General features: G+C 46.5%; 114 protein-coding genes and 2 pseudogenes (1 of these 116 running past the window's edge). 40 read left to right on the top strand and 76 right to left on the bottom strand.

What is annotated here, in order from left to right:
• A protein-coding gene (locus IEY34_RS03420) for a Gfo/Idh/MocA family protein (RefSeq protein ID WP_189007622.1) crosses the window boundary here: on the bottom strand, window positions 1–47 show its beginning. Its footprint begins 1,036 nt before the window's first position; only the first 47 of its 1,083 coding nucleotides appear in the window; it begins with the start codon at window positions 45–47; its stop codon lies beyond the left edge, outside the window.
• A gap of 144 nt (window positions 48–191) precedes the next feature.
• On the opposite strand from IEY34_RS03420, the gene IEY34_RS03415 reads away from it, so the two are divergent.
• Window positions 192–1,283 (top strand): MerR family transcriptional regulator, encoded by a 1,092-nt coding sequence (locus tag IEY34_RS03415; RefSeq protein WP_189007619.1) that lies wholly within the window; start codon window positions 192–194, stop codon window positions 1,281–1,283.
• 35 nt (window positions 1,284–1,318) lie between these two features.
• On the opposite strand, the gene IEY34_RS03410 is transcribed toward IEY34_RS03415, so the two are convergent.
• The 3 genes from IEY34_RS03410 to IEY34_RS03400 all read right to left on the bottom strand — a co-directional run bounded on the left by IEY34_RS03410 (window position 1,319) and on the right by IEY34_RS03400 (window position 5,599).
• On the bottom strand, window positions 1,319–2,035 hold the full coding sequence (locus IEY34_RS03410; protein ID WP_189007616.1) for a response regulator transcription factor: 717 nt from the start codon (window positions 2,033–2,035) through the stop codon (window positions 1,319–1,321).
• Between the two features lie 96 nt (window positions 2,036–2,131).
• On the bottom strand, window positions 2,132–3,928 hold the full coding sequence (pnpS, locus tag IEY34_RS03405; RefSeq protein ID WP_189007613.1) for a two-component system histidine kinase PnpS: 1,797 nt from the start codon (window positions 3,926–3,928) through the stop codon (window positions 2,132–2,134).
• A gap of 120 nt (window positions 3,929–4,048) precedes the next feature.
• Window positions 4,049–5,599, bottom strand: coding sequence for a fumarate hydratase (locus IEY34_RS03400; protein ID WP_189007610.1), 1,551 nt, complete (start codon window positions 5,597–5,599; stop codon window positions 4,049–4,051).
• 76 nt (window positions 5,600–5,675) lie between these two features.
• On the opposite strand from IEY34_RS03400, the gene IEY34_RS03395 reads away from it, so the two are divergent.
• Both IEY34_RS03395 and yfbR read left to right on the top strand, forming a co-directional pair.
• Window positions 5,676–6,815, top strand: a complete 1,140-nt coding sequence (locus tag IEY34_RS03395) for a polysaccharide deacetylase family protein (protein WP_189007607.1) — start codon at window positions 5,676–5,678, stop codon at window positions 6,813–6,815.
• Between the two features lie 25 nt (window positions 6,816–6,840).
• Window positions 6,841–7,434 (top strand): 5'-deoxynucleotidase, encoded by a 594-nt coding sequence (yfbR, locus tag IEY34_RS03390; protein WP_189007604.1) that lies wholly within the window; start codon window positions 6,841–6,843, stop codon window positions 7,432–7,434.
• 49 nt (window positions 7,435–7,483) lie between these two features.
• On the opposite strand, the gene IEY34_RS03385 is transcribed toward yfbR, so the two are convergent.
• From IEY34_RS03385 to IEY34_RS03290, 20 genes are all read right to left on the bottom strand, one after another.
• Window positions 7,484–7,918, bottom strand: coding sequence for a hypothetical protein (locus tag IEY34_RS03385; protein WP_189007601.1), 435 nt, complete (start codon window positions 7,916–7,918; stop codon window positions 7,484–7,486).
• A 275-nt stretch (window positions 7,919–8,193) separates the two neighbouring features.
• Window positions 8,194–9,765, bottom strand: a complete 1,572-nt coding sequence (locus IEY34_RS03380; RefSeq protein WP_189007598.1) for a DNA-binding protein — start codon at window positions 9,763–9,765, stop codon at window positions 8,194–8,196.
• Between the two features lie 184 nt (window positions 9,766–9,949).
• Complete coding sequence (mdh, locus tag IEY34_RS03375) at window positions 9,950–10,891, bottom strand: malate dehydrogenase (protein WP_189007595.1); 942 nt, start codon at window positions 10,889–10,891, stop codon at window positions 9,950–9,952.
• 52 nt (window positions 10,892–10,943) lie between these two features.
• A complete protein-coding gene (gene icd / locus IEY34_RS03370) occupies window positions 10,944–12,242 on the bottom strand; it encodes an NADP-dependent isocitrate dehydrogenase (RefSeq protein ID WP_189007592.1) in 1,299 nt (432 codons plus the stop codon).
• A 253-nt stretch (window positions 12,243–12,495) separates the two neighbouring features.
• On the bottom strand, window positions 12,496–13,608 hold the full coding sequence (citZ, locus tag IEY34_RS03365; protein ID WP_189007589.1) for a citrate synthase: 1,113 nt from the start codon (window positions 13,606–13,608) through the stop codon (window positions 12,496–12,498).
• 576 nt (window positions 13,609–14,184) lie between these two features.
• The gene (locus tag IEY34_RS03360; RefSeq protein WP_189007586.1) at window positions 14,185–14,385 is read right to left on the bottom strand and encodes a hypothetical protein; all 201 of its coding nucleotides are present in this window, start codon (window positions 14,383–14,385) and stop codon (window positions 14,185–14,187) included.
• A 350-nt stretch (window positions 14,386–14,735) separates the two neighbouring features.
• Window positions 14,736–16,088 carry a hypothetical protein gene (locus IEY34_RS03355; RefSeq protein WP_189007584.1) on the bottom strand — a complete coding sequence of 451 codons (1,353 nt, stop codon included), beginning with the start codon at window positions 16,086–16,088 and terminating at the stop codon, window positions 14,736–14,738.
• A 13-nt stretch (window positions 16,089–16,101) separates the two neighbouring features.
• On the bottom strand, window positions 16,102–16,677 hold the full coding sequence (locus IEY34_RS03350; RefSeq protein WP_189007582.1) for a putative phage tail protein: 576 nt from the start codon (window positions 16,675–16,677) through the stop codon (window positions 16,102–16,104).
• The gene (locus IEY34_RS03345) at window positions 16,670–17,731 is read right to left on the bottom strand and encodes a baseplate J/gp47 family protein (protein ID WP_189007580.1); all 1,062 of its coding nucleotides are present in this window, start codon (window positions 17,729–17,731) and stop codon (window positions 16,670–16,672) included. The genes IEY34_RS03350 and IEY34_RS03345 overlap by 8 nt, the downstream gene beginning before the upstream one ends.
• 4 nt (window positions 17,732–17,735) lie before the next feature.
• Window positions 17,736–18,128, bottom strand: coding sequence for a DUF2634 domain-containing protein (locus IEY34_RS03340; protein ID WP_189007578.1), 393 nt, complete (start codon window positions 18,126–18,128; stop codon window positions 17,736–17,738).
• Entirely contained in the window at window positions 18,125–18,436 is a 312-nt protein-coding gene (locus IEY34_RS03335; protein ID WP_189007576.1) for a DUF2577 domain-containing protein, read from the bottom strand. The genes IEY34_RS03340 and IEY34_RS03335 overlap by 4 nt, the downstream gene beginning before the upstream one ends.
• A complete protein-coding gene (locus IEY34_RS03330) occupies window positions 18,433–19,398 on the bottom strand; it encodes an XkdQ/YqbQ family protein (RefSeq protein WP_189007574.1) in 966 nt (321 codons plus the stop codon). The genes IEY34_RS03335 and IEY34_RS03330 overlap by 4 nt, the downstream gene beginning before the upstream one ends.
• 9 nt (window positions 19,399–19,407) lie before the next feature.
• Window positions 19,408–20,154, bottom strand: coding sequence for a LysM peptidoglycan-binding domain-containing protein (locus IEY34_RS03325; protein ID WP_189007571.1), 747 nt, complete (start codon window positions 20,152–20,154; stop codon window positions 19,408–19,410).
• Window positions 20,151–21,983: a tape measure protein gene (locus tag IEY34_RS03320; protein ID WP_189007569.1), complete on the bottom strand. Its 1,833-nt coding sequence runs from the start codon at window positions 21,981–21,983 to the stop codon at window positions 20,151–20,153. Before IEY34_RS03320 ends, IEY34_RS03325 begins: the two co-directional genes overlap by 4 nt.
• A 287-nt stretch (window positions 21,984–22,270) precedes the next feature.
• On the bottom strand, window positions 22,271–22,693 hold the full coding sequence (locus tag IEY34_RS03315) for a phage tail assembly chaperone (protein ID WP_189007566.1): 423 nt from the start codon (window positions 22,691–22,693) through the stop codon (window positions 22,271–22,273).
• A 21-nt stretch (window positions 22,694–22,714) separates the two neighbouring features.
• Window positions 22,715–23,179 (bottom strand): phage tail tube protein, encoded by a 465-nt coding sequence (locus tag IEY34_RS03310; RefSeq protein ID WP_189007563.1) that lies wholly within the window; start codon window positions 23,177–23,179, stop codon window positions 22,715–22,717.
• A gap of 1 nt (window position 23,180) precedes the next feature.
• Window positions 23,181–24,494: a phage tail sheath family protein gene (locus IEY34_RS03305; RefSeq protein WP_189007560.1), complete on the bottom strand. Its 1,314-nt coding sequence runs from the start codon at window positions 24,492–24,494 to the stop codon at window positions 23,181–23,183.
• The gene (locus tag IEY34_RS03300; protein ID WP_189007557.1) at window positions 24,495–24,683 is read right to left on the bottom strand and encodes a hypothetical protein; all 189 of its coding nucleotides are present in this window, start codon (window positions 24,681–24,683) and stop codon (window positions 24,495–24,497) included. It abuts the gene before it with no gap.
• Window positions 24,680–25,087 carry a phage tail terminator family protein gene (locus tag IEY34_RS03295; protein WP_373291144.1) on the bottom strand — a complete coding sequence of 136 codons (408 nt, stop codon included), beginning with the start codon at window positions 25,085–25,087 and terminating at the stop codon, window positions 24,680–24,682. Before IEY34_RS03295 ends, IEY34_RS03300 begins: the two co-directional genes overlap by 4 nt.
• A gap of 228 nt (window positions 25,088–25,315) precedes the next feature.
• Window positions 25,316–26,053, bottom strand: coding sequence for a sigma-70 family RNA polymerase sigma factor (locus tag IEY34_RS03290; RefSeq protein ID WP_189007551.1), 738 nt, complete (start codon window positions 26,051–26,053; stop codon window positions 25,316–25,318).
• 259 nt (window positions 26,054–26,312) lie between these two features.
• Between IEY34_RS03290 and IEY34_RS37655 the strand changes: the two genes are divergently transcribed.
• The 3 genes from IEY34_RS37655 (at window position 26,313) to IEY34_RS03275 (ending at window position 28,739) form a co-directional block, all read left to right on the top strand.
• Window positions 26,313–26,636, top strand: coding sequence for a helix-turn-helix domain-containing protein (locus IEY34_RS37655; RefSeq protein ID WP_229757445.1), 324 nt, complete (start codon window positions 26,313–26,315; stop codon window positions 26,634–26,636).
• A 3-nt stretch (window positions 26,637–26,639) separates the two neighbouring features.
• Window positions 26,640–27,107 (top strand): ImmA/IrrE family metallo-endopeptidase, encoded by a 468-nt coding sequence (locus IEY34_RS03280; protein WP_189007545.1) that lies wholly within the window; start codon window positions 26,640–26,642, stop codon window positions 27,105–27,107.
• Between the two features lie 96 nt (window positions 27,108–27,203).
• Complete coding sequence (locus tag IEY34_RS03275) at window positions 27,204–28,739, top strand: Ppx/GppA phosphatase family protein (RefSeq protein ID WP_189007542.1); 1,536 nt, start codon at window positions 27,204–27,206, stop codon at window positions 28,737–28,739.
• Here the strand turns inward: IEY34_RS03275 and IEY34_RS03270 are convergent.
• Complete coding sequence (locus IEY34_RS03270; RefSeq protein ID WP_189007964.1) at window positions 28,705–30,795, bottom strand: RNA degradosome polyphosphate kinase; 2,091 nt, start codon at window positions 30,793–30,795, stop codon at window positions 28,705–28,707. The two genes, IEY34_RS03275 and IEY34_RS03270, sit on opposite strands and share 35 nt — an antisense overlap.
• Before the next feature lie 226 nt (window positions 30,796–31,021).
• Between IEY34_RS03270 and ytvI (IEY34_RS03265) the strand changes: the two genes are divergently transcribed.
• Window positions 31,022–32,158, top strand: coding sequence for a sporulation integral membrane protein YtvI (gene ytvI, locus IEY34_RS03265; RefSeq protein ID WP_189007539.1), 1,137 nt, complete (start codon window positions 31,022–31,024; stop codon window positions 32,156–32,158).
• Window positions 32,159–32,200: 42 nt separating this feature from the next.
• On the opposite strand, the gene IEY34_RS03260 is transcribed toward ytvI (IEY34_RS03265), so the two are convergent.
• Complete coding sequence (locus tag IEY34_RS03260; protein ID WP_189007535.1) at window positions 32,201–32,596, bottom strand: FxsA family protein; 396 nt, start codon at window positions 32,594–32,596, stop codon at window positions 32,201–32,203.
• A 14-nt stretch (window positions 32,597–32,610) separates the two neighbouring features.
• The gene (locus IEY34_RS03255; RefSeq protein ID WP_189007961.1) at window positions 32,611–33,084 is read right to left on the bottom strand and encodes an acyl-CoA thioesterase; all 474 of its coding nucleotides are present in this window, start codon (window positions 33,082–33,084) and stop codon (window positions 32,611–32,613) included.
• 156 nt (window positions 33,085–33,240) lie between these two features.
• On the opposite strand from IEY34_RS03255, the gene IEY34_RS03250 reads away from it, so the two are divergent.
• Genes IEY34_RS03250 through IEY34_RS03230 form a run of 5 tightly spaced genes read left to right on the top strand, consistent with a single transcriptional unit; the run spans window position 33,241 to window position 39,263 of the window.
• The gene (locus IEY34_RS03250) at window positions 33,241–34,785 is read left to right on the top strand and encodes a spore germination protein (protein WP_189007532.1); all 1,545 of its coding nucleotides are present in this window, start codon (window positions 33,241–33,243) and stop codon (window positions 34,783–34,785) included.
• Window positions 34,782–35,882 (top strand): GerAB/ArcD/ProY family transporter, encoded by a 1,101-nt coding sequence (locus tag IEY34_RS03245; protein ID WP_189007529.1) that lies wholly within the window; start codon window positions 34,782–34,784, stop codon window positions 35,880–35,882. Before IEY34_RS03250 ends, IEY34_RS03245 begins: the two co-directional genes overlap by 4 nt.
• Window positions 35,879–36,994 carry a Ger(x)C family spore germination protein gene (locus tag IEY34_RS03240; RefSeq protein ID WP_189007526.1) on the top strand — a complete coding sequence of 372 codons (1,116 nt, stop codon included), beginning with the start codon at window positions 35,879–35,881 and terminating at the stop codon, window positions 36,992–36,994. Before IEY34_RS03245 ends, IEY34_RS03240 begins: the two co-directional genes overlap by 4 nt.
• A gap of 27 nt (window positions 36,995–37,021) precedes the next feature.
• Window positions 37,022–38,158 carry a Ger(x)C family spore germination protein gene (locus tag IEY34_RS03235; RefSeq protein WP_189007523.1) on the top strand — a complete coding sequence of 379 codons (1,137 nt, stop codon included), beginning with the start codon at window positions 37,022–37,024 and terminating at the stop codon, window positions 38,156–38,158.
• A 25-nt stretch (window positions 38,159–38,183) separates the two neighbouring features.
• Entirely contained in the window at window positions 38,184–39,263 is a 1,080-nt protein-coding gene (locus tag IEY34_RS03230) for a GerAB/ArcD/ProY family transporter (RefSeq protein ID WP_189007521.1), read from the top strand.
• A 37-nt stretch (window positions 39,264–39,300) separates the two neighbouring features.
• On the opposite strand, the gene pyk is transcribed toward IEY34_RS03230, so the two are convergent.
• The 6 genes from pyk to IEY34_RS03200 form a co-directional block, all read right to left on the bottom strand.
• Entirely contained in the window at window positions 39,301–41,055 is a 1,755-nt protein-coding gene (gene pyk / locus IEY34_RS03225) for a pyruvate kinase (protein WP_189007519.1), read from the bottom strand.
• Window positions 41,048–42,022, bottom strand: coding sequence for an acetyl-CoA carboxylase carboxyltransferase subunit alpha (locus IEY34_RS03220; RefSeq protein ID WP_189007517.1), 975 nt, complete (start codon window positions 42,020–42,022; stop codon window positions 41,048–41,050). Before IEY34_RS03220 ends, pyk begins: the two co-directional genes overlap by 8 nt.
• The gene (gene accD / locus IEY34_RS03215) at window positions 42,012–42,878 is read right to left on the bottom strand and encodes an acetyl-CoA carboxylase, carboxyltransferase subunit beta (protein ID WP_189007515.1); all 867 of its coding nucleotides are present in this window, start codon (window positions 42,876–42,878) and stop codon (window positions 42,012–42,014) included. Before accD ends, IEY34_RS03220 begins: the two co-directional genes overlap by 11 nt.
• Before the next feature lie 65 nt (window positions 42,879–42,943).
• A complete protein-coding gene (locus IEY34_RS03210; protein WP_028554922.1) occupies window positions 42,944–43,132 on the bottom strand; it encodes a hypothetical protein in 189 nt (62 codons plus the stop codon).
• 172 nt (window positions 43,133–43,304) lie between these two features.
• Entirely contained in the window at window positions 43,305–43,805 is a 501-nt protein-coding gene (locus tag IEY34_RS03205) for a phosphatidylglycerophosphatase A family protein (RefSeq protein WP_189007513.1), read from the bottom strand.
• A gap of 103 nt (window positions 43,806–43,908) precedes the next feature.
• Window positions 43,909–47,478 carry a DNA polymerase III subunit alpha gene (locus IEY34_RS03200; protein ID WP_189007511.1) on the bottom strand — a complete coding sequence of 1,190 codons (3,570 nt, stop codon included), beginning with the start codon at window positions 47,476–47,478 and terminating at the stop codon, window positions 43,909–43,911.
• A 124-nt stretch (window positions 47,479–47,602) separates the two neighbouring features.
• On the opposite strand from IEY34_RS03200, the gene IEY34_RS03195 reads away from it, so the two are divergent.
• From IEY34_RS03195 to IEY34_RS03185, 3 genes are all read left to right on the top strand, one after another.
• On the top strand, window positions 47,603–47,935 hold the full coding sequence (locus IEY34_RS03195) for a YtrH family sporulation protein (protein ID WP_189007509.1): 333 nt from the start codon (window positions 47,603–47,605) through the stop codon (window positions 47,933–47,935).
• An 86-nt stretch (window positions 47,936–48,021) separates the two neighbouring features.
• Window positions 48,022–48,423, top strand: coding sequence for a sporulation membrane protein YtrI (locus IEY34_RS03190; RefSeq protein ID WP_189007508.1), 402 nt, complete (start codon window positions 48,022–48,024; stop codon window positions 48,421–48,423).
• 66 nt (window positions 48,424–48,489) lie between these two features.
• Window positions 48,490–48,783 (top strand): YtpI family protein, encoded by a 294-nt coding sequence (locus IEY34_RS03185; RefSeq protein ID WP_189007506.1) that lies wholly within the window; start codon window positions 48,490–48,492, stop codon window positions 48,781–48,783.
• Here IEY34_RS03185 and IEY34_RS03180 read toward each other — a convergent pair.
• The 4 genes from IEY34_RS03180 to IEY34_RS03165 form a co-directional block, all read right to left on the bottom strand.
• A complete protein-coding gene (locus IEY34_RS03180) occupies window positions 48,780–50,108 on the bottom strand; it encodes a DRTGG domain-containing protein (RefSeq protein ID WP_189007504.1) in 1,329 nt (442 codons plus the stop codon). The genes IEY34_RS03185 and IEY34_RS03180 overlap by 4 nt on opposite strands.
• A gap of 931 nt (window positions 50,109–51,039) precedes the next feature.
• Window positions 51,040–51,321 (bottom strand): hypothetical protein, encoded by a 282-nt coding sequence (locus IEY34_RS03175; RefSeq protein ID WP_189007502.1) that lies wholly within the window; start codon window positions 51,319–51,321, stop codon window positions 51,040–51,042.
• A 102-nt stretch (window positions 51,322–51,423) separates the two neighbouring features.
• On the bottom strand, window positions 51,424–52,152 hold the full coding sequence (gene nfsA / locus IEY34_RS03170; RefSeq protein ID WP_189007500.1) for an oxygen-insensitive NADPH nitroreductase: 729 nt from the start codon (window positions 52,150–52,152) through the stop codon (window positions 51,424–51,426).
• An 85-nt stretch (window positions 52,153–52,237) separates the two neighbouring features.
• Entirely contained in the window at window positions 52,238–53,248 is a 1,011-nt protein-coding gene (locus IEY34_RS03165; protein ID WP_189007499.1) for an LLM class flavin-dependent oxidoreductase, read from the bottom strand.
• Window positions 53,249–53,657: 409 nt separating this feature from the next.
• Between IEY34_RS03165 and IEY34_RS03160 the strand changes: the two genes are divergently transcribed.
• Window positions 53,658–54,377, top strand: coding sequence for a 3-ketoacyl-ACP reductase (locus IEY34_RS03160; RefSeq protein WP_189007496.1), 720 nt, complete (start codon window positions 53,658–53,660; stop codon window positions 54,375–54,377).
• A 99-nt stretch (window positions 54,378–54,476) separates the two neighbouring features.
• Window positions 54,477–55,397: pseudogene (locus tag IEY34_RS03155) on the top strand (oxidoreductase); the annotation flags it as partial.
• A gap of 437 nt (window positions 55,398–55,834) precedes the next feature.
• On the opposite strand, the gene IEY34_RS03150 reads toward IEY34_RS03155, so the two are convergent.
• The 7 genes from IEY34_RS03150 to IEY34_RS03120 all read right to left on the bottom strand — a co-directional run bounded on the left by IEY34_RS03150 (window position 55,835) and on the right by IEY34_RS03120 (window position 61,745).
• Complete coding sequence (locus tag IEY34_RS03150) at window positions 55,835–56,638, bottom strand: phytanoyl-CoA dioxygenase family protein (protein ID WP_189007493.1); 804 nt, start codon at window positions 56,636–56,638, stop codon at window positions 55,835–55,837.
• 83 nt (window positions 56,639–56,721) lie between these two features.
• The gene (locus IEY34_RS03145; protein ID WP_189007490.1) at window positions 56,722–57,711 is read right to left on the bottom strand and encodes a LacI family DNA-binding transcriptional regulator; all 990 of its coding nucleotides are present in this window, start codon (window positions 57,709–57,711) and stop codon (window positions 56,722–56,724) included.
• A 481-nt stretch (window positions 57,712–58,192) separates the two neighbouring features.
• Window positions 58,193–59,248, bottom strand: a complete 1,056-nt coding sequence (locus IEY34_RS03140; RefSeq protein WP_189007487.1) for an acyltransferase — start codon at window positions 59,246–59,248, stop codon at window positions 58,193–58,195.
• Window positions 59,249–59,368: 120 nt separating this feature from the next.
• The gene (locus IEY34_RS03135; protein WP_189007484.1) at window positions 59,369–59,941 is read right to left on the bottom strand and encodes a ferric reductase-like transmembrane domain-containing protein; all 573 of its coding nucleotides are present in this window, start codon (window positions 59,939–59,941) and stop codon (window positions 59,369–59,371) included.
• 23 nt (window positions 59,942–59,964) lie between these two features.
• Window positions 59,965–60,945, bottom strand: a complete 981-nt coding sequence (locus tag IEY34_RS03130; protein ID WP_189007481.1) for an FAD:protein FMN transferase — start codon at window positions 60,943–60,945, stop codon at window positions 59,965–59,967.
• Between the two features lie 21 nt (window positions 60,946–60,966).
• Window positions 60,967–61,254 carry a hypothetical protein gene (locus IEY34_RS03125; protein ID WP_189007478.1) on the bottom strand — a complete coding sequence of 96 codons (288 nt, stop codon included), beginning with the start codon at window positions 61,252–61,254 and terminating at the stop codon, window positions 60,967–60,969.
• A 155-nt stretch (window positions 61,255–61,409) separates the two neighbouring features.
• On the bottom strand, window positions 61,410–61,745 hold the full coding sequence (locus IEY34_RS03120; RefSeq protein WP_189007475.1) for a YlbF family regulator: 336 nt from the start codon (window positions 61,743–61,745) through the stop codon (window positions 61,410–61,412).
• 207 nt (window positions 61,746–61,952) lie between these two features.
• Here IEY34_RS03120 and IEY34_RS03115 point away from each other — a divergent pair, with 207 nt between their 5' ends.
• The 5 genes from IEY34_RS03115 (at window position 61,953) to IEY34_RS03095 (ending at window position 68,193) form a co-directional block, all read left to right on the top strand.
• Window positions 61,953–63,329, top strand: coding sequence for a YheC/YheD family endospore coat-associated protein (locus IEY34_RS03115; protein WP_189007472.1), 1,377 nt, complete (start codon window positions 61,953–61,955; stop codon window positions 63,327–63,329).
• A 9-nt stretch (window positions 63,330–63,338) separates the two neighbouring features.
• A complete protein-coding gene (locus tag IEY34_RS03110; RefSeq protein ID WP_189007469.1) occupies window positions 63,339–64,466 on the top strand; it encodes a YheC/YheD family endospore coat-associated protein in 1,128 nt (375 codons plus the stop codon).
• Between the two features lie 101 nt (window positions 64,467–64,567).
• Window positions 64,568–65,932: a YheC/YheD family endospore coat-associated protein gene (locus IEY34_RS03105; RefSeq protein ID WP_189007465.1), complete on the top strand. Its 1,365-nt coding sequence runs from the start codon at window positions 64,568–64,570 to the stop codon at window positions 65,930–65,932.
• The gene (locus IEY34_RS03100; RefSeq protein WP_189007462.1) at window positions 65,932–67,059 is read left to right on the top strand and encodes a YheC/YheD family endospore coat-associated protein; all 1,128 of its coding nucleotides are present in this window, start codon (window positions 65,932–65,934) and stop codon (window positions 67,057–67,059) included. Before IEY34_RS03105 ends, IEY34_RS03100 begins: the two co-directional genes overlap by 1 nt.
• Before the next feature lie 6 nt (window positions 67,060–67,065).
• Window positions 67,066–68,193, top strand: a complete 1,128-nt coding sequence (locus tag IEY34_RS03095; RefSeq protein ID WP_189007459.1) for a YheC/YheD family endospore coat-associated protein — start codon at window positions 67,066–67,068, stop codon at window positions 68,191–68,193.
• Between the two features lie 70 nt (window positions 68,194–68,263).
• Here IEY34_RS03095 and IEY34_RS03090 read toward each other — a convergent pair whose 3' ends face one another.
• The 3 genes from IEY34_RS03090 to IEY34_RS03080 all read right to left on the bottom strand — a co-directional run bounded on the left by IEY34_RS03090 (window position 68,264) and on the right by IEY34_RS03080 (window position 70,464).
• Complete coding sequence (locus tag IEY34_RS03090) at window positions 68,264–69,274, bottom strand: cation diffusion facilitator family transporter (RefSeq protein WP_189007456.1); 1,011 nt, start codon at window positions 69,272–69,274, stop codon at window positions 68,264–68,266.
• Window positions 69,275–69,495: 221 nt separating this feature from the next.
• Window positions 69,496–69,720: a spore germination protein gene (locus IEY34_RS03085; protein WP_189007453.1), complete on the bottom strand. Its 225-nt coding sequence runs from the start codon at window positions 69,718–69,720 to the stop codon at window positions 69,496–69,498.
• A gap of 75 nt (window positions 69,721–69,795) precedes the next feature.
• A complete protein-coding gene (locus IEY34_RS03080) occupies window positions 69,796–70,464 on the bottom strand; it encodes an HAD family hydrolase (RefSeq protein ID WP_189007450.1) in 669 nt (222 codons plus the stop codon).
• Window positions 70,465–70,738: 274 nt separating this feature from the next.
• On the opposite strand from IEY34_RS03080, the gene nagB reads away from it, so the two are divergent.
• The 3 genes from nagB to IEY34_RS03065 all read left to right on the top strand — a co-directional run bounded on the left by nagB (window position 70,739) and on the right by IEY34_RS03065 (window position 73,570).
• Window positions 70,739–71,467 (top strand): glucosamine-6-phosphate deaminase, encoded by a 729-nt coding sequence (gene nagB, locus IEY34_RS03075; protein WP_189007446.1) that lies wholly within the window; start codon window positions 70,739–70,741, stop codon window positions 71,465–71,467.
• Window positions 71,464–72,636: an N-acetylglucosamine-6-phosphate deacetylase gene (nagA, locus tag IEY34_RS03070; protein WP_189007443.1), complete on the top strand. Its 1,173-nt coding sequence runs from the start codon at window positions 71,464–71,466 to the stop codon at window positions 72,634–72,636. The genes nagB and nagA overlap by 4 nt, the downstream gene beginning before the upstream one ends.
• Before the next feature lie 175 nt (window positions 72,637–72,811).
• Complete coding sequence (locus tag IEY34_RS03065; RefSeq protein WP_189007440.1) at window positions 72,812–73,570, top strand: YdcF family protein; 759 nt, start codon at window positions 72,812–72,814, stop codon at window positions 73,568–73,570.
• Window positions 73,571–73,853: 283 nt separating this feature from the next.
• On the opposite strand, the gene IEY34_RS03060 is transcribed toward IEY34_RS03065, so the two are convergent.
• The 3 genes from IEY34_RS03060 to IEY34_RS03050 are packed head-to-tail and all read right to left on the bottom strand — an operon-like array spanning window position 73,854 to window position 74,926.
• Window positions 73,854–74,423, bottom strand: coding sequence for a manganese catalase family protein (locus tag IEY34_RS03060; protein WP_189007435.1), 570 nt, complete (start codon window positions 74,421–74,423; stop codon window positions 73,854–73,856).
• Window positions 74,424–74,438: 15 nt separating this feature from the next.
• On the bottom strand, window positions 74,439–74,705 hold the full coding sequence (locus tag IEY34_RS03055; RefSeq protein ID WP_238166782.1) for a spore coat protein CotJB: 267 nt from the start codon (window positions 74,703–74,705) through the stop codon (window positions 74,439–74,441).
• Between the two features lie 2 nt (window positions 74,706–74,707).
• Entirely contained in the window at window positions 74,708–74,926 is a 219-nt protein-coding gene (locus IEY34_RS03050) for a spore coat associated protein CotJA (protein WP_189007429.1), read from the bottom strand.
• Window positions 74,927–75,125: 199 nt separating this feature from the next.
• Between IEY34_RS03050 and IEY34_RS03045 the strand changes: the two genes are divergently transcribed.
• Window positions 75,126–75,815 carry a C40 family peptidase gene (locus IEY34_RS03045; protein WP_189007426.1) on the top strand — a complete coding sequence of 230 codons (690 nt, stop codon included), beginning with the start codon at window positions 75,126–75,128 and terminating at the stop codon, window positions 75,813–75,815.
• A 67-nt stretch (window positions 75,816–75,882) separates the two neighbouring features.
• Here IEY34_RS03045 and IEY34_RS03040 read toward each other — a convergent pair whose 3' ends face one another.
• From IEY34_RS03040 to IEY34_RS03030, 3 genes are all read right to left on the bottom strand, one after another.
• Window positions 75,883–77,427, bottom strand: coding sequence for an ABC transporter substrate-binding protein (locus IEY34_RS03040; protein ID WP_189007422.1), 1,545 nt, complete (start codon window positions 77,425–77,427; stop codon window positions 75,883–75,885).
• Window positions 77,428–77,502: 75 nt separating this feature from the next.
• Window positions 77,503–78,411 (bottom strand): carbohydrate ABC transporter permease, encoded by a 909-nt coding sequence (locus IEY34_RS03035; protein ID WP_189007419.1) that lies wholly within the window; start codon window positions 78,409–78,411, stop codon window positions 77,503–77,505.
• A gap of 12 nt (window positions 78,412–78,423) precedes the next feature.
• Window positions 78,424–79,326, bottom strand: a complete 903-nt coding sequence (locus IEY34_RS03030; RefSeq protein WP_189007416.1) for an ABC transporter permease — start codon at window positions 79,324–79,326, stop codon at window positions 78,424–78,426.
• Window positions 79,327–79,846: 520 nt separating this feature from the next.
• On the opposite strand from IEY34_RS03030, the gene IEY34_RS03025 reads away from it, so the two are divergent.
• From IEY34_RS03025 to IEY34_RS02990, 8 genes are read left to right on the top strand one after another with little or no spacing between them, the layout of a single operon-like run.
• Window positions 79,847–80,197 carry an AraC family ligand binding domain-containing protein gene (locus IEY34_RS03025; RefSeq protein ID WP_189007413.1) on the top strand — a complete coding sequence of 117 codons (351 nt, stop codon included), beginning with the start codon at window positions 79,847–79,849 and terminating at the stop codon, window positions 80,195–80,197.
• The gene (locus IEY34_RS03020) at window positions 80,142–80,591 is read left to right on the top strand and encodes a hypothetical protein (protein WP_189007996.1); all 450 of its coding nucleotides are present in this window, start codon (window positions 80,142–80,144) and stop codon (window positions 80,589–80,591) included. The genes IEY34_RS03025 and IEY34_RS03020 overlap by 56 nt, the downstream gene beginning before the upstream one ends.
• Complete coding sequence (locus IEY34_RS37650; protein WP_189007410.1) at window positions 80,531–80,911, top strand: helix-turn-helix domain-containing protein; 381 nt, start codon at window positions 80,531–80,533, stop codon at window positions 80,909–80,911. Before IEY34_RS03020 ends, IEY34_RS37650 begins: the two co-directional genes overlap by 61 nt.
• Window positions 80,912–80,916: 5 nt before the next feature.
• A complete protein-coding gene (locus tag IEY34_RS03010) occupies window positions 80,917–81,282 on the top strand; it encodes a hypothetical protein (RefSeq protein ID WP_189007407.1) in 366 nt (121 codons plus the stop codon).
• Entirely contained in the window at window positions 81,215–82,135 is a 921-nt protein-coding gene (locus IEY34_RS03005; RefSeq protein ID WP_189007404.1) for a glycoside hydrolase family 2 protein, read from the top strand. Before IEY34_RS03010 ends, IEY34_RS03005 begins: the two co-directional genes overlap by 68 nt.
• Window positions 82,122–82,334, top strand: a complete 213-nt coding sequence (locus IEY34_RS03000) for a hypothetical protein (protein WP_189007401.1) — start codon at window positions 82,122–82,124, stop codon at window positions 82,332–82,334. The genes IEY34_RS03005 and IEY34_RS03000 overlap by 14 nt, the downstream gene beginning before the upstream one ends.
• Window positions 82,335–82,348: 14 nt before the next feature.
• Window positions 82,349–82,600 carry a phosphoheptose isomerase family protein gene (locus IEY34_RS02995; RefSeq protein WP_189007398.1) on the top strand — a complete coding sequence of 84 codons (252 nt, stop codon included), beginning with the start codon at window positions 82,349–82,351 and terminating at the stop codon, window positions 82,598–82,600.
• 32 nt (window positions 82,601–82,632) lie between these two features.
• Window positions 82,633–82,866: a hypothetical protein gene (locus tag IEY34_RS02990; RefSeq protein WP_189007395.1), complete on the top strand. Its 234-nt coding sequence runs from the start codon at window positions 82,633–82,635 to the stop codon at window positions 82,864–82,866.
• A gap of 16 nt (window positions 82,867–82,882) precedes the next feature.
• Here IEY34_RS02990 and IEY34_RS02985 read toward each other — a convergent pair whose 3' ends face one another.
• The 8 genes from IEY34_RS02985 to IEY34_RS02950 form a co-directional block, all read right to left on the bottom strand.
• Window positions 82,883–85,237 carry an AraC family transcriptional regulator gene (locus tag IEY34_RS02985; protein ID WP_189007392.1) on the bottom strand — a complete coding sequence of 785 codons (2,355 nt, stop codon included), beginning with the start codon at window positions 85,235–85,237 and terminating at the stop codon, window positions 82,883–82,885.
• A gap of 177 nt (window positions 85,238–85,414) precedes the next feature.
• Window positions 85,415–86,461: a sporulation integral membrane protein YtvI gene (ytvI, locus tag IEY34_RS02980; RefSeq protein WP_189007389.1), complete on the bottom strand. Its 1,047-nt coding sequence runs from the start codon at window positions 86,459–86,461 to the stop codon at window positions 85,415–85,417.
• Between the two features lie 14 nt (window positions 86,462–86,475).
• Window positions 86,476–87,813 carry a hemolysin family protein gene (locus IEY34_RS02975; RefSeq protein WP_189007387.1) on the bottom strand — a complete coding sequence of 446 codons (1,338 nt, stop codon included), beginning with the start codon at window positions 87,811–87,813 and terminating at the stop codon, window positions 86,476–86,478.
• A gap of 30 nt (window positions 87,814–87,843) precedes the next feature.
• Window positions 87,844–88,971, bottom strand: coding sequence for a radical SAM/CxCxxxxC motif protein YfkAB (yfkAB, locus tag IEY34_RS02970; RefSeq protein ID WP_189007384.1), 1,128 nt, complete (start codon window positions 88,969–88,971; stop codon window positions 87,844–87,846).
• 128 nt (window positions 88,972–89,099) lie between these two features.
• Window positions 89,100–91,322, bottom strand: coding sequence for an MMPL family transporter (locus IEY34_RS02965; RefSeq protein WP_229757444.1), 2,223 nt, complete (start codon window positions 91,320–91,322; stop codon window positions 89,100–89,102).
• A 70-nt stretch (window positions 91,323–91,392) separates the two neighbouring features.
• On the bottom strand, window positions 91,393–92,526 hold the full coding sequence (locus IEY34_RS02960; RefSeq protein ID WP_189007378.1) for an HD-GYP domain-containing protein: 1,134 nt from the start codon (window positions 92,524–92,526) through the stop codon (window positions 91,393–91,395).
• A gap of 117 nt (window positions 92,527–92,643) precedes the next feature.
• Window positions 92,644–93,456 carry an undecaprenyl-diphosphate phosphatase gene (locus tag IEY34_RS02955; RefSeq protein WP_189007375.1) on the bottom strand — a complete coding sequence of 271 codons (813 nt, stop codon included), beginning with the start codon at window positions 93,454–93,456 and terminating at the stop codon, window positions 92,644–92,646.
• A gap of 117 nt (window positions 93,457–93,573) precedes the next feature.
• Window positions 93,574–95,028, bottom strand: a complete 1,455-nt coding sequence (locus IEY34_RS02950; protein ID WP_189007372.1) for a bifunctional metallophosphatase/5'-nucleotidase — start codon at window positions 95,026–95,028, stop codon at window positions 93,574–93,576.
• A 270-nt stretch (window positions 95,029–95,298) separates the two neighbouring features.
• On the opposite strand from IEY34_RS02950, the gene IEY34_RS36485 reads away from it, so the two are divergent.
• From IEY34_RS36485 to IEY34_RS02935, 3 genes are read left to right on the top strand one after another with little or no spacing between them, the layout of a single operon-like run.
• Window positions 95,299–96,000 carry a molybdenum cofactor biosynthesis protein MoaE gene (locus IEY34_RS36485; RefSeq protein WP_189007369.1) on the top strand — a complete coding sequence of 234 codons (702 nt, stop codon included), beginning with the start codon at window positions 95,299–95,301 and terminating at the stop codon, window positions 95,998–96,000.
• A 57-nt stretch (window positions 96,001–96,057) separates the two neighbouring features.
• Complete coding sequence (locus IEY34_RS02940; RefSeq protein ID WP_189007955.1) at window positions 96,058–97,086, top strand: ThiF family adenylyltransferase; 1,029 nt, start codon at window positions 96,058–96,060, stop codon at window positions 97,084–97,086.
• Window positions 97,087–97,134: 48 nt separating this feature from the next.
• Window positions 97,135–98,187, top strand: a complete 1,053-nt coding sequence (locus IEY34_RS02935; protein WP_189007366.1) for an HD-GYP domain-containing protein — start codon at window positions 97,135–97,137, stop codon at window positions 98,185–98,187.
• 16 nt (window positions 98,188–98,203) lie between these two features.
• On the opposite strand, the gene IEY34_RS02930 is transcribed toward IEY34_RS02935, so the two are convergent.
• From IEY34_RS02930 to IEY34_RS02905, 6 genes are all read right to left on the bottom strand, one after another.
• Window positions 98,204–98,593 carry a DUF350 domain-containing protein gene (locus tag IEY34_RS02930; RefSeq protein WP_189007363.1) on the bottom strand — a complete coding sequence of 130 codons (390 nt, stop codon included), beginning with the start codon at window positions 98,591–98,593 and terminating at the stop codon, window positions 98,204–98,206.
• On the bottom strand, window positions 98,590–99,237 hold the full coding sequence (locus IEY34_RS02925) for a hypothetical protein (RefSeq protein WP_229757443.1): 648 nt from the start codon (window positions 99,235–99,237) through the stop codon (window positions 98,590–98,592). Before IEY34_RS02925 ends, IEY34_RS02930 begins: the two co-directional genes overlap by 4 nt.
• Window positions 99,234–100,430: a glutathionylspermidine synthase family protein gene (locus IEY34_RS02920; protein ID WP_189007360.1), complete on the bottom strand. Its 1,197-nt coding sequence runs from the start codon at window positions 100,428–100,430 to the stop codon at window positions 99,234–99,236. Before IEY34_RS02920 ends, IEY34_RS02925 begins: the two co-directional genes overlap by 4 nt.
• A 4-nt stretch (window positions 100,431–100,434) precedes the next feature.
• The gene (locus tag IEY34_RS02915) at window positions 100,435–101,241 is read right to left on the bottom strand and encodes a hypothetical protein (protein WP_189007345.1); all 807 of its coding nucleotides are present in this window, start codon (window positions 101,239–101,241) and stop codon (window positions 100,435–100,437) included.
• Window positions 101,238–101,459, bottom strand: coding sequence for a hypothetical protein (locus tag IEY34_RS02910; RefSeq protein ID WP_189007342.1), 222 nt, complete (start codon window positions 101,457–101,459; stop codon window positions 101,238–101,240). Before IEY34_RS02910 ends, IEY34_RS02915 begins: the two co-directional genes overlap by 4 nt.
• Window positions 101,460–101,996: 537 nt before the next feature.
• Window positions 101,997–103,106 (bottom strand): C40 family peptidase, encoded by a 1,110-nt coding sequence (locus IEY34_RS02905; protein WP_189007340.1) that lies wholly within the window; start codon window positions 103,104–103,106, stop codon window positions 101,997–101,999.
• 227 nt (window positions 103,107–103,333) lie between these two features.
• Between IEY34_RS02905 and IEY34_RS02900 the strand changes: the two genes are divergently transcribed.
• Window positions 103,334–103,762 carry a PH domain-containing protein gene (locus tag IEY34_RS02900; protein ID WP_189007337.1) on the top strand — a complete coding sequence of 143 codons (429 nt, stop codon included), beginning with the start codon at window positions 103,334–103,336 and terminating at the stop codon, window positions 103,760–103,762.
• 350 nt (window positions 103,763–104,112) lie between these two features.
• Here IEY34_RS02900 and sufB read toward each other — a convergent pair whose 3' ends face one another.
• From sufB to IEY34_RS02860, 8 genes are all read right to left on the bottom strand, one after another.
• Window positions 104,113–105,510: a Fe-S cluster assembly protein SufB gene (sufB, locus tag IEY34_RS02895; RefSeq protein ID WP_189007334.1), complete on the bottom strand. Its 1,398-nt coding sequence runs from the start codon at window positions 105,508–105,510 to the stop codon at window positions 104,113–104,115.
• 61 nt (window positions 105,511–105,571) lie between these two features.
• A complete protein-coding gene (gene sufU, locus IEY34_RS02890; protein WP_189007332.1) occupies window positions 105,572–106,006 on the bottom strand; it encodes a Fe-S cluster assembly sulfur transfer protein SufU in 435 nt (144 codons plus the stop codon).
• The gene (locus IEY34_RS02885) at window positions 105,993–107,219 is read right to left on the bottom strand and encodes a cysteine desulfurase (protein ID WP_189007330.1); all 1,227 of its coding nucleotides are present in this window, start codon (window positions 107,217–107,219) and stop codon (window positions 105,993–105,995) included. Before IEY34_RS02885 ends, sufU begins: the two co-directional genes overlap by 14 nt.
• The gene (gene sufD / locus IEY34_RS02880; RefSeq protein WP_189007304.1) at window positions 107,216–108,511 is read right to left on the bottom strand and encodes a Fe-S cluster assembly protein SufD; all 1,296 of its coding nucleotides are present in this window, start codon (window positions 108,509–108,511) and stop codon (window positions 107,216–107,218) included. The genes IEY34_RS02885 and sufD overlap by 4 nt, the downstream gene beginning before the upstream one ends.
• Window positions 108,512–108,564: 53 nt before the next feature.
• The gene (sufC, locus tag IEY34_RS02875; protein WP_056834503.1) at window positions 108,565–109,395 is read right to left on the bottom strand and encodes a Fe-S cluster assembly ATPase SufC; all 831 of its coding nucleotides are present in this window, start codon (window positions 109,393–109,395) and stop codon (window positions 108,565–108,567) included.
• Window positions 109,396–109,558: 163 nt separating this feature from the next.
• Complete coding sequence (locus tag IEY34_RS02870) at window positions 109,559–110,131, bottom strand: DUF1802 family protein (RefSeq protein ID WP_189007302.1); 573 nt, start codon at window positions 110,129–110,131, stop codon at window positions 109,559–109,561.
• Between the two features lie 135 nt (window positions 110,132–110,266).
• Complete coding sequence (locus tag IEY34_RS02865; protein WP_189007299.1) at window positions 110,267–110,437, bottom strand: hypothetical protein; 171 nt, start codon at window positions 110,435–110,437, stop codon at window positions 110,267–110,269.
• 90 nt (window positions 110,438–110,527) lie between these two features.
• Window positions 110,528–110,977, bottom strand: a complete 450-nt coding sequence (locus IEY34_RS02860) for a Dps family protein (protein ID WP_189007297.1) — start codon at window positions 110,975–110,977, stop codon at window positions 110,528–110,530.
• 202 nt (window positions 110,978–111,179) lie between these two features.
• On the opposite strand from IEY34_RS02860, the gene mtnK reads away from it, so the two are divergent.
• Window positions 111,180–112,406 (top strand): S-methyl-5-thioribose kinase, encoded by a 1,227-nt coding sequence (mtnK, locus tag IEY34_RS02855; RefSeq protein ID WP_189007293.1) that lies wholly within the window; start codon window positions 111,180–111,182, stop codon window positions 112,404–112,406.
• The gene (mtnA, locus tag IEY34_RS02850) at window positions 112,403–113,476 is read left to right on the top strand and encodes an S-methyl-5-thioribose-1-phosphate isomerase (protein ID WP_189007288.1); all 1,074 of its coding nucleotides are present in this window, start codon (window positions 112,403–112,405) and stop codon (window positions 113,474–113,476) included. Before mtnK ends, mtnA begins: the two co-directional genes overlap by 4 nt.
• A 104-nt stretch (window positions 113,477–113,580) precedes the next feature.
• Here mtnA and IEY34_RS02845 read toward each other — a convergent pair.
• A pseudogene (locus tag IEY34_RS02845) lies at window positions 113,581–114,316 on the bottom strand (Rpn family recombination-promoting nuclease/putative transposase).
• Window positions 114,317–115,343 lie beyond the last annotated feature (1,027 nt).

The following is a 115,343-nucleotide window of genomic DNA, read 5'->3' as shown; positions in this document are numbered from 1 at the left end:
GCAATACCCCCACAGCCAATAATGGCAATCCGATACGTTTTGGACATGATGATCCTCCTAATGTAATACTTCGTTCCTTTTCACATCATCTTATAACTAGTACTATATAAGAGTATACCAAAAATCAGTAAAAATAATATTTCTGATCTGGTGAAAAATGTATCCGATTGTGCCATGATGGAGGACAACACATGTTGATTAACGAGATTTCCCGTAAGCTAGGGATCACACCCAGGGCTATTCGATTCTATGAACAGAAAGGGCTGCTCGCCCCGACCAAACAGAAGGAGAATGGCTACCGGATTTACACGGATCACGATGCCTGGCGTCTGCAGACGATCATCTCCCTGCGAGAGGTGGGAATGGCACTGGAAGATATACGTCTAACCTTGGCGAAAACTGATTTGAACCGACAAGAAGAAGTCCTTAACGCGCTGCACTTACAGCGCTCCATGCTGTTCCAGCAATGGTCAGAAATGAAGCAAATCATTGCAACAATGGATCAGATGATCGAAGCCGCCGATAGCAGTGATCAGCTGCCTACCGAGCTGTTATATGAACTAGCCAAACATAATAAAGAACTCAGAGAGCTGCGGTCCAGCTGGAGGGATCATTGGGATTTCGACCATAAAGCTTCACAATTCGATGAGCTGCTGCTCTCCGTCCCTGCCTCAGAAATGAAAGATGTAAATTCAGCAATTGCTGTTATGAATCCGCTTATGACAACAGCCTATGATGCAGCTCAAAGCAAAATTGTCGAGCTGATAGCTCCTTATGCTGGCCGCAAAGGTCTTGATATTGGAACGGGTACAGGCAACTTAGCAGGCAAGCTGCAGCAAGCAGGCTTAACTATGGCAGCAATCGACCAATCGCAGCAAATGCTCAAGCTTTGCGCGGCTAAATTTGCAGACATCCAGCTTAAACTCGGGAATGTGCTCGCTATTCCGTACATGGATGCTGAATTTGACGTCGTCGTCAGTTCGTTTGCTCTCCATCATCTCACCGAGCCCCAAAGGGAGCTCGCATGGCGAGAGATGCTGCGTGTATTAAAACCTGGAGGCATCATCTGCCTTACCGACTATATGCTTGAAGCTCCTGAGAGCGAAGAGATTTTCCTCCGTAATCTGATCTCCTCCCAAGCGGCTCAACTGCCGATGATGCATGAACAGGTTGAGCTCTACATGGTTCATTCAGAGCTGATGGCATGGCTGCAGCAGCATGCGATGGATGCCACTACACAGCAAGTTGGCCAAGATGTCTACGTCATCACGGCACAAAAATGAGCCTGGGTCGCTGTTTGATCAGCACCCTAGGCTCATTATTTTTTCACCATACTTGCGACCAGTTTGTAACCCACTCCACGGATAGAATCGATCTGGACCGACTGTTGATTCATTTCCAGCTTCTTGCGAAGCGAACTCACATGCACGTCTACGGTTCTCTGACCGCCAATGTAATCGAAACCCCATACGATATTCATCAAATCGTCTCTCGTTACGACTACCCCTGGACGCTGCACGAGATAGAGCAAAACTTCAAATTCCTTGGGTCTCAGAGGAATGGACTCCCCCTTCAGCACCACTTCGTACTTCTCCGGATAGATGAACAATTCACCGGCTTGAATCACTTTCTCATTGGATTTCAATTTATCCGCAGCTGCTTCCTCAGACTGGGTTCTTCGCAGCACCGCAGAAACTCGAGCCAGCAATTCCGCCACTCCGAAGGGCTTCGTTATATAGTCATCAGCGCCATGTTTAAGGCCTTGTACCACTTCATCTTCTGCGTTGCGTGCCGTTAGAATGATAACGGGTGTGCTGTTTCCCTTTTGCCTTAGTTTCGCTAATACTTCGAATCCGTTCAGTCCTGGCAGCATAATATCCAAAATGATTAAATCATAGGACTGCTGCATCGCTTCTTGAAGCCCGTCGCCACCATGATCGACTACCTTCGTATGATACCCTTCCTGGGAAAGGTTGTACGAAAGCAATCGGGCCAAAGTCGGCTCGTCTTCAATGACTAGTATGTTTTGTGCCATGGGATCCCCCGCATTTACAGTTTATTAACATTGCACTCCCTTACTGTACCACAATTTTGTAAAGAGAATGTAAATGTTTCATCATCCCTACGTAAATTAGTGAATTACAGGCAATTCAATCGTGAACTTCGTCCCGATACCGACCTCGCTGTCGACCCGTATTGTCCCTTTGTGCAGCTCCACTAAATGTTTGACAATCGATAGGCCCAGCCCTGTGCCGCCTGAACTTCTCGAACGCGCTTTATCCACCCGATAGAACCGTTCAAAAATACGCGGCAGATCTTTCTTGGGAATTCCCATTCCAGTATCCGAAACGATCAAACGCAGCCGTTCATAGTCGCCATCAGCATTCATATCCAGCGGTTCTACGCGTACTTTGACCTTGCCTCCATCCTGGGTATAGGAAATCCCGTTAGAAAGCAGATTAATGACAATTTGCCGCAGCCGATCTTCATCAGCCTCAATATACATATCATCGTCGACCTGCAAGGTCAGCTCAATATGCTTCTTCTCGGCTTCTTTTCGTAAAACGCTGCAGGATCTGTCGAGAAATTCAGGCAAGTAAATCGGCGAAAAATTCATGGGAATCCGCTTGGATTCAATCTTGGACAATTCCAGAATATCGCCAATCAGACGATTTAACCGTTCGCTTTCGTCGAAAATAATTTGTAGAAAGGAAACCGCTGTTTCTTTATCATTGAGGGCGCCTGCAAGAAGCGTCTCTGCAAACCCTTTGACTGCCGCAATCGGTGTCTTCAATTCATGTGAAACATTCGCCACGAACTCGCTGCGCATTCGCTCTAGTCTGCGAACAGCCGTAATATCATGAATCACAATAAGAACACCTGACCATTCCTCATCTTCATGAGCAATCGGACTTAAATGAATGTCCAATATTCGTTCAGCAGGGTAATAAAAAATCATTTCATCACGGATAGGATCCTGGGTTTCAATACATTCCTGAATAAGCTTCGTGAAATCAATCTGCTGTTTGGCTTCGTTGTACCGTTTGCCCAGCAATTCTTGGGACGAAAAACCCAATATATATTCCGCCGAAGGATTTAGAAGCGTGATTCGCTCATCCCGGTCAATCATCATAATGCCGCTCATCATATTCTCCATGACGCCTTGCAATCTGCGCTCATTCTCTTGTATCCGCGCCATCTGCTGCTGCAGGCTCTCTGACATGCGATTGATGGCTTGCCCGAGTTGTCCTACCTCATCATTACTATATGCCGGCACCCTGGACTCATAGTTCATATTCGTAATTTGCTGCGCAACCTTGGTCATCCTTTCAATTGGACGCGTCATGCCTCTGGCAATCCGGTAGCTGACCAGACCCGCTATGAGAAACAATACGAGTAGTCCAATCCCAAGGAAATACCACAAACTGCGAACCGACTTCTCCACTTGACTGAGGCTCATAGAAATACGCAAATAACCGATGGTCTCCTTGCGGTCATTCTTGACCGCTATCGCTGCATACAGCATTTTCTCTTTGAGGGTGTCGCTATAGCGTGTTGTATAACCGACTCCATGGTTCGCCGCATCGGCAATTTCTGGTCGATTTAAGTGATTATCCATTTGCTCGGGTTGTTGATCCGAGTCGCCCAAAACTTTACCGTCCGCCCGAACATACGTCAAACGCTCGTAGGTAGCTTCTTTAATGCGTTTAATTTGTGCCGAGTAGGAAGCGACCAAATCGCTTTCGGAACCCATCCGGTTCCAGTCCGATGTGACTCGAATAACCTGCAGCTCACGTTCCATATTGTCTTGGAGAGACTTGACGTGTGAATCCTCCAGCACTTTGGCCATGAAGATGCCGGCAATAAGCATCGAACAGCCGATTAACATAATCAGAATAAAGGTAAGTTTGGCACGGAACTTGGTCATTTGTCTGCTAACCTCCGGAGTAGGAAATAAAAAGAAAAGGGCTACTCTTCATAGTAACCCTTTTCTTCGTGCCTAATCCAGTTTTTTTTTGTAAAGATAAAGTAAAGGTGACGTTCCATTCTATTTGAAAACAGGCTCTTTCAAAGCAGACAGCTTCTCAAGAGAGTTCTTCTCTACTTCTGCATGCAAGCTATTTCCGTGGGAATCCATCGTTACAATGGCTGCGAAACCTTCTGTTTCCAAATGCCACATAGCTTCAGGAATACCGAATTCCATATAGTCAACGCCTTCTACCTTCTTAAAGCATTGCGCGTAGTACTGGGCAGCACCACCGATTGCATTTAAGTAAACACCGCCGTGTTCTTTGAGAGCAGCCAACGTTTTCGGACCCATACCGCCTTTGCCGATAACGGCGCGAATACCGAACTTCTTAATAATTTCGCCTTGATAAGGCTCCTCCCGAATGCTTGTGGTCGGACCTGCTGCTTTGACGTGCCATTCACCGGATTCATCTTTGCTCATAACAGGCCCACAGTGGTAAATCGCCGCCCCGTTCAAATCAACTGGAGCATCATGGGTCATCAAATAACTGTGCAGCGCATCACGCCCTGTATGCATCGTTCCATTGATCACGACAACATCCCCGACTTTGAGACTACGAATCTGCTCTTCGGAAATCGGTGTTGTCAAGACAATTTCACGACGCTCATCTTGCGGTACATTTCTAGCTTCCTCTGCACTTGCTTCGAACGCTTCCTGGAAAGAAACTTCCACGCCTCTTGGGTATGACCAGCCATTAATTTCGCCTGTCTCTGCGTTCAAAATCACGCCTTGACGGCGGAAAGCCCAACAGTTGTAAGCTACAGAAACGAAGAAGCTCGCTGGCAAACGATTCATAACGCCTACTTTGCAACCTAGCAAAGTCACTTGACCACCGAAACCCATTGTGCCAATACCAAGCGTGTTCGCATGCTCCATGACATACTCTTCTACTTTGCGAAGCTCCGGATGCGGGTTCACATCGTCGACATGACGGAACAATTGATGCTTGGCTAATTCGTATCCGCTAGTTCGGTCTCCCCCGATGCCTACGCCAATGAATCCAGCGCTGCAGCCTTGACCTTGTGCTTGATAAACAGCATGCATCACGCATTTGCGGATGCCGTCGAGATCGCGCCCAGCCTTGCCTAAGCCCTCAAGCTCAGCTGGCAGGCTGTATTGAATATTTTTATTCTCACAGCCGCCGCCCTTGAGGATCAGCTTAACTTCCACGTCTTCGCGTTCCCATTGTTCGAAATGAACAACCGGGGTGCCAGGTCCTAGATTGTCTCCACTATTAGCTCCTGTCAAGGAATCAACGGAGTTCGTGCGAAGCTTGCTTGCTTTGGTCGCATTCGCGACAGCTTCGAGAATTTGCTTCTTCATAATAATTTGGTTTGCTCCAACCGGACAGTGTATAATAAACGTTGGCATGCCTGTATCCTGACAAATCGGAGATACATTGCATTCCGCCATATGAATGTTATCGGCAATTCGGGAAAGGGATAATGCAGAGCGAGTTCCTTTGTCCTCATTCTCTTGAGCCGCTTGCACGGCACGGCGCACATCACCCGGAAGGTTTGTTGACGTTTCGACAATTAAATCGTAGACGCTTTGATAGAAATGCTGCATGACTGAAAATGACTCCTCTCAACTTGCAATTAATAATTATTACAAACTATTATACCATACAAGGAGATACCCTGACATGTCCAAAAGAATCGCAATTACGATTCTGCTTAGCCTTATTGGCCTCTCGCTCTTGCTTACGCCGCTGCAGGCGAAGCGATCTCAAGATATCTATTATCAAGATCAGGTTGCTGTCCTCATGTATCATCACATCCATGATCAAGATACCAGCTCCAGCACGATCACGACTGCGCTTTTTGAAAGGCAGTTGCAAACCCTGTTGAGCAAAGGCTATCATTTTATTTCACTAAATGAATTCAAGATGTACATGGATGGCGCGACGGTTCCTTCCAATGCGGTTCTGGTTACGTTTGATGACGGATACCAGAGCTTTTATACGGCCGCCTATCCGATTCTGAAAAGCCTGCGAATTCCTGCGGTCAATTTCGTGATTACGAATGATCTTGCCAATCCGATGGGATCCTATATTCCTTCCATGTCCAAAGATCAAGTCAGCGAGATGACACACGCGACGAACTTTATCGATATTGGGTGTCACACCAATAATCTCCACCATAAGCTGCCGAGCGGAGAGGCAGCGCTGGTAGGTCGGTTGGATGCTGAAAGCGATAGCGCTTATCAGCAGCGTGTTCTGACCGATACGCAAGCTTGCGTCGGCAAGCTTGCGGGCTTGACGGACGCGCCGCTCGACGCGATGGCGTACCCGTACGGCATCACGACGCCTGCGGCGACGGCACTGATCCAGCAGGCGGGCATCCGCTACGCCTTCACGATCTCGCCGGAGATGGCGACGCGCAGCGCCGATCATCTGCTCATCCCGCGGATCAACGCGGGCAGCCCCGGCATCACGCCGGAGCTGCTGCACCGCTCGATCCAGCGCAGGGTTACCGCGCAGCCCGGCAGCGCCGAGCAGCGCGTGGATGCGGCTGCCGCTGCCGCGCAGCTCGGCGGCAGCGCAAGTGCCGAAAGCGGAACGCTCCGCTTCCGCCTGGGGCAAGAGGCATTCACCCTGCAGGTGAATGCGACCAAGGCAACGCGCGGCGACGCGCGCGTGCAGTTGCGTGAGCCCGTGCTGCGCGAGTACGGGCAGATCACGATCGCGCTGGACGATCTCGCCGCGCTGATCGGACAACCGCTCGTCTACACCCCAGCCACCGGCAAGGTGGCGGCGCGGGTGGCGCCGAACGTCAAATCATAGATACAAAAGGAGTGCAACAAACCGAATGGATCATCATTTTTTTGCTTATTTATACCGTCTCAAATATATTGATCGCTGGAGTCTAATGTGGAACATGCGCAGAGAAAATGTAGCTGAGCATTCTTTCTACGTTTCCACAATCGCTCATATGCTCTGTACGATTGCTAATGAAGTTTACGGCCGCAATGTGCCTACAGATCGCGTGGTTTCCATCGCTTTGTTCCACGACGCTTCCGAGGTTCTGACTGGAGATATTCCACAACCTGTAAAACATAATAATGAGCAAATTCTGCGAAACTTCCGTGAGATTGAAGATGTCGCGGTCGAACGTTTAATCCAGACGATCCCACCGGAAATCAGCGGTACGTATCGCAGTTTAATTCAGGATCCCGATCCTGAGCTGTATCGCTGGGTGAAAGCTGCTGACTTGATCGAAGCCTATATCAAATGCTTAACCGAACTTTCTACCGGCAATCGCGAATTCGTCGTCGCCAAACAGCAAGTCCTGGAAAGCTTGCGCAACATGAACATGCCGGAAGTCGACTACTTCCTTGAGCATATGAGCGCCTCCTTCGAGAAAACACTGGACGAAATCACCTTAAATCCGTCCCAGGAATAAAAAGAGCATGCCCTCCATGAGAGGGGCATGCTCTTTCTTTATTTCAAGCTTAAGCCAGCAATTGCGGATTTGTCATAAACAACACGGCGATGATAACGGCTGCAGATGCAATCCAGCTGAACGTTTTAATTTTCGCAGCATCCGTCGCTGTACTTTTACCAGCTTTGTTATTCGCGACCAGTTTCTTGATTCTGCCACCAATCATCCCTGTAATAGCCCCCACAATCAGCAATAAAACGATCGATATCCCCATCCAAAGGCCAGAAGGCATAGGATCAATTTTGCTCACCATGGCACCGCCTGTAAGGAAAGTGACAATCAATGAAAATTGACCAACTCGGTTTAAGGTGGACAGTAATCCCATGAAGCCTTCTTGTGCTGCGCCAGATAGCGTAGCGGCACGTCCCACGATGAAAGGGAATACCACATAAGCGCCTAGCAATAATGCACTAATAACATGTAAGAAAATCATAACTTGATACATTCAACAACCTCCGCAATTTTAATAGATTGGTTTCTTCCAGTATACCGAATAGGCATCCCCAGGACAAGAAAGCGATGTCATAAATGCGTGTTTTTCACGATATCTCCATAAAAATGTGACTAAAACGTTTGAATTGGAAGCCCCTTTGCTTTAATCCTTGACGTTTAGCGCTATGTGCTTACCAACTGTCCCATACGGACATCTATGCTGAATATAAAAAGGCTGCTCTCCTGGTTTATTAACCATCGGAGTCAGCCTCTCCTTACTTCAATAAACTAAGGGAGCGGTTGTGCTGGCACATTGGCAATCGTAACGGCCTCTGTGAACTTAGCCGTCGTGTTCTGTCTCAGACGCATGTTGGCTGCTCCTGAAGCTGTTGAATTGATTTGGATACTGACAATCTTCTCAGCATGACCACTGCTGTCAGCCGTTAGCGAGAAGCTTGTGCTATATCCGTAGGATGCTGGCCAGGAGCCATCACTGTTTTGAATTTTCGCGACTTGCGTCCCGGAGCCGTTGTAAATGCCTAGATTATAGCCTGTTGTCGTTCCATTAGCGGCTAATCCATTAACAATTATCTTCACCTGAAACGCAGCTTGATTCGGCAATTGAGCTTGATGAACAAAAGCAAATGGATCCGTTGTATTGGTAGAGGAAGAATAACCGTATGAACCCGCTTTGAACGTGGAACTATCATACCATTTGTATCCTGCTGCTGGCGTTGCCCACGGCTCTGCTTGCGGCTCCGTCGAATTGGCAGGCAGCTCCCACGTATATAGGGTCGTTGCAGTGCTTAAAGTTAATCCGGATACTTGCGTTAAACTTGTATAGCTTTCTTTGGTTGCGAGCCAGTTCACCATATTGACTAGCAGTGCGGCATCATTTTGCTCTTGGAAACCGGCATACGTCGTTTTGGTACTGCCTGTTTCTTCTTTCAAATATTTCGGTGTTGCATCTTCCACAGGCGAAGAGTCGCCGATGAAGCCGGCTTTCCCTGCGCTTACTTTGGAGACAGCGACATAAGGTCCTTCCGCCACGCCTCCACCGTTATAAACACCTTGATCCACAGCACTTGACCAACTAGTTGTCGTTGCCGGTAAATAAACAATCCCTTTGGCCATACTAGGGTCCGTAATCGCCAACGTAGAGCCAGCATGCATGGCGACTGTCGACACGCCGCTTGTTATATTAAAAGCTTGCGAAGGTGCGATGATATTATTTGCCGTAATATCACCTAAGGCATTGTAGCGGAATTTAACCCCGAAATTCGTAGATAGCCAGTCTGAGCTTGCCACTCCTGACATCGCCGCTGAGTTCGCTTCTGCTGAGCTCATACCAGCCGCAGGATTCGTCCATCCGCCGCGGCGATAGCCATTGAATACTTCCGAAGCGTCCCAACGATTCTTGTTCCGATCCGCATTATAATGATCTCCAATGAAAAAGATACTGCCACCGCCTTGTACATATTGCAGCATGGCACTTTGCTCCGATGTTTTGTAAGGGATGTTCGCTTCGCCAATCACAAACACATCATAAGCCGATAAATCAGAGAGCGTGATTGGCGTACTTTTGCGCAGCTCTTTGACATAGTAACCCGCATTTCCTAATGCATTGGCGAAATCTGAGAACCCTCCGTCAATGACCCAATCCGCCGCTCCTGCCGTTTGACCGTGTGTGTTGTCAAAAAGCACTTTCTTGCCATTCGCCGTAGTCGGCGTGATGGATGGCGCTGGATCACCTGGTCCTTCGGCGAAAGCCTGAGGAATAGCCCCTAACAAGGACACCGACAAGGTTACTGTTAAAGCGAGACTTTTCCAACTCTTTGTTCCGAACAAACTTCTCAACATCAAATCCCTCCATCACATGGAATATTTAGCCAATATTAGGCTTAGCTGTATCGTAGCACAGGTCGTGGACTTTGCAACACCCCCTTTGCGTGATTTTACAAAAGAAACAAATGTCGATGCATTCAATCAAAAAAAGAGCCAACCCCCTAGTAAATAGGAGATCAACTCTTCTTTGATTTCTTCATTAGCCCGCTACAACTTTAATTACGTTGCGAACGGACTCTGCTGTTTTGTCCAAAGCGGCTTTCTCTTCGGCCGTCAACTCGATGTCAAGAATTCTCTCGATACCGTTAGCGCCAAGAACCGTAAGAACGCCCATGAACAAGTTATCATACCCGTACTCGCCTTCAAGCAATGCGATTGTAGGGATGATACGTTTTTTATCTTTGAGGATCGCTTCTGTCATTTGTACAAGAGACGCAGCTGGTGCGTAGTAAGCACTACCGTTACCAAGCAAGTTAACGATTTCGCCGCCGCCAGTACGTGTACGTTGAACAATAGCTTCGATGCGATCAGCTGGAATCAATTTCTCAATTGGAACACCGCCAGCGTATGTGTAACGAACCAAAGGAACCATGTCATCGCCGTGACCACCGATAACTACCCCTTTAACATCCTCAACGGATACATTCAACTCTTGCGAGATGAATGTCAAGTAACGAGCTGTATCCAGTACGCCGGATTGGCCAATTACACGGTTTTTAGGGAAGCCCAGAGCTTGGAATGCCACATAAGTCATAGCATCAACCGGGTTGCTCAAGATGATAACGATAGAGTTAGGAGCAACTGCTTTTACGTTCTCACAAACGGATTTCACGATACCTGCATTCGTGTTAACCAAATCATCGCGGCTCATGCCCGGTTTACGAGCAATACCCGCTGTGATGATTACGATGTCGGATTCAGCAGCATCCGCATAGTTGGAAGTACCTGTGATTTGAGCATCAAAGCCTTGAACCGGACCTGCTTCCAGCATATCAAGTGCTTTCCCTTTTGTAGGGTTTTCCAATTGTGGAATATCAAGAAGAACAACGTCACCGAGTTCTTTTTGAGCTAGCATAAGAGCAGTTGTTGCACCCGTGAACCCAGCACCAACGACAGTAATTTTACTACGACGGATTGCCATTTGCGATGTGCCTCCTAATAGTTTGGTTGGTTATACGCTTCGTGGAAAAGAATTAAGCCATGTTTTTGATGATTTCGTTCGCGAATTCGGAACATTTGATTTCTTTCGCGCCTTCCATCAAACGAGCAAAGTCATAAGTAACGGTTTTGTTGTTGATGGACGTTTCCAAACCTTTGTAGATCAGTTCAGCCGCTTCCAACCAGCCAAGGTGCTCAAGCAACATTACGCCGGAAAGGATAACGGAACCTGGGTTAACTACGTCAAGACCAGCATATTTAGGAGCTGTACCATGTGTAGCTTCGAAGATCGCGTGACCTGTGAGGTAGTTGATGTTAGCTCCTGGAGCAATACCGATACCGCCAACTTGTGCAGCTAGTGCATCAGACAGGTAGTCACCGTTCAGGTTCAATGTAGCGATAACGTCGAAGTCAGTAGGACGAGTCAATACTTGTTGCAAAGCGATGTCAGCAATTGCATCTTTTACGATGATTTTGCCAGCTGCTTCAGCGTCTTTTTGAGCTTTGTTCGCTGCTTCAGCGCCTTCTGCTTCTTTGATACGATCGTATTGTGCCCATGTAAATGTTTTGTCACCAAATTCACGCTCAGCTAGCTCATAACCCCAGTTTTTGAACGCGCCTTCTGTGAACTTCATGATGTTGCCTTTGTGAACCAATGTTAATGTTTTACGGCCATGTTTAATTGCATATTCGATTGCTGCGCGTACCAAACGCTCTGTACCTTCGGAAGATACTGGTTTAACACCGATCCCTGAAGTTTCTGGGAAGCGAATTTTGTTAACGCCCATTTCGTCTTGAAGGAATTTGATAACTTTTTTAACTGCGTCGGAACCAGCTTCCCACTCGATGCCCGCGTAGATATCTTCTGTATTTTCACGGAAAATAACCATGTCAACCAACTCAGGACGTTTAACTGGGGATGGAACACCGTCGAAATAACGAACTGGACGGGAACATACATAAAGATCCAATTCTTGACGAAGCGCAACGTTCAGGGAACGAATACCGCCACCGATTGGCGTAGTAAGAGGTCCTTTGATGGACACGATATATTCACGCATAGCTGTTAACGTATCGTTAGGCAACCAGTTGTTGTATTTATTGAAAGCTTTCTCACCAGCAAAAACTTCGTACCAAGCGATTTTCTTCTCGCCTTTGTATGCTTTTTCAACAGCAGCATCTAGAACGCGAACGGAAGCCGCCCAGATGTCAGGACCCGTACCGTCACCTTCGATGAAAGGGATGATTGGGTTGTTAGGTACTTGAAGTACACCGTTCTCGATCGTGATTTTTTGACCTTCAGTTGGAAGTGAGTAAGATTCGAATTGTGGCATGAAATAGTTCCTCCTTGGATTTGTTTAAAATAATACGAATGAGTAAACTTTGGTGCAAAACGCCCTCGTTCTTTTAGCAGTCCACTAGTTACATTACTACAACGAGTACCCTTTTCACAAATGCAACTCGTCGTCGTAGAGAAATATGAAGAGTCATAGACACACAAAAAGCGACGGGAGTCGCGGCACTCCCCAGAATCAACCTGGGTTGGGTACCGAACTGCCCGCACCTTGAGCTTGCGTGAAGATCTAATTAGCGTTGGCCAATTGGGATATATTTTTGGTTAACCGGACCTGTGTACTCTGCGCGTGGACGGATCAAGCGGTTGTTTTCGTACTGCTCCAAGATGTGGGCAGCCCAACCGGATGTACGGCTGATCGCGAAGATTGGCGTGAACAGATCGCGAGGGATTTCCAATGTTGTATAGACAGATGCTGAGTAGAAGTCAACATTTGGTTTCAAACCTTTAAGGCCTGATACCAACTCGTCTGCTTTAATGGACATTTCGTACCATTTCAGGTTGCCCGTCAATTTACCAAGCTCATAGGACATTTTTTGCAAGTGCTTCGCACGCGGATCGCCGTTTTTGTATACACGGTGGCCAAAGCCCATGATTTTATCTTTACGCTCTAATTTATCGTTGATGTAAGGAACAACGTTCTCTACAGTCCCGATTTCTTCAAGCATCGCCATAACCGCTTCGTTCGCTCCACCGTGAAGAGGTCCTTTGAGCGTGCCGATAGCAGACGTAATACCGGAATAGATATCAGTCAATGTAGCAACAGTAACACGCGCAGCGAATGTAGAAGCGTTCAGCTCGTGGTCAGCATGCAGAACCAATGCTTTGTCCAAAGCTTCGATTGCCACTTTATCCGGCTCTTTGCCTGTCAGTTGATACAGGAAGTTCGCAGCTACGGAAGAATATCCAGGGGACGCTACAGGTTCTTTGCCTTCACGGATACGAGCGAATGCTGCGATGATACCAGGAATTTGCGCTTGCAGCTTGATCGCTTTACGCACATTGGATTCTTGGTTCAAGTCATTAGCTTCGTCATCATACAGAGCAAGAGCAGATACAGCCGTGCGAAGAGCTGCCATCGAATTAACATCTTTCGGGAATGCTTTTAATTGAGCGATAACCGCGTCAGGCACCTTGCTGTAAGCGTTCAAGTCGCTTTGCAGTTTCTCAAGCTCAGTTTGCGTTGGCAGCTTGCCGAACCAAAGCAAGTAAATAACTTCTTCAAAATTCGCATTTTCTGCGAGATCATCAATATCAATCCCTCGGTACGTTAGTACTCCATCCACAATGGAACTAATCGACGAGGTCGTGGCTACAATTCCTTCTAAACCTTTGGTTGCAGACATGGGAATCTCTCCTTAGCTACTCTATTAGCAAAAAATTGCTTTTTTCCTAACTTAATAATAAAGTATTTTGCTTAGTAAGTGAACAAAAGATCACATAAAACTTCATTATCACTATCATAAAGATATGCTATCTACCCGCATTTCCTTATGATTCTAATATTCAAAGCACTGTTGCACCGCGCTTTTTCCATATTCAGTATGCTCACAGTTAATCATAAAAAAACATGATAATCCAGGGATTTTGCGGTTAAATTCAGGATAAAATATGTACCTGTGACATAAAAAGAATAAAGTTCAATAAAATAAATTAATAAATTTACTATCGATGACCTTTAATAAGTATCAATACTTGGCAACTACTAAGGTATCTATACTTCAATCGACTAAATCAAGATATAGCACCTGGTTCTGCTGACTAACAAATTTATTGCATTAACCTAGAGGTCTTTCTTACTATTTTAGTAAAGCAGTTAATGTGTTTTTTGCAAATTCTCTTAAAGTGCATAACTAAGCGATCGTTATTCATTCTTGCTAATGTGCCTGATTTTCTAGTGATCTAACAATGATTAAATACACTTAAAAAACAATTATGTTGACTTTCTTCCAATCTCCCCTTAATCTGATTTGAGGATTTTTAATGGCATAAAATTCTTTTGGGGCATAAAAAAAAGCCCCGTTCAAGTTCAAAGAACGGGGCTTTTGGATTACGATTGCTCTAACATCACCTGCGTTGGTATCAAAAGGACCAGCATCTACATTGCAAAGATATTTTTTCATTTACCATTTCCATGATTATACAGATCCGCCTGAAATGATACCAGCAATGCGCATTTCAAGGTCATCTATACAGGATTTGAGATTAGAATTCCCAATCTCTAATTGAGTAATTTTCAGTTCTTCTGGTGTGGGAAATCGTATTATCTGTAAAATGGGTTCAAATGTTATAACTCCAGTGCTAAACTCAATTAAACTGTTACAGTCTTTCTGCCATATTTCTTCAGGTATCTCATCGACAAGAAGAAAGCTATTTCATACTCATCTCTATCGTCGTGCTGTTTATATCCGCAAATAATACCTTGTGATTCCCCTCGTTTATCATAATAAATAGCGTACATTGAATTAGCCCCCTAACCAATTATATCATATTTAACTTGTATATTTTTTAATCCTAAAGTAAGTCCTCCTCCACCTTCACCACTCCAATAAGAGACAAGGTATATTGGATCTCGACTATGAATTCTTAGAACTCCTGAGACGTTTATATAATTAGAACCACTCGACCCAGTTGCTAGTAATGGAGTTGTTGGTCCTGTGTTAGTCCCCCCTAACATTGTACCTATAGGGAGTCGCCAATTCGGCCCAGGAGTTGTCGTAAATCGGAACTGGGGCATTGGATTGCCGTTATTATCATAAGAATTCTCTTGAAATACACTAAGATAAATGACGTTTGTATAGGTTGGAGCAAATGCTTTCATATCAGCTGATATTACAGCATCACCAATCCCTTTTGGTATGAATTTCGCAACGAGTAGTCCATTATTGTAATTACTTGGAATATTTATATATTCTGTCGCAAAACTATGTTGTACTGTTATGTCACTTGCCCCAATTATTGCTCCACCCATGGATAACCACGACCCTCCTGAAAAATATTCTAAAACACCGGCATTATCACGTAACTGAACACCGTTAACATAATCAGCGCTTCTTGCACTATCTACCCGTATTCCGTAAGTTTGCGAACCATTCCACCCCATAAGGGAAGGGTATGTGGCTTGCCATGGAACACTCGAATTTGTGTTATTAATCGAAGTGTTGTTTGGGGACGTTCCAGCGGATGCATCAAAAATAACGTGGCCATTTCCAAAGTTTTTCCACCTCACAGCTTCTGTCAAACCTATAGCATTGGTATGAGTGGTCTGATTTTGTTGGAATATATTCACACCTCTTACTATGTCTGCATCTAAGCCACTCCCTAGACCATCAACTGTTGTCAATTTAGACAACACATCGGAAGCTGTGTAAGAAGCTGCTGCTAGTCTAGTTGTATCAGTTGGGTGTTTGTGATCTTCTCTTGAATATTTTTTCGATGCTCCAATTGTTGCTGTTCCGTCCATAAGCGGGGGAACATTACTGGCTTGGCCAATAACAAATGCAGTAGTTGCAATGCTAGTATCATTGTCGTCAACAGCGGGTGTCGGCGCTGTAGGGTCCCCTGTAAATGCTGGACTTGATTTAGGTGCAAGTCTGCTTGTATCAATAGACGCCACTGCTGTGGCAACGAAGGCAGTTGTTGCAATTTGCGCCGTACTAGTTCCAGCAATTGCTGTAGGTGATGTAGGAACTCCGCTTAGCGCTGGACTAGCAACTGGAGCAGCGCCACTATCAATAGCATCAATCAAAGCCTGCTGATTCGCCAAAGTCACATTGTCCGAAGCGACCGGACGCGGCAAACCTAGTTTTGGTGTTGTTGTAGACATAAATAATCCCTCCTTAGGCCAACCGTTCAAGTTGGTCCCATGTATAATTCATCGCGGAAAGCGATCCCCAGGTAAATCGATGTGTGTCGAACGCCCCCCAAGACAGATAACTAAACACAAATTCAATGACCAAATGAGCTGGCATAATATCAAGCAAAGCCTTCTCAATATCAGCCAAATTCGCTGGCACACCATGCGTACTGACGAATTTAATAATCACTTTGTAGTTCGAGGATTCTTCGGTGACATCTACCTGACCATTGTCATAAGCTTCAGCGACGCGCTTCAACAGGCTCAAAGTCACCGTACCTGTGCCGCGGATCTTCGACTTTATCACCGACCTGCGCTGATCGAGTGGTTTCCCTGACTCTGTCTTAATACCGAGAAAACACTCCCAATAATCGAGTCCCCATGTGGCTAGATCAATTGTCGACTGGTCCAGAACTTCCTTGATTTTGCTTGTCATGAGATCCATCTCTTGGCCATCGGTTTCCATAAGAACTCGCATTTCATATACATCTTCATACAGACTGGGCAGCGCATTCAGCATCCGTTCTCCAGATTGGCTCACAATGTCAAAATTACTCACTTAACATCACCGCCCCCCTCACGGCAACCGATCCTTCCGTCACGGCGATATTACCCGTTGTTCCATTCAACTGGAATGTTGTATAATCCTGAACGCCCGGAATACTTAGCATAAGCGCTCCGACCTTCGCATATTTCACGGAAGGGTCTTGTCCGAAAGCTAAACTAGCCAAATAATCGTCGCTTGCTTTTTCAAAGTCCGTCTTGATTTGAGCTAGCGTCCGCGTTCCATTGCGAACAACTTTGGCAGCTACCTGAATCTGCACAGAAGCAGCCGCTGCTAACGTAACGCTTGCCCCAACAGGAGCCTTGCCTTCACCATAACCTGCTGCGGGGGAAATATACGCCTGCACGTTCTGCACAAGCTGAGTGCTTGCTGGTTTCATGTCGGTGTCGATGATAACCACTTTGACCGTGCCGCCTCCGTTCCAAAAAGGGATGACTTGAACAGCTCCGACACCATCAACCTCTAGCGCCCACTTCTTATAATCAGCTTTATTACCGCTAGTTGAAGGGAGCCGTACTTTCTGCATAAATCTGGCGCGGTATTCGTCATCACTTTCTTTGTCATCGCCGGGAATCAGCACATCCGTTAAACTGGCACTGACCAGACCGTCCAAATAATCCAAAGGCAGCAAGGTGCCAAATTTCTGATTGCCGACTTTGCCCGCTATCTCACAACGCAATTCGAATTGTCCGGCGGCTAGCTTCAGAATGACGGTGTACTTCACACCGGAAATGGAGAAACGGCTTCCTAATGGAACATCAACCGGCGTATTGAGGGCTCCATAAAAAAGTCCTTTGCGCACGGCAAACGTGGCCTGTTTGCGAGATTCGCCAAAAGGCTCCGTAATCGCATCCAAATGCTCATCGGTTGCTGTATGCGGGAAAACGGCTCGAAGGTTCGCATCCACCGAGACATACATCGTTGCCAACTCGCGCGCTGCAGGAGCAATGGCATCATAAATGACGCTTCCTTCTCGTTTATCCATGTCGGCAGGAACGCGTTCCAACATGCGCTCCAAAATAACTGAATAACTTTGTGATTCAAACATGGTGTTACACCTCCTTCACGCTTTCAAAGCTTCCATATTGGGTTACAACTTTAAATTCAACCAATGCCGAGTCGCCTGTGACGGTGACGTTAAAATTCTCTACAGCCTGAATGCGCTCATCTTGCAGTAGCGCTTGTTGAACACGTCGACTTAGCTCAGACTGAACAAAGTCCGCATTTTGCCCAATAATAGAAGATAATTCGCTGCCATAATTGGAACTATAGATCGAATGCTCAAATCGCTGCGTCTGCAAAATTTTATAAACAGCTTGTTGAACAGCCTCTAGTCCGTCAACATAGCCAACAATCCGTTGATTGACAGAATCAATCAGATAACTCTTGCTTGGTAGCTGTATTTGCTGAAAAAGCGAATTACCAAACCCTCCTTGCGGAATCATGCCTCCACCACCTTGTCCAAAAGGACATATTTTTGACCGCCCTGCATACGTAAAAGAAGCAAACTGTCACCAACTTCCAAACCTCGTCTAATGACAATTGGCTGACCTTCGATCATGATTTGATAAGGCGTTAACTGCTCCGGAACAATTAAAAAATCCTGATCTAATGAAAACCGTTGATCCACAGTAATCTCGAGAGGATGGATGCTGATGACTTCGCCAAACGTAATATGAACGGGCGTGCCGGCTTCCACAGCCCCAACACTGGCGCTTTTTAAAGCACGTACCAATTTCGTAACATTGTTCATGAGACCACCTTCAAATCCAGTTTCATCGTATGTTCAGATCCTTCAAAATTGTGCGTACAATCTTCTACTTGAAAAAACTGGCTGATTCCAGCTTCCTCGATGTTGATAAATATGCGGCAGCCTGCCCTAATCCGGATATCGCCGATGGCATTCAATGAAAAGGTTTTGGTCTCCCGGTTTTTGGCGCCAAGCATCAGTTTTAACAACTCCATAATCTGAGCTTCATTCATCTTATCTTCCACTTTGCGAAATTGCTGCAGCCTGCCCCATTTCGCTATATTGTTGCTATCTTGATCGATATACACTTCTCGTTTATTCGTTTCCTTATTGTCACGAACGATCTTAATTCTGTTGTACGTATCCGTATCAATAGATCGATTAAAACTGTAGTCATAGACAAGGCTTACATCACCGAGAGCAAAGTCCATCACCCATTTATCCGCATCACGCAACCGCAATGAGCCGAAGTCATCATACAGGACAAAAATTTTCTTCGTAGAGATCAACGTTTTATCTAAGGCTTTACAAATAATGTCCATCAATTTGGTGCCATCCTCAACAATCGATGGAATAACGTAACCCGAATCTTCGATCTCTCCAATTTGAAGTTTAAGATCTCCTGCAATTTGTTTAATAACTTCACTAGCCTTGGCGTCCTTAAACACGTAAGTCTCGTTATACATCAAATAGCGGAGTTGATCATACGCCGTTAGCTTGACTTCTTCATCCCGACCGGACTCTATGGAGAAAATATACCCATAAAACACGGGATTCCCGTTCAGCCTTACTCGCACAACATCCCCATTGTTATATTTAAATGCATTATCTTCATACCATCCGCCACGTAACATCGTGATCGAGCAACTGGATGGCTTGCCGTATCTGGTCGAGCTGAACTGCACAGCACTAATGGGCAGCTCCCACATGTTCCCGTCTTTGTTGTCTATTTCAACTGTTAGCATGTCATCACCTCAATATGGAGGAATTTTCAGCATATCGCCTTCTTTTAGCTGCTTCATTTGATTATCCGATAACTCATTTACCCTTTGAATATCACGATACCGCGTGCTATCTGGTTTCCCAGCTGCGTCAGCAAAAAACTTCATGGAGACATCGACAATCGTTTCATTTTTCTTCAATCGATAAAATTGCGCTCGAATTCGCTCATCGGGTCTTTTCGGCGCTGCCGATACTGTTGCCTGGCTGCCGTCCACAGCGGTTAATATTTCTATCTTGCGGGCTGAATAGAATACATATTCTTTCAGGGTAAGGCTATATTCAATTTCACCTGGTGAACCGGCTGCTTCTTTCCAATCAAATTTCTCGATGGAAGCTGGGAAATTAAGTTCTTTCCCTCCCTGGCTGTCCACCAATATTGGATCTAAATACCTACCCGTATAAATGAATCGAATCGGATGCCTAGTTGCCATCCATTTCTCAATTAGTCGAACATAATGCATCGGCTCAAACACGATATCCGCTTGGATAAATGGATAAATGGCTGCTGGAAAGAAACTGCTGAACGAAACCTCGCGGAGTTTCGGATTTTTAATGACATTCACTTCACCGGCTCTTGTTTCTTCTGTCCCGCCACCGCGGCCGATAAGGTCATACGTTTTACTGTTTCCACTTCCCGAAATGTCGATCGTCTCCGGATTAACGGGAATTTGGAAGCCTTCCATTTGGTTGTTAAAACTTAAATAAATGCCATAACTCATCCTGCATACACCCCCTGAGCATGGTTAGTGACTTCGACCTCTACCGCCTCAGTAATCCGGCGAATCATTTCATCTGCATCGGTCGTATCGTGGATATGAACGTCTCCAACTGCTACAGTTGGCGTCAGTGAAACGAAATTTTTGATACTATCGCGTTCCGCTACATCCCGCATAAGCATCAAGTCTTCATTGGAGATATCAACCGTGTCGTTAATCGCTCCAACCTCGTTCACTTTGCCTAACGTATTGTTGCTAAGTGGCAAGCTGTCGTTAAATCCCTTATCTTTAAGTCCACTGTCTTTAAGCCCGTTTCCTATGCTAGAAATTTTATTCATAATTCCCGCGCCTGATTTATAGCCGTAGTCGAATTCATTTTTCAGGTCTTTGAACCCCATTCTTTGCATGGAGACGACCGCTTTATCACTAACTGGTTTTTCCATCATATCCATGACATTTTTCACTGTATCGCTAACAGCGTGCATATTAGATTCATCCAACAACTCAAATCCTTTAAAATCTTTTCCAAATATGCCAGAGACTGCACTCGCGAGCCAGTTAAACCCTTCAATCGCCCCGTTAATCCCTCGCACAATAGACTTCATAAAACTCCCGGCAAAGTTCTCCGTGCTTATGATCATATTTAACATGTAATTTCCAAAATTCATTGCCAAATTGTAATACATATTTTGTACGGCATAGATTGGATCAATAAACAGATTTCTGAAAAACTCTACATAGCCGACTATAATATTGTATAAAATAGCGAATGAATTGCTAACTGACCCGACGAGCATCATAAAACATCCCGCAATGGTCCCAACAACTTGCTCTGCAGTAACCCCACTCATTAATAACACAAAAACAATGGTGCCAATTAATGCGGCAACTGCTAAAAGAGGCAAATTAAGAGCAAACCAAGCACCAGCAAGAGCATACGCAGCAGTAACTTGACCCCAGAGTGGAGGTATCATTGCCCACAGTTTTGGAATAATCAAGCCTGCGATTACGACTGCAGCTGCAGTTAGCATTCCTACAACAAATGGCCAATACGCTTGAATTAATCCAATCAGCCCACTCATTACATTCACAAATCCTCCTGCGGCAACCGCAGCAAAATTCAGTGCTATGGAAATGCCAGAAAACAATTCGCCCCCAGCTGATGAATTAAGCAAATTATTTACTTTCTCCATGACAGGACCAAACGCTTGTAAAGCATTATTTTTGAAAATGGTCATCGCATCCTCAAAGGTTTTAGGCAGCTTATCAAACCTACTATTAATATCATCGGCAGCCTTAAAAATAGCACCTTTAAGAACAGTGGAAGTAATAGTGCCTTCGGTACCCATTGTCTTCAATTGTTCTTTTGATTTGCCGACAAAATTAGCAATAGATTCAGCCAAAACGGGTGCGCTCTCCATTAAGGCTCCAAAATCTTGACCTTGCATTTTTCCAGATGCCATAATTTTTGTAATTTGTGACATTCCTGCTTGTTGGTCCTGCTTGGAACTACCACCAATTTTCAATGATTTTTGGATGAGCTCAGTAAATGAAATGGTTTCTTTATTACCGCTAAACGCCCCGCCTGCCGTCTGCCCTAATTTAGCAACAATGCCTGCCATCGTGCCATAATCGCTTCCAGAACGGTTTGCCGCTGCAAATATGGCATTTTGAAGCGCCTGTGGCGCTTGATTACCATCATTCACGAATTTCAACTTGGCTTGTATAGTTATATACTCATCGGTTAATTTAATTTCTTTCGAGGAAATAACTTTCTTAATCGTATTATTGATTTGATCAAATAGTTTGAGCGCAGATCCAACGGTCGCCATATATTCACTCCTTTCTTCTAAGAGTAGTTGCATTTCGAAAAATAGAGGCTGCTCTCTAGGTTTGTAACCTTCTGAGTCAGCCTCCTTTATCATTTATCTTTTTTTAGCCGCATCCGACTCTTTTTTCGAATACAACTGTATAGCGGCGAACACGAATGCTCGCTCGTTTAATGGAAGCCCCATAATTTCATGAGGAAGTTTTCGAAGCTTGAAAAGAGCATAATAGAGGAGAATAGCAGTGGAGTCGGGGTCACACCTTTCCCCATACTCATCGTATCCCCCCTCGATTAGTTTTTTGCTTCTTCTACCAGCTCATTAATATCCTTATCGAATCCATTAATTTCTTGAACTTTGAGGATGAGATTGGCATACTCTCCAGCTAGCAGCATTTTCCGAATTAATGTTTCAGCTCCAAGCACGCCGTACGATTTCTGCAGTTCGACATCTTTCAAGTTTGGGAAGGCAACACTAGCTACTGCCAATCTGGACAAATATTCGGTCTGATCGATTTCTGTCACTTGTTGGCCACCCTTGCCTTTGCTGCGTTTCGTTGCCGCTTTGCGAATGGTGTCATTTTCTTCTTCTGTAATCGAACGAAGAACCCAAGAAACAGGCTTCCCGTCCTTATTTTTAAAACGGTCAGAAACAACCACTTCCTCCGTCGTCTCCGTCGAAACATTTCCAGCCAAAAAAACGCTAATATCACTCATTAATTATTCCTCCTCCGGTTTTTAGTTTAGTGTAGGCTGCTTAAATTTTGTGAACATATCCCAGTCATCGAAGGTAAAGCTCACTTCTTCTTCCAATGACTCTGACTCAACGTCAAACGAGGCGATCGTGATCTCGTCTAGGTTGACGTTCCTAATAACGGTGTCTTGAATGCCAACCGATGAACTCGGATCGTCATTCACAACTTGTATATCAAAATAATTATCAATGCCATTTTTCGTGTAATTCAACATCAACTGACGAAAAGCAGAGGTAACATAATAAATGGTCATGGTGCCTGTACCGGTAAAACCATTGGCCTTGTTTTGGGTTCCAAGTTTACCCAATGTTTTAATTTCTTTTTTATTCTTTTTTATTTTGGCTTCGAATTTTTTGGCGTAGAACATTTCTTCTACTTGTCCATTAATCGTGGCATAAGCCTTAGCAGATTGTCCTGAGATCGTATCCTTTGCATGGAGAAAACCCATCTTAGCTCACCTTCACTTTCGTATAAATTTTCTCTACGGCATCTACAGGTTGAACAGCAACCTGCGAATACACGCTGTCTGACGCTTCACCTTGCACGACGGTAATATCCGTTTGAGAGTTGAAATTTTTCAAAGCACCAATCGCTTGCAAAGACTCCAAATATTTGACATATTCATTTTTGAGCAGGTTTCGACCGTCCGGGTTATTGTCTACCTTCCCAATATAGAAAGACTCAAATGTTCGTTTTAAATCATTGTTGATCGCATCCAGCACTCGAATCACGCGATTTTTGGAGAATGGCTTTCCTTTTGCAACCGTAAAACTCGTTAAGGAATTAATGTCTTGCTCAACAAGAGCTCTACCTTGATTTTGTGTAAATACGAATTCTCCGGCTTTGAGTGCCGCCTCAATTTGACTATTCGTATAGCGGGGATTAGCGTCGACGGCATCATCATATGCCTGATATGTCAATGTCTCATTTACCCGTGCCGCAGCCGTCGCTCCTGCTACCCATGCGGTAGCTGACACGGAATCTATAACTGTCGCATCAGCAAGTACAACGCCATTTTTGACACTAATGACACCTTCATAGTTAGCTGATGGATAATTCTCCAGCACCGCTTGAATTTTCCTACCCTCGCCTTCTCGCAACCGTTTCGTGAAAGCAGCGTAGACTGACTTCAGTGTCGGATCATTGCTTGGAAGCGCCACAGTCTGAAAATCGAAGACCTCGATTGCGCTCAGGTAGTCCGAATGATCGGCATTCAACACCGTTCCATCAGCACCGCTTGTGAGTGATGCACCAGCCGTTGCTGTCAACGATCCTGTTCCGCTCCATACGATCCATTCATTAGGAATGAGTCCGGCAATATCGGCAACAACCTGTTTATCTACCTCATCGGATCCTAGCAGCGTTCTGACATCAAATTTAGCAGCATCATCGACATTCGTCTGGACAATTACCTTCAATTCGTTTCCTCTCACACCGCCATACTTTGCTGTAGCCGTTAAACCGCCTGCTGTAGCAGAAGCCTTGGTACCAGCATTTAGTCGGTAAAGAAGAAGTGTACCTGCACGCTTGAGAGCTTCACGAATGAGCATAAGTTTCGGATCGGTGAGATCATAACCAAGCAATGTTTTGATATTATCAAACGCATGAATCGCTAAAACTTGTTTAACCGGCCCCCAACTCAGTTTAAGCGCCATGGTAGTAATCCCCCTGTCTCCAAGCGTGCCTAACGAAGCATTCGTAGTAAAATTGAAATAGGCCCCTGGACGAACCTTATTTTGTACCGTATATGTTCCACCCGCCATTTACTGCACCATCCCTTCTAAATATCCATTCATGATTTCCAACACTTGTTCTTCTGTATAGCCTCTTCTCTCTTCAAGCAAAGCGCTCAGAACATCTTTCTGAGTACCCGTGAATCGCTGAGAGCCTACAAATTGTTCTTTCACATACAAAGGACTACTCACATCTCTCTGCAGCTTTGTTTTGTTCATGTACGAACCTCCTCTTCTAGCTTCTGCATTTTGGGTTCCACTGACTTTTCCTTAAAAAGTGTAACCGTAAAGTTAACATAAAAATGAAGCACGCGATTTATGATTTCGTAACTCAAAGCTTTGGCACGAATCTGGCCATTAACGTTGATATACGCCAAAGCTTCATAAAGTCGCTCCCCCATACTTCGACAGTCTTCTATTTTTGAGGAACTGTTTAGATCGGGAAAATACTGGACATCATATTGTGTTGAGCGGATATATCTGCCGTTCAAACCGTTCAATTGTTCGCTTTTGATCTGCATCACCAGAAAAGCAGGTACCTGATTTCCCTCCCCTACCTGTTCGTTGTAGATCGGAATCTCTGGTTCCAGTTCAAGTAACTTTTCCCTGATTCCATTTAGCATTTCGATCACTTTACCACCTCAAATTCGTCATCCTGATTAACTACTTTCCTTAATTAAAACTTCCTGCCTGCTATCGTACTTTTTGCATGATCATCAACCTCATCTCTTAACCTAATCAATTCAGTAAATTAGATAACCCAGTTTAAAGCCATTTGGCAGGGCAACAAGAAACACGAACTAACGTTCTCATATATAAGTGGCATTCGGGGGACAAGGATGAGCTCATTTCTAGAAAAACAGGCCATTTTGCACTTCTATTGAAAACTTTTTTTGTGCCCTAGCAAGATATACTTTCACACTATCCTTCGTTACACCCAGCATTTCAGCAATATAACTTCTTGAAAATCCTTCTCCATAGGCCATCGTGTAGCAAGCCCGCTCCCTCTCCGAAAGCAATTCCATCGCAGCCTCAACCTGATCTCTTTGTGCTTCAGAGAGCTGGGGAGAACTTATCTCATTGACCCGGTCGCTAATGGCTTGCATACGCAGTGGATCGACAAGAATACTTCGCTGATAAGCCGACCTGCGTTCGATCCCTCTTTTATTCCCAGGCCTTCTCGCTGTATCCATCCACTCAATGGCAAAGTTTACATCGGATATCATGTCATTAATTATTTTTTTGGAAACCTGATTCTTCGTCCGATCCACTTTCCCCTTCGCTTCAAGCAATAGTTGATATGTCTCTCGATAAGTGGATCGAAGCTCACTTATACTGTCCAACCAAGGTCTCCCTCTGTCCTTGCCATTCAACCGTTCCATAATCTTGGTCTTCGTATCCAAAAAGCTTTGGATGAGTTCTATATCTGCTTGTTTGAAAAAGTCCGCCTCGCTCTCTCCTCCATATAACCTGCACAACATGAGAACGGCAGCTTTCGCTTGCTCCTCCGTAGGTTGATTACATTGCGTCAAAGCGAAATAATTGTTCAATGTAGCATACGCGTTAAAGCTGTTTATTTGCTGATCCATTTCTTTCCTCCTCTCAATTAATAAAACGTACGTTCGGTATTTTCGCAAACGATTACCCTTAATTCCTCCATCTCAGTAAATGCATTTGCGTTCATTATCACCGCAATTTTAAACGCTATTGCGTTCATAGTCAACATTTAAATCAAATTTTAAACGCATTTACGTATAAAACCTGTCTTTACAATGTATTTCCAATGAGTTACGATAGGAATACATACGAAGAAGCGTTTATCTGAACTCATTTTGAGAGGTGTGTCTGGTGGATAGAAAGGCTGAAATTTTGTCTGAATTGATTGATAGACGAGGCAGCAGAAGGGCATTTGCTGAGGAAATTGGCATTCCCCCAACAACACTCCAATCTATGCTCAGCCGCGGTGTTGGAAGAGCTTCCATTGATAATGTCATCAAAGTTTGCCGGGCATTGGATATTACCGTTGAAGAGCTAGTCGTTATGGCTGATATACAGGAGCCAGAAACGATTGCTGCCCATCATGAAGGGGATAATTGGACAGAAGAAGAGTTGGAGGAGCTTGAAAGGTTTAAGGCCTTTGTACGCTCCAAACGCCAACTTCAAGGAGATTAGCTTATGCTTTACGATAAGCTGCTCAAAGAAGCAGCTGCTTTATCCATTGATGTATCGGAGCGAAATTTATTGCCAACTACTCACGGACTTTATGCAGACAATACCATTTGGATCAACAAGCGCTTATCCACCCGTGTAGAGAAGAGCTGTATCCTCGCTGAAGAATTAGGACATCACCATACCAGTGCTGGAGATATCACCGATCAGTCGGACGTCCGCAACAGAAAGCAGGAGCTTCTTGCCAGACAATGGGCACACCATAAGATGATTCCATTGGAGCGTCTTGTTGACGCGCATAATGCCCAAGTTAAGGGACGTTATGAAATGGCCGAATTCCTTGGTGTAACGGAAGAATTCCTGCAAGCTGCCATTGATCGCTATTTGGAGAAATATGGCTTGTACATCATTTTAAATGAGCAGTACGCCATCAAATTAGAGCCGTTAGGCGTGGTCGAAATTTTCCAAGCTTGAATACAACCACACAACTAAAAGTTTGTCGAGAAGCACACAGATTGATACAATGTAGGCAAAGAACCAGTGATTTTTCTCTGACAAAGGAGCAAATACATGAGCAGCGGCACAAGTATCGGCATCATTGATATCGGATCGAACTCGATTCGGCTCGTCATTTACGAAATTAATGCCCAAGGGGCCTACCGTGTTGTGAGCGAGCACAAAGATTCAGCAAGACTAAGTGAGCGCATCGGATACGATGGCATTTTACATAGCAAAGATATTATTTCCATCGTTCCTATTCTTTCTCACTACGCGCTGTTGTGTAGGGTGCATGAAGTGCAAACCATTCGTGCCGTGGCGACGGCAGCTATCCGCAATGCAGCGAATTCAGCCGAAATCGTCCGGATACTCGAAGAACAGACAGGCCTTCATATTGAGGTGCTGAGCGGAACAGAGGAAGCAAGATTTGGCTATCTGGGAGTCATCAATTCCATCGATATTCAGGATGGTTTCATCATTGACATTGGCGGTGGAAGTACGGAGGTCACTCTATTCCGTGATCGCAAGCTCAAACACAGCGTGTCCTTCCCATTCGGGGCTGTAAATACGACGCGTCAATTTATGAAAAATGACAACTTAATCGTACAAGAAATGGCCGATATTCGCCGGATGGTGGAGGAGGCAATCTCGGAGCATCCTTGGCTCAAAGGTTCGCCGAATCTGCCAATGATTGGTTTGGGTGGAACCATTCGAACGCTGGGCAAAATGAGTCAAAAGCGCAACAAATATTCACTTCAACTCGCTCATAACTACGTATTGAAGTCAGGCGAACTCCCAGCCTTCCTTGCGTTATTATCCTCATTGCCTTTAGATAAAAGAAAGAAGATAGACGGACTCTCCAAGGAACGAGTTGATATTATGGTGCCTGGTCTGATGATTATGGCTACCATTTTTGAAGCCACCCAGGCATCTGCCTGCATTATCAGCGGTTCCGGCCTTCGCGATGGCCTTTTTCACGAAACGTTTGATCCACAGCATCCAATCAAGCATCATGTACTGGAGGCCAGCATCGACAATTTGCTTGCGCTCCATCCCAATGCGGCTGAGAAGCATGTCAGGCACGTTGATCGCATGGCTATGCAGTTGTATCAGAAGCTTGCAGACAAAGCTGAGTTAGGCGAACGGTCCCAACGCTATCTACATGCGGCAGCACTTCTCCACCGGATCGGTGCCAGTATTCATTACTATCAATATCTTAAACATACACAGTATATGATGGCTAACGCTCATATCGACGGTCTCAGCCACCGTGAGATTGTGATTTGCTCCTTCATTGCGACGTACAAAACAAAAAGCCGGATCCATCAGCAAGCCCTTGCGCACAAGGACCTTCTGACGGAAACCGACGAGGCGTTAATCATTAAGTTAGGTACACTTCTCAAATTAGCAATCGCTTTGGATTACAGTGAAACTCAGCCGGTCCAAGAACTTCAGCTCACGAAAAGTGAAACGGCTCTAACCCTAAAGTTGATGTGCATTCACAATCCAATCTTGGAGTTAAAGGAACTCGCTGTGGTTAGCAAAGAATTCGAGAAAGCTTGGGGCTTGAAGCTTAAAACTCAAGCCGGAGTTTTTTCCAAGACGTAATCTTCAATGCCTCGAACTGGCTCCGATAAGGGGTCAGTTCATTTTTTATGCGGCTGTACATCCCGTTAGGCATGAGTTCCCGCGCTTTGACGTTATCGTTAAGACTGACGTTCAGAATTTGAATCATCATTTTCTTCATTTCGTGATCGAGTACAGGACACATCAACTCAATTCGACGAGTCAAATTACGAGTCATCCAATCGGCTGATGATAAGTAAACATCGACCAAACCGCCATTTTCGAAATAATAAATCCGTGAATGTTCCAAGAATCGGTCTACAATACTCCGTACCGTGATATTCTCACTTAGACCCACTACACCAGGCCGTAGACAGCATACGCCGCGGATAATCAAATCGATCTTCACGCCTGCTTGCGAGGCTTCATATAACGCATCCACCATCTCCTGATTGGATAAGGAGTTCATCTTGGCGATAATACGCGCTGGTCTGCCTGCTCTAGCGTGCTCGGTTTCCCGCTTGATCAGCTCGAAAAGCTTATCTTTGAGATCAGTTGGCGCCACGGCGAAAGACTGCCAATCATGCGGCGCCGAGTAGCCTGTAATTTCATTGAAGAGTGCTGAGGCATCTTCCCCAATTACGCTGTTTGAGGTAAATAAGCCAACGTCTGTATACAAACGTGCTGTGCTATCGTTGTAGTTGCCAGTTCCCACATGTACATATCGGCGAAGTGTGTGCTCTTCCTGGCGCACAACAAGCGTTATCTTGGCGTGTGTTTTGAGACCAACAAGGCCATATACAACATGACAGCCTGATTTCTCCAGCATCCGCGCCCACGCGATATTGCGCTCCTCATCGAAACGGGCTTTAAGCTCAACAACTACCGTAACCTGCTTACCGGATTCCGCGGCTCTTGCGAGCGATTGAATAATCGGGGAGTTGCCGCTTGCCCGGTACAACGTCATTTTGATCGCGAGCACGTGTGGATCATAGGCGGCATGAACGATGAAATCGGTCACGGCATCGAAGGTTTCATACGGATGATGCACGAGCACATCCTTGTTTTTGAGCACGTCGAAGAAATCCACCGTATCCTCGAACTCAACCGGATATTTGGCATTAACGCGCGGATATCGCAGATTCTCAAATCCATTCAGCGTGCCCGCCAGCTTCATCAAATAGGTGATATCGAGCGGCCCGTCGATTTCGAATATCTGCTCTTCAATTTCAAATTCATCCTGAAGCTGAGCAAGCGCATAGGGATGAATCCCTTCTTGCACTTCGAGCCTCACGGGAGCGCCCCAGCGCCTGCGTCTAAGCTCTTTCTCAATTTCCTCCAGCAGATCCTCGGCCCCTTCTTCATTCAGCGTTAGATCTGCATTGCGAGTCACTCGGAATCCATGGACCGAAATCGGAATATAGCCGCTGAATAAGGACTGGATATGATGCTCCATTAATTCTTCCAACAAAATAAATTCTTGTTTTTTGCTATTCGTTCTTGTGGGTACAGAGATGTATCGGGATAAGTTGCTTGGCACTTGAACGATGGCAAAATAAGGTTCATCATCCAGATCATCGCCTTCTCGCACCAACAAGACAGCCAAATAGACAGAATGATTATGAACGAGTGGGAATGGACGACTTTGATCGACGGCCATCGGCGTTAGAACGGGAAAAATAATATCATGATAATACGCATCCATGGCTTTCTTCTGGTTCGTATTCAAGTCTTCATATTCCGTAAACACAATACCTTCTTTGGTTAACAGCCTTGTAACTTCCCGATACGTTTTGTACTGTTCCGTCACCATTTTGGCCGTACGCTTCATAATACGCTTGATGAGTCCAGCAGGGGTATAACCTGTGAAGTCTTTCTTGGTGTAGCCCGCCTTAATTTGATCCTTGAGCCCAGCCACGCGAACACTCATGAATTCATCGAGATTGCTAGATACGATAGCCAGAAATTTCATACGTTCAAGCAGTGGAGTACTCGCATCCTGCGCTTCCTCCAGAACACGCCAATTGAACTCGATCCAGCTTAAATCACGGTTCAAGTACTTGGTCGAAATCTCTTTGACTTCTTTGATCTCTTTCATCTCTTTAAGTTCTTTCAGATCAGGTTCTCCTGCAATACTCATAAAGCCTCCAAAGTGTATAATCTATTTTGCAATAGTAATATCTACATTGTACTATGTGTCATGTGCACCGACAATGCACAACCCCTACATCTATTATATTAAGATTTTGTAAATGAATGTTCGTTTCCGTATTTATCCAACTTCATGTTACAATATAAACACTTCAACCAAGGAGAGAAAAACCATGAGAATCCTGAATCCACGCTTAGTCCATCAGATTTTCAGGGGCATGTGGGTGGCGCTTATCATCTTGCTGATCGGCTTTGCTTTCTATTTTGTAATTCCACTCATTTACCCCTTTATTTTTGGCTGGGTGCTGGCGCTTATGCTGAATCCTGTGGTTAATTTTTTCCAGTTCCAATTGAAATTTCCACGGTGGCTGGCTGTCTCCCTTTCCATGCTGTTATTTATAAGCGCTATGATAGCTGCGATCACGTTATTAGTTGCCAATATTGTGGTGGAATTAGGCTCTCTTGCGGATACTTTGCAACTGCAAATTAACCGTTGGGTCGAACAATTCAACGTCTTCATTAATTCAACAACTTTCCAAGAGTGGATTGAACGAATCAATGATTTTTTTGAAAATAACCCCAAATACCAAGAAACCGTCAACAGCAATCTGTCTTCAACCGCAGGTTCGATAGCCGACATTAGCAAATTTGTCATCAGCTATGTCTTTGACGCTTTAAGAAGGTTCCTTACGTCCTTGCCGAACATCGCAACCATTACGATTATTGTGATGTTGGCTACATTTTTCATCAGTAAAGACTGGTACCAACTGATTAAACGTTACAAAGGGATTTTCTCCGAAATGATCGTGAAAACAACACAATTGATTCGCACCGATCTGCAGAAAGCTTTGTTCGGCTATTTGCGCGCCCAGTTGATTCTGGTTTCGTTAACAGCGCTAGTTGTCATTATCGGATTGCTGGTTTTACGCGTAGATTATGCCATTACGATTGGTTTACTAACGGGTTTAGCCGATCTCATGCCTTACTTGGGAACTGGCGCTGTCATGGTCCCATGGATCCTATATGTATTTTTCGCACAAGGCGATATTTATTTAGGAATTGGGCTTAGTGTATTATATGGAGCCATCGTGATTGCCAGACAGATCATGGAACCCAAGGTACTTGCCTCCTCCGTCGGCTTAGATCCGCTTGCTACGTTGATTGCGATGTTCGTCGGACTCAAACTTTTCGGACTGTTGGGGCTCATCATCGGACCTGTGTCGCTCATTCTGATTTCCGCCTTTTATCGCGCACGCATCTTTCATGATATCGCGGCATACATACATAAAGGCTCGATTCCTCCTGAGTAGGGGGCATCGAGCCTTTTTTGCAGTCCATTCAGAATTTCTGAATTATCTGCGATTTATTAAGCTGATACGGCCTCTGCTGATTTGCTTTTGAATCAAAGCAAGGAGCAGAACTTTGAATATCGGTCTTGTGTATGGAAAAACGAGTAGAAATCCAAAAATATCAGTTATAAACCCTGGGGTAATCAATAAAATACCGCCTAAGAAAATACAAATGCCATCCAATAAATGCTGTGCAGGCAATTGCCCTTGCGACCATTCAAACTTGGCATACGCCAGAACTTTACGCCCTTCCCGTTTGGCAAAATAGACACCCAAGAAGCCGCTTAACAAGATCAGCGCAAAGGTCATCCAGCCGCCGATATAATGCCCCAGAGTGAATAACAGTGTGATTTCTATAGCGGGTACAAGAATTAATATGGCAATGATGATTCGAAACATACGTTCAGCCCCTTTTAAGTATACTCGGTTAGCAGCTGCCACAATTCCGGCGCTTCCTTCTCTATACGTATTGGCTTCCAAGAAGGATTCACCCAAACATGTTTGGTTGTACCGATGACAAGTAATTCACCCTCAGGTTCTGTTGTAAAATCGGATGAATTCGGTAATCCCGAAGATAAGGCTTCTGGCAATTTGCGGACTTCATAAGCAAAATGAAGCCTTACACTGCTCATCTCAACCACCCGTGTATAGATGCACACCAGATCATCATAACGGGCTGGCTTCTTGAACTTGCTCTCCGCTTCAACAACAGGCAGCAAAAGCCCCTTATCTTCAATTCGGCGGTACGAATACCCCAACCCTCTGATGAACTCCGTTCGTCCAATCTCAAACCATGTCAAATAGTTGGCATGATAGACCACACCCATTTGATCCGTTTCCTCATATCGCACACGAAGCTGGTGCCGATGCCAGCGCTCCTGAGTCATGTTCATGCACATCTCCTAGTGACAAGTGGTATAAGAGCTATTATACCACATATCAAACCTTCTCTCCGTTCCGTTTAGATCATGAATGAGCAGAATAATTTTACCAATTTAGAACAACATATACAAAAAACACCGCACAGAACGGAGTTATCCACTATGCGATACTCGAGTTGGTTTTTCAGGAAAAAGTACCGTACACTTCCTCAAGCAAAAGCTCAAAAACAAGCTCATAACGACTTCATAGACGCATCTTTAGCCCAGAACTTGATCGTTTTGCGAAGTATATTCACGCATACACCCGATCTCATTGTTCGAGAATTTACAATTAAACATACGGGGGAGCCAGCTGCTTTAGTCTATCTGATGGGGCTGGTGGATAAGAGTTCTATCAACAACAATGTATTGAAGCCGCTGCAATTCGATACGGATATTACCGACACGGATGGCAGTTTCCGCCTATCAATCGGCCAAATTCTCAGATTGAATACATGGCCGCATGTTGAAAATGCGATCCTCCAAGGCCGCAGCCTGCTTTTCGTCAATGGACGGCTTGAGACCTTTGCCTTAGATACGCAGGGATGGCCCCAGCGGGCAATCGAAGATCCAGCAATTGAAGCTTCTTTAAAAGGCGCACATCAGGGCTTCGTAGAAACAGGTACCCAGAATATCGCTTTAATCAGACGTTATATTTCCAATAGAGAGCTGAAAATGAAGGAATTAACGGTGGGACTCCGAGCAAATTCAGCTGTTTCGCTCCTTTACCTTGCAGATGTTGCGAACCCAGAAGTGCTGCAGGAATTCGAAGACCGGATTGCAAGGCTGAACGTTGACACGGTGATCAATACAGGGGAATTAGCCGAATATATCGAGGATAATCCTTACTCTCCTTTCCCGCAATTTATTTTGACAGAACGACCCGATGCGGCTGCTTCACAAATTTTGCAAGGAAGAATCGTCGCCGTGCTGGATCGTTCCCCTAGCGTGCTCGTTGGGCCTGTTACTTTCACTTCCTTCTTCCAGAGTGTAGACGATTACAGCACACGTTGGTCGATCGCAACCTTTATACGCCTTCTGCGTGTGTTCGCTTTTTTCATTGCAACCTTTTTACCCGCATTCTATATTGCCGTTATCTCCTATCACTTCGAGATTATCCCGATTAAGCTGCTGCTTACGATCGGCGAGTTCAGAGGGCGTGTACCGTTTCCTCCCTTTGTAGAGGCGGTGATTATGGAAATAACCCTTGAAATGATGCGTGAAGCAGGCGTGCGTTTGCCTGCCCCGGTTGGTCAAACCGTTGGTATTGTTGGCGGTATTGTTATTGGACAAGCCATTGTGCAAGCTGGACTCATCAATAACATTATGGTGATTGTCGTTGCGTTTACCGCTATCGCTTCTTTCATCTTGCCCAACTACGATATGGTTGCAGCGATCCGTCTCATCCGTTTTGCCATGATGATTGCGGCTGCCATGTTTGGATTTGTCGGCATCATTATTGGCATGATGACCATGATTGGTCATTTGATTTCGCTGGAATCACTTGGTACACCCTATACGACTCCTTTCGCCCCGATGCGTTTCGCTGATTGGAAGGATACCTTCATTCGGATGCCCGTGTGGAAAATGCGCAAGCGGCCTCTATCCGCAAGACCCATTCAATCCACTAGACAAGGAGATAATCATCCAGAAGGGGATGGCAAATGAGTGTATCTGTTAGCAGCAAAATAACAAGTTTACAATACATTCTCATGAATTCAGGCTTGCAGGTGAGTGTCTTCTTTCTCGCACTGCCGCGAATATTAGCCGAACAGGCTGGCACTGACGGGTGGATTTCACTCCTCATTGGATGGATGATCACGGTGGCTGCAAGCCTGATCGTCGTCAAAATCATGGCCAAATACCCAGAGGGGACCCTGCTCGATCTCTTAACACACTATGGAGGCAAGTGGGCCGGACGAACGGCTGCTGTATGCCTACTCCTATATCTCTTTTACTTTGGGTATAGCTGTCTCGTACAAACCGCTATGATTACGAAAGAGTGGCTTCTCCCCCAAACATCTGCCTATATGATTATCCTGCTGCTGCTGATCCCAACCTATATCGTAGCCATCTCAGGAATTCGCATTATTGGCAGATATGCGGAGATTGTTACCCTCGTATCGTTATGGATTCCGCTCGTCTATTTACTTCCACTGAAAGAATCTCACTGGCTTCACTTGCTTCCTATCGCAGGTGAAGGTTGGCAGCCCATAGGCGCTGGTGTCCCCTATTCGCTTTATTGCTTTTTGGGCTTCGTATCCACATTTATTTTTTATCCTTTTTTACAAAATAAATCACAAGCTTCCATGGCTATAACTGTCTCCAATTCCTTGACGCTGCTCGCTCATCTGTTCGTAACCATAGTCTGCTATGTGTATTTTAGTCCTGACGAAATCCGGGAATACAATGAACCCGCCATCAACGTTCTAAAAATTATTGAGTTCAAATTTATCGAAAGGATCGAGGTAATCTTTATCGCTTTCTATCTGTTAGTCTTCTCCTTGGGCTGGATTCCCGCCTTGTACATCTGCGCCTATTGTACCAATTGGTTGAGAAATACGCAGGCCGAACGCAATCACGTCCGTTTCTTTTGTGTTTTACTGGCCATCGGTTCATTCTTCTTCATCCCGAATTTCCATCAAAATGAAAGGATCGAGCAAATCTTTCTTAGGCTCGGAATCCTTATTGAATATATCCTTCCTATCTTCCTGCTCATTTACATTTCGGTACACGACCGGTACTCGGGGAGGAAAAGGGTATGAGCAAACGTTGGCTCCATGTCTTCATTGCCATCTCCGTCTTGCTGATTTCAGGGTGCAACGATCGACTGGATCTCGAAGATGCTGCCTTCCCCCTTCTGGGAGGCTATGATCTCGACGAGAAGAATAATTTACTAACTTATGTGACCGTCCCCGAGTTTAGTAAGAGTGCCAGGAAGAAAACGCAGGAGCTAGGCGTCAGCGCGAAGACGCTCCAACAGGCAAGACAACAATCAGATGCTTATTGGCCCGCCGTTTTTCAAGGTCGCAAGATGCTCGTGATCCTTGTGAGCAAACGCCTTTTGGAACATGTTGACTGGTTCAGAATCCTTGATGTTTTCTCACGAGACGCGAAGAACCCCTTAACCTGCCGAATGATTATGTACGACGGACCACTGTCCGAGGTCATTTTTTTGAATCAACAGGATCAGCCTTTCCTTCCTTTGCTGCTCCGCGGCATGGTAGATACGAAGAGCGGAAGATCCGAAACGGTAAAAACAACCTTTCAAGATATGCATCGACTGCGATTTGAAAAAGGTAAAACGCCTTATATAGCTGAAATCCGCTTGGAAAATGAAATTAAACTAAGTGGGACTGCCTTATTGGATCATCAGGGAAAATATGCCGATTCTCTGGATGCACAAGAGACGATCCTCATGCAAATCTTGCAAAACCAAGCTAAACATGCCGTCAGCGTTACACTCGCTATACCGGGACAGGCCAAACGAGGCCCTCTAAATACTGACAAGCTAAGTTTCAGTACAAACAAAACAAAAACCCATATTAAAACAGCTTTTCATGACGGTCATTTCCAATTCGATCTAGCTGTCCACCTGTCTATTGCTTTGACCGAACGACTATTCCCTTACGATATGCAGCATAAATCCGCCGTGTTAGAAAAGGCCATTGCCGAGCAACTTAAGAAACAGTTCGAGAGCCTGATCAGTAAAATCCAATCCCATCAAATCGATCCGATCGGATTAGGCATTCATGCGCAAGCTTTCACTTATAAGCCTTATAAGAAAGTGGAAGATCAGTGGGGAAAAGCGCTGTCGGAAGCAAACATCCACTTGTCCGTCATAGTGACGATGGAGGGAGTGGGAACGATCAAGTGAAAATAAAGAAAGAAGGTAGCGGTAGCGATGTCGATGAATAAACTGCTTCTTCCTATCCTGCTGCTTGCCGCCACGACAGGACTGCTAACCGGGTGCGCCGATCGACTTGATATGGAGAACGCTTCGATTCCCTTGACACTCGGGCTGGATCTTGGGCAAGACAACGAGCCCATCATGTACTCCACCTTCCCCGTTTTCAATAAAAACACCAAAAAGAAAACGCAAGAAACGATCGCGCGCGCACGGACTTTCCGTCAGTCAAGAGCCGAACAAGACGCCCATTCGGCCGGTGTTTTCTCAGGCAGGAACTATCAAGTCTTCCTGATCGGCAAGCGGATGCTTGAGCAGGAGAATTGGTTTCAGATGCTCGATGTCATCTTCCGTGATTCCAAAAATACCGTTTCGGATCGGGTGATTGTCTTCGACGGCCCACTCGCCGATATCATTTATTTAAACCCCAAAGACCAACCATTACTGCCGATTCTTCTGCGTGGCATGGTAGATACGAAAAGCAGCAAATCCGAAACGGTAAATACCAATTTGCAGGAACTGCACCGCCAGCTTTTTGAATTTGGCATGACGCCTTCTATCTCTGAGGTTCGTCTGGACGCCAAAAAGAATATTAAGATGAACGGAACGGCACTGTTGAATCATCAAGGCAAATATGTCACTTCCTTGGATACTTTCGAGACCGTTCTCCTGCGCATTTTGCAAAACAAGGTCAAAAAATCTGCTAGTATTACGCTTTCTATGCCAGGTGAACCGGAACAGAAGCCATTTCATCTGGATAAAATCAGCTTTGCCACCGACCAGACAAGAACCGAAACGAAAACAATAACTTCTACCCACCAAGGAGATTTTCACTTCGATATCATCATTAAAATGAAAATAAGTTTATTCGAAGTCCTATTCCCCTATGATATAGAGAATAAGACTCCCGAGCTTGAGCAGATGCTTAGTGAAGAGATGCAAAAGCAGTTCGAGAAACTTATAAAAAAAATACAACAACACGCCATTGATCCGATTGGACTTGGCATGCACGCACGAGCTTTTGAGTATAAGGAATATAAAGCTGTAAAAAATGATTGGGGAAAGGCTCTGTCTAGCGCAGATATTCGGGTTCAAGTAAAAATAAAGATAGACGCTATGGGACCTGTCAAGTAAATCTGTGGGAAGGAAGGCAGCCAAGGTGAAGAAATATGCTTATAACGAGATAACCCTTATGCAATTTATTTGTATCCTGTCAGGCGTTCAACTTAGCGTAGGCTTGCTAGCCCTTCCACAGCGTCTTGCACAGAGGGCAGGAACGGACGGATGGATTGGCCTTCTTCTCATTTGGGTGTTTACTGTCATAGCGAATTTAATCATCGTCCGCGTCATGAGTAGTTATCCGCAAGGAACCATGATGGACCTATTAACTCATTATTGTGGCCGCTGGGTGGGGAAAGTCGCCGCTGTGCTGCTTGCCCTTTACTTCTTTTCATATGGTTACGTCGGCATCACGAGAACGATTCTCTATGTTAAGCAGTGGCTTCTGCCGCAAACTTCTACATTTCAGATTATGCTATTGCTTCTCATCCCCACTTACACAGTTGCTCGGAATGGTCTTCGTATTGTCGGGCGGTATGCGGAACTTGTTTTCTTTATTTCCCTATGGATTCCTTTTGCTTATCTGCTGCCCCTTCAGGATGCTCAGTGGCTCTATTTGCTGCCGGTTCTCAAAGAAGGCTGGCTGCCTATTCTCAGCGCGGCAGAAATCGCCTTCCTCTCTTTTTCAGGGATCGGAATTACAATGGTCCTGTATCCTTTCCTGCTGCACAAGCGGCAAGCATTCGCAGGTGTCGCCATCTCGAACACGGTGTCGATGCTGGTGTTCCTAATGATCTCACTGATTTGTTTCGTCTATTTCAGCCCTAGCGAAATTAAGGAATATAACGAACCTGTCGTCAATGTACTCAAAAACATCGAGTTTAAGTTTATCGAGCGGATCGAAGTCGTATTTATCTCCTTTTATTTATTTATGTTCTCCTTGTCTTGGATTCCCACTTTCCACGCATCAGCTTTTTGCGTAAGCTGGATGCTAGGCAAACCAGATCACCGCAATCCGTTGCGGGTGCTTTGGTTGATCCTAGCAGCTGGCACACTAATCTTCGTGCCTTCCTTTACACAAAATGACATGATGGGAAGATGGCTTAGCAAAATTGCTTTTGGCATTGAATATGCCATCCCTGTTTGCTTGCTGATTTATCTCTGGACAAAAAAAGAGTGAAGCCGAGAATACTCTCGCTTCACTCTTTTGCTGTATCTTACAGTACACTAGCTTGTCCAGAGTAGATAACGCCCACTTCTGGATAGATCGAAACTTCTGTACCGTCTTTGATTATTTCCACTGCGTTCTCAACGCCGACGATAACCGGGATGCCAAGGCTTAAAGCAACAACAGCCGCATGGGATGTGATGCCGCCTACTTCGGTAATCAACGCTGATGCGCGTTGGACAGCCGGCATGTATTCTTTATCGGTCGAAACCGTAACAAGAACAGCGCCGTCAACCATTTTGTCATTTGCTTCTTCCGGTGTGCGTGCCGTTACAACGATGCCCGTTGCCGTTTGCATGCCGATACCTGTACCTTTGGCAATCATTTCACCCACATGGTGAACTTTGATCAAGTTCGTTGTTCCAGAGCGTCCTACTGGGACTCCTGCTGTAATAACAACGATATCGCCAAGGGAAACCAAGCCTGTTTTGATGCTGCTTTCTACCGCAAGGTTGAACAGCTCGTCCGTTGTTTTCGCTGTTATTCCCTTCACCGGAATAACCCCCCATACAAGGGATAAGCGGCGAATGACTTGATCGCTAGGCGTAACGGCGATAATTGGTGATTTGGGACGGTATTTGGATACCATGCGTGCTGTATATCCACTTTCCGTTGCAGTCAGAATCGCTTTGGCACCAAGCTCCAGAGCAGAGTTCGCTACGGCTTGCGAAATGGCTTCCGTAACTGTCACTTGCTGTGCTTGCGCTTGGCGAAGGAAAATCTCTTTGTATTCCAATGCTGCTTCCGCACGCTCTGCAATACGAGCCATCGTTTGAACGGATTCAACCGGGTATTTCCCAGCAGCTGTTTCTCCGGACAACATCACAGCGTCAGTGCCATCGAATACAGCGTTCGCAACGTCACTCGCTTCTGCGCGAGTAGGACGCGGGTTGCGCTGCATGGAATCCAGCATCATCGTTGCCGTGATAACCGGTTTACCTACGATATTACACTTTTTGATCATTTGTTTTTGAACAACCGGAACATCTTCCGCCGGAATTTCAACACCGAGATCTCCACGGGCAACCATCAGACCATCGGAAACTTCAAGAATTTCGTCTAAGTTGTCAACGCCTTCTTGGTTTTCGATTTTACTGATGATTTGAATGTGGGAAGCATTGTGTTTCTCCAGCAATTCACGAATCTCCATAACATCGCTTGCTTTGCGAACAAAAGAAGCGGCAATGAAATCGACGCCTTGCTCGATACCGAATACGATATCGTTCGCATCTTTTTCTGTGATGCCTGGAAGGCTGATTTTTACGCCTGGTACGTTAACGCCTTTTTTGCTCTTAATCGTTCCGCCATTCACGATGCGGCACTCGATCTCGGTTCCACGAATATCAACAACGGTAAGGCCAATCAAGCCATCATCGATAAGAATCGTTGATCCAACAGCAACGTCACGCGGCAATTCCGAGTACGTTACGGAGATGCGGTCTGCATCGCCTAGAATTTCTTCTGTTGTCAAAATAATATGCTTGTCCTGAACAAGCTCAATCGGTTCTTCTTTCAACTTGCCTGTGCGAATTTCCGGTCCTTTGGTATCAAGCAAAATAGCAGCTATCTTGCCTGTCTCAGCGGATGCTGCGCGAAGGTTGCGGATACGTGCGCCGTGCTCCTCAAAATCTCCGTGGGAGAAGTTAAGACGGGCAACATTCATTCCCGCTTCTAGAAGTTTTTTCAAATTCTCTTGTGATTCGCTTGCAGGTCCAATGGTACAGACAATTTTCGTTTTACGCATGGTTTCCCTCCTGGTTGAATGTGAACCGCCCAATATCTCTAAATTTCTGGTAACGGTCCTCTAACAGCTCCTGTTCGTTCATACTTAGCAAATGCTGAAGCTGTTCCCAGATCGCTGTTTTAATGAATTCGGCTTGTGCTGCTGGGTCGCGATGTGCGCCACCTTTGGGCTCGGGAATGATACCATCGATCACGCCCAGCTTTAAGATTTGATCCGCAGTAATTTTCATCGCTTCTGCCGCGTGCAAAACCTTGGAAGCATCTTTATATAAGATGGATGCAGCGCCTTCGGGACTAATAACCGAGTAGATCGCATTCTCCAACATTAATACCTTATTGCCTAAACCTAGGGCAAGCGCGCCGCCGCTGCCACCTTCTCCATGAACAACACAGATGATCGGAACACGAAAAGAGGCCATTTCCAGCAGATTTCTGGCAATCGCTTCACTTTGACCGCGCTCCTCGGCAGCGCTCCCAGGGAATGCTCCTTTGGTGTCCATAAAAGTTATGATAGGACGTTTGAACTTGCTTGCCTGACGCATCAAGCGAAGCGCTTTGCGGAACCCTTCCGGATGGGGTAACCCGAAATTTCGAGCAATGTTATCTTTTGTATCTTTTCCTTTTTGATGCCCGACAACAGTTACAGAAACTCCATTCAACTTCCCTATACCACCAACAATCGCCAAATCATCGCCATATAAGCGATCCCCGTGAAATTCAATAAAATCAGTAAACATGGCGTCAATATAATCAAGCGTTGTCGGTCGTTGCGGATGCCGGGCCAACTGCATTTTCTCAGCGGAAGACATGCTCGTATAAAGTTCTTCCTCCAGCTCGGTATATCTCTCTTCCAGACGACGGATTTCCTCCGAAAAGTCAATTTGCTTCTCAGCACCGAATGTACGTAATTCGTCAATCTTCTTTTTCAGCTCCGCCAGCGGCTGTTCAAACGGCATTTCACCCGCCATAAGTCGCCTCCCCCTTCACTCCGTGCATATCGAGCAGGCTGATTAATGTAGGCCTCATATCCTTGCGGCTGACCACCTTGTCCAGCTGTCCGTGCTCGAGATTGAATTCCGATGTTTGGAAATTGTCCGGCAATTTCTGTTTAATCGTTTGTTCAATAACGCGGCGGCCTGCAAAGCCAAATGGCGCTGCTGGTTCCGCAATAATAATATCTCCAAGCATAGCAAAGCTAGCGGATACACCGCCGAAAGTCGGATCAGTAATAATCGAAATAAACAATCCGCCTGCTTCGCTAAGCTTGGACAATGCCGCGCTCGTCTTCGCCATCTGCATTAAGCTCAAAATGCTTTCCTGCATCCGGGCTCCACCAGAAGTGGAGTAAATGATAATCGGATAATTTTTCGCAATAGCGGCTTCAATCGCTCTGGTGATTCGCTCTCCAACAACGGAGCCAAGTGATCCACCCATAAAGTCAAAACTCATTGCAGCAATAATAACCGGATAGCCACCAATGGTACCTTCCCCGGTCATAATCGCGTCTTGGAGTTTGGTTGTGCTTTTGGCCTTATCCAATTTCTCGACGTAATCCGGGAATTCCAGAGGATCTTCAGAAATCATATCCGCATCGTATTCCACAATGTGGCCTTCATCCAAAGTTATCTGAATGCGTTCCAATGCGCTCAATCGATAATGGTAGCCGCAAGCCGTACAGACTTTCAGGTTCTTCTCAAGCTCTTTACTGGTTTGAATTGTTCCGCATTTCGGACATTTATTCATTAAACCTTCGGGAATTTCCCTTTTTGTTTTTTCAGAAGGAATCGTTGCATATTTACGCTTTTGAAATAAATCCTTTAGCACATTTCCACCTCTAATTGGCTTTTATCGTGTACCGCTACAAGCCACGTTACTTATTTCTACTTTCACTATCTATGTAAAATAGAATTGAGCACTTCTTGCACTTCTTCCAATTCCCCTTCGGGAACGACAATTTCAAACTGATTCTTGGATAATGAAATACCTCGAACTTGTACGAGAAATCCTTCTTCCGTTAGCCTCTGTTTAATCCGCTCTGCGATTTTTGCGGTAGGAGCTATATATATCACCGTCCACATGAAAAAAAACCTCCTATGAAGTGCAACTACATGGATTAGGGCATTTTGCAGCGATGATAGTAAACATCCTTCTATAAGCACAGGCGCACACAATGGAATAATGATATCATAATTCATCTTTTTCCCGCAACAGAGCACTTTCATGAAAAAAGTGAAGTCTGAACTATTGAAGCTAGTCCAGACCCAATTTACTGCTATAATCAGGCGCATGCTCATTCTGATGAGCAATTCTGGCGGACGCGGCTGCGGCTAATCCACAGACCAAATCATCCAGAAAAACATGCACAGCACTTCGATCATCATTCAAAGCTCGGATAATGCCAATTTTTTCTTTATCCAAATAGCCGAAGCTGGTTAAACCGATCATCCCATAGACATGAACAATGCCCAAAGCCAAAGTCTCATCGACCCCAAACAAAGGCTCATCTGCGTCCAAAATCGATTGCAGTGGTTCTGGCAGCTGCTTCTTTTCCGCTAGTTCATCCAGCGCTATCCCCGTGTATAACGTGTACTGCACCTCCCGCTTGCCGAGCACAGCGAGCACACTTTCGGTACAATCCTGAGCGGTTAGCTGATTATTGTATGGCTTCTGAAGCTTATATACAATTTCGGAAATTTGTTCGACGGTCACACCACGCCTTTGCAGCAATTGAATCATATGTTGTTCGGTCATAAGTCCTCCTCCTATCCATGGATAGCCCCGAAAGACCGGGTTCCTATTCATATGCGGAGGAATCTTTGTTTACCACCATTGCAGGTAAAATTTGGCGCTGAGCTTATTTCACTCTGACGGAATCCTTCCCCATAATCGTCTCGATCATGCGGATCAGATCGCTGGAGGGATCGACCAAATATTGGTCGCTCAGGGCCAAGAGCTTGTTGCTGCTTTCGTAGAAAAGCGCAACCGCGAGCGGCCCTTTGTACAGCTTCAGCAGCGCCTTCAGCTGCAAGAGCTTATCCGGCTGCTCACAGTTAGCCGTGATCTTGACGAACACCCGCTGCGCCTTCGGCTCCGCAGCGGGAGCTTCTTGGCGGCCCGCTGCCGGGGCCGCCTGAACGGCAGCCGCGCGCGCTGGCCGGTCGCTGACGGAGTCAGCTGACCGCCTGGGCGCCCCAGGCTGCCGCCGAATCCGCTGGACACCCGCAGGGTCGTCCAGCGCGACAAGCTGCTCCGCGAGCAGCTTGGGCGGGTCCTCGTCCTGCAGCTGCAGCTTCGCGCGCACGAGGACGAGCCTGCCCTTCTGCACGAGCGGAGCCGCGTTCTTCCAGGTCTCGGGGAATAGCACCACCTCGACCTTGTCTATCCGATCCTCCAGCTCCATGAAAGCCATGGGCTGGCCCTTCTTGGTGACGATCGTCTTATTGGACAGAATCATCCCCGCGACAATCACTTCACTGTTGTCCGGCAGTTCCTCCAATTGATGCAGCATAACGGCCTCAATTTCTCCCAGCTGCTGAGTGTAGGCATCAAGCGGATGACCGGAGATATACATGCCAAGGAGCTCCTTCTCGAGCTCCAACTGCTTGCTTTGCGGCATTAGCGGAATGTTCGGAACCTCCACTTCCCAGTTCGGCTCCTCCACGAAGCCAAAGAGATGAAGCTGCAAATCATCCCGTTCCTTACGCCATTTGGTAGCAGAAGCGATGGTTTCGTCCAAAATGGCAATGAGCTGAGCTCTATGACCGCCAAGCGTATCGAAAGCCCCGCCCTGAATCAGCGATTCGATCACCCTTTTGTTGCAAACGCGCAGATCAACCCGTCTACAGAAATCCAGCAAGCTCTCGAACTTGTCTTTGTTGCGCTCGGTCAAAATGGCATCAATCGCCTGTGTACCAACATTCTTGATAGCAGCAAGTCCAAAACGGATCGCTCCGGCTGCCGGATCCGGCGTGAACACCGTTCTGCTGCCATTCACGTCCGGCGGCAGCACAGCCAGCTTCATCCGGCGGCATTCATCCACATATTCGGCTACCTTCCTGTGATTGCCCATCACGGCCGTTAGCATCGAAGCCATGAAATAAATTGGATAATGTGCTTTGAGGTAGGCCGTTTGGAACGCGAGAACGCCATAAGCCGTTGCATGTGCCCGAGGAAAGCCATAGTCCGCAAACCTAACAATCATATCGTACACATGGTTCGCATCTTCCGCTTGGAAGCCTTGTTTCAAGCTGCCGGATACAAAGTGCGTCCGTTCCTCATCAAGTACTTCCCGCTTCTTCTTGGAAACCGCACGCCGCAGCAGATCTGCTTCCCCTAGGCTGAATCCGGCCATCGAAGAAGCAATTTGCATAATTTGCTCTTGATAGACGATGATGCCGTACGTATCGCGCAGGATCGGTTCTAACGTCGGATGCGGATAGACGACTTCCACCAGTCCGTGTTTGCCATGTATATATTTAGGAATAAACTCCATCGGACCCGGCCGATACAACGCCAGTACCGAGATGATATCTTCGAAGACAGAAGGCTTCAAATCCTTTAGCACTTTGCGAACGCCCGTCGACTCCAGTTGGAAAACACCGGTGGTTTCGCCTTTGCTAAGCATTTCGTAAGTAACGGCATCCTCATCCATGTCCAGGCTGTCAAAATCCAGCTGCACGCCTTCCATCTGCTGAATCCAATCGACCGTTCGTTCAATAATGGAAAGCGTGCGCAAACCGAGGAAATCCATTTTGAGAAGCCCGATCGCTTCCAAATGTTCCATTGTATATTGCGTAAGCGCAGTCTGCGCTGTGCCTTCTTGAAGAGGCACATATTGCGTCAGCGGTTCTCTTGAAATGACCACACCCGCAGCATGCGTAGAGGCATGACGGGGCATCCCTTCCACGCGCATCGCCATCTCCAGCAATTCCGCTGTCTTAGGCTGTCTGGCGACTAAGCCTTTCAAGTCGGTACTCACTTGCAAAGCTTCTGCCAACGTCATGCCCAATTGATTAGGTATGGCTTTGGCTGCGCGGTCTACATCTCCATAAGGGACATTGAGCACTCGGCCTACGTCTCTGACGGCAGCTTTGGCCGCCATGGTACCGAACGTAATAATCTGCGCGACGTGTTCATGTCCATATTTGCGGACCACGTAATCAATCACTTCATCCCGTCGTTCATCACTGAAATCGATATCGATATCAGGCATCGTAATCCGTTCCGGATTCAGGAACCGCTCGAAGAGAAGCTTATAACGGAGCGGATCGACATTGGTAATTTTCAGCACATAGGCTACCAGACTTCCAGCCGACGATCCCCTGCCGGGACCTGTCATGATATGTTTCTCATGAGCGAAGCGGATGAAGTCCCAGACGATCAGGAAGTAATCCGAAAAGCCCATATTCTCGATGACGCCTAGCTCATAGGCCAGACGTTCCTCCGCTTGTCTGCGCAGCGCCGAATCAGGCTGCTGCCACTCCGGTTTAGAGCTGTAACGCTGCTCTAGCCCTTGCTTGCATAGCTGCTGCAAATAAGCCCCGGCCGTCAGCGGCTCGGGAATCGGCTGAAAACGCGGCAAGATGGACTTGCCGAACTCCAGTTCCAGATGACAGCGATCAGCGACGACAGAAGTATTGGCAAGCGCCTCAGGGACATGGACGAACAATCGTCTCATTTCTTCTTCGCTTTTGAGATACATCTGGCTTGTTCCCATGCGCAGCCGATCCGTGTCCTCCACGGTTTTGCCTGTCCCGATACAGATCAGAATGTCCTGCATCACATGATCCGGTTCCGTGACATAATGCACGTCATTCGTAGCAATCAACGGGATTCCTGTTTCTTTGCTGAGTTCGATCATGGCGATCATGACCTTTTTCTGCTCTATCATGCCGTGATCCTGAATCTCAAGAAAGAAATCTTCGCCAAAGATATCGCGGTAGCGCTCGGCCGCCTTCCTTGCTTCATCTGGACGATTGTGCAGCAAATGCTGGGAGACCTCGCTCCCCAGGCAGGAGCTAAGGCAAATCAATCCCTCGGCATATTTGGCCAAATGTTCCAAATCAATCCGCGGTTTATAGTGAAAGCCCTGCAAATGTCCGATCGAACAGAGCTTCATCAGATTTTGATAGCCTACAAAATTTTTGGCAAGCAGAATCAGGTGATAAATCGGCTGTTCCTGTCTCGTCCCTTTATCCCGAATCGAACCCGCCGTGAAATAAACCTCACAGCCGATAATCGGCTTAATGCCTTTTTGCTTACAAGCTTTATAGAACGCAATTGCGCCATACATTACCCCGTGATCCGTGAGCGCCAGAGAGGTCATGCCCAGATCAGCCGCTTGTGTTACAAGCTCCTCCATACGTGCTGCACCATCTAATAAACTGTATTCACTATGAACGTGCAAATGGACAAACGAACTCATCCGCATTTCCTCCCTTCGTACAATTATTCCTTATATTTTATCATATTGCAGCTAGGCAGTCCCATACAGTAAAAGAGGAGAGAGTTTGTCCTCCTATTCTAGCTGGAAGGGAAGCGATAAAGACATGTATGTCTTTTGGGCGAATATTATTTTGTATTTCTGCATTGCATTTGGGGTCGTATTCGGAGGCAGTATGTTAAGCGGCATTGCCGCAGTGCTAACCCTTCAATCACCCACAGAGAAAATGATGGTGGTGTCCGAAAACATTAAAATATGGGCCATGGTAGCAGCCGTTGGCGGCACCATTGATCCGATACGTTTTATAGAAAGCCACGTCGCTGTAGGACATTTGAATCCGGCCATTAAACAAGTCATTCTCATTGTAATCGCCTTTATTGGCGCACAGATGGGGACTTCACTCATTCAAATGATTTGCAAGGGGGATACTCAGCCTTGAGAATCCCTCCTTTTTCCCGATATCAACGTCACCTGATGGGCTTTGGGTTGATGGTTTCGGGAGCCATCATAGGGAGCGCCATTTATATGAGCATCCACCAACATACCTATAACCAGCTCTATGTGGAGATGCATAAATATTTGGAAGAAAACCGGGAACTTCGCTTGGACATTGAGAATCTGAACAAAACCCGCAATAAACAGTCTCTGATCAATATCATCAACGTGCATCTGCTTCCCAAAAATCAAGATGATCTAATCAGTGAAGATATTCAGAAAGAAATTGAAGGCGATGTGAAAAGTGAGCTTAAGCTCGCCATTGGTCAAAAAGCCACCTACGTCAAGGATTCCCAGCCTCTCTATGAGCGGCTAATCACAAGTCGCACGTACATTTTGCATGATAAAAAATATATGATTGAGGTGAAATCTATCGTCTTGATCCAAACAGAACTGACCGTCTGGATTACGGCGCAAGAAAAACGCACCTAGGATTGCAATCTATGGCTAAAATCGCTAAAGTAGACAGTAAACTTACCAAAAGGACGGATTGCGGCCATGTTTGCGATACAAATCACATTATTTATTCTTATTTGCCTATTGTTGGCGCTCTCTGTTTATTTCAGCTTTCGCTCCAGACGTGAACAGGATGTTGCGAAGCGAGGTTTGTACTCGGCTCGCATGAATATTTGCATGGGGCTCATGCTCATTCTGATTGCTGTTACACAAATCTTCTTCTTCAGTGAATCCAGCTTCCGTCGGATCTTCGGCACCGTTCTCGTGCTGTTGGGCGTATTCAACGTCTTTGCAGGCATTCGCAACCATGGACATTTCGATCGTATGCAGCGTTAAATGACCTGAGCTGTCAGCATGGCTTTGGAAACCAGCGCGCCGGCGTGATAAATTTCTACATCGATTTTGCCAAATTTACGGCTCACCTCAATGATGGTGGGTCGTATTTCTATTTTGGAATCAATCTGCAGTGGCTTTAGGAAATAGGTCGACATGTTGTCCATGACCAAATCGCCTTTCTTGTGCTCCTGAACGATTCGATAGGCGGCTTGCGTCATCAAGGTCGTTAGTACCCCTTCAGAAACGGTGCCCAAATGATTCGTCATCTGCGGAGTAATGATGCCATGAAACTGCAGCGCCCCTTTATCGTCCCTAACTTCTTCCAAGCCGGACCAGATCAAGTCCTCGAAAGTTTCCCCATTCTGCGGTTGTTTCTGAATATACTGCATCGCTTTCAGGACATCGCTGCGATTCAGCACCCCGACCATCTTGCGGTTCGTATCCACAACAGGCAGCAGTTCAATGCCTTCCCATACCATCATGTGCGCTGCTGAAGCTACCGAGGTCTGCGGCGTTACGGTTAGCGGACTTCGTGTCATGAGCTTCTCCACTGTTTGCAGAGAACCTGCTCCAACCATATCCTTGGACGTTACGACACCTATGATCCGGTTCCATTCGTCCACAACCGGGAATCGGCTGTAGCCGGTATCTTCGGAAAGCCGCTGCCAATCCTTCAGCGTACTGTTGGCTTTCAGGGCATAAAGGGAAGCGCCGGATGCCAGAATGTCTTCTACCAGCATAATCTTCTTCTTAATTAAGCGATCATAAATCGCTCTGTTGATCATAGACGCAATCGTAAAAGTATCATAACTACTGGAAATAATAGGAAGTTCCAACTTGTCTGCAAGCTGCTTCACCTCGGAACTGGTATCAAAACCACCCGTAATCAAGACGCCCGCCCCTTGCTCCAATGCACAGATATGAGCCCTGTTCCGGTTGCCGACGATCAACAGGCTGCCTGCCTCAATGTAACGCATCATGGCGTCTTGCTCCATCGCACCGATGACGAACTTATGCAGCGTTTTGTGAAGACCGCGCGAGCCGCCGAGGACTTGTCCATCCACCATATTCACGACTTCCGCGAAAGTCAGCTTATCGATATTTTGCCGCAGCTTCTTCTCAACCCGGACGGTTCCAATTCGTTCTTTGGTTGAAACCAGGCCTTGATTCTCTGCTTCCTTGATGGCGCGATAAGCGGTGCCTTCGCTGACTTCCATGTTCTTCGCAATCTTCCGAACGGAGATCCTGCTGCCAAGCTTGAGCGTCTCAATATAGCGCAAAATCTGTTCATGCTTCGTTAATGTATCTGCGGATTGTGAGTCCAAACTGTTACACCTCTCTTACGGGTCACTGTACTACTCTGTACTACTAGTATACGCGTTCCCAAGAGGAAGAACAATTGCAAGTGATGCTCCTCAATTAAGAAAGACTTAGCCTGCGGCTAGGTCTTCAAGTCCATGCACCTTCGCAAGGCTCCTTACGAACTCAATAACCTTTATTCGGCCAAAATCGCTCATTGTGAAAATCTAATGAATGCCAGATGCGCTATTTCAAGCAATTGATAGCAATTCGGGCAATAAAATGCCGAGTAACGCCAATCCAGTTCATTACATCTCCAAAGTAGCCATTTTCTCGTCTTTAAGCATCCTACAGTTCATTAGATACCTTTGATACCCAAAACCTCCTAAGTAAAGAGGCCTGCGGTGGACGTCAACTAAAAAGGGAGAACCCCTTAAATCCACCTTTATCCTATTATTCTAAGCGAAACGGTTTCGCCGCCCTGATAGATCAGTCTCTTCTTAGCGGAAAAACCTAGTGAGGGAACTAGGGGACGCTAATTAGGCAAAAAGTAGGGATACGAGGGTAGTAGCGGAACTACAGGGTCTTATTTCTGCCAAAAGCGCTGAATTTCCCAGAAAACAGCAAAATAGCGTACTGTAGTTCCCTCAACCTCCCGATACTGACACTTTTGGCTAGAATAGCGCACCGTAGTTCCCTCCGTCCACGCGAGGCAGTTGGAGCAACTCCGCGTTCACTCCACAACATATAAACTCTATAATCTTAAAAAAATCCAATCCTATTGGATTGGATGCTCTATTCACAGTATACCAAACATACGTTCGATGTCAAAATAGAAATCGCTAATTTTTATCGTGTCGGTCTATGTGGGGCTATGTCGGTGTTCTTGTAGTTGCGCGTGTCGGTGTTGGTGTCGGTGTCGGTGTCGGTGTCGGTGTCAGTGTCGATGTCCTTACCTTACTTGCGAAATTGCAGCATTTTTCTGCGTCCTTGGACGAGCTGCTCCATTTGCCACTTTTTCATCCGTTTGATGCGGCTTAGTTCTTTGCGTTTTTCTTCATCTACACCCAAAATTTGATGCAAGTGAGAAGCAATAACAAGAAACGCCAAAGCGATCCAAATCACACTAAATATCATGGGCAATGATCCCATATCCGTTAAATTCAGCTGTGGGATAGAATAGAACAACATGCCAATCGCTAGGCTCATATACACCACATTTTTGAAGCCTTTCACCATGACCACACTCCTTTCACTTGGAAATCAAAGAACCTGTCTCCTGCTCCCTTCATTGTATGAGACAAGTTCTCGAGATATGAGTCCAAGCGTAAGATTAGCGCTTTATTCCACTTCGAAGCCTTGCGTGCTCAGGAACGCTTTCATGTGCTCGCGCGGCCGCTGCGCTTTGGCCGCCATTTCCTTGGACCAGGTCGTATCGACTTTGCCGTCCGAGCGTACGTGCATATAGTCGCGGATGCTCTCGTCGTACTCGTCGACCGCGACCTTGTTGTCCGTATACCGATTCTCATGGTATACGGCCTCTAGCGGCAGCCGCGGCCTTGGCAGCGGCTCCTGATCCGGCACGCCGATGCACATGCCGAAGACCGGGTACACCAGCTGCGGCAAGCCAAGCAGCGCGGAAACTTCAGCTGGCTTATTGCGCAGCCCGCCGATGTAGACCACGCCGAAGCCCAGCGACTCAGCCGCAACAGCGGCGTTCTGCGCAGCCAGTGCCGCATCGACCGTGGCAACGATGAAGTTCTCCGCATTGCCGGTAACAGAGGTGTCGCCATGACGCTGAACAGCTTGCTCGTAGCGATGCAAATCAGCGCACCAGACGAGAAACAGCGGACACTCGCTGACATAGGGTTGATTGCCGGCCCATGCAGCCAGTTGGCTATTGAGCCCTTCGTCTTTGACATGGATAACACTGTAAGCTTGCATGTTGCTTGAGGTCGAAGCAGCTTGCGCCGAAGCCAGTATCGCGTTCAGCTGATCCTGACTTACGGGTTGATCCGTAAATTTACGAATCGAGCGGTGATTTTGCAGTAAAGAAATGATTTCATTCATGGTATAACAACCTTCCTTCTATAAAAGTACCTTATATGAGAAAGTCTCCAAGGGTATGGTCGACAGATCAACCTGTGTGCTCTATTTATTCGCTTGAGGGATTCAATTCTTCCCTCAGTTCAGCCACAATTTGGTATGATTTCAATCGTGCCTCATGGTCATAAATTTGTCCAGCAATAATCCACTCGTCAGCCTGCGTTTGCTGCTGAACCTGCTGCATCTTCGCGTGAATTGTCTCTCGGCTCCCGACAAGCGAATAACTTAATTGCTGCTGAACGTACATTTTTTCTGTCGGTGTCCAGAGGTCATCCATGCTGTCAACCGGAGGATTCAGCAGTCCGGTACGGCCGCGGATAATATTCAGGAATTGCTGCAGTTGCGAAGTCGCCAGCTTCTGAGCCTCCTCGTCGGTATCCGCTGCGATGATGTTGATTCCTACCATAGCATAAGGCTTGCTTAGCACATCCGAAGGACGGAAGCTGCTCCGATACAAGTCAAGTGCAGGAAGCAAGTAGCCAGGTGCAAAATGGCTGGCAAACGCAAACGGCAAACCAAGCTGGCCTGCCAACTGTGCGCTGAAACCGCTGGAACCGAGCAGCCAGATCGGGATGTTCAAGCCTTCTCCAGGGAAAGCTCGCACGCCTGGCATAGCTGTCCCTAACGATGGGTCTAGATAGCCGCGCAGTTCACTAAGCATCTCGGGGAAATCATGACCATCGCTGCCAAGACCACGGCGCAATGCCCGCATAGCAGGTTGATCTGATCCTGGCGCTCGTCCCAAGCCCAAATCGATACGACCTGGATACAACGATTCCAGGGTGCCGAATTGCTCGGCGATGACGAGCGGCGCATGATTAGGCAGCATGATGCCGCCAGAGCCTACACGGATTTTCTTTGTCCCACTGGCAACATGGCTGATGATCAAGGACGTCGCTGAACTAGCGATGCCCGGCATATTGTGATGCTCTGCCAGCCAGTAGCGGTGATAGCCCCACTTCTCGGCATGTTGAGCCAAATCCAGCGAACGTTGGAACGAATCTCGGGGCGTCCCGCCTACAATGACAGGAGCCAAGTCTAGAATAGAAAAAGGAATCATACAGGTAACCTCCGTTTTTATATTACTATAAGCATCTGCTTACTTTTTGTAAATTAATAATATGAAATAAGCAAAAACAAACTTCGGCAGCGTTAGGCCTAATCGCCTATAGCTTTCAGAAGCTTGTCAGAAATTATTCTAGATTTGCATGACCACCGAACATGGTCTTCGCGCCATACCTTGCATCATCCTCTAATTCCCGTAAACAGGCTTCCTTTGCCCCCATGACTTTCAAAGTCGTTTCAACCAAAGCAAACGACTCCTTAAAGTATACTAAAAGATACTATCTTACAAAAAAGTGGGTACTTGTTATTAATTATATAACAGCAGATAATAGAATGCATAGTTGTCAGACCTGCTGGGGAATCCCAGTAAATAGGCTTTCTGACCACAGAGAAGGAGAGAACATATGGATTTAAAAGATAAAAAAGCACTTTTAACTGGCGCCGGAAAAGGTATCGGCAAAGCTGCTGCCATTGCATTAGCCAAAGAAGGGGTGCATCTAGGACTGCTTTCCAGAAGTCAAAGTGACTTGGAGACTCTTAAACAGCATCTAACAAGCACCTACGGAGTTAAGGTTTATATCGCCACTGCGGATATTTCCAATAAGGATGAGGCTGATCGAGCGATTGAAGGCCTTATTCAGGAGCTGGGATCGGTTGACATCCTGCTCAATAATGCAGGCGTAGCGCAGTTCGGCACTTTGGTTGAAATGGAGTCTGAGCAGTGGGAGCGCATCATTCAAACCAATCTCTTGGGAACTTATTATGTAACACGGGCTGTTCTCCCATCCATGCTCGAGCAGCGCAGCGGCAGTATTGTCAACATTGCGTCTACCGCAGGAGAGCGTGGATTTGCCACAGGTTCTGCTTATTGCGCCTCCAAATTCGCCATCCTTGGTTTGACGGAATCCCTGATGCAAGAGGTGCGCAAATCGAACATTCGTGTTACTGCCCTTACGCCCAGCACGGTTAATACTGATCTTGCCGTCAATACCGGACTTCCCATCGGAGACGAAGATCGCATGATGCAGCCTGAGGATGTAGCAGAACTCCTTTTGGCCACTTTGAAGCTGCCTAATCGTGTATTCATTAAAACAGCGGGCATTTGGACAACCAATCCGCAATAATCACCAGAACCGCAACTTGTCACTAGAGATAAAGAGCACGATTTATCGGATGGAGGATTTTCACATGAAAAAAGATTTATTCACACCTTATGACCTCAACCGAATGAATGGCATTATGTCCATTATGTAAGCCGCGCAATTGGCGGTACTGGGCTCTTAATCATGGAAATGACGGATGTCCATCCTGACGGTCGAATTACCGATGGTGATTTGGGCATTTGGTCGGATGAACATATCCCGGCATTCGCCAGAATCATAGATGGCGTCCATGCCCATGGCGCCAAAATCGGCATTCAAATTGCCCATGCGGGGCGTAAAGCCGAAGATGCGGCAGTACCTGTAGCTCCATCCGCTATCCAATTTCCAGGCGCTCCTTACAAAATGCCCCACGCTCTGACAACAAGCGAAGTTCAGGCAGTGGTTGGCCAATTTGCCGATGCTGCCCGCCGCGCGGTCCAAGCTGGTGTAGATGCACTTGAGCTTCATGGCGCTCATGGTTACTTGATTCACCAATTCCAATCACCGCTCACGAACAAAAGAGAAGATGAATATGGTCAGGATCTCGCCCGATTCGGCGTAGAAGTCATTCAAGCTGTGAAAAAAGAAATGCCGGCAGATATGCCGCTCATCTTCCGCATCTCTGCCGTCGAGTACGCGGACGGCGGCTATGATATCGATCATGCTATCGAGCTGTCCAAAGCCTATCAGGCTGCTGGCGTCGATGCTTTTCATGTGAGTTCAGGCGGAGAGGGCCCTGCTGGCCAAAGAAAACCGGGCAACTATCCCGGTTATCAAGTGCCTTTCGCGCGCCAGATTCGTGAAGCGCTGCAAGTGCCTGTCATCGCAGTCGGCATGCTGGAGGATCCTGCGCTCGCTCAATCCGTTATCGGCAACGAAGATGCCGATTTGGTTGCCATTGCGCGCGGCATGCTGCGTGACCCTTACTGGGCGACACATGCTGCTGTTGCCTTGAAAAGCAATCACACCAGCATCCCGCAGCCGTATATCCGGGCCTACTAAGATAAGGCTGTCTCAAGATCCAAGTATGGCCTAGAATTAGCCTACTATCTTATCAGTCGGCAAAACCGCAACAATAAAGAAAAACGGCTTCGCCGCCCTGAGAGATCAGCCTCTTAGTAGCGATAAAACCTGTTAAGGGAACTAGAGGACGCTATATAGGCAAATAGCAGGGATGCTAGGGTATTAGCGGAACTACAGGGTCTTATTTCCACGAAAAACGCTGAATTTGCCTTGAAACAGCAAAATAGCGGACTGGAGTTCCCTCACCCCCGCGATATGGATACTTTTGGCTAGAATAGCGGACTGTAGTTCCCTCTGTTCGCACAAGGCGGCTGGAGTAACTCCGCGCTCACTCCAAAACATATAAACTCTTATATATAAAAAAAAATTGCCACAGCCAACCGGTCTAAGAGACCGGTGGTTTGGCAATCTTTTTGCTATACAAAGAGCTTATTCAGAGGCACCATATCCGCATCAGGCACATAGTGCTTAAAGGGATTCGGGCTAATGTCCCCTAACAGCTGACGGACTTCAGGCGACGCGTTCTTCAACAAATCCTCTGACGCCTTGTGGTAATCAATCGGTCTCATCCATATTGGGCTATAACCCATGAACAGCTGTCTGCGCGTAAAATCCGAGCGATTGACGCCCCCCGCATGCCACAGGTTCTGCGCAAAAATAAACACATCCCCCGGTTTGCCGCATACCTGCGTCTCGCCTTCGAGCGGCAGATCAACATTGCCCTGAACAGGACGATAATCAGGCATCCGGTGACTGCCAGGAATGATCTTCGTATTGCCTCTGTCCGGCTCAGACATATCGCTAAGGATATAGCAGATTTTGATATAATACATGGACGTTAATCCATTGATCATTGGAAAATGGGGACTAGGACCGTCCTGATGCCAATTAATGAAACTATTCGTCTCGGTCTTCAGATCATTGGGATTAGGCTCCCGTACCGTCAAATGAGAAATATGCAACTGAATGTTATACCCTAACAAATTAACGATAAGCGGCAGCAGTGTCGGTTCATCGATGAGAGAAGCAATAGCCGGATGCCGCTCCACGCTATGATAAATATTGTGAGCCAGAGACTGTTTCTCCTCCGAGAGAATATGGTCAATGGCACCATTCAAATGGGCAACTTGCTCGCTGGAAAGGATATTCCGCAAGATTAGATACCCGTCCTGATTAAACTGTTTAACTAAAGGTGCAATCTCCAATGTACGTTGATTCATCTCGTATTCCTCCATGGATTCGTTGTATTTACTCGAGTAAATTTTAACTTAAAAAATATTCCCCCTATTCCTGGGGGCACTTCCTACGTGCTTTCTCGAACAACCAATTCATTCTTTAAGATTTCATTCTTAACCGCTTGCCCTTGAATAAGCGCAAGCATCCGCTCAAGCGTCGCCTCGCCAATGGCTAGTCTTGGGTAGTGAATCGTGGTAATTGTCGGTGATGTTTGGGATGACATGAGAATATCCTCGCAGCCTACGATTGCCAACCGCTCGGGTACACTAATCCCCAGCTGTTTGCAAGCAGCAACAGCACCTGCAGCCGTTAAATCATTGACACATAAAAGCGCTTGATAGGAAAAATCGGACTGCGACGTCCATTTGGCCACCAAATGCCTGTAAGCCGTCTCGAAATTACAGGAATCGACCTCAATCAATTCATCGAGTTGTATATCCTCTTCGCCTGCCGCATGAATCAAAGCTCGGTTACGCACTTCATAATGCTGCGAGCTCATTTGCTGACCTGCTGTCAGATAAGCGATGGATCGGTAGCCGCGACTTTTCAAATGTACAAACAGCTGTTTCATCGCAGAGGCCCAATCAATATCAAGAAACGGAACAATGCCCTTCTCGTTGGAGCTAGGCTCCATAATTGAAATAACAGGGATACCTTGTTGTTGAAAATATTCGATTGTTGTCATCGCTAGACTTTGACCCAAAAGAATAATGCCATCTACTCTTCCAGCAAACAACGACTTGAGACTTTCTTCTTGTTGGGGTTGAAATTTTTGAAAGAAAAGAAAATAGCCGCGTTCCATCGCGCTTCGCTCAAGACTAATCAGAATCCCCGCTTCAAAAGGGTTTCCTAAGTTATTGACAAGCACAGCGAGCTGTTGGGTCTTCTTGGTTTTCATACTTCTAGCTACAAGGTTGGGTCGATAATCCAATTCCTGAATAACAGCCAGCACCTTGTTGCGCGTAGTTTCCTTGACATTGGTCTTATTGTTCATCACATAGGATACAACAGCAACGGAGACACCAGCGCGCTCTGCAACATCTTTTCGTGTAACCATACATCCTCCCCCCTCGGAATTTACTCGAGTATATTTTATGATTTCATTGTATTTTTATTGCTCACGAATGTCAATAGGTATGAAGAAAACCGGCTATACTGCCCTAAGAAATGAGCCTCTTACTAGTATCAGATCTTATTAAGGGAACTAGAGGACGCTAATTAGGCAAAAAGCAGGGATGCGAGGGTAATAGAGGAACTACAGGGTCTTACTTCCACAAAAAGCGTTGAAAATTCCCAGCAAACAGCAAAATAGCGTACTATAGTTCCCCCTCCCTCCCGATCATGTCACTTTTTGCTACTATAGCGCACTGTAGTTCCCTCCCTGCACGATGCAACTCCGGCAACTCGGGCAACTCGGCTAACTCCTCGATCACTCCAAAACATATAAATTCCTCACAAAAAACCTAGCCGCAGGCTAGGTTCTCTCTCAATCTGTGATCAATACGCAAGCTTGAAGGGCTTATGTTCCATAGCCACCATCAAATAGACAACCATTTCCTTGCATTTCTATATACCAGCGTTAATATCCAAGGAATTGACACAATGAGCACAAACACGATTACATTGTACACATTGAACAGAATAATCGAGCCTGGCACATGAACTTTGTATTTCCATAAAGACAGCAGCGCTGGGTGCATGAGATATACACCGAATGATACGGAACCCAAGGAAACAAAGAAGCGCGCTAAGCCAGCCATTTGCTGCTGCATCCATTTGGCGATCCAAATAAAGCTGACACCAATGCCTACGCTGTATAACAGCCATAATAGTTCAAACCAAGTATTTTCGAATTGATATCCTTTTAATCCAAGCAAATACAGCGAGGCGTACGTAAGTCCGATAAGGAGTGTTGCCGGGAGCACCCATGCTTTGTTGCGATCCAACCAGGCGCGGAAGGCTGCATAGTTGATACCGATGGCGCCGCCAATGAGGAAGTATCCGAAATACGTGATACACAGTTCTGGCTTGTGACTTATCGTACCGAACCAATGGCTATAAATATACACGCCAGCTTGAATAGCTAGTCCCCACAAAGCTAATGTTCGCTTGAACCATGCTGCCTGCCTAACTGCCCAAACCAACAATGGAAACAGAACATAGAATTGGACGATAATGATCATAAAATACAAGTGATACCCAGAATCCGCCCATTTCAGCTGCTCCAAAAACACGCTGAAATCAAGCTTTAACGGATGTTCGGGCGTCCATAACCAAGGATTATATAAATAGTAGAAAAATGACCAAACAATATAAGGAATCAAAACTTGCCGGACACGTTTCCAGTAGAAGATGCCTGCCTGCTTTGCGCTCCAATTGTCCGTATAAATATAGAACAAGACTATGCCGCTCAAGAAAATAAAAACAGGAACTGCGAAATAGCTGATTTTGTTTACAAATAAAACGAGCAGTTGCGTACTGCTGCCTTTCAGAGCCGGATCCACTGTCCAATCAGCTGTCACGTGAATCAGCACGACAGCAAGGATGGCGAATGCTCTTACGATATCAAGCTCCGTGATTTTTGCTTTAGCCATGTCGGTTTCAAATCCTCTTTTCCTCATAAATACCCTTTAACTATAGACATTTCCGACATGTTTCGCAATATCCACTCGCACAAAACGTCCCTATTCGTAGAAATAGGAACGCTCGATTGACTATGCCTGATACACTTTCGGCTTGACGACTTGACGTTTGCGGGAACCTATAAACACACGAGCGGCTGTTAAACCGACCAATAGGAGAAAGGTGCTGATATACATGGTTTTGATCCACACATTCGAGCTGTCTGTTCCAATGAACAATCCATGCAGCAAAGCTAGAAGAAAGATCGGATACGACAGCATGTGAAAAGCCAACCACAGCTTCCTTCGTAACTTGTTGCGAAGATCCGTTGTTAGAATGAGTAGCAGCAAGCCATATGCCGCGATTGTCCCCATACCGTTCAGCCCTGTCGATTGCTTAGCGGTAAACGGGATCAAAATTTCTTTCCACTCGAAAGGCATGTACGCATCTATAATTAACAGGATCGTATGCGCTAAAGCCAGTGATGTTCCCGTATAATTGGCATATGTATGCCAGCGAAGCATTTGGGCTTTCTTGAGGCCTTTCCAGTAAGGAAAACTATTGGAAATTCCGATAGCCATTCCTACAAATAGACTGAGATAGGAGAGGATGCCAAATATGCGAATAAGCGACCATGTAGGTAAATCAACCAGCCATTGAATCATGATTAATCTCCTCCCTTCACAATTTATTCATGCACTTCATCTGCGCGCAGACCGATCCATTCGCCATAGAACCACTTCGCAGCAGGCTTTACATGATGAACTGCCCCATCATTAGTATAAATAATGGCTTCCATTCGTTCTGTTTTCCGTTTAAATAGCGCAATCCCCTCTTCGATACCTAGGATGCAGATGACCTTGGCCCAAATTTCGCAATCCACCAAATGCGCTCCGACTACTGAGCACTGAACCACGGAAGACTGACTAGGTGCCATCGTGCGAGGATCAATAAGATGATGCATGCTTCCTTCGCTCGTCTCCCAGCGCCTGCGCTGTGTGCTGGATGTCGCTATAGCTCCGTCCCTCATCAAAAGCAGCGCTTCATCCACTGGGTATTCACTTTGCGGATTAGCAACGGCAATCACCCATGGCTCCGTATCCGAAGCGCCTCCCCAAACTTCAACATCTCCGCCTGCCTGTATAAGCCCTCTCTGTACCTGCCAGTCGCTGCGAAGATCGGCAGCCAATCCTTGCACGGTCCAGCTTTTGCCTATACCGCCTAGGTCGATTCGCTGTTGTGAGGTTAACAGGACCGATTGCATATTTCTATCATAGTCGAGCTGCGTATGTTTGGCAGAAAAGGGGATCAACGGATCGGAATCGGTGAACCTTTCTATCTCATGCTGCTGCAACGTTTCGAAGCTGCCAACATAGCCAGCACGCTCAAGGGCCGGCAGGATGGCAATCGTGAATATGCCTTCTGTCCGTTCGTAATGATGCTGAGACTGTTCCAGCAGCTCGGCCATCTCCAGCGAAATCAGACAGCGACTCCCTGCATGGCGATTAAGATATGAGCATTCACTATCCGGGAGAAATCGACTGAACCTTACCTCCGCATTTGCAAAATACTGCCTGATATGCGGTGCCAGATTTACTCCCTCACTCTTGGGTTCAACCAGAACTTGAATCTGTGTATTCATCGCCCGAAAGCTTATCGTTTGATGCATGTCCCCTCAACTCCTTGATGATTAAGAAGCTTGACTTCTGGTATGGGCTTTCTTCGTTGATGGCGAAGATTCCGACCTACCGCTCGCCGCCTGATCCTGATTCCTAATCCTCGTATTCGTACGGCCCGTAACCCGCGTAGTATCCGTTTCCTTTTGCACGGTTACAGGGGCCTTCTGCCCTTGGGACAAGCTAGCGGCCGTGACAGCTGCAAGAAATTGAGGACTTGCTTTTACTTCTTGAAATAAATAAAAGAGAATAGCTGCGATAACAATCCCCAGCTGCCATTTGGTCCATTTGGTTTTTTTCATAGCAATCGTACCTCCGCTCTGCCTGCATGGGCTTGATTTCATTATAATCAATACGGCCTTACATCGTCTGAATTTCCCCTTAATAGTAACTGAAAATTAACTAAAAAAAGGCTACCCCTTTAAGTAGATTAACTACTTAACGGATAGCCTCTTCTTTATTTCAGCATCGCTTGCAATGGTTCTGCGATAATTCGCTGCACATCTTCCAGCACCACAGATAACCTGCGCTCCGCATCGAACAACTGATTGATTCGCGGGTTTAGCGCAAGCTGCTCGTACAGCTTCTGCAGTTGTTCCATCTCCTCTTCCGGCGGCATTTGGCCTCCAGCCATTTGCTGTTGAAGCTCATTTTGACGCAAACGGAAATCTTCCAACAAACTTTTGCTGGATGAATCTTGATCAACTTGAGCGCGGCTTTCCTTCATATCCTGGTATTCTGTGCTAGTCTTGATGGCATTAGCCAATTCATACGCTTTATCATGTACGTTCATACTCGACTTCCTCCTCATTTGTCTCCTTTATGGTTGGGCTTTTCCTACTGCACTTTCAGGCATATACATAAGCACCAAGGGATATATGTCCTCATATGATGGAGTAGTTTACTTTGCTTGTTGGCAATAAACCCTACCTTTAAACGCGGTCGATCATCCTTGAATGGCCTCGATAGGGGTTTCTCATGCTGGAAGGAGTGTTCGCTATTGACCAGGACGAAAGTTGGAATATCCATTCAAGGCACCAGCATCTATTTGGATGATCGGACCGTTGTTCTAAGTGAAGCCATTGCAAAAAAATGGAAAGTTCCGTCCAATCAAACGATTACCATGCGATTTGGCTCAGCTAAACAGGATGTCAAAGTGGTTACAGCCGCTACGTCGAACAACTTACGATTAAATCCTGCGATCGCCTCCAAAATCGGTCTGCATCAAGGAGCTCACCTTAATCTTCATTATAGGCAAAGTACGGGCACCTTGTCGATTGGACCTCTGATTGGCGTTATGATTAGCCGCGTTTATGCGAGTTCACAGGATCGCCCATTCGGTGCTATCACCGCTTTTTGTAAAGAAATGACGGAGGCGTGTGGACAATTTGGTGCTGTTGTATGCTTTTTCCCACCAAATGAAATGCGGGCCAATGCCCAATCCCTGTCCGCCTATTCGTATTCCAATGGTTCATGGAGCAAAAAAACGTTTCCGATTCCCAATGTGATTTACAATCGGCTCACCTCGCGCAGATTCGAGAACAGAGCGAATGTCCAACAATTCATGAAAGATGTCAAAGCCCGTTATGAAACGGATATCTTCAATGAAAAATATTTAGACAAAACGGAAGTATTTCAAGCATTGCGCAAAGATAACAGCCTACATGGATACTTACCCGAATCTTATCTATTTAAAAACTATCAGATGTTGAAATCTATGGCAGCCCGTCATCCGGTCCTGTTCCTTAAACCGATTACCGGAAGTCTGGGCAAAGGCATTATCCGTATTCGCAAGGAATCGGCCAATTCGTATGCCTGCCATTTCACCAATCTCTCCGGCGTTCGCAGGCAGGCCTTCCCTTCGTTAACGGCTGTCTTCCAAGCCTTGTCCGGCAAGCTCAAGGCACAACGATACCAACTGCAGCAAGGGCTTGATCTCATCACGGCCGATGGGAATCCTGTCGATTTCCGAGCACTCGTTCAGCGAGGCGCCACAGGTCAATGGGACATTACCTCCATCGTTGGACGCATCGCAGGCACTCAGCATTTCGTTTCAAACCTGGCGCGTGGCGGAAGCCTGACCACAGTTTCAGGCGCGCTTGCCAAAACATCGTTCTCGTCAGCCACACGTGTCGCCATTACAGCCCGTTTGCGCAAAGCTTCTTTGGACATCGCCAAAGGCATCGAAACCCAAATCCCTTTCCATTTTGGCGAACTCGGGATTGACTTGGCTGTTGATATATCGGGGAAAGTCTGGTTGCTCGAAGTCAACTCCAAACCATCCAAGGATGACAATACCGCCCTGAATAATGAACGCAAAATAAGGCCATCCGTCAAGCAAATCGTGCAATATGCACGGTATCTGGCGAAATTCTGAGGTGAGATCATGCGGCAAAGCGCACAACGTCCCTTACTGGGGATTATGGTGACGGAATTGAATCGAGAGCTGCCCTTTGCAAGTTCGGACTTCTACAAGCATCTTACGTATCATGGTGCCGAGGAGGGGTTGGAGGTATTCGTGTTCTCTCCGAATCGTATCGATTGGCAGCAAGGTTTAGTGCGAGGATACAGCTATGCGTTTGAAAAAAAAGAATGGATCATGAAGCTCTTCCCACTCCCCTCCCTCATCTATGATCGTTGCTTCTTCAGCAATAAGCGCAGCTACCAACAATACCGTCACCATGTGAGCAAGCTTCGTGAAATGCCTCATATTCGCTTTCTTGGCTACGGTTTAAGCGGGAAGTGGGAAGTAGGTCAAATCCTGCAGAAAGATCGTGCTCTGCACCTCTATTTACCCGAAACGAGTCTGCTTACAAGCCGTTTACAGTTAAAACGCTGGCTCGAAACAAGGAGCGATATCTTCCTTAAGCCTCAAGGCGGCAGTCAGGGCCGAGGCGCTTTACACCTTCATCATCTAAGGACACCGGAAGGCAATGAGACCTTTCATATAAAAGGACGCGATGCTCATAACCGCTCTATCGAGCATCATTTTCATCATTTCGATGCTTGCTGGGGTTGGCTTCGCACGACGATTGGAACACGTCCCTACCTTATCCAAGAATATCTGACCCTACATTCCTCTCAGGGCATGGCCTATGATGTTCGCTCCCTTGTGCAGAAAAACGGCCAGGGTTTATGGGAAAGCACTGGAATGGCCGTGCGGATCGGCAAGCCGGGCAGCATCACATCCAACCTGCACGGAGGCGGTACCGCTGAGGAAGTCTCCCAATTCCTTACCAAAGAATTCGGAACAGCTAGAGCGGCGGCACTTATTGAAACGCTAAGGAGCCTCTCCAGCCGTATTCCTCATGTACTCGAAACCCATCATGGACGTCTGGCTGAGCTGGGGATCGACCTCGGCATTGATGCCGACGGGCGCGTATGGATTCTGGAAGTGAACTCAAAGCCTGGTCGGACGATTTTTGCCCGCATGGACAATGACAAAGCAAGCACAAAAGCAATTGCAAATCCCATACATTATGCTGGATTTTTACTACACAAAAAGCTGAGCTGAGCTTGGCTTCGCTGGTAAGTGTCAAAACAGGCAGATGGGTGATGTCTGCCTGTTTTGACACGGAAAGCCCCGTAGGGCAACAAGTTTAGGAGGGTAACCTAATGAGTTTGACAACGTGTATGCTCCACGCCGTACAACGAACAGATAGATCGGTCTACTTAACAAGTGAACTCGTCAAAGCTTTACGGTTAACCGGCAATAAATCGATTACTGTAAAGGTCGGCAGTAAAACCACCAATCTACCGATCCGCCTGATCAAAAAAAGTGGTCAGCATATGTACATCCCGCTTTCTTTAATGGCAACTTTGCGTATTCCGCGAGCAGGAAGCGTTCTGGTTTCCAATACGGGCAATAAAGAACTTCGCATCGGCCCTATCATTGGCATTCTTACGAATGTAGAGAATGGCACGTCTCCTTTCGGCACCAAAACGGGCTTTATTCGCCAGATTATCAATATGAGTTCAAACAAATCTTTTGTTTTCGCGTTCAGCCCCAAGAATGTGAACTGGGTTCAAGAAACCGTAACTGGCATGATTCCCAAAGAAGGCGGCGGCTGGATTCGTAAAACCTTTCCCTTGCCAGACGTCGTCTACAACCGGTTATCCAGTCGGAAAGCAGAAAAATCGGCAGGTATGGAAGGCTTCAAAGATCGTTTTGTGCGAAGAGGCATCCCCCTCTTCAACTGGAGCTTTTTTGACAAGTGGGATGTTTATAAAATGTTGGATGGTGACGATGCCTTCCGCTTCGTTCCCGAATCAAGGATTAACCCATCTGCCGAGCAAATCAAAGAAATGCTGGATAAACACAAATTCATTTACCTGAAGCCAACCGCAGGCAGCTTGGGGATCGGTATTTTCCGTGTTACGTATAACCCAAAACGCGGTTACTTCGTCCGCTATCGCAAAGGCGGCAAAAATGTGCTCATACGCTACGGCAAATTTGATGGCTTGATGCAAATGCTGGGAACAGGCCGCGGACGCCTCACCAACTATGTCGCCCAACAAGGCATTCGCCTCATTGAAATTGACAGCTGTCCTATCGATTTCCGTTTCCACCTGACGAAGAATGGGAGCAACAACTGGGTCGTTGCCGCCATTGGCGCCAAAAAATCAGGGAAAGGCAGCGTCACTACCCATATTCGCAATGGAGGCCAGTTAATGACACCGGAGCAAGTACTCCGTCAGATCTATGGCAATCGCGCGGAACAAGTGTTGACGAATGCCAAAGAGACCGCGATTAAACTCGCGGAAGGCATCGAGAACAACTACAACCATTTGCTCGGAGAGCTCGGGTTCGATATTGGGATCGATCAAAATGAGAAAATTTGGATGTTCGAAGCCAATGCCAAACCGGGAAGATCCATCTTTAAGCACCCTTCCCTGAAAGAAGGGGACGTCGCTACGATCCAAAACATCTACGAGCATTGCCTCTATCTGAGTCGCTTCCGCTCAAGGAGGGAAAGCTAATGGGCTTCATCCTGCATGAGAGAGGACAAAAGCCTACTCTTGGCATTCTCACTGTTAAGGATAGCAATCGAGTCTTCCGCGGTAATTTAAACAACTTTCTCGATTTGATTCAAACGGGCGAACAGCTCGGTGTTGACGTCTATGTCATCACAACCAAAGACTTTAACCTCTCGGGTTCAGATATCTATGGCTATAGATTTAAACCGGCAGCTAAGAAATGGAGCAGGGAACTCGTTCCCGCTCCACAAGTTGTTTACAATCGTATACCTTATCGCAAAATGGAAATGAAGCCTGAGGTCCAACAAACCATTCAAGCCTGTAATCGCAGCTCCAGCGTGCAGTTATTCAATTCGTCCTTCTTCAACAAATGGACGTTGTTTAGTTGGTTGAACAGCGCCAAGGAAAGTAAAATCTATATGCCTGATACGCTGCAATTAAGCGAAGCCAAAGACATTACGCAGCTGCTGCGCAAGCATCCTGTGCTCTATCTGAAACCTGTCAAAGGCAAAGCTGGCAGAGGGATTATGCGTATTGAGCGATTAACGGCCAAAAACGATCAAACTCACTACCGGTTAAGTCGGCAGGAAGATAAGAAAATGACCTATAGTTACCACAGCTCGGCTGATGATGTCTGGACCGAGTGGGATAAACACAGAGGTTCCCACGACTATATCGTTCAGCAGGGAATTATGTTAACCCGCTATAAACAGCGGGCCTACGATTTGCGTGCTTTGATTCAAAAAACGGGCAAAGGTGTTTGGAGCGTCTCCGGGGTAGGTGCCCGCGTTGCAGGCAAAGCCAGCATTACGACCCACGTCCCACGCGGCGGCTCAATCGACGAACCGCTGAAGCTGCTGACAGCTGCCTTCGGAGCCAAAGAAGCCAAAAGCATTTTATTGCGCGTTCGGAAAGCTGCCGTTACGCTTGCTACACAAATCGAAAAATCGTCCGGGAACCAGCTCGGTGAAATGTCCATGGATATCGGTGTGGATACGAACGGGCATATCTGGTTCTTCGAGGCCAATTCCAAACCGATGAAATTCGATGAACCGAACATTCGCCAGAAATCATTGGAACGTATTATTAGATACAGTCTCTACTTAATGAAAAATGGGAGAAGAAGGTGATTATGCTTGTCTTCACAACGACTGGGCGTACTCGCTATTTATTTAGGCAACTCACGGCTGGAGGAGCTCTCTTATTTCCAGAGGCTAAGCAAGGAAGGGAATAAAATCGGTGTTCAAGTGGAAGTTTTCTCCCCGGTTGATGTGGAAAGCGGCAATACAGTTCGCTCCTTAACCTACGACCACGGTTTGAGGAAATGGATCCGGCGGCGAACCACTATGCCGCCCGTCATCTATGATCGCTGCAGGTACAAAGCCGCGGCGAATTACCGCATGCTCAAAGCATTTCGAAACCGTCATTCGAAGCTAATTTTCCTGAGCAGACCCTTAGCCAATAAATGGGCGATGCATCAAATTCTTTCCGAGAGTGAGAGCATTCGTCCTTATTTGCCCGCAACAGTCCGCTTCAGCACCGTACAAAATTTAGTGAAAACATTGAAAAGACATAAGCTCATCTATGCGAAACCCAAGAATGGCACGGGGGGAAGAGGGATTCTGCGCATAGAGCAGTTGGATTCAGATCTCTATTTACTGCAAGGAAGGAATGAGCAGCGCACCATCATAGCCCCTTACAAAGCAACAGAAAAGCAGCTTATGGTTAAGCTGCATGCGCTGAAACTAAGTTCCGATTATGTTGTGCAGCAAGGAATCCGCGTAACGTTGAAAGACGGCCGTGTCCATGATTATCGCCTGCTTATTCAGAAAAATGGCCGAGGTGAATGGGAAGTTACCGGCTGTGCAGGCCGCATCGGCCCACACCGCAGCATCACCTCGAACCTGCACGGCGGCGGCAGCGCAGTTAGTCAAACTAAATTATTATCCAATCGCTTCTCTTCATCCAGCAAAATTGAAGCCATTAAGAAGGAAATGAACAGCTTTGCCCATACGCTCGCTGAGTTTCTAGAAAATAAATTCGGCAAGCTCGTTGAGCTTGGGTTGGACATCGCCATAGATCCTAGCGGCCATGTCTGGCTTCTCGAAGTCAATCCCAAACCTTCCAGAGAAGTATTCCACAAAATTGGCGAAAGTTCCACCTATCAGAAGGCGGTTTCAAGGCCGCTGGAATATGCCATGTGGATGCTGAATCAAAGTTCAAAAAACGCGGAAGAAAGGAAAGCCGAAAGGCCCGAATCGTGAATAAGCCATCGGAAGCAGCAGCCACATGCTGTGTATCTTCCGATCTACATATGTGCAATCCCCTTCTTTCCTATACTTTCAATTCCGAATGGATCGTTGTTGAATTTTCGATTTGAATCGTCGCATGCGTGATTTGAAAGCGTTCCTCCAGCTGATGAATGGCTTGCTGCAGAATGGTTTGACTATCCAAGTGATCGGCAATGAGCAAATGACAGCTAAGTGAATCAAGACCTGATGTGATCGTCCATATGTGCAAATCATGCACATTAATGACACCTTCAATCCCTTCAAGCATATGTTGGACATCCCCTAATGAGACGCTCTGCGGCGTTCCTTCCATTAAAATGTGAATGGTCGATTTCAGTACCGCCCAGGCGCCTTTTAGAATCAGCAGCGATACTAGGACACTTATTATTGGATCGGCTGCATACCAGCCAAAAATCAGCATGACAGCTCCAGCTACGATAGCTCCGACAGAACCCAGTGCATCTCCAAGAATATGCAGATAGGCGCTGCGCAGATTTAAATTGCTGTGCACATCACCTTTGCGCATCAGAGACCATGCGCTAAGCAGATTGGCTATCAAACCTATACTGGCAATCAGCATCATGGAGCCGCTGGCCACCGTAGGAGGATGCATGAATCGCCCGACAGCTTCCCAAATGATGAACCCAGCAATAACAAAAAGGGTCACCGCATTGAAAAGGGCTGCCAAAATCTCGGTTCGATGGAAGCCATAGGATTTCTTCGCAGAGGTAGGCTTGGCTGCGAACCACATCGCCACAAGACTTAAAGCAAGCGATCCAGCATCGCTCAACATGTGTCCAGAATCCGAGAGCAGCGCCAAGCTATTCGTCCATAAACCACCGATAAATTCCAAAAACATAATGCCTGCTGTGATGATAAGTGCAATGAGCAGTCCTTGTTTATTTCCCCCGTGCCCATGATGGTGATGTCCGTGATCGTGCCCATGATGATGGCCTTCCTGTGCGTGACTATGGCCTTGGTGAGTTCCCTGATCGCTGCAAGCTGTATGATCCTTATGGTCATGTGAATGTTCTTGTGATGAATGTTGATGCATAGCAATTCCTCCCTGCGCTCTGCCCCTTAGAATGGGGTGTTATCCTGCAAAATATTCCTATTTTATTAACGCATGAATATATGAGCACTTGTTCATATATTAATAATACTAATTCAAACAATCAGCTGTCAAGCCTTTTTCTTCCTTTTAAACAAGCCAAAAAAAGACCGACACGTTCGCTCCGCTTGCGAGCAAGTATCGATCTCATTGGCAATCAGGACTTACGTTCCTGTGGCTACTTTGTTCGCTCCTGCTTCTATACCGTCAGGATCGAAAGTAACCGTTGCGCTAAAAAGGGTCGTTGATACCGCGAAATCTCCGGTGATTCCGCCCCCGCCGCCGGAATTGGTTTTGGATGCGCTAGTCGGAGCAATGATGAACGTATCTCCATTTACCAGATTTCCTTCATTTCTAATAATGTTGAATATTCCTACAAAAGAAGGCATTCTGATCAGCACCTTATCTATCAATGTGATAACAGTGTATGCCCATCTCCGACTGTTTGCTACTGCCTTCGCTATTTACACATATTCAAGCAGCTCCGCGAAGCTGCGGATTCGAATATGCGCCCCTTCGAGCTCCCCGGACTCCCGGAATCCTGCATAATCGCAAGCCGCTACGGTTAAATGATTGCGAAGTCCTGCCTCCACATCCGAGGAACGATCACCTACCATCCAAGCCGATTGGATATGATGGGTTTCAAGCAGGATTTGAACTAAATCGACTTTCGATTTCGTTTGATATTGCCCCGCGCTGTACAACCCTTCGAATAAGTGCCCGAGTCCCTTAGCGGCAATTACATTTCTCACATAGTCTTCCAGCCCGTTGCTCGCCACAAATAAGCGAATCCCTTTGTCACGCAAAGCTTGCAGCGTTTCGGCAACGCCTTCATATAAATCGCCCTGGCCTTCGTGCAAGCCATTCATCTGATAATTCAGCAGCAGCTTATCGGCTTCGTTACGCGCTTCTATAGAAGCTTCCGGCATAACCCGCTGCCAAATCTGTTCAAGCAGCATACCAAGTGCTCCCAGGATCCGTTCTTCCGGCGGAGTTTCTCCTGTAAACAAGCCTTTGGCTCGAAGTTCATCGAATGTCGCATGATAAGCAGGCAGAAGAAGTGTTTCGGTTTGAAACAACGTCCCGTCCAAGTCAAAAAGCATAGCTTCTGGTTGTTTTCTCTGAATTGTCATCGCTCTAGCCCCTTCTCCGTTAGGAATTCCGAAAATTTTCTTAAAAAAAGTAATGATCTTAGATAAGAATGGCAAACATACCCATGTAAGTCAATGTTCATATTTGGCAAAAAGCCTGTTGCCGTAGCGATAAATTTCAGTTATGATTGAAATGTGTATAATTCGATTGAAAAATGATATTTTTAAGCAAAATAGTTTCAAAATTCAGCCATACTCTGTTTTTTCAGATCACAATCCCATTGATAACTTGTCCATGAAAGTGAGGAATACCATCATGAATCTTCATATTTTTCAAAATCAACAAGAATTAAACGAGGCCGGAGCCGGCATCATCACTTCCCTTGTCCAAATGCAGCCTAGATCCGTTCTTGGCCTAGCCACAGGCGGAACACCAGTCGGTATTTATGAGGAACTCGTGAAAGCCTATGATAAAGGGCGTGTAAGCTTCAAAAGCGTCACTACGTTCAACCTCGATGAATACGTTGGCTTACCGGTTGATCACTCCGAGAGCTATCATGCTTATATGCAGCAGCACTTGTTTAACCATATTGACCTGCCAGCTTCACAGGCGCACATTCCGAATGGTAATGCTGCTGATCTAGAAGCTGAATGCGCTCGTTATAATGAGCTTCTGGAAGAAGCGAAACAAATTGATTTGCAAATTCTCGGTCTAGGCCATAATGGGCATATCGGATTCAATGAACCCGACCATTCCTTGGTCAGCGGAACTCACCGCGTAGAGCTGAAAACAGAAACGCGCGAAGCCAATGCTCGTTACTTCAATACGATTGACGAAGTGCCGACTCATGCTTTAACCATGGGGGTTGGTACCATTCTCAAAGCCAAAACGATTCTCTTGATCGTTCGCGGCGCTGACAAAGCAGAAATCGTTCATCGCGCTCTGACAGGTCCCATTACGACTGAAATTCCTGCAACGCTTCTGCAAACACACCCACACCTTGTCGTGCTTCTTGATGCTGAGGCTGGGAGGTTGTTCGAATGAGTTCATTCGTCATCACGGGAGCCAAGATCGTAACCGAACAAGGCACTATTGAAGACGGATATCTGCATATCCAAGGCGGCGTAATTGCTGCTATCGGCGAGATGTCGTCTTGGGATCAAACTTCAGCAGCACCTGACGCCACGCTCCTTGATGCTCGCGGCAGTTGGCTGCTGCCTGGCTTCATCGATGTTCACGTGCATGGCGGATACGGCGCTGATTTCATGGATGCTGATCCAGAAACATTAGCGATCATCACGCGTTTTCATGCGCTTAACGGGACAACGGGAATGCTTGCTACAACCATGACTGCCCTGCGTGAAGACATCGACCGCGTACTTGGTGAAGTCAACGCTTACATGCAGCAGCCTATGCCTTATGCCCAACTGCTGGGCGTGCATATGGAAGGCCCTTTCATCTCGCCTAAGTGGGCAGGCGCGCAGGACCCCAAGCTCATGGTGACGCCTCAGCTTCCATGGCTCGAAGACTGGAACGAGCGTTATCCGCAGCTCGTCAAGCAGTTGACCTTGGCCCCCGAACGCGAGGGGGGCCTTGCGATGATCGCGTGGTTGCGCGATCACGGCATCGTTGCCGCCTGCGGCCACACGGACGCCACCTACGCCGAGATTCAGGCGGCGGTTGGCGCGGGGCTCTCGCATGCGGTGCACACCTACAACGCGATGAAGCCGCTGCATCATCGCGAGCCTGGCACGGTCGGTGCGGTGCTCACCGACACCCGCATCAGCGGCGAGGTCATCGCCGACGGCCATCACGTACACCCAGCAGCGATTCGCCTGCTGGCTATGGTGAAGCAGCCGCATGGCTTGCTGCTGATCACGGACGCGATGTCCGCCGCCGGGCTCGGCGACGGCGAGTACGAGCTGGGCGGGCAAGCCGTCACCGTACAGGCGGGCGTTGCCCGACTGACGGAAGGCGGCGCGCTCGCGGGCAGCACGCTGACGATGATCGAGGCGCTCCGGTTTATGGTGCGCGAGGTCGGCGTCAGCGTCGCAGACGCGAGCCGCTTCGCGAGCGGCAACCCGGCGCGGCTGCTGAAGCTCGAGGCGACGCACGGCTCGATCGCGCTAGGCAAGCAGGCTGACTTAGTACTCGTCAGCCCGGAGCTCGCGCTGGAGCAGGTTTGGATTCGTGGCAATGAAATCAAAGGTTGATGCTTAATAGATAAGAGGCTGCTCATCAGGTTAACACCTGGCAAGCAGCCTCTTTTTGCGGCAATCCCTCATGGAGCTATTGTATAAAGGCAGGAATCACTCCCTGAATGTCGAACAACGTTAATGATTCGTATGCCACAGCTCCATGCTTTCTCAGGAAGGATATGATACGCCAATGCTCTATCTCATTAAAATCGCTTATACCTTAATTTTCCCGCCGGGAATCATCATCCTGCTCCTGCTCTGTATCGCCATCTGGCTGCAACAGAAAAAAGAGTACATCGGTACTCTTCTCGTCGGGCTAGCCGCGGTGCTGCTTGCCGTATGTTCCATGCCTTCCTTCAGCAATGCTTTGCTAAATAGCATAGAGAGCAGATACTCACCTCCAGCGCAGGTTTCAGGCGATGTCCTTGTGATGCTGACAGGAGGTGCAACCTTAGACACGGCTGACCCGCTTACGCATGGAGAAGGCTACCTAACAGCCAACACTTCTGCTCGTGTACTCACGGTTGCCGAGCTTTATCGAAGCACGAAGCTGCCCATCCTCCTCTCCGGCGGTCAGGTATTCAGCGACACAGGCAATGAATCTCAGATTGCCAAACGGCATCTGCTCGCGCTCGGCATTCCCGAAACAGCGATATTCATGGATGACACCAGTCGCAATACCGAAGAGAATGCGCAGCATACGCTTGCCCTTCTCACCAAGAATGGCTGGAAGCAGCCTGTTCTCATCACTTCTGCCTTCCATATGGCGAGGTCTGTGAAGCAGTTTCAGAAACTCAAAGTGGCGGTTATTCCTTATCCAACGGATTACATCTCCCAGCAAAAGCAGGAGCTCACCCTCAGCAAATTCGTCCCTTCTTCAAGCGGTCTGGCTGTTACAGGAATTGCTTTGAAGGAATTTTTGGGCTTGTTGGCGGCCAGGAACGGATGAACCCCATCCTAGTACTGGTTACGCCTTACGAACTCAGCAACCCTTATTTGATCAAAATCCCTCTGTTCAAAATTATTACGAACTCCAGACGCGTTATTTCAATAAATAGATGAGCATTTCATGCTTAAACGGTGCGATAACGCCTCTTCAGTTCATTAGATTGAAAACGAAGCCGTTTTCGGGCTAATAAGCACAGTACAGTTCGTTAGAGCAACTCGAATCGAATCCACTCGGCTCCAATCCAATCCACTCCACCCCACTCGCTCGACTTGCAGCTCTCCCATCAGAACACTTTCTGAGCCTCCCGGTCGTCCTTCAAAATTTCCACCGCTTCCCGGAACCGCAAGGAGTGCACGATCTCCCGCTCCCGGAGAAATTTCAGACTGTCCTGCAAATCGACATCATCTGTCAGATCAATCAACCATTGATACGTCGCCCTTGCCTTCTCCTCGGCCGCGATATCCTCATAGAGATCAGCTATCGGGTCTCCCTTCGCTTGTATGTAGGCAGCTGTCCATGGCACACCTGCTGCGTTCTGATAGAAGAGCGCCCTGTCGTGGCTCACATAGTGATCATCCAAGCCAGCAGCTTTCAGCATATCGATCGTCGCATCCTTGGTCAGCTTATAGACCATCGTAGCAATCATTTCGAGATGAGCGAATTCCTCCGTTCCAATATCCGTCAATAAGCCCACAACTTTATCCGGAATCGTGTAACGCTGATTCAAGTAACGCAATGCTGCGGCAAGTTCTCCGTCAGCCCCTCCATACTGTTCAAGCAGGAGTTTGGCCATTCGCGGGTCGCATTTGCTGACTCGGACCGGATACTGCAGCTTTTTCTCATAGATCCACATGCGCGTTCCTCCTTCTCAAACTTGCCAAGGCCAGGGAGTATTCACCCACTGCCAGGGATGTTTGCTGTAGGCATGCCCGAATGGCATGAGGGGTCCGAATGCCAACTCAAACTCATTCGCAAGGTGCATTCTCTTTTGGGCGAATTGATTATACTGCTGCAGAGCAGCTAAATCATCAGGATGGGTGTCCAAATACAGGGTCAACTCCACGAGTACAAAATCAACAGCTTGCAAATCATGCAACTGCCTGTAGTACGACTCTGGCAGCACGGGCTGACTCATCGTCATCGCTCTCCTTCGACGTCTTTGGATTCATAGGGGCCGAATAATGAGGGCCAGAGAGTCCCTCTTTTCAACGCCTCATAAGGGCTGTATTGCGGCAATCCTGGTGGTTGGAAATGGATATACAACTGGGGCGGCGTGTTATAGAATTTCACTCGAATTGGTGGACAAGGGTCAAAGGGACTGATGTAAGGGTAGTAGCTTTTGAATTGCGAGTACATGCGTCTCCTCCTCTTTTCATGAACGACACAACATTCAACAGGCGCAGCAGCTTAAGCCTATATGCTCGTTATATGCGGGAGGACTTGGTCAAAATCACTGGATTTCCAAGATTTCCATCTAGTCTGATTGAGCGATTCATTGTTAAAATAAGAAAAGTTCACGAAATAACACCAAGACTACCAACAGGAGGGAACGACGATGATTAGATCCAAGCTGGTTTTCGCAACTGCCGCTATGCTCTTGACAGTATCTTTAAGCAGTGTAATCCCCATCTCGCCTGTTTCCGCAGCAACTGCTGCTGGTACATCCAGCACCATGCTTGCGCAAGGCATGACAAGTTCCGCTGTTTCGGAGCTCCAACAGAATTTAAAAACGCTTGGGTTCTTTACATACCCGACGGCTACCGGTTACTTTGGCACGATAACGACACAAGCGGTAAAAGACTACCAGAAAACTTACAGTCTCCCGCAGACGGGTATTGTTGACGCCGTAACGAACACCAGTGTATCCCATGCATTGACGAAACGCACCCTAATGGCGGATGCGCTTACATATCTGCGTGTTCCTTATCTTTGGGGCGGCGCTACGCCGCAAGGATTTGATTGCTCCGGCTTTATTTACTATTTATTCCAGCAGCATGGCATCACGGCGACACGGACAAACTCCAAGGCACTATTCGATAGCGGCACTTCTGTCAGCACAAGCAATTTGCAGCCAGGTGATTTAGTGTTTTTCGCTATTGCCACGCCGGGGGTTATCGATCATGTAGGCTTATACATGGGGAACGGTCAGTTCTTATCCGCCACACGGTCGGCGGGGATTTATCCGCAAGCTTTGATGAATTCGTATTGGGGACCCAAATATATGGGGGCCAAGCGCGTGTATTGACATTCAAAAACAATGACGCTGCTATTGAATCAGCAGCGTCATTGTTGTCACAAGCAAATGTAGTTAGTTAATTTCCTGCCTTCCAAGCATCATATTGCTTCTGGATCTCACTCATAACTTTGTCAATTCCTGCATCCACCAGTTTTTTCTTCGTATCCTCAACATACTTCGGGTAATCCGGCATGGAACCTGTCGTGAAGATTGGATTCGCCTCTTTATTGACGGCGTTGATTTGCGCAATTTCCGATTTCACCGGCTCCGTATTGAAAATAAATCCGAGCAGACGAGAAGCTTTGCCGTTATCGTTCGTCTTTTTCATTGCTTCCAATGCTTTCGTTGAATTCCAGTTTGAATCCCATTGATCCCAAAGCGGCCCAAGCCAGTTATGCCAAATTGCCCATGTTTGTTCAGCACCGCTTTTGGCTTCTATCGTTGGATTACCGTCTTTGACGGAACCTGACTTCACCGTGTAGTTTTTACCTTCAACTCCATATGCAAGTGTATTCAATAAGTACTTGTCGCTCCAAATGTAATCAAGCAGCATCATGGCTCTTTCCGGATTCTTGGATGTTGCACTGATCGCTGTCGCAGCTGCTGTCATGGAACTGGTTGAAATGGTTGGCTGTGAACTGAATGTTTCAACAGTTGGGAAGCCATATGTGCTTGTCGATTTCGACCCATCTTCGGTATAGCCGCCGGAGTCGCGAAGCACGGCATATTTCCCTGATTTGGCTTCAGCCAAATAATCTGTTTTGATCGCTGCATCCTTGGCTATGTAGCCTTTTTTATAGAAATCATTCATAATTCTATAATTTTCATAATTTTGCTTAATATCAAGCGTTTTGATGAAGGTACCCTCTTTTTCACTAAAAGATATGCCAGCTGTTACAGTTGTATAGTCGGGTAATCCTACTCCGGAAGTAGCTCCATTAGCCGTTGCAATGACTGGAATCATATTCGGTTCATTTTTCTTAATTGTTTCCAGGAATGGCTCTAAATCACTTAAACTCTTGACACTTTTATAATCGAATTTATATTTCTCAACTAAATCTTTTTTAAAAACATAGGCACTTGCCGGACTATACGGTGTCTGAGCAGGAATCGCCATAATCTTCCCTTTGTAAGTGACGGCTTTCCATGCGCGCGGATCTACTTTTTTGAGGATATTCTGACCATATTTCTGCAATAAATCATCAAGCGGCATGAAGGCGCCTTTCTGCACATTGCCGTTCAAATTATTAGACGTAGTGGAGGTAAATACGAGATCGTAAGGCTCGCCAGCCGCTGACTTCAGCTTGATCTTATCTTCCCAGCCCGCGTTGTCAATCATGTTAAAGTGTACATTGGCATTCAATTTTTCCTTAATGAGCTTGTTCGCTGCCGCCTCAACCGCTTCCTGATCCTTTAAATTGTCGATCGGCTTTGGCATGAACCAGCTAATATCAACGAAATCCTTGGTCGGACTCGTACTTGCCCCCGTACTTGCAATCGGACTTGCGCTTTCCTTTGTTTTCTCGTTCGTGCTGCAGCCACTAATAACAATGGTTGTCGCCAGTAAGACAGATGTTCCCGATCCAATCCATTTTGCAGCTTTGGCTTTTTGACCTTTCACTTGGATGACCTCCCTTATATGATCTTTCCTCTATAATTGACAGATACAGAGCAGGTAACCTGCACCTGGAATTATTTAACCTTTTACAGAACCTACCGTCAATCCTTGCACAAAATATTTCTGAAACAGCGGAAAAACGAGAAGCATTGGTCCTGCTGCCAAAATACACATAGCCATACGTGCACTTAATGATGGAACCTGCGTGCCTGGTTTAACCAGACCATACTGAATAGCTTCCGACGAGTTCAAGTACTCCATATTCTTCAGAACGCGAATAAGCAAATATTGCAGCTTCATTAAATGATCTTGATCCATATACAGCAAAGTCAGCCACCAATCATTCCAGTATTGGAGTGCGAAGAACAGCCCCAAAGTAGCCAGTGCGGGCTTCGATATTTGCAGAACAATTTGGGCAAAAATTCTCAACTCGCCCGCACCGTCCATTTTTGCCGACTCAATAATCGCTTCTGGTATCGTTTGCAGGAAACCTTTCATCAGAAGCACAAACCAGCCGCTAATCAGATAAGGCAATATGAGTGCCAGGACATTGTTTCTGAGTCCCAGCCATTTCACCATGAGAATATAGGAGGGCACCATCCCCCCATGAAAGAGCATCGTGAAGAAGATAAAAAAGGCAAGAAACGTACGGTATGAATAATCTTTTCGCGAAATGGCATAAGCGTAGGCTGTAGTTACCCACATCCCAATCAACGATCCAATTACCGTCGTGCCGATCGTAACCAAATAAGAATCCAGCAGAACTTTGGGCTCGTGAAGAATGACCTTATACGCATCCAAAGTAAAGTTTTTGGGGATCATGGAATACCCATATTGGATAATGTCATTTTCCGTTTGAAATGAAGTACCAATAATGACAAGAAAGGGAAACATACATGCCATACACAACAAGATAAATAGGATATGGATGATCAAATTACCCTTCGTTATCGGAGGTCGCGAACTAGCTAATCTGTGAGGATTCATGGCTTATGCTCCTTAAAAAAGTGAATTTTCTGGATTTATCCGTCTGACGATATAATTGGTGAGCAGCACCAGGCAAAATCCAACAATCGATTGAAAAAAACCGGCAGCAGAAGCCATCCCAATATCCCCCATGTCAATCAGTGACCTGTAAACGAAAGTATCGATGACATCCGTAGTCTTGTAGATCAAGGAAGAATTCAAAGTCACATTGTAAAATAAACCAAAATCGCTGTAGCAGATACTTCCGATTTGGAGAATCACCAACATAATAATCATCGGTTTGATCATCGGTATGGAAATGGAGAAAGCCTGGCGAATCTTGCTGGCTCCATCGATTTTGGCTGCATCATAATACTCTGCATCAATCCCCATCAGGGCGGCGTAATAGATAACGGAGCCGTACCCTAATCCTTTCCACACAGCCGCCGCCACCAGAATGTAAGGCCAATATTGGGGCTCATTGTACCAGAGGACTGGCGCTTTACCCAATGTCACCAAGATGCTGTTAATAACGCCATGCTCCATATCGAACAGTGCTCTGAAGGCAAATCCAGCGACTACCCACGAAATAAAGTAAGGGATAAATAAAATCGTTTGATAGACCTTTACGAATTTCCGGCTAAGCTCAAATAGCAATAAGGCAATAATAATCGAGAGAAACGTCCCTAACACAATGAAAACAGCATTATACAGGATCGTATTGCGAAGCACGCGATACAGCACATCCCCATTGAATAAGAAGCCAAAATTGTCGAACCCGACCCAGGGACTATTCCAAATCCCAAGGTTATACTTATAATTCTTAAAAGGAAGCAGCAGACCGTAAAGCGGTACGTAATTAAAGAGTATAATCAGCATAAATCCTGGCAGTGCCAGCAGCGTCAATCCGAAATTCTTTCTGAACATTCGTGCCATTCATCTTACACATCCTAGCTTTTGGAATTTGGAATGCCTATGCCCATTCGTTCCCAATATAAGTGGCGACCTTGGGGTAGGTCCTCCGGCTTGTCATTAGTACTAGCAGCCTTCAGGCAAATAAGGTTTTACAGGTTCTCCCGTATTTTGCATCGTAAACATAAGGGTCATGGGCTGAGTCATCCCATCAGATTCCCTCCCCGGCGCATTCCTCCGAGCTGCGCCGTGGAATATGACGGTGAAGCTCTTAATCATTCGTTGCCATCTCATAACCTCGTTTCTAAAGCCTTGCCATACCTCAACTCTAGGCGATGAATCCGGCAAAGTATATTGCATTATAGGTATTTTCCTTCAAAACTGGCTTCCAAGACTGCAGTTTCAGCGAAGGAATCGACTGCATTTTAAGCAAATTCCTATAGACTGCGTATTCGGCAGTGATTATCATGCAGCCCCCTCCACGAAAGTTCGCCTGATATTGTATACTAAAACTATTGTAGAAATGGGGAAGGAGCGTCAGGAAATGAGGAAACTGCCCTTGCCTTATCGGTATATGATTGATGAATTTCTCACTCCATCCTTTCATTTCAGCATCTCCGAGTATGAGGTACACCGTGTTCATGATTTGCATGGGCATGAATTTTTTGAGATGGAGATTATTTTGGACGGCCGGGGCACACAAATTTTGAACGGGGAATCCTTCCATCTTGCCCCTGGCGCCATTTACCTTCTGACGCCCGTTGACTTCCACACCATTATTCCGGAGCCGAGATTGCCTCTTCGATTAATTAATCTGAAATTTACCGAGGAGTGGCTCGATGAAGAGCTGCGCCTGTTTTTTTCAACAACCCAATCGGATATCTATCCGCTGTGAGGATACACTTGTAGCTGGCATTGAATTGGAATGCCAGCGATTAATAACCGAATGTGCCGAATCGCGGATTGGCAAGAATCAAGCCATTCGGGCAACATTGAACAGAATGCTGGTCGATGTCCTGCGGGCTTGTCCCGCTGATCCCAAAGCTTTATTCACTCATTCGAGAGTAGATGTCCCTGAATGGACTCAACTCCGCAAAGCGCTGCATTATATCGATTATCATTTTCGTGAACCGATAACTCTCCATCAAGCTGCGGCGCTCACCCCTCGGAGTCCCAACTATTTCAGTGAAAATTCAGCAAAGTTATCGGTCAGTCGTTCCAGCAGTATTTGCAAGAGAAGAGGCTTCAATTTGCCCATAGGCTGCTGCTTAATTCCAGTTTACCGATGACTGAAATTGGGCTGGCTTCCGGCTTTAATTCGTTGTCTTATTTCATTTCATTCGTTGTTTTAAAAGCAAATACGGGCTGTCCCCGAAAGCAGCCCGTCACTCCAAATAAAAACCGAAAATCGTGCTATGTTTCTGAACATAAGACAAGTTTAATCATCAACCTCCTTGTACAATGGGTTCGTAAGTCCCCATCGTTACGAGGAGGTTTTTATATGATCGATACCCTGTGCCTGAACGGCCAGTGGCAGCTTGTTTATTTCCCTCAAGATCAATGGCCTATCCATCATCCCGATGATTTGAGCAGCTTGCCTTGGAGCTAAGGGTAATGGGAGCGTCGGGCGAATCGGTGTTTCAGATCAGCAAGCCTGTATTGTTCAATTTGGGCACCTTGACCCTATCCGTGGAGAATCTCCGCCTTTGGTGGCCTAGCGGATACGGGAAAGCTGCGCTGTACGAGGTCACAACCGAACTGGTCCATCAAGGACGCGTACTGGCTTCGCGGACAGAAAGAATTGGCATTAGACAGGCGCAGCTCATTCGCACAGAAACGACCACCTCCGAAGCAGGGGGAATTTCTATTCCAAGTCAACCACACGCCAATCATGTGCAAAGGATCGAATTGGGTGCCGATGGATGTGTTCCACAGCCGGGATGCCAGCCGTTACGAGACCGCGCTTCAGCTGTTCTGTGAAACAGGCTGCAACATGATCCACTGCTGGGGAGGGAATGTTTACGAAGACCATGCTTTTTATGATTTCTGCGATCAACATGGATTGATGGTTTGGCAGGACTTCGCGATGGCATGCGCCGTCTATCCACAGACGCCCGAATTCTTCGAAGCCATGAGACTTGAAGCTTCATCCGTGGTCAAGAAGCTGCGCAATCATGCCTCGCTTGTCCTATGTTGCGGCGATAACGAATGTGACGAGGCTTCTCAGTGGTATAGCTTGCCCGATCCCTCCGTCAATGGGATTACCCGGAAGCTGCTGCCGGATGTCATTCAGCAGTATGATCCACACCGGGCGTATCTGCCCAGTTCTCCCTATCTGTCTCCTGAAGCTATCCAAGCCGGGAATATGAATATGGCGTCTGAACGGCAGCTCTGGCCCTTCGACAGCAGCAACGAGCAATGGATTGCGCATGCCACAGAAGATAGCGGCTCACAAGGACCTAACGCAACACGGATTCAGCTAATGGCAAATCAAATTAAAGAATTATTCGGAGCCATTCCTGACTCTTTGGAGGATTTCATACTGGCTTCACAAATTTCCCAAGCAGAGGCTAAGAAATTTTTCATCGAGATGACTCTGCTCAAGAAGTGGCGCAAAACCGGGATTCTCTGGTGGAACATGATCGACGGATGGCCGCAGTTCTCCGATGCTGTCGTCGATTATTACTATGGCACCAAGCTTGCCTTTCACTATATCCGCAGAGTTCAGCAGCCTGAACGACTCCAGAGAAGCTGCAACGGGCACTTATCGCATTTGGGATGCGGATTCGAAGGAAACTCTCATGGAGGGCCGTTTTCATGTGGCGGCCAATGAAAATGCCGAGCTTGGCAAAATTCCTATTTCTCATTCGCAGAAACGGTTGTTTCTTATGCAATGGACTATGGATGGCGTAACCTATGGGAATCACTATCTGCTTGGCTTTCCGGCATTCGCTTTGGCGGATTACCAAGGTTGGCTGCCGCAAATTACTGCGCTTTTGAACGATTTTCGGGCCGATGAGATCGATCGATAGGGGGAATTTATAGGATGGATATAATGATATTGGAAACTCACATGCAGCAGCTTACAGCACGTTATCCAGATTTGGAAATCTGTACATCTGACATTCTCAAGGCTTTCCAGCTATGTGCAAATACGTTCCATTCCGCTGGTAAAATGCTGCTCTGCGGCAACGGGGGAAGTGCCGCCGAGGGTATTGCCCTGCTAGGGAAAGCTCAGTTTCCTACGCCCAAGGAACCTCTTCAGGCAAGCTGGTCTGGATTACAGCGCAGCAGATAGCAGAGGCTGCCCAAGCAGGAGACGATTCTGCTTTGCAGATTTTCCATACCGCGGCTGTACTCGTGGACATCCTGAACCCAGAGCTGATCGTCATTGGGAGTATTTATGCGAGACAAAGCAGCCTGCTTGAGGCTTATGCCTGGCAGGAACTTCACAGAGAGGCGCTCCCTCTTGCCCTGCAGGTCTGCCGTGTCGTTCCTTCTGGCTTGGGAGATCAGGTAGGCAATTATGCCAGCTTATCTGTTGCCGCATTTCAACTTATGTGAAATGTCCGAATGCCTTTTATCCCTTATTGTTTAAATTATTCATATTTCTTCGAATGGCATATTCCTTGGGCGTAACCTTATATTTCTTTTTGAACATGCTGAAGAAATAAGTTTCATTGAGGATCCCAACCTTTTCAACAATTTCATACACGCTTAGATCTTCATGGGTGAGCAGTTCCGCTGCTTTGGCCAATCGAAACTCGTTGATGCAATCAGGAATCGATATCTGTGTAGCTTCCTTATATATTTTGCTTAAATTTCTTGTGGACAGCTTCATGATCGAAGCGATCGAAGTCAAACTCAAGGAAGGGTCCTGATAATGGTTATGAATGTATTCAGTAACTGCATCTACCACAAAGTAATTCAATGAGTTCGTAGTTTCCCCTTGGCCTTGTTGGAACGAATCATGAAGTGCGGCCACAATGATCCGATGAATTTCGACAATGGTTTCCTTCTCCAAAATATTGCGGCTGATAGAGGAAATGTGCAGAGACGGTGAAGCCGTCACTTTCATTTCTTCCAGCGTCTCGATCCCAGCATCCACTAGTCTGATGATAGAGACGAAGGCATTGTGATAGTTGAGCGTGCTAATCTCCGCAAAAATATGGGACAAGACCTCCTCCAACGCTCCAGCGTTTCTCGACTTGATGGTTTCTAGAAACATTTCCTCCAGATTTCTGGCATACCCCGTTTTTTTGCTTTCAACATGTTTCTTCACAGTCTCGTGCGTGATAACAGAGGAATGCCCAAGCAATAGACGATACATCGACTGATCGAGCGCCTTGTTATACAAACTGTGCAATGTCTTCCTATGATTTGCCTTATCGCTGATGGAAGCGGTGAAGGATACTTTGAAAAGCCGTGAAACGTTCTCTTGGGCTTCTTCCATGAGAGAAACGATTCGCCAAGGAAACTGATCATCTTCCTCTGGGAGGCTAACAATCAATACAACATGATCATCTTTCATGTCGAGTCCTTCGTTAGGGTACTCTCTTGCCACAATCTCTGAAGCAATGTTAATTAAAGCAAAACGAATGGTATCTTTATCTTTGGCTTGGAACGTTTGCTGAAATTCCTTGTAGTTATCTATTTTCAATAAACAGATGACATAGGAACCGTCCAAAGAAATAGAAAACCTCATGTCTTGAAAAATAGTTTCTAATTCGGAGCCGCCAATCGAGAAGCTCTCCGTGAGCAGTCTGCTTAACCAATAATGCTTCATCACATCTTTATATTGATATTTTTCCTTATCAAAATGGTCGAGCTTTTCCATCGATTGTTGGTAAACCGTATTCAAATAAGAGATCTCATCCACGACTTCGTCTTTATTTAATCGGCGAACCCGATCCAACATAATGGAATTCACTAGCTTTCCTAGCGGTCGATAAATTTTCTGGGAGATGCCAATGGACATGACAATGGCCATGACTAGAAAAATGATCGTGATGAAGATAATACTCGTTTTTAAGCTGTTAATATACTTATAAATTTCAAGGACAGGCTGCATTTTGAGCAGTGTCATCCCGGCGCTATCCAGATTCGTGTACGTCACCAAATATTGGATTCCGTTGTGCTTGCTCTGAAAAAATCCATCCGGTTCAGCTTGAGGATGAGCTGTTTTATAGAACATAAAGTCGCTCTTCATCCACGACATGATCTCACGATCATTAGTTCCATCATCCAAGTACTCACCATACTGGTCCAGAATAAATACATTATCTCCCTTGCGCTTATCAATCATATTGATTTGTTTAATATTTTCAAGCAGCCACTCCGGCTTCACATTGATGACGACGACACCATCCGGCTTTGCATCATTGATCAAAGTCTCGTATATGAAATATGAAAACACATGTTCGGGATCTGTTTGTCCATTGACCAGCTTTTTGATATCCCGAAAAATGGGTTTTAGCTTCGGCAGCGCTTGATTCGAATTAATAAAATCGTAGAGCATCTGATCTTTAAAAAACAACGGCGAGCCTGTACTGTAAGATTGATCCAAATTTCGATTATATATACTGATTGAGTGAATATACGGGTTTGCTGAGGTTACAGAACTAACGATTTTATTCAATCGGTATGCCACATCCACCATGTTCTCTTGCTTCGCATACATGACAGCGGTTACATCGCTATTTAAATAAAGAAATTTACTCAGGTTGCTAATCGTTTGATCCATGAAATCCATATTGTACTTGACCTGATAAAGTATTTTTTGATTGGCTGCGTATTCATTTTTGACCAAAAGATTTTGCGAATTGATATACACAACTGTGGACAGAACAACAACAAGAATAAAGATGGCCATACTGATCCATAGCACCATTTTTATAAAATAAGCCTTTGCTCCAAAGAGCAATTTAATATTCATGCTGGTTATTCTCTCCTTTATCCCGGCTGAAAGAGACAATATTCGGAAAACAGAAAAGACTGGCATACACCAGTCCTTTGGTTGTTATTTAAATGTAGTTGATCTCTAGCAGAATGTATACTTCAAAATAGGTGCTTTCCTATAAATAGGGTCTTCCCAAGCACATCTTCTTGCCCATCAGTCCAGCTTAATGTTTAATTTCAATAATCCTGCTTTGCGCATGGCTTGATAAATAATAACAACCAGTGGTCCCAGAAACAGCCCCGTTATCCCGAGCAGCTCAAATCCTAGATATAAACTGATCAAGGCGGCAAGCGCGTTGATGCCAACGGCATCACTAAGCACCTTAGGCTCTACAATTCGCCGGAATATGGTCAGAACAAGGAAGAGAATTAACAAGCCCACACCCATTCCTGTATGCCCAACCAGCAGTTGATACAACAACCATGGAATAAAGACGAGCCCCGTTCCCACCACAGGCACAAACTCCATCACCATGACGAGAAGCGAAATCGCTAGCGGGTACTCCGCATTCAACAAGAGTAATCCCATGAAAGTCACTAAATACGTTAACGCCGCCATAATGAGCTGAGCGCGAATAAATCCAAAGATGGCTTCGCGCAGATAAACAAGCACATGCTCCATCTTCTCTTTGGTCTTCTCTTCGAACATGGAGAGGAAGGCAATTTTCAGCTTGGGAATGCTGTACATAAATAAATACAAAGCGATCACATACACGATCAGCAGCATGAACAGGTTCGGAATTTTGCCCGCCATATTGAGGAAGAAACCCGAAATGCCTGTTAGCGCATCCGTTAACGCACCTGTTAAAGTTTGTGTGCTGCTTTCCACCCAGGTTTGTACCTGCGCAGCCAATTCAGGAGACAAGGAATCGTAGAAGACCTGTGTTTTCAGAACAGCCTGGTCTACATACTTATTCACCTCATCCATGTAATTGGGCGCTTTACGACCGAGGTCAATAACCTCAGTAACGACATTCAATCCAATGAAATAAAATAACGTCAGTGTCAGCAGTGTAAATAAAGTGCTAATCATCGTGGCCGCTATAAACCGATTCACTTTGATGGCACGCATCAGGAGAATCGTTAACGGATCCAAGAAAATAGCTGTCACAAGCGCAAGCAAAAAGGGAAGCCCTATGGTAAACAATCCGTAAAGCAACAGTAAGCCAATCACCATAATTATGGTCGTCTTAGGCGACATAGGGATTCCTCCGCTTATTCATTTCCCGGTTTAACTTGATTCGTTTTCGTAATATGGATGCGTACAATTCGCAAGCGATCGACTTCCGAAATTTCAAAAACATGATTGCCAAATGAGACGGTTTTCCCCTTTACTGGAGCACCTTCAAGCTTCTTAAACAACCATCCGCCAATAGAATCTACATCTTCATCTTCGATTTCCAGATCAAGCATGTCGTTCAAATCTTCAATCAATACACGACCATCAACCGATGTGTATTTCTCCTTCACCTCAACACCAGGGCGTTCGTCAATATCGAACTCATCGTGCAATTCTCCGACGATTTCCTCCATGATGTCCTCCAGAGTGAGAAGTCCCGCTGTGCCCCCGTATTCATCAACAACGATAGCCAGTTGGGAATGCTTTTTCTGCATTAGTTTCAATACGCGACTAACTTCCATCGATTCCGGCACGTTGAGAATAGGTCGAATGAAATTCTTGATCTCCTGTTCCTCATCCGGATCAGCCGTTAATAAATCAACAATATGTACAAAACCGACAATCGTGTCTTTGTCCTGCGTCGCTACGGGATAACGCGTATGTTTGGTCAGATGGACGATATGCAGGTTCTCAATGAAACTCATTTCCAGGAATAAGCAATCCATATCGGTCCGCGGCAGCATAACTTCACGGGCAATTCGTTCCGAGAACTCGAAAATATTATCGAACAGCACCATTTCATCCTGATCAATATGTCCGCTCTTCACGCTCTCATCCATCAGAATTCGGATTTCCTCCTCCGTATGAGCTGCTTCGTGCTCACTGGCAGGCTCTACCCCTAACAGCGACAATAATTTATTGGCTGCTCCATTCAGAAGCCAGATAATTGGCCGGAAGATCTTGTAGAAATAAAGCAGCGGCGCAGAAAGCCAGAGCGAGGTTAGTTCGGCTTTCTGAATAGCGAAGGACTTGGGAGCCAGCTCGCCGAGCACAATATGCAGAAACGTAATGAAGCCGAAGGAAACAATGAAAGATAAAGCCCCCGTGTAGACGGAAGTCCCTATCCCTAATGCGTGAAAAAGGGGCTCCATGATCAGATCCGCAATAGCTGGCTCACCTACCCAGCCTAGGCCTAGTGAAGCCAAGGTTATCCCTAATTGCGTGGCTGACAAATAGGTATCCAACTGAGATGTCACCTTGCTGGCATATTTAGCTTTGCCGCTGCCCTCATTCACTAGCTGCTGGATACGGGAATGCCGCACTTTCACAAGCGCAAATTCGGCAGCAACGAAGAAACCATTCAATAAGACTAGGATAATGACCAAAACGAGATTAAACACAATAGATCCAAAATCAAAGGAAGTATGTGGCAAGAGCGGATATCTCCTTCAGAGTCAATGACGTTAGATAAGTGCTTGGCGCTTCTTGAAATCAACCGTCTTGTAGTACGAGTCCGCTACCAACAGATTAGGTCCGCAGCAGGAGGCTGCCGTACAGAAACAGTTGACACGCTGATTCAATGGATTGCTTTCCCAACGGGCAAAAATCGTATCCAGCTCATCCTGATGAATGCTGCCCAAAGGCGGTTCGTTCGCAAAATCCGTGACGAACACCTCACCTGTAAATGTGCTGATATTCAAGCGGTTGCGGCCATCGGGATCATTGCGGACCGTTACATTCGGCTCTTCGCGCAGCCTCTTGACCAACAACCGGTCGGCTTCCAACTCATTGCAAGCAAAGAAGGGCAAAGTACCGAACAGCATCCACATGTCACGATTGCGGCTGTCGAGCAATCCATGAATGCTTGCTCTTAACTCGTCCAGAGAAACCATGGGCAGATGGGAAGCAAACGAGCTGGCATACATCGGATGCACTTCATGACGTTTGCAGCCCATTTCATCGATTAACTGATGAATCTGCGGCAGCTTCTCATGCGTTCGCGTGTTAATCATCGATTCAGCTGACACGTACAGTCCGCCCTTGCTGAGCGCAATCGTATTATTGACCATGCGTTCATACATCCGCGTCGCCGTATCTTGGCCAACTGTGCGCTGGGCATTCACGAAGCCAACCTGGTGGAAGTCATCCGCATTCAGGTAATTGAATGAGATGTGCATGACATCTAGGTAAGGAGCCAGCAGTTCATAACGCTCAAGATCCAGCGTTAAATTCGAGTTGATTTGTGTGCGAATGCCTCGCTCACGCGCGTACTTCAGAATTGGCAGCATATAGTCTTTGACAATCTTGATATGATAGGAGGGCTCTCCCCCCGTCAAACTGATAGTCTCCAGATGCTCAACCTGATCAAGCTTATTCAAAATGACCGACAAGGGAATGTGAGGTCCCTCCGTCATCGTTAATGAATCCCCTACTGCACAATGTTCACAACGCATATTGCACAAATTTGTTATTGTCAATTCGATGCTGGTTAATACATGCTTCCCATATTTCCGATAAGACCGAATTGGATCCCATGGGTCGTTAGAGGGGGTTAACTCCGGTAAGATGGAGTGTGTTCCATTCATATTCATGCTGTTTACACCTGACCTATCATTTCCTATTCACTTGCAAAATGTTCCTATCATGCCTATACCTATGCCCTTTATTGTAACTTATGATTGAAAAAAAAGAAAACGGCCACAAGGACCGTATGCTTCAATTAGCGCTTCTCAGCAGCCTTATGCGATTTAATTCGCAGCCACTTGGGCGCCCACCAGTTGGCATCCCCAAGCAGCTTCATCAGAGCAGGAACCAGCATCACACGAACGATCGTGGCATCAATGAGAACCGCCAGACCTAAGCCAAGCCCGAGCGCCTTCATAATTTCGATATCAGTGAAAATGAAGGAACCCACAACAACAACCAGAATGAAAGCGGCGCTCGTGATGAGACTCCCCGTTTTCCTCAGCCCGGCTGCGGTACTTCTATCATTGTCGCCACTCTCTTCATATTCCTCCATGATCCGTGAAATCAAGAAAACTTCGTAGTCCATCGAGATACCGAAGACCACGCAGAATATAATAACAGGCAGCGTAGCGCTGACGTAGCCGATCGATGTAATATGCAGCATATCTGCCATATACCCCTGTTGAAACACGAGCACAACGATTCCAAGGCTTGCGCCAAGACTTAACATGTTCATCAACACGGCTTTCAACGGCAGCAGCACGGAGCGGAAAGCAAACAACAGCACGAAATAGGTAACGCCCATGACGAAAATAAGCACGACCGGAATTTCATTCTGAATGCGGTCAATGATATCCAAGCGGTACGCAGGGCCGCCTGTCACCGCGATATCCAGCCCGCTTATCGCCAAGCCGCGAAGCTCGCGCACCAGACCATCCGTGGAAGGATCGTCCGTAGCTTTCTCCGGAACAACAACGAGCAGAGCCGTATGCCCTCTGGCCAGCTTATTGTCTTCTATCTGTGATTTTACCGCCGTATTCTTAAGCATTTCTGCTAACTGGGCATCCGTATGCTGCCCAAGTGACGTTAAGTAACTTTGGACTTCTTTGACCCCGGACACCGCTTTAACCTTATCGCTATAAGTTCGAATAAGCCCAATAGAGGCCTCATCCCATACCTCTGACTCCGTCCGGACGACGATTTGGATAGGACCCATCATCCGCGGATCATAGGCTGCTTTCATCAGATCAGAGCCATAGCGGGATTCATAAGTAGGAGGCAGCACTTCTGCATTCGGTACACTTAGTTTCATATGTCCGATCGGAGTCATCGTATAGAGCAGCGCTCCCCCTACAAGAACAACTAACAATACCGGACGCCTCATGACCATATAGGCAATCCGTTCCCAGAAGCGGGACGTCTCCTGCTTGCGGAATCGCTTAGGAACTACTTGCAGCGAATTGATCCGATGACCCAATATCCCGAGCAAAGACAATAGCATCGTATTGGCTACAACGACTGAGATCGAGACAACAATGACGCCGCCCAAACATAACGAGCGGAAAAAGGTTAAATCAACGAACAACATGCCAACTAAACCAATCAACACGGCAATGCCAGAGAAGAAAATCGATTTCCCCGCCGTCTGACATGTCATCGCCACAGCCTCAGCGACACTGTTCTGCACCTTGAGTTCTTCCCGAAACCGACTGACCAAGAACAAGGCATAATCAATGCCGACAGCAAGTCCCAGCATCGTCACCATATTGGGAAGAAAGTTCGATAAGGATTGATGCTGCGCAATAAAATAGGTAATTCCTAGTGTTAAGGTTACACTCATGATCCCCACGATCATGGGCAGCACTGCCGCCACCAGCGTGCCAAAAACAAATAATAAAACAATCAAGGCAATAGGAAGCCCAATGGCTTCTGATTTGGCAATATCGTGTTTGCTTGCTTCTTGCATATCATGCAGAATAGCTGGGCCGCCCGTTACGTAAACCTTCATGCCCGGAGGCGAATGAACCGCTTGCTTGAGCTCCGGGTACTTCTCCAGAGCAGGATCTGTATCCAGCTTCAGCGAAACCGTAACCGCTTGAATATCGCTGTACCCCTCATTTCGCGCTGTTGCAACGAATTTCACACTTTCCACATAAGGAAGCTTCTTGAGTTCACTTAGCGATTCCATAATCGTCTGCTGATGGTCTTTGGACGTCATGTCCAGCCCCTCGCCTTGATAAACCAAATTCAACATCGTCAGCGGAACGCCAAGATCATCACGCAGTTGGATGAAGCCCCGATCGGACTCACTTCCTTTGGGCGTAAAACCGTTATCCTTCAACATCCCCGGCGTTGCTCTTGCAAATACGGCGAAGCTGAGCAGCAGCACCACACAGATTCCAAGAACGAGCCACCGGAATCGATGCATGGCAAACCCCCACTTCCAGAAATTCCCTTTGACCGATGTTTCTCTCACAAGCATCCCCCATATCTGCAAAAAGAACCTGGGATCCCAGGTTCTTCACATTTGTTATCTCTATTGTATCTCAAAGGAGTGTCGGTATATGCGAATCAGCATCCAAATCATCCACTTTAATCTCCCCAATTTCTGAAATTAAGATGGAAAGCTTCGTCGATAAATCAATCTCGTAGGGATCTTTTAACACGGTCCCCGCTTCATTCTGCAAGACGCGTACGATCGGTCTATGCGGTACAGCCATATTAAGTTTGGACACAATGCCGTATTCCCCTGTGTTCAGCCTTACGGTGATCCCCAAAGGATAGATGGCAATTTTGTCGCGAAACAGCGCAATCTGGCTTTGATCATACATCGTGCCTGAACCCGCAAATAACTGCTCCATGGCTTCATGAGGCAGGAGCGGTCTTCGGTAGACCCTCGTTGTCGTCATCGCATCATACGAATCCACAAGTCCAATCCATTTGGCAAATTCGTTAATATCCGATCCATGAAGACCGCGAGGGTATCCGCTTCCGTTCACACGTTCGTGATGCTGGAGCGCACAATGCGCCGATAGCAGCGGAATATTCGGTTCGTCTTTTAGAATTTGGAAGCCATAGTGGGTGTGATTCTTCATTTCATTAAATTCTTCTGTCGTCAACTGGGATGGCTTGCGCAAGATACCTAGAGGGACCTTGGTCTTGCCGATATCGTGCAATAAAGCCCCTAATCCAAGTGTTTCCAAATTTTCACGGCTGTAGCCATAGCTAATTCCCAGCATAATCGCGTAAATGCTAACATTCACGGAGTGTTGAAACAGATAGTTATCTTTAATATTCATATTATTGAGCATCACCATCGCACCCTCATGAGCGCTCAAGTCATCAATAATCATATTCATTACATCACGGAAATTACGTCCGATATCATAGTAGTTAACAGCCCCGCGCTTATTCGAGTCTTCCATGACTTTCTTGAACGTATTTCGAATTTCGATCACAGCTCTGGTTCGAGTCTCGTCCTGGATAACATCTTCTTGAATGACGTCGTCCGTTCTCGAGTCTTCAATATAGATATAATCGATGCCATATGAAAAAAGCCGATCAATTAGTCTCTGAGTTAGCTCCACGTTAACGGCCAACAACACCATACCATCGTCGTTGTAAATATTCTTGGCCAGCCTCATTCCAGGATGACACATGTTGATCGGCATTAACAGCATTTAAGGACCCCCGCTAGCTGAGCGTTATTTTCTATCTAAATGTAATAGATTTCACAAAAAAGTTCAACACAAAAAACCGCATCATTCGACGCGGTTCGCTAAAAGATTAAATTAAAGTTACTTTAAGAACATATAAAGTCCGAAAACGATAGCAACAGCGAATCGGTAGTAAGCAAAATACGTTAATTTCATGTTTTGAACAAACTTGATAAAGGAAACAACCGCTAATAAAGCTACGATGAAAGCTACGATAAAACCAACCGCGAAAAAGGGCAAATCCGTGGAAGAAAGTGCGTCATAATTTTTCAAAAAGTACACGCCTGATGCGCCAAACATAATTGGAATTGCCATGATAAACGTGAAATCTGCAGAAGCTGCGCGGCTTACGCCAGACAGCATGCCCCCGGCAATCGTTGAACCGGACCGTGAGAATCCCGGCCAGATGGAAACTAGCTGCCACAACCCGATGAAGAAAGCCTGACGATACGTTAAGTCATCCAAAACCATCGTACTCGACTGGGCTTTTTTCTTTTCCGCAATGATCAGCAGAATCCCGCCCAAGACCAGACCAACGAGGACCGTCGTGGTGTTAAACAGCTTCTCATCGACTACATGGCTAAATTTTAAGCCAATCACACCCGCAGGCAAAATACCGATCAGGATATGCAGCAAGTTCAATTTCTTGCCGGTTCTGCTTTCACTTTTTCTTTTCACTAAACCAAACAAGGACAAAATACGTTTCCAATAAATGATCACAACAGCCATAATGGCACCCAATTGGATGACAAAATCAAAAGTTTTCATCACTTGATCATTTTCTGTGTTCAGCAAGCTTTGCGCTAGAATCATATGCCCCGTAGATGAGACGGGCAAAAACTCGGTCAAGCCTTCGACGATCCCAATGATGATCGCTTCAAAAATAGTATGCATGGTTTCCCCCTAATTTGTGAGAGTTGATTAATTGAAGCCTGTCCAATTATATATTCTACTTGCAACTTAGTGAATCTGACAACTTTTTTGCTAAAGCTTTACATGAACTACATAATTTCAGCTTGCCGAACTACTCAGATCCGTGAACCGCAAGCTTTGACTTTGGGCGATCGCTTCCTCGTTGCGCAGCTCGACAGCTAGCACATCGCGAATAAATTCCGGCAGCATGTACCCCACTTCCTTGCCGCGGCTGAGCGATAAATAACCGGAGCCGAACGTAAACATATCAATCGTGCCCACCACGTAGTCACGATCAAGCTCAAGCAGCTTATCGCCTACATGAACGGCGAGAATGCGTTCATAGGGTGCTCGGGAGCTGTCCACGCAGACGGTTAATCCGTCTACACTCAGCACGCCCAGCACCTCGCCCCGGAAGCCTAAGCCGCGAATCGGCTTCTCCATGAACTCGTCAAGCTGCGACTCTTCGAGCGCTTGCAGGAGATCTGCCCCGCTGAGCAGGAAGCGGCAGGGGTTGATCGGCCCTGGGCAGATTTCCAGCAATCTGCCGCGGGTGAGCCGGCCCTCCTTCAGCCCCTGAAGGAGCTGGCCGCTGTTGACCAGCCCGATCTCGGCGCTGGTCCAGCGGCGAATCCCTGCGGCAAGCAAGTTGCCGAGCGGGGATTCGCCGTACCAATCCAGGCGCAGCGGCTGCCGCAGCTGCGCCACTTCTTCGTCCAGCGCCGCTGCGCTGGCGATGCGGTAATACTCCAGCAGCGCCGCCACGCTGCTGTCTTCTTCGCTCGCGTCCGTCATCGGGACGACGCGGCCGGTCAGTTCCACGATGCGGCGCTGCGCCGTATCGTAGGCAAGTTCCAGGTGGCCGGCGTATTGTCCGAACTTGCCGGCCGCGCCAATATAAGTGCCGCTGAGCAGCAGCGGCTCCTCCAGAACATGATGTGTATGTCCGCCCAGGATCACATCGATGCCTTGCAGCTCCTCAGCCATCCGCTGGTCCGTCCCCAACCCCAAGTGGGACATCACAATCAAGATGTCCACCTGAGGGCGCAGAAGCCGAATTTGGGCTTCTACCGCCTCAAGCGGATCTGTCACCTGCCAGCCGAGCAGCTCATAATAGGTTTGATACGCCGCCGTTACGCCAATCAGCCCAATCTGAAGCCCGGATTTCGCTAGAATAAGCGAAGTCTGCATCCATTCCGGCGTTTGACCCGTTGCCATATCGATAATATTACTGCCGATAACCGGGAATGCGGCATGTCTTTGGACAACCGCACTTAATAATTCAGGTGTAAACGTCAGTCCCTCATTATTGCCGATCACCATAGCCTCATAGCCAGTTGCATTCATGATTTCCAGATTGGCAATCGCATTCGTTCCTTCTGTCTCAGGACGCATCCGGTCCATATGATCCCCGATATCCAGTGTCAGCACCTGATCAGCCGACCATAAGCGGCGCACACGATCAAAATACGCGCTGATTTTGGGCATTTGTTCAAAATGACTGTGAAGATCATTCGTATGCAGAATAACGAGTCGTTGCAAATGCTCTGACAAACCATTCACCTCTCTTCCCAGGTTTTAGCCAGATCTAACCCTGTCTAATCTTATGCGTCCACAATACCGCTCATTTCCTAATTTTCAATTCGTCGACGGTCGCTTTTGACATTCAGACATTCACTGCTGCCGTCGGGTACATAAAGACGAATGGGGTACCCTTTATTGAGCGGCTCACCCGCTGAGGGCATGACCCATTATACCATTTTCAGAAGAAAATATGGTATGCTGTAAGGGATTGCGACCCTATAAGCTATTAGGAGTAGACCCATGAACCTACACATCCAACTATTCGCAGGTCTGGTTGACCTGTTCGGGACTTCTGTCCTACTCATAGAAATTCAGGAAGAACATATTGCTATTCAAGACCTTAAAGCTCAGATCGCCACCCGCTATCCCGCAGCTGCCGAACAGCTGAAATCCTGCTTTTTCGCCAAAAATCAAGCCTATGCAGGCGACCATGAGAGGGTCACAGCCTCCGATGAATTGGCTCTCATTCCACCCGTTTCAGGCGGACAACCCGTCTTATATGAAATTACACACGAACTGATTGATGTTGGTGCTGTGACAGCCAAAGTCAACCATCCGAATCACGGAGCTTCCCTTGCCTTCATCGGCACAACCCGCGAAATGACTTATGGACAGCGTACAGTCCTCTTGGAATATGAAGCCTACACGCCCATGGCCTTGAAAACAATGGAAGCCATCGGCCAAGAAATCGACGCCAAATGGCCCGGCACGCTGTGCGCTATCACCCATCGTTTGGGCAAGGTAGCGATTGCTGAAGCCAGCGTAGTCATAGCGGTATCTTCTCCGCACCGTGCGGATTGTTATGAAATCAGCCGTTATGCGATTGAACGCTTGAAACAAATCGTACCTATTTGGAAAAAAGAAATTTGGGAAGACGGTTCCGAATGGAAAGGCAGTCAAACTGGCCCTTGGAACCCGCTTGAGACGCCATTATCTGAATAATAAGAGTGGAGATGATCCCGCGTGGACACACATTTACATAGCGAACAGACCGATACAATAGATTCTCGTTATTCCCGCCAAATTCTTTTCTCCCCTATCGGTACGGAAGGACAACGCAAGCTAATGAATAGCCGGATCGCTATCGTTGGCATGGGGGCGCTCGGGACCGTGCTTGCCAATCATATGGTACGTGCCGGTGTCGGATACGTGCGTTTAATTGACCGCGACTTCGTAGATACCAGCAATTTACAAAGACAAATGCTCTATGATGAAGAGGATGCGAACACAACAACACCCAAAGCCATAGCTGCTGCAAAACGGCTTGAGCTTGTTAATTCTCTGGTTCGCATTGAACCTCATGTCACTGATCTTAACGCTACGAACGCGGAAGAATTGTTAAGCGGTGTAGATCTCATCTTGGACGGAACAGATAACTTCTCGGTTCGCTTTCTTATTAATGATGTCAGCATCAAACTGGGGATACCTTGGATCTATGGCGGCGCCGTCGCTTCCAGAGGTGTCTCTTTGACAATTATTCCTGGACAAACGCCATGCTTACGCTGCTTGTTCACACAAGCTCCCGCAGCAGGCACGACAGAAACTTGCGATACAGCCGGTGTGATCGGCGGAATCATTCATATCGTTGCTTCCTTTCAAGCAACCGAAGCTCTTAAACTGCTTGTAGGCGCCCAGGAACAGTTGAATCTCAAAATGCAGCAATGGGACCTCTGGTTCAATCAGCAATCCGCCATCCGTGTAGATAGTGCTAAGAAACCAGACTGTCCTGCTTGCGCTATGAAGCAATATGACTACTTGGAAGCCAGCATAGAAAGCGACACGATCCAATCCTTATGCGGACGAAATTCCGTTCAAATCCATCCTGTTGTTCCTTCCACCAAACAGCTTGAGTACTGGGAAGAACGCTTGAAACCGCTGGGGCCCGTTGAGAAAAATCGCTTTCTATTGAAGTTCCAAGCCGCTCCTGATTTGCAGTTGATCATTTTCCCGGGAGGCCGTGTTCTGATTCAGGGAACGGATGATTTAATTCAGGCCAAAAGTCTTTACAGCCGTTATATTGGGATGTAGTATTAATACGATATACCTACTGATATTAGGACTAGGAGAGGAACTTCTATGCGTATACACGTCTTGCAATTAATCGTCGGTGATAAACTGCTTTCTGATTCCTACAATACGGTAGGACTTCATCTGCTCTCAGCCGGAACGGTTTTGGATGCAAGTGATATTCATATGCTCAATCGCCACAATGTAGATTATGTCGATATCGAGCCCAGAGCGAATGGGCTCGATCTGACAGAGCATAACGAGATTCCCAATCGGCAAGCCAACGAATCGCAATTATTGAATTTCCAGAACTCGATCACTGCCATCAAAGATATCTTCACTTCTGTCAGCACAGGCGGATCTATTGACAACGACTTAGTGGAATCCGCTTTCAATCCGCTTATCGATAGTTTTCAGGAAGAGAAAGACGTTGTTTCTTTGCTGCTTTCTTTAACTAGTCAAGACGATTACACCTACCAGCACAGTGTTCAGGTCGGGATGCTTTCCTACTATATTGCCAAATGGATGAACAAAAGCGAAAAAGATGCCCTTTACATAGGAAAAGCAGGCTATCTGCATGATATCGGCAAATGCAAAATTGACCCGGATATCCTGAATAAGCCTGCCAAATTAACCAATGATGAGTACAATGAAATCCAGAAACACACCATTTACGGCTACGAAATCATTAAAAGCTCGATGAAGGACAACACACTTGCCCTTGTGGCGCTTCAACATCATGAACGCATGGATGGCTCTGGTTATCCGATGCGCAAAAAAAGTACGGAAATCCATTCTTTTTCTCTGATTATTGCCGTTGCGGACGTCTACAGCGCCATGATCTGCAAACGCGTATACCAGGAGAAACGCGATCTGCTTATCGTGCTCAAAGAACTTCACCGAATGAGCTTTGGGCAGCTTGACCCGAAGATTACCCAAGTGTTTATCCGCAACATGATTCCCAACTTTATCGGCAAAAAAGTATCTTTGAGCGATGGACGTATCGGCACGATTGTGATGACCAATCCTTCCGATTTCTTCCGACCGCTCATTAATATTAACAATGAATTCTTAGATCTGTCCCAGCTGCAGGATATCGAAATCAAACAAATTGCGATTTAACAGTGAACCTCAGCGATTAAATAATCAAACTGCTGACTGCGATAGCAATGCCAATGTAGACCGCAGCCAGCAGGGTGCCAACCGCCACATTCCCCTCTTTTAATTGATCCGACAGCTTCACGCCCGGCGTCAACCAATCAAAAACCCAGTACGTTGCTACTAAACAAACATACCCCACAGCGAACCACATGCTCATATGCCAAATTGACGAATTCGTATAAGCAGCAATCCCTAATATGATCCCGGTCGCCACAAACTTCCCGCCCATGGCAAGACTAACAGCGACATTCCCATTGTTGATCTCCTCCATATCCCGATAAGGCGTCATTAAACTAAATATATACATACCTCCAAATTGCAGAAGCACTATCACGAATAAACTGATCACAACGTTCAAAACTATCATTCCGCCCACCCCCGAAATTTCGCCATCGATTGATCATAATTGCTGAAATCATGAACTTCTTCCAAAACAACAGGCACTTCCTTTTTATCTTTAAAGCTTTGATAGCGTTCCTCTGGAATAGGCTGCTTCACTTTCTGTCCTGTTGGCATTTCGGCCACCGCGAAATAACGAAACTTGCCCTCCAACTCCGTTTTATACACACCGATTAACTTCACATCCGTTTTGATCTCCACTTTCAGCTCAGCCAGATCCTTATCTGCTTCTTCCTTGGTCTTGAACGTCTTGATCGGTTTCCACTGTGACAACGTCACATCATTCTTCCCTTGGCTGTCTGTTTTCATGGTCGCTTGCATATAAGTAAGCACCCAAACTTGATCTCCCGTTGCAAAACTTTGATCATTGGAAATCCGTTCATTATTAGGCAGCAGCACCATATCGCCATCCAACAGATCTCCTACCTTCGCTTGCTGGACCTGATAATCCCAAGGCACTTCCCCATTCGCACCGCTTACGGTCGCTGCATTTCCCGATGACCCCTTGCTGAGCACGGATGGTGTCTTATTAGAGGCTACACTGCATGCACGAATGATTAAAATAAGTACGATGAAGACGACGATAAAAATCCAAATTCGCCTTTTTTTCAAGTTGCTTTCACTCCAATCGCTACAAATTGACTCGAATTTCCTGTAATAATGCCACCTGCTCTTCCTAAAAGCCCGCAAGGCGTTCCATTCAGAACGAAAAGTCCTGTCAGCAGATACCTCTTCCCGTGGGCGAAAGTGAGTTCAGGCAAGTCAGCACGCTCTTGATACACGCGACGAAAGAACACACTTGTGTCAAAGCCTACTTCATCTTTGACTTCAATGTCTCCTTGAGCGTTATAAAGCTCTACGGAGCCGCCCTCCCTGCCGAACATCGACTTGGATACATAGTCTCCTTTGAGCTTTGGTGCTGTGTAGGTAGGCAGCATATACGTTCGTATGGCGCGATGCTCCTCCTCTGTGAAATAGGCCGAATGCTCCTCGTGCAAGCCCCAGATGAAAGCTTGCAGCCCTTTAGATTGGATAATTACCGCATGCAAAGGATTGAATAATTCGATGAATCGCTCTTCGATCGCATAAGAGAACGCCTCACCGCCTTCATCGACCCCCATCCATTCCTTGGGATAAAGCGCAAACATTTTCGTTATGATGTGATCCTGGCCAACTTTAACGACACCTTCATCAATCCAGAGGTCAAGACAGTCCACGCATGTTATCTGTCTTCCGCTATGAGCAACTAAGGCATCCAGAGTCCCTGTATCTTCCACATGCTTGCCATAAGCAATGCAAGCCGCGTGATCAGGCGCTTCAATGTCCCAAGCAGCTCGGATCAAATCCTTCATCGCTTCATTCGGCGAGTCCAAGCCTTGCTCTCGGCATAACCACGGTGTGGCTATCGCGGCTTCCACATAGCCAGTTGGTGTATCCGCATTAAGCTCCAGCAATTTAATTTGACCTTCTTGATTCACTGTAAAATCAAACCGCGCATATCGGCTGATGAATCCCTCCGCGTTAAGTTCTAATCGATCCAACCCATCCCAGAGAACTTCAGGAATCGATAATTGTTCATAGTAGTCGCGATTCCCTTTGACATACCGAACTGCTTTATCAAACACACGCCATAGATGCTCAGCGGCATGAATTAATTCATCGTATGATTTTCGTTCCATCATCACGAGCTGATCAATCCAGTATGTCTCTTCTTCCAAATCAGCCCACGTAAAGCCCAACTCTGCCAGCTGGTACACTCTTGCTTCTCTCTCTGGGGACGGTGTGCCCCTCACTTCAAAAACCACTGAACTAACCCCCTGAACTGGACGAGGAGCCCGATGAGGAACTGAAGCCGCTTGATTTGCCGCCTATGCTGCCGGATGACGTTGATGTTGATTTGGAACTGGATGTTCCGGAGTTGCTGACCGATCCTGAAGTGCCTGATGATCCTGTCTTCCCTGCTGTTGTTCCTGTTGACTCAGTCGTTCCTTTCTTCCCTGCCGTATCTCCCGTAGTTCCTGCCACACCAGTCGTTCCTGAAACGGCACCAGTAGTCGACTTAGACCCAGCAGCCGTTCCGGAGGTGCCCGTCGATCCCGTCTTGCTAGTTGAAGATTTATTCGTCGTAAAAGTCCCCGTGCCACTGGATGTCGTCGGTGTTTTCGTCGTGGAACGATTGGAGAAGGTGCTCGGTTGGTACGTTTTGGTCACATAAGGCGTATTGGAACGATAATAATAAGATCGGTGATTATTCCCCCAACTACTTGAAGAATAAGGACTTACACTATTAATAATCAAACCATAAAGCAACAAATCATCCCAACCAAAACCACTTCCGCCACTAACTTGATTCACGATAATGGGAGCAGTACTGCCTACCGTCCCGCCAGTGCCCGTAGGTGTTGGAGAAGCAGCTGGCTTAGCTGATAATAAAGGAATGTTCCAATCCGTCGATGGATCATAATAGGATTTCACCTCATCTGAAGACCATTCCACCAGTTTCGCTGCCCCGGTATTGGGGTTAGGCGACTCCGCGGCATGTGCCGGAAGCAGCAAGAGATGACCGGCAATGAACAGGCTTAATGACGCGGATAGGACTTTAAGCGGTCGTTTCACGGCCGACTCACGCCCCCATCTAAACTAACCGTCACGAGTAATATTTCAAATACATCCAAATCCAAATTCAACCTGCCTTCAATCATTTCATATTCCTTGCCGCCAACCAGCACGAAATTAGCTGCATTTAATGCTTGAACTAATTTATCATCCCAAGGACGATCACTGATTTTCTGAAGCTGTCCGTCCGCCAATTTTTCGTAGAGCGTAATAGTCATCCGATTGTTCCTCCTTTAACCATAACTACATACTAAGTAAAACGCAGGAGCAACCGATTTGTTTCATTATGTCAGTAAAATAATAAAAGGGGGCCGCCTCAAAAGGCCGTTGGACCTTGAGCTACGCTCCCTTACGAACTCAATAACCTTTATTTGATCAAAATGGTGCAGTCAAAATATCTAACGAATTCCCGATGCGCTATTTCAAGTAATCGATCACTATTCCACCTATAAACTACTCCTTAACACCTTGTCGGTTCATTAAATCTCCAGTAAAGCTATTTTCTCGTCTATAAGCATCACACAGTTCATTAAAGATTGTGCTGGGGCGGGGCTCAACGGCTCGGCGAGGTCGGCAGGTCGGCAGGGCTCGACGGCTCAGCGGGTCGGCAGGTCGGCAGGGCTCGACGGCTCAGCGGGTCGGCAGGTCGGCAGGGCTCGACGGCTCAGCGGGTCGGCAGCTCAGCACCACTTCCGTCAACATAGCAAAGAGGCTGCTCCTCAGGTTTTCACCCTTTGGAGACAGCCTCTTGCATGTTAATATACAAAACGTTTCGCTTTAAGAAAGGTTGCTTTCCAATAGGCTTTATCGATACTTGAGATTTGAACGCCATCTTTGGGTTCCGGTGATGCGTGCAGCATCTGCATATTTCCAATGTAAATCCCTACATGTCCAACCGTCTTGTTGCTCTTGAATCGACCTGGCACGTAGAAGAACATTAAATCGCCTTTTCGCAAAGATTTTCGGCTTACTAATGTACCTTCCGCTGCTTGTTCGCGGGCAAGTCGCTGAAGCTTAACGCCATATTTCCCATATACATACTGCGTAAATGTGGAACAGTCGAATTTCCCTGTTTGGGGATAGGGACCGGTACCGAACTTATATTTTACACCCATATATTGCTTGCCTTTATTGACCATTCCATTAATATCAATGTTTTTGATCACAGGTCGCACCTCCTCTTGCCCAGAAGGCGACCATACTTGGAGCTCGTCTTCACTTTGTACATTCTTCGAAGCGGGATTAGCACCCTTTCCTTCTCCTTTGAAGGGGTCGTCAGGATCCTCCCCGAAAGCAAGCTCCGGCGAATTGCCTCGCGGGTCATCTGCATCTTCATTGGCAATTGGGGCGACTGGAGATGGATGAATTTTCACCTGATTGCCGCTCACTTCATACGACATGTCATCTTGAAATAAATCGGCCAGCGAGGAAACTGGCAAGTAAGCAGCGTCCCCTTCTTTGATAAAAGGCTGGCTGACCTTAATGTCGTACCCGTCTTTCTTCGCTTTCGTTGAGTTCAACTGCAATTCGTAGTTTGCATCATTATCGCCGATTAAAAGCTTTTGGCTGGCTCCATCCAAATCTGACTGGAATTTAAGCGTTTGGATGAGTTCACGAGCATCAACATAATTGACATTGTTAATCACTTTAATTGGGATTACAGCATCGTCATTACCTAATCTGTTCACGCTGCCGCCCGGTTGCGATAAGCTCTGTGCTGTTGGATTGCCCGTACCTGATTGAGTCGGTGAATTAAGGGGTTGAACAGAATTTTTGGGGCTCACATGATTGCTCCCACAAGCTGTCGTAGTCGCCATCATGACGACCATGCTACCTATTGCCGCTACTTTGAGCCTTTTCCACATACCTACTCTTCTCCTTTAAAGACGCATTTATGATCCTTAATAGAGTGAGAAAAGCAGCATATAAATATGCATCAAATACAGACATACTCACGTGGAGCATGTTCCCAGTATTGCCGGCGTATAGGATTGTATCCGTGCTGACCATTCTTGATACGGAATGGAAGAAGAAGGGAATTCCTTCTATATGTCGAATAGTGGGCGTAGTATGAAAAGGAGGAGTGATCGCAATGGCTGGCTTTTTGAATGGTCTACTAGGCAATTTTTCAGAGGTTTCCATTGAGGAACTGACTAGACAGTATGGTATTTATCTGATGCCGGATGAAAAAGTAACTACAGGTTTTAAATTAGTTCGAGACTCCTTTATTGTGACGAACGAAAGAATCATCCTTATTGATCATCAAGGCGTCACAGGCAAGAAAACAAGAATTGCTTCCATTGACCTTGATTCTATCTATGAAGTGACGATGGAAACGTCCGGTACAGGGTTTGATGACAGTGAATTAACGATCCACTACATCACCTCTCCGTATTACAAAGCCAACGATGCCAAAACAGCCACTTATAAATTCGAGTTCGGCAAGAAATTTAATCTTCAGCCTTTCTATGTCGCAATTCATTCATTGGCTTCTCAAAACCGCAAACGTCTCAATAATTAAAATAGCTCCGCCGCGTAGAGAGATGAGCAACCTAAATGCGATGAAATCCTATTAAGGGAACTGTGGGACGCTATTTTGGCAAATAGTAAGGATACGAGGGCAATAGCGGAACTACAGGGTCTTACTTCCACAAAAAGCTCTGAATTTCACAGCAAACAGCAAAATAGCGCCCTGTAGTTCCCGCACCCCCGCGATAATGACACTTTTGGCTATATTAGCGTACTGCAGTTCCCTTACCTCCGCACGCAAACTGGATAATCTTATTTCAGCCAACTTCGCGGTTTATCAGCAGCCATTCAAAAAAAAGCGTGCCCGATTTCCTCGGGCACGCTTTTTGATAAGCAGATCGGTTAACCGATGCTGCCTTCCATTTCAAACTTGATGAGACGATTCATCTCAACGGCATATTCCATTGGAAGCTCTTTGGTGAATGGCTCAATGAAGCCCATAACGATCATTTGCGTTGCTTCAGCTTCAGTCAAACCACGGCTCATAAGGTAGAACAATTGATCCTCAGAAACCTTGGATACTGTTGCTTCATGCTCCAACGTGATGTTGTCGTTCATGATTTCATTGTATGGAATTGTATCCGACGTCGACTCGTTATCGAGAATCAACGTGTCACATTTAATGTTTGCTTTGGAACCTTGGGAGTTGCGTCCGAAGGATGCCAGACCGCGGTACGTTACTTTACCGCCATGCTTGGAAATCGATTTGGAAACGATCGTTGATGTTGTATCCGGAGCCAGATGCGTCATTTTGGCGCCTGCATCTTGGTGCTGGCCTTTGCCTGCTACAGCGATGGAAAGAACCATCCCTTTAGCGCCGCGGCCTTTAAGCACAACTGCTGGATATTTCATTGTCAGCTTGGAACCGATGTTGCCATCAACCCATTCCATTGTAGCGCCTTCTTCGGCAACCGCACGTTTGGTTACGAGGTTGTAGATGTTAGGTGCCCAGTTTTGGATGGTTGTGTAACGAGCACGGGAGTTTTTGAGACATACAATCTCAACTACCGCACTGTGAAGGGAGTTTGTGCTGTAAATAGGAGCTGTACAGCCCTCTACATAATGCACGAAGCTTTCTTCGTCGGTAATGATCAAGGTACGCTCGAATTGACCCATGTTCTCGGAGTTGATACGGAAGTAAGCTTGCAATGGAACTTCACATTTCACGCCTTTTGGCACGTAAATGAAAGAACCACCGGACCAAACCGCACTATTCAACGCAGCGAATTTGTTGTCGGTTGGCGGAATAATGGTTCCGAAATATTGTCTGAACAGCTCCGGATATTCACGAAGCGCCGAGTCCGTATCTGTGAAGATAACGCCTTGGTCTTCGAGTTCCTTTTGCATGCTGTGATAAACAACTTCGGATTCGTATTGTGCCGATACACCAGCAAGGAACTTTTGTTCCGCTTCTGGAATACCCAGCTTGTCGAATGTTTCTTTGATTTCTGTAGGAACTTCTTCCCACGTTTTACCTTGCTTCTCAGAAGGTCTTACGTAGTACTGGATATCGTCAAAATCAAGATCATCCATGTTGCCGCCCCAACGCGGCATCGGCATTTTGAAGAATTGCTCCAATGATTTCAGACGGAATTCCAACATCCATTCCGGTTCGCCTTTAATGCGGGAGATTTCTTCAACGATTTCACGAGTTAAGCCTTTACCCGATTGGAAAATCGATTTGTGCTCATCTCTAAAACCATATTTATAATCCTCGAGATCCGGCATTTGTTTAGCCATGATTCATTCCTCCTTAGTGCTTTGGTATTGCTTAATCAACTGCTTATTTATCGCTTGCGCGTTAGTTATCCGTCTTTTGGGACTGTTCGATACCTTTGCGGAGCGCATTCCATGCCAGTGTTGCACATTTAATCCGCGCTGGGAATTTATTTACCCCAGATAAAGCCTCTATATCTTCATATTCAAATTCCACGGATTCGCCCTTCATCAGGCCAGAAAAGTTTTCAGCCATCTTCAGTGCTTCTTCGATCGTCTTGCCTTTGACCGCATCCGTCATCATAGATGCTGAGGATAAACTGATCGAACAGCCTTCGCCTGTGAATTTGGCCGCTTTCACGATGCCCTCTTCCACCTGCATTTGCAGTGAAATTTTATCACCGCAAGTTGGATTGTTCAGATCAATCGTAACGGCTTCGCCTGACTCAAACTTCCCACGGTTGCGCGGTGTTTTATAGTGATCCATAATCACTCTGCGGTATAAATCATCCAATTGCATGGCCGAAGTACTCCTTTGTTTTTTGTAAGGCCATCACAAGACGGTCAATATCTTCTTCCGTATTATAGAGGTAAAAGCTTGCACGAGCTGTGCTGCTTACTTCCAACCATCTCATCAAAGGCTGTGCGCAGTGGTGACCAGCGCGGATTGCAACTCCCTCCGCATCCAGAACCGTGGCTACATCATGAGGATGTACATCCCCCAGATTGAAGGTTACGAGTCCGGCACGGTTCTTCAATGGTCCATAAATGGTCAGATCTTCAATCTGAGCCATGCGCTCCATTGCGTAATTCGTGAGTTCCATATCGTGCTTGAAAATGTTGTCCATGCCGACTTCTTGCAAGAAATCAATCGCCGCGCCGAGACCAACAGCACCCGCGATGATCGGCGTTCCACCCTCGAATTTCCAAGGAAGTTCTTTCCATGTTGATTCATACAAATCAACATGATCGATCATCTCGCCGCCGAACTCCACAGGCTCCATGTTTTCAAGCAATTCTTTCTTCCCATACAATGCCCCGATTCCAGTAGGGCCACACATTTTATGACCGGAAAGTCCGTAGAAATCACAATCGAGATCCTGCACATCCACTTTCATGTGAGGTGTGCTCTGCGCGCCGTCAACCATGATCTTCGCGCCATGTTTGTGGGCGATCTGGGCGATTTCCTTGACCGGATTAATAACACCAAGAACATTGGAAACATATACGATCGATACGATCTTCGTACGATCCGTAATGACATTTTCAACGTCACTGAGCAAAATCGTACCGTCAGGCTGTAAAGGAATATATTTGAGAACGGCTCCTGTTGCCTTGGCGGCTTGCTGCCAAGGGATTAGGTTGCTGTGATGCTCCATCGGCGTGAGGACGATTTCATCGCCTTCACGCAAGACCGATTTCGCATAACTGCTTGCCACAATGTTAATAGCCGTTGTTGTGCCTCTAGTGAAGATAATCTCTTGTTCGCTGGATGCCCCGATGAACTTAGCAACCTTCGCTCTAGCCCCTTCATAAGCATCTGTTGCACGAGAACCTAGTGTATGAACCCCGCGGTGAACGTTCGCATTGTCCCACTCATAGTAGTGCTTCAGTGCCTCAATGACCTGAATTGGCTTCTGGGAAGTTGCCGCGCTGTCCAAGTACACCAGAGGATGACCGTTCACTTCTTGTTTGAGAATGGGAAAAAGTTCACGTATCTCAGCAGGTTTCATTGTCCCAGCTTCCTCTCCACTAAGCTTTGCAGCTGTTCTTCAACGCTTTTAATTGGAATAACGGATACAACAGGTGCCAAGAATCCGTAAATAATTAAGCGTTGAGCTTCTTCTTTGGTAATACCACGGGACATCAAGTAGTGAACTTGCTCTGCATTCACTTGACCAACGCTCGCGGCGTGACCTGCTTTTACATCATCTTCATCAATCAACAGGATCGGGTTAGCGTCGCCGCGTGCTTTGGGACTGAGCATTAGCACTTTCTCTGTTTGTTGACCGTTACAGCCCGTTGCGCCTTTTTCGATCTTGGTAATCCCGTTGATAATCGCTGTTGCGCCATCTCTCATAACGGCGCGAGTAATCATATCGCTTGTCGAAGCTTTCCCCCAATGAACAGCGCGTGTTGTCAGGTTCAGCTTTTGCTCTTGTGTGCCTACACAGATCACTTTGGCATCGGAATCAGAACCTTTGCCTTTGAGAATCGATGTTGTGTCGGACAATGTATTCCCGTAGTTCATTTCGCCAACAACCCACTGCATACTAGCATCATTGTCGATAATGGCACGACGGTAAGTCAGATCCGTTACGGATTCTTCCAAATTATGAATAGATGCGTAATTCACTCGCGCACCCGGTTTTAGGAAGATCTCAACGACGCCGTTCTGTACGAGCGGAGCTCCGGATAGAGCAGAAACGTAGTTATCTACATACGTTACTGAACTAAACTGCTCAGCCACAATCAAGACATGCGGTGCAAATGTAGCTTCTGCATCATCAGTAACAAACAACGCTTGAAGCGGAATATCTACACGGACTTCTTTGGGAACATAGATGAAAATGCCACCGTTCCAAAGAGCTGCATGCAAAGCTGTCAGTTGATTTTCGTTCGCTTCGATCGCCTTCATGAAGTAAGGCTTCACGAGATCAGCGTGATCGCGAATCGCCGTTTCCAGATCCGTGAAAATCACGCCTTGCTTTTTCAATTCTTCAGAGACTTGGTTGTAAACAATCCCGGAATTGCGCTGAACGATCAAGTTATCTGCATTTGCTAAACCCTTGGCTGCTTCCGGCAATGCATCAATAGAAGCCAAAGGGGCTTGCGTTTTATAGGAACCGTAAGAGGAAATGCTCCAACGATCAATTCTCGTTTTCTCTAGTGCAGGTAATTCCAATGAATTCGCTAGCGTTAACCCTTCTGTACGAAGGGCAGTCATCCACTCCGGCTCTTGCTTGCTGCGGGAGAGCTCGATGACAGCGCTCGAATCTATGGAAAGTGTTGTTTGAGTACTCATGGTATTCCTCCTAATATATGGACCTTTGGTCATAGACCAAAGTCTCTCCTCCTTTAGTACTTCGGTCCTGGCGTGTTCATAGGAACTTTGAATTCTTCCGTGTCTTGACCAACGGTTTCATCCACGATGCCGAGTTCTTCTTTGATCCAGTCGTAACCTTCCGCTTCCAGACGCTCTGCAAGCTCAGGACCACCGGATTTTACGATGCGACCTTGCATCATAACATGTACAAAATCAGGTTTAACGTAATTAAGCAAACGTTGGTAATGCGTAATAATCAAGAAACCGCGTTCTTCACTGCGCATTGCGTTCACGCCTTCAGCTACGATGCGCAAAGCATCGATATCAAGACCGGAGTCAATTTCATCCAAGATGACGAATTTCGGCTCAAGCAACAGCATTTGCAGAATTTCGTTACGTTTCTTTTCCCCGCCGGAGAAGCCTTCGTTCAAATAACGGTGCATGAACTCAGGGTTCATCTCAAGTTGTTTCATCTTCGCTTCCATTTGGCGAATGAACTTGATCAAAGATATTTCATTGCCTTCACCACGGCGAACATTCATTGCGCTGCGCAAGAAGTCAGCGTTTGTTACGCCCGTGATTTCACTTGGATATTGCATCGCCAGAAACAATCCTGCGCGCGCTCTTTCGTCAACAGCCATTTCGAGAACGTCTTCACCGTCTAATGTAACGCTGCCCTCGGTTACTTCATATTTCGGATGCCCCATCAAAGCGGAAGCCAATGTACTTTTACCAGTACCGTTAGGTCCCATGATGGCATGAATTTCTCCGCCCTTGATTTCCAAGCTAAGACCTTTCAAAATTTCCTTTCCTTCGACGTTCGCTTTAAGACCGTCTATTGTAAATGTTGATGAATTCGCCATTTCTTTAAGCCTCCATAATGTTTAAATGTACTAGCATGAATGACAACCAACTGACTGATTATCACTGATTCTCATTAGAATAATTCTATTATAACTTACTATGACAAATCAAGAAAGGGCAGTTGGGCGAAATAGGCAAGCATTTTCTGAAAATGCTACTTTTTTATGAAAACAAAGTACGTTTAATTTCCGCAACTTGCCGCGCAAACGCCTCATCGCTCAAAACTGGCGTCATAGAAGCATTTTCCATCACATCTGCCGAAATCTCGATCCATGACTTGCAGCCTAAATAGGCTTGTTCGATTGGAATCTCCAACGGTTGGTCCAATTTATACACTCGCAACAACATGATATGCAGAGGGTTCTTGCGCTTCCACTTCAGTCTTTCTTCCGTGAAATTCTCCGTCCAGATGTGAAAAGGAAACAGTTTATTCAACTGTTCTTGATCACTGATTTCAATATCTTCGACCATCGTGGCAAACGTGCTGATTTTCACTTGCGCATCATCTGAGCTCCAGCCTGCTAAGGTTTCGTCGATGACACCGCGATACTTATCTTTCAACAGTTCCCTTCTCTGATGCTCATAAGTCGGATAGAGAAAGAAATCATTCGATTCGACTTGAAAATCTCTCGTCTCCTCAACAATACCTCCTTTACGCATAATGAAAATTTGCTGTCCATCTTCAAGTGCTTGAACGGCAGATGCCCATTCTTTCAGAGCCTTTGGATTCCCCATGACGCCAACTCCTCGTTCTCCTCATTAATCCATTTATTATAAGGAATTTCGGGAAGCAAAACAAACTGGTGCCAGAAAAGTGCACAAGAACAACACAAAGGGATGAACCGATAGGGTCCATCCCTTTGACTTTTTCTATTTAGCATTCTCCGCATAATAGGTCGGCTGCATGCGGGCAAACTGTTCTTGATTCTGTTTCATCGGATTCGGATCTGTCATATCGCTTGGCGAATCCGCGGCAAAGGCGATCATAAGAAGAAAGCAGCAAGCAGCAAGAACAAGCAGGACGTTCAGAAATTTCATCACGATGAGATCCTCCGGACTGTTTTGCTCTCAGTATAGCCACCATTTATCAATCTCATGTTTGCACCGATTGAAGATTTTGTAAATTTACCGCTAGCCGAGGAACGATTGCAGCATCCAACGATGCTTTTCCAAAGAGGTTTGGATGGCCAGCAGCATGTCTGAAGTGGTCTCGTCCTGAACTTCTTCACAAGCTTGCATCCCAGCTTTCAATTCTTGCGTAAGAATTGTAAAATCTTCAATGACAGCCTCGACCATTTTGGTGGCCGATTCATTTCCTAAAGCTTCTTTCAATGAGGATAATTCGATGTAAGCCTTCATGGTTGCCGCTGGCTTTCCACCAATAGAAAGCAAACGTTCAGCCAACTCGTCCACATGGAGAGCGGCTTCATTATATAGCTCCTCAAATTTAACATGCAGCGTAAAAAATTGATTGCCTTTTACATACCAATGGAAATGGTGCAGTTTCACAAACAGCAAGCCCCAATTGGCAATTTGCTTATTCAGAACAGCCGGAATCGTTTGTGTTAAAGTCGTCGTCATGATCGTAGCCTCCCTAAGTTGTCTTAAATCACGTGCTTGTACACGTTAATTTACGTAAGAGACCGTTATTTTATGTAGATTGTGCAACATTTAAGAAGTTAGTATTTCAAGCAGCAACAATTTGTCTTATACTAGGGAAAGATGAATAATACAGAGTAACTTAGTTGGAATTAATTCCACTGACTCATAGGAGGCTTTCGATATGTCCACTTATCATCCTTTATCGGAAATTCAAGCTATTGAATATGCTCGTCAAATCCCGAACTTGTTCCAAGCAGATTCCGATCTCACAAGCCATGAAATTGGTGACGGCAATTTAAACCTCGTGTTTCGCATATCTGAAATAGCGACCGGGAAAAGTATCATTTTGAAGCAAGCTCTCCCTTATGCCAAAGTTGTTGGTGAATCCTGGCCGCTAACGCTGGACCGTGCGCGTATAGAAAGCGAAGCGCTTATCATTGAAGAAGCATTGAATCCTGATCTCGTACCGCATGTTTATGCCTATGATGCTGATCTTGCGTTAACGGTCATGGAAGATTTAAGCGATCACGTTATTATGCGTAAAGGGTTGATTGAAGGCAACCAATATCCGCTTTTTGCTGAACATATCGGACGCTTCCTGGCCAACACCCTATTCTTCACTTCCGATTTGGGCAAAAACCAGCAAGAAAAGAAAATCCAGCAAGGTCGATTCATCAATCCTGAGCTTTGCAAAATAACCGAGGATTTGATTTTCGATGATCCTTACCGCGATGCCGAAACGAACAGTATCGAAGCTCCTATTCGCGATGCTGCTGAACAGCTCTGGGCTGATAAAAACTTACACTTTGAAGTAGCGATTCTCCGCAACAAATTTTTGACCAGTGCTCAAGCCCTTCTACATGGCGATCTGCATACAGGAAGTATTTTTATTAAACCTGATTCGACAAAAGTCATTGATCCTGAGTTTGCCTACTATGGCCCAATGGGATTCGATATCGGCGCGGTATTAGCAAACCTGATTCTTAATTTCGCGGGGCAAGAGGGCTGGAGCACAACGAGCGAAAGCCGCACCGCCTATCGCGCCTACTTATTGCAAACGGTTAAAGACGTATGGACGCATTTCGAAGCCAATTTCCGCGCACTTTGGAATCAGCATGGTGTTGATCGTGTTTTCCAAGCTGCCGGATATCAAGATTATTTCTTGGCTGAGCTGCTTAAAGATACGGTCGGTTTCACCGGCGCCAAAATGGTCCGCCGCATCGTCGGACTTGCGCATGTTGCTGATATTGATAAAATTGAAGATGCTGCCGCAAGAGAACGTGCTCAACGATTAGCACTTGCGATTGGTACTTCCTACATTCGCACCAATCGTCAAATCACATCCATCGATGAGCTTATTGCCATCGCCACCAAAGAAGCTGCTGCAGAAAGAGGATTTGCCCTATGACAAATGATAATTTAACAAATGAGATTCAAGGCGCTTTGCAGTCCTTGCGTTGGAATGGACAGCAGCTTGATCTTCTTGATCAACGGCTGCTGCCGGAAGAAATCGTATATTTGCAGCTGGATACAGCCACGCAAGTGTGGGAAGCGATTCAGCACTTGAAGGTTCGCGGCGCACCTGCGATCGGGATCGCCGCCGCGTATGGGGTGTATCTCGGCATCCGCGAGCTGGATGCTCCGACCAACGGGCTTCTGGCAGAAGTCCAGAAGCAAGCGGACTACCTGGCGACGTCCCGTCCGACAGCCGTGAACTTGTTCTGGGCGCTCGACCGCATCAGGGCGCATGCGGTTAGCTTGGCAGCCGCGGGCGTTAGCCCGGCTGCTTTCAAGGAAGCGCTCCTCGACGAAGCGCAGAAGATTCAAGCGGAGGACGAGGAGACGAACCGCCTTATCGGCGAACATGCGTTGACGCTGTTCGAAGATGGCTTCGGCGTGCTGACGCACTGCAACGCCGGCGGTTTGGCCACAGCGAAGTACGGCACGGCGCTAGCGCCGTTCTACTTGGCTAAGGAACAAGGCATGAACATCAAAGTGTTCGCCGATGAGACTCGGCCCGTGCTGCAAGGCGCGCGGTTGACAGCCTTTGAACTGCAGCAAGCCGGCGTCGACGTGACGCTGATCTGCGACAACATGGCCGGAGCGGTTATGTCGAAGGGCTGGATCCAAGCGGTCATCGTTGGAACAGACCGTGTGGCTGCCAACGGTGACGTAGCCAACAAAATCGGCACCTACAGTGTGGCCGTGTTGGCTAAGGCGCACGGCATCCCTTTCTACGTGGCGAGTCCGCTCTCCACGATCGATCTGAATACGCCAACAGGCGGAGATATTCCGATTGAGGAACGCCACGAAGATGAGATTACACAGGGCTTCGGCAAGCGTACAGCACCCAAAGGCGTGAAGGTATATAATCCTGCCTTCGACGTAACACCTAATGAATACGTGACTGCGATTATCACGGAAAAAGGAATCGTGCAAGCTCCCTATAGCGAGAACTTGCGCAAGCTTTTCGAATAATTCCGGCTTCGCGGAACTCGATTATAACTTTCTCTTCAGATCTAAATCGAGCAGGCCCATGCGCAATTGCATGGGCCTACTCTTTTTGTTTTATCGTCGATTAATCAGTGACTCACTATTTTTTGGATTTCTTCTTCAGAAAGGCCGGAAGCTTTGGCAATCACGGAGATATCTACGCCAAGAGCAAAAAGATCGCGGGCCATATCTGCCTTCCCTCTAGCTTTTCCTTCCGCCCAAGCTCCTTCTGTGCGGGAAACCTCATCGCTCAAATATTTCATACGAGCATTGTACGCCATGCGTGTCGCCCTATCCTGACTCAGAAATTCCAACGTGGTCATTGCTTTTTTCAGCATCGGTTCATTCACGGTTAACGCCTCCCAGTTTGGTTGATCGACACCCTGTAGAAACAACAGCCAGTTTACCAGTCCGCCTGCCATGGAAACGGCACGATCTTTTAACTTCGTCAATTCGATAACATGTACTTCGATATCATCATCCAAGGGAATACCAGTAACATCTTCTCGTAGGTGGAAAATATTATGGTATCGATCATTGGGCAAACAGGAATAATTCAGAATATTGATGGTTACACACTTCTTCAATAAATTATAGTTTTCACCTTTTTTGATCTGATGGTAGTACATTTCGCTCCAATAGAACAGCGTACGCTTCTCCATATTGTAGGGGTTGAACAATTGCATCTCTATATTAATCAGTTTACCTTCTGTTGTTCTGGCTTTAATATCTAGGATCTAGAAAAGCCAACAGCACATCCTTGTTATTTTCACTGCCAAATATTTTTTTGAAAATAAAGTCATTCCGCGCGTCGAGCGATACCATGTGATCACACTTCAGTCTTTACAATTAGTATATCATAGCAAGCTGCATACATTGTATCCGAACCAGTGAAAAATCATTCTTTCTACCTCCACAGCTGTCCGCCTTATAAAAGCCTCCAAAAGCGAAAGAACCTAGCCTATGGCTGCTAGGTCACCCAGTCAATGAACTTTAGCGCAAGCCTGCTTACGAACTCCACAACCTTTATTTGGCCAAAATCGCTCATTCTGAAAATCTAATGAATCCCAGAAGCTCTATTACAACCAAATGATCACCATTCGGCCAATAAAGTGCCGGATAACGCCAACTCCGTTCATTAAATCTCCAAAGTAGCCATTTTCTCGTCTATAAGCATCCTACAGTTCATTAGTTGCACTTGGAGACCAAAACCTCCAAAACAAAGAAGTCTGCGGTGGACGCCAATAAGAAAAACCTAAACTACTGCTAGGTCACCCAGTCAAGGAACCTTAGCAAGCCTCCTTACGAATTCAACACCCTTTATTTGGCCAAAATCGCTCATTCTGAAAATCTAATGAATCCCAGAAGCTCTATTACAACCAAATGATCACCATTCGGCCAATAAAGTGCCGGATAACGCCAACTCCGTTCATTAAATCTCCAAAGTAGCCATTTTCTCGTCTATAAGCATTCTACAGTTCATTAGCTGCACTTGGAGACCAAAAACCTCCAAAACAAAGAAGTCTGCGGTGGAAGCCAATAAGAAAAACCTAGCCTATGGCTAGGTCACCCAGTCAATGAACCTTAGCAAGCCTCCTTACGAATTCAACACCCTTTATTTGGCCAAAATCGCTCATTCTGAAAATCTAATGAATCCCAGAAGCTCTATTACAACCAAATGATCACCATTCAGCCAATAAAGTGCCAGATAACGCCAACTCCGTTCATTAAATCTCCAAAGTAGCCATTTTCTCGTCTATAAGCATCCTACAGTTCATTAGCTGCACTTGGAGACCAAAAACCTCCAAAACAAAGAAGTCTGCGGTGGACGCCAATAAGAAAACCTAAACTG

This window comes from Paenibacillus marchantiophytorum (assembly GCF_014640555.1).
GTDB classification, from domain to species: Bacteria; Bacillota; Bacilli; order Paenibacillales; family NBRC-103111; genus Paenibacillus_E; species Paenibacillus_E marchantiophytorum.
Note: the sequence above shows the minus strand (reverse complement) of the source record. Positions and strands in the feature narration are given on the sequence as shown.

Excerpts from the sequence above, each read along its gene's own strand:
- icd (WP_189007592.1), bottom strand. The coding sequence starts at position 12,242 with ATGCCACAATTCGAATCTTACTCACTTCCAACTGAAGGTCAAAAAATC.
- IEY34_RS03295 (WP_373291144.1), bottom strand. The coding sequence starts at position 25,087 with ATGCTAAATGGAATCAGGGAAAAGTTACTTGAACTGGAACCAGAGATT.
- IEY34_RS03380 (WP_189007598.1), bottom strand. The coding sequence starts at position 9,765 with ATGTTGAGAAGTTTGTTCGGAACAAAGAGTTGGAAAAGTCTCGCTTTA.
- IEY34_RS03175 (WP_189007502.1), bottom strand. The coding sequence starts at position 51,321 with ATGGTGAAAGGCTTCAAAAATGTGGTGTATATGAGCCTAGCGATTGGC.
- IEY34_RS03160 (WP_189007496.1), top strand. The coding sequence starts at position 53,658 with ATGGATTTAAAAGATAAAAAAGCACTTTTAACTGGCGCCGGAAAAGGT.
- IEY34_RS02870 (WP_189007302.1), bottom strand. The coding sequence starts at position 110,131 with ATGGGGAATCCAAAGGCTCTGAAAGAATGGGCATCTGCCGTTCAAGCA.
- IEY34_RS02885 (WP_189007330.1), bottom strand. The coding sequence starts at position 107,219 with ATGAAACCTGCTGAGATACGTGAACTTTTTCCCATTCTCAAACAAGAA.
- IEY34_RS03245 (WP_189007529.1), top strand. The coding sequence starts at position 34,782 with ATGAGTGTATCTGTTAGCAGCAAAATAACAAGTTTACAATACATTCTC.
- sufU (WP_189007332.1), bottom strand. The coding sequence starts at position 106,006 with ATGCAATTGGATGATTTATACCGCAGAGTGATTATGGATCACTATAAA.
- yfkAB (WP_189007384.1), bottom strand. The coding sequence starts at position 88,971 with ATGAATATGAATGGAACACACTCCATCTTACCGGAGTTAACCCCCTCT.
- IEY34_RS03220 (WP_189007517.1), bottom strand. The coding sequence starts at position 42,022 with ATGGCGGGTGAAATGCCGTTTGAACAGCCGCTGGCGGAGCTGAAAAAG.
- ytvI (WP_189007539.1), top strand. The coding sequence starts at position 31,022 with ATGAGAATCCTGAATCCACGCTTAGTCCATCAGATTTTCAGGGGCATG.
- IEY34_RS03135 (WP_189007484.1), bottom strand. The coding sequence starts at position 59,941 with ATGATTCAATGGCTGGTTGATTTACCTACATGGTCGCTTATTCGCATA.
- IEY34_RS03315 (WP_189007566.1), bottom strand. The coding sequence starts at position 22,693 with ATGAGTGATATTAGCGTTTTTTTGGCTGGAAATGTTTCGACGGAGACG.
- IEY34_RS03035 (WP_189007419.1), bottom strand. The coding sequence starts at position 78,411 with ATGAATCCTCACAGATTAGCTAGTTCGCGACCTCCGATAACGAAGGGT.
- IEY34_RS03150 (WP_189007493.1), bottom strand. The coding sequence starts at position 56,638 with ATGAATCAACGTACATTGGAGATTGCACCTTTAGTTAAACAGTTTAAT.
- IEY34_RS03100 (WP_189007462.1), top strand. The coding sequence starts at position 65,932 with ATGGGCTTCATCCTGCATGAGAGAGGACAAAAGCCTACTCTTGGCATT.
- IEY34_RS03255 (WP_189007961.1), bottom strand. The coding sequence starts at position 33,084 with ATGACTCAGGAGCGCTGGCATCGGCACCAGCTTCGTGTGCGATATGAG.
- nagA (WP_189007443.1), top strand. The coding sequence starts at position 71,464 with ATGAGTTCATTCGTCATCACGGGAGCCAAGATCGTAACCGAACAAGGC.
- IEY34_RS02930 (WP_189007363.1), bottom strand. The coding sequence starts at position 98,593 with ATGATAGTTTTGAACGTTGTGATCAGTTTATTCGTGATAGTGCTTCTG.
- IEY34_RS03145 (WP_189007490.1), bottom strand. The coding sequence starts at position 57,711 with ATGGTTACACGAAAAGATGTTGCAGAGCGCGCTGGTGTCTCCGTTGCT.
- IEY34_RS03400 (WP_189007610.1), bottom strand. The coding sequence starts at position 5,599 with ATGCAGCATTTCTATCAAAGCGTCTACGATTTAATTGTCGAAACGTCA.
- sufD (WP_189007304.1), bottom strand. The coding sequence starts at position 108,511 with ATGAGTACTCAAACAACACTTTCCATAGATTCGAGCGCTGTCATCGAG.
- IEY34_RS03050 (WP_189007429.1), bottom strand. The coding sequence starts at position 74,926 with ATGTACTCGCAATTCAAAAGCTACTACCCTTACATCAGTCCCTTTGAC.
- IEY34_RS03045 (WP_189007426.1), top strand. The coding sequence starts at position 75,126 with ATGATTAGATCCAAGCTGGTTTTCGCAACTGCCGCTATGCTCTTGACA.
- IEY34_RS03340 (WP_189007578.1), bottom strand. The coding sequence starts at position 18,128 with ATGATTCCGCAAGGAGGGTTTGGTAATTCGCTTTTTCAGCAAATACAG.
- mdh (WP_189007595.1), bottom strand. The coding sequence starts at position 10,891 with ATGGCAATCCGTCGTAGTAAAATTACTGTCGTTGGTGCTGGGTTCACG.
- mtnA (WP_189007288.1), top strand. The coding sequence starts at position 112,403 with ATGACAAATGATAATTTAACAAATGAGATTCAAGGCGCTTTGCAGTCC.
- pyk (WP_189007519.1), bottom strand. The coding sequence starts at position 41,055 with ATGCGTAAAACGAAAATTGTCTGTACCATTGGACCTGCAAGCGAATCA.
- IEY34_RS03020 (WP_189007996.1), top strand. The coding sequence starts at position 80,142 with ATGAAGAGCTGCGCCTGTTTTTTTCAACAACCCAATCGGATATCTATC.
- pnpS (WP_189007613.1), bottom strand. The coding sequence starts at position 3,928 with ATGACCAAGTTCCGTGCCAAACTTACCTTTATTCTGATTATGTTAATC.
- IEY34_RS03055 (WP_238166782.1), bottom strand. The coding sequence starts at position 74,705 with ATGAGTCAGCCCGTGCTGCCAGAGTCGTACTACAGGCAGTTGCATGAT.
- IEY34_RS03280 (WP_189007545.1), top strand. The coding sequence starts at position 26,640 with ATGCTTTACGATAAGCTGCTCAAAGAAGCAGCTGCTTTATCCATTGAT.
- nfsA (WP_189007500.1), bottom strand. The coding sequence starts at position 52,152 with ATGAATGAAATCATTTCTTTACTGCAAAATCACCGCTCGATTCGTAAA.
- ytvI (WP_189007389.1), bottom strand. The coding sequence starts at position 86,461 with ATGTCGCCTAAGACGACCATAATTATGGTGATTGGCTTACTGTTGCTT.
- IEY34_RS02910 (WP_189007342.1), bottom strand. The coding sequence starts at position 101,459 with ATGACTATTACGCTCTACGAAAAATTGGCGGACGGACAGCTTCAGAAA.
- IEY34_RS03355 (WP_189007584.1), bottom strand. The coding sequence starts at position 16,088 with ATGTCTACAACAACACCAAAACTAGGTTTGCCGCGTCCGGTCGCTTCG.
- IEY34_RS03140 (WP_189007487.1), bottom strand. The coding sequence starts at position 59,248 with ATGGCTAAAGCAAAAATCACGGAGCTTGATATCGTAAGAGCATTCGCC.
- IEY34_RS02900 (WP_189007337.1), top strand. The coding sequence starts at position 103,334 with ATGGCTGGCTTTTTGAATGGTCTACTAGGCAATTTTTCAGAGGTTTCC.
- IEY34_RS03210 (WP_028554922.1), bottom strand. The coding sequence starts at position 43,132 with ATGTGGACGGTGATATATATAGCTCCTACCGCAAAAATCGCAGAGCGG.
- IEY34_RS03410 (WP_189007616.1), bottom strand. The coding sequence starts at position 2,035 with ATGGCACAAAACATACTAGTCATTGAAGACGAGCCGACTTTGGCCCGA.
- IEY34_RS03335 (WP_189007576.1), bottom strand. The coding sequence starts at position 18,436 with ATGAACAATGTTACGAAATTGGTACGTGCTTTAAAAAGCGCCAGTGTT.
- nagB (WP_189007446.1), top strand. The coding sequence starts at position 70,739 with ATGAATCTTCATATTTTTCAAAATCAACAAGAATTAAACGAGGCCGGA.
- mtnK (WP_189007293.1), top strand. The coding sequence starts at position 111,180 with ATGTCCACTTATCATCCTTTATCGGAAATTCAAGCTATTGAATATGCT.
- IEY34_RS03250 (WP_189007532.1), top strand. The coding sequence starts at position 33,241 with ATGCGATACTCGAGTTGGTTTTTCAGGAAAAAGTACCGTACACTTCCT.
- IEY34_RS03010 (WP_189007407.1), top strand. The coding sequence starts at position 80,917 with ATGGGAGCGTCGGGCGAATCGGTGTTTCAGATCAGCAAGCCTGTATTG.
- IEY34_RS03195 (WP_189007509.1), top strand. The coding sequence starts at position 47,603 with ATGTATGTCTTTTGGGCGAATATTATTTTGTATTTCTGCATTGCATTT.
- IEY34_RS03090 (WP_189007456.1), bottom strand. The coding sequence starts at position 69,274 with ATGCATCAACATTCATCACAAGAACATTCACATGACCATAAGGATCAT.
- IEY34_RS03275 (WP_189007542.1), top strand. The coding sequence starts at position 27,204 with ATGAGCAGCGGCACAAGTATCGGCATCATTGATATCGGATCGAACTCG.
- IEY34_RS03025 (WP_189007413.1), top strand. The coding sequence starts at position 79,847 with ATGAGGAAACTGCCCTTGCCTTATCGGTATATGATTGATGAATTTCTC.
- IEY34_RS03395 (WP_189007607.1), top strand. The coding sequence starts at position 5,676 with ATGTCCAAAAGAATCGCAATTACGATTCTGCTTAGCCTTATTGGCCTC.
- IEY34_RS03300 (WP_189007557.1), bottom strand. The coding sequence starts at position 24,683 with ATGAACAAAACAAAGCTGCAGAGAGATGTGAGTAGTCCTTTGTATGTG.
- IEY34_RS02935 (WP_189007366.1), top strand. The coding sequence starts at position 97,135 with ATGCGTATACACGTCTTGCAATTAATCGTCGGTGATAAACTGCTTTCT.
- citZ (WP_189007589.1), bottom strand. The coding sequence starts at position 13,608 with ATGTCTGCAACCAAAGGTTTAGAAGGAATTGTAGCCACGACCTCGTCG.
- IEY34_RS03080 (WP_189007450.1), bottom strand. The coding sequence starts at position 70,464 with ATGACAATTCAGAGAAAACAACCAGAAGCTATGCTTTTTGACTTGGAC.
- IEY34_RS03270 (WP_189007964.1), bottom strand. The coding sequence starts at position 30,795 with ATGAAAGAGATCAAAGAAGTCAAAGAGATTTCGACCAAGTACTTGAAC.
- IEY34_RS02860 (WP_189007297.1), bottom strand. The coding sequence starts at position 110,977 with ATGACGACGACTTTAACACAAACGATTCCGGCTGTTCTGAATAAGCAA.
- IEY34_RS03185 (WP_189007506.1), top strand. The coding sequence starts at position 48,490 with ATGTTTGCGATACAAATCACATTATTTATTCTTATTTGCCTATTGTTG.
- IEY34_RS03110 (WP_189007469.1), top strand. The coding sequence starts at position 63,339 with ATGCGGCAAAGCGCACAACGTCCCTTACTGGGGATTATGGTGACGGAA.
- IEY34_RS03085 (WP_189007453.1), bottom strand. The coding sequence starts at position 69,720 with ATGCCTTCTTTTGTAGGAATATTCAACATTATTAGAAATGAAGGAAAT.
- IEY34_RS03305 (WP_189007560.1), bottom strand. The coding sequence starts at position 24,494 with ATGGCGGGTGGAACATATACGGTACAAAATAAGGTTCGTCCAGGGGCC.
- IEY34_RS03200 (WP_189007511.1), bottom strand. The coding sequence starts at position 47,478 with ATGAGTTCGTTTGTCCATTTGCACGTTCATAGTGAATACAGTTTATTA.
- IEY34_RS03065 (WP_189007440.1), top strand. The coding sequence starts at position 72,812 with ATGCTCTATCTCATTAAAATCGCTTATACCTTAATTTTCCCGCCGGGA.
- yfbR (WP_189007604.1), top strand. The coding sequence starts at position 6,841 with ATGGATCATCATTTTTTTGCTTATTTATACCGTCTCAAATATATTGAT.
- IEY34_RS03060 (WP_189007435.1), bottom strand. The coding sequence starts at position 74,423 with ATGTGGATCTATGAGAAAAAGCTGCAGTATCCGGTCCGAGTCAGCAAA.
- IEY34_RS03190 (WP_189007508.1), top strand. The coding sequence starts at position 48,022 with ATGAGCATCCACCAACATACCTATAACCAGCTCTATGTGGAGATGCAT.
- IEY34_RS03030 (WP_189007416.1), bottom strand. The coding sequence starts at position 79,326 with ATGGCACGAATGTTCAGAAAGAATTTCGGATTGACGCTGCTGGCACTG.
- IEY34_RS03320 (WP_189007569.1), bottom strand. The coding sequence starts at position 21,983 with ATGGCGACCGTTGGATCTGCGCTCAAACTATTTGATCAAATCAATAAT.
- IEY34_RS02960 (WP_189007378.1), bottom strand. The coding sequence starts at position 92,526 with ATGCTGTTAATGCCGATCAACATGTGTCATCCTGGAATGAGGCTGGCC.
- IEY34_RS03105 (WP_189007465.1), top strand. The coding sequence starts at position 64,568 with ATGAGTTTGACAACGTGTATGCTCCACGCCGTACAACGAACAGATAGA.
- IEY34_RS03415 (WP_189007619.1), top strand. The coding sequence starts at position 192 with ATGTTGATTAACGAGATTTCCCGTAAGCTAGGGATCACACCCAGGGCT.
- IEY34_RS03360 (WP_189007586.1), bottom strand. The coding sequence starts at position 14,385 with ATGAAAAAATATCTTTGCAATGTAGATGCTGGTCCTTTTGATACCAAC.
- IEY34_RS03125 (WP_189007478.1), bottom strand. The coding sequence starts at position 61,254 with ATGAAAAAAACCAAATGGACCAAATGGCAGCTGGGGATTGTTATCGCA.
- IEY34_RS03330 (WP_189007574.1), bottom strand. The coding sequence starts at position 19,398 with ATGCTAACAGTTGAAATAGACAACAAAGACGGGAACATGTGGGAGCTG.
- sufC (WP_056834503.1), bottom strand. The coding sequence starts at position 109,395 with ATGGCGAATTCATCAACATTTACAATAGACGGTCTTAAAGCGAACGTC.
- IEY34_RS03385 (WP_189007601.1), bottom strand. The coding sequence starts at position 7,918 with ATGTATCAAGTTATGATTTTCTTACATGTTATTAGTGCATTATTGCTA.
- IEY34_RS03260 (WP_189007535.1), bottom strand. The coding sequence starts at position 32,596 with ATGTTTCGAATCATCATTGCCATATTAATTCTTGTACCCGCTATAGAA.
- IEY34_RS02995 (WP_189007398.1), top strand. The coding sequence starts at position 82,349 with ATGGATATAATGATATTGGAAACTCACATGCAGCAGCTTACAGCACGT.
- IEY34_RS02905 (WP_189007340.1), bottom strand. The coding sequence starts at position 103,106 with ATGTGGAAAAGGCTCAAAGTAGCGGCAATAGGTAGCATGGTCGTCATG.
- IEY34_RS03310 (WP_189007563.1), bottom strand. The coding sequence starts at position 23,179 with ATGGGTTTTCTCCATGCAAAGGATACGATCTCAGGACAATCTGCTAAG.
- IEY34_RS02985 (WP_189007392.1), bottom strand. The coding sequence starts at position 85,237 with ATGAATATTAAATTGCTCTTTGGAGCAAAGGCTTATTTTATAAAAATG.
- IEY34_RS02955 (WP_189007375.1), bottom strand. The coding sequence starts at position 93,456 with ATGCATACTATTTTTGAAGCGATCATCATTGGGATCGTCGAAGGCTTG.
- IEY34_RS03240 (WP_189007526.1), top strand. The coding sequence starts at position 35,879 with ATGAGCAAACGTTGGCTCCATGTCTTCATTGCCATCTCCGTCTTGCTG.
- IEY34_RS03130 (WP_189007481.1), bottom strand. The coding sequence starts at position 60,945 with ATGCATCAAACGATAAGCTTTCGGGCGATGAATACACAGATTCAAGTT.
- IEY34_RS36485 (WP_189007369.1), top strand. The coding sequence starts at position 95,299 with ATGAACCTACACATCCAACTATTCGCAGGTCTGGTTGACCTGTTCGGG.
- IEY34_RS03325 (WP_189007571.1), bottom strand. The coding sequence starts at position 20,154 with ATGAGTTATGGCATTTATTTAAGTTTTAACAACCAAATGGAAGGCTTC.
- IEY34_RS03235 (WP_189007523.1), top strand. The coding sequence starts at position 37,022 with ATGTCGATGAATAAACTGCTTCTTCCTATCCTGCTGCTTGCCGCCACG.
- IEY34_RS03120 (WP_189007475.1), bottom strand. The coding sequence starts at position 61,745 with ATGAACGTACATGATAAAGCGTATGAATTGGCTAATGCCATCAAGACT.
- IEY34_RS03345 (WP_189007580.1), bottom strand. The coding sequence starts at position 17,731 with ATGTTTGAATCACAAAGTTATTCAGTTATTTTGGAGCGCATGTTGGAA.
- sufB (WP_189007334.1), bottom strand. The coding sequence starts at position 105,510 with ATGGCTAAACAAATGCCGGATCTCGAGGATTATAAATATGGTTTTAGA.
- IEY34_RS03165 (WP_189007499.1), bottom strand. The coding sequence starts at position 53,248 with ATGATTCCTTTTTCTATTCTAGACTTGGCTCCTGTCATTGTAGGCGGG.
- IEY34_RS03290 (WP_189007551.1), bottom strand. The coding sequence starts at position 26,053 with ATGGATCAGCAAATAAACAGCTTTAACGCGTATGCTACATTGAACAAT.
- IEY34_RS03205 (WP_189007513.1), bottom strand. The coding sequence starts at position 43,805 with ATGACCGAACAACATATGATTCAATTGCTGCAAAGGCGTGGTGTGACC.